Origin of the sequence: Roseobacter cerasinus (assembly GCF_009811755.1) — a bacterium.
Taxonomy (GTDB): Bacteria; Pseudomonadota; Alphaproteobacteria; order Rhodobacterales; family Rhodobacteraceae; genus Roseobacter; species Roseobacter cerasinus.
On the sequence record NZ_BLIV01000004.1, the window covers coordinates 223,432 to 338,774 of the forward strand.

101 protein-coding genes and 2 pseudogenes (2 of these 103 only partly in view) are annotated in these 115,343 nt (G+C 62.4%); 75 read left to right on the top strand and 28 right to left on the bottom strand.

Annotation, left to right across the window (positions count from 1 at the left end; translation table 11 throughout):
• Both So717_RS12100 and So717_RS12105 read right to left on the bottom strand, forming a co-directional pair.
• A protein-coding gene (locus So717_RS12100; RefSeq protein WP_159977594.1) for a hypothetical protein crosses the window boundary here: on the bottom strand, positions 1-330 show its 5' portion. The gene continues 144 nt to the left of window position 1, outside the view; only the first 330 of its 474 coding nucleotides appear in the window; its start codon is at positions 328-330; the stop codon falls past the left edge of the window.
• Between the two features lie 115 nt (positions 331-445).
• Positions 446-1,063: a TetR family transcriptional regulator C-terminal domain-containing protein gene (locus tag So717_RS12105; protein WP_238840876.1), complete on the bottom strand. Its 618-nt coding sequence runs from the start codon at positions 1,061-1,063 to the stop codon at positions 446-448.
• A 179-nt stretch (positions 1,064-1,242) separates the two neighbouring features.
• Between So717_RS12105 and So717_RS12110 the strand changes: the two genes are divergently transcribed.
• From So717_RS12110 to So717_RS12145, 8 genes are all read left to right on the top strand, one after another.
• Positions 1,243-2,493 (top strand): Zn-dependent hydrolase, encoded by a 1,251-nt coding sequence (locus So717_RS12110; protein WP_159977598.1) that lies wholly within the window; start codon positions 1,243-1,245, stop codon positions 2,491-2,493.
• Positions 2,490-2,813, top strand: a complete 324-nt coding sequence (locus tag So717_RS12115; RefSeq protein ID WP_159977600.1) for a hypothetical protein — start codon at positions 2,490-2,492, stop codon at positions 2,811-2,813. Before So717_RS12110 ends, So717_RS12115 begins: the two co-directional genes overlap by 4 nt.
• Positions 2,814-2,894: 81 nt before the next feature.
• Positions 2,895-4,355 (top strand): dihydropyrimidinase, encoded by a 1,461-nt coding sequence (gene hydA, locus So717_RS12120; protein ID WP_159977602.1) that lies wholly within the window; start codon positions 2,895-2,897, stop codon positions 4,353-4,355.
• 435 nt (positions 4,356-4,790) lie between these two features.
• Positions 4,791-5,609 carry an ABC transporter ATP-binding protein gene (locus So717_RS12125; protein WP_159977604.1) on the top strand — a complete coding sequence of 273 codons (819 nt, stop codon included), beginning with the start codon at positions 4,791-4,793 and terminating at the stop codon, positions 5,607-5,609.
• 240 nt (positions 5,610-5,849) lie between these two features.
• Positions 5,850-6,713 carry an ABC transporter permease gene (locus So717_RS12130; RefSeq protein ID WP_159977606.1) on the top strand — a complete coding sequence of 288 codons (864 nt, stop codon included), beginning with the start codon at positions 5,850-5,852 and terminating at the stop codon, positions 6,711-6,713.
• On the top strand, positions 6,710-7,552 hold the full coding sequence (locus So717_RS12135) for an ABC transporter permease (protein WP_159977608.1): 843 nt from the start codon (positions 6,710-6,712) through the stop codon (positions 7,550-7,552). Before So717_RS12130 ends, So717_RS12135 begins: the two co-directional genes overlap by 4 nt.
• Before the next feature lie 32 nt (positions 7,553-7,584).
• Positions 7,585-8,565, top strand: coding sequence for an ABC transporter substrate-binding protein (locus tag So717_RS12140; RefSeq protein WP_438810657.1), 981 nt, complete (start codon positions 7,585-7,587; stop codon positions 8,563-8,565).
• A 119-nt stretch (positions 8,566-8,684) separates the two neighbouring features.
• Complete coding sequence (locus tag So717_RS12145) at positions 8,685-8,948, top strand: hypothetical protein (RefSeq protein WP_159977610.1); 264 nt, start codon at positions 8,685-8,687, stop codon at positions 8,946-8,948.
• Positions 8,949-9,004: 56 nt separating this feature from the next.
• Here So717_RS12145 and So717_RS12150 read toward each other — a convergent pair whose 3' ends face one another.
• Positions 9,005-9,253 carry a hypothetical protein gene (locus So717_RS12150; protein WP_159977612.1) on the bottom strand — a complete coding sequence of 83 codons (249 nt, stop codon included), beginning with the start codon at positions 9,251-9,253 and terminating at the stop codon, positions 9,005-9,007.
• 718 nt (positions 9,254-9,971) lie between these two features.
• The gene (locus So717_RS12155) at positions 9,972-10,856 is read right to left on the bottom strand and encodes a LysR family transcriptional regulator (protein WP_159977614.1); all 885 of its coding nucleotides are present in this window, start codon (positions 10,854-10,856) and stop codon (positions 9,972-9,974) included.
• A gap of 87 nt (positions 10,857-10,943) precedes the next feature.
• Between So717_RS12155 and So717_RS12160 the strand changes: the two genes are divergently transcribed.
• From So717_RS12160 to So717_RS12170, 3 genes are all read left to right on the top strand, one after another.
• Positions 10,944-11,951 (top strand): TAXI family TRAP transporter solute-binding subunit, encoded by a 1,008-nt coding sequence (locus So717_RS12160; RefSeq protein ID WP_159977616.1) that lies wholly within the window; start codon positions 10,944-10,946, stop codon positions 11,949-11,951.
• A gap of 66 nt (positions 11,952-12,017) precedes the next feature.
• Positions 12,018-13,937: a TRAP transporter permease gene (locus So717_RS12165; protein WP_159977618.1), complete on the top strand. Its 1,920-nt coding sequence runs from the start codon at positions 12,018-12,020 to the stop codon at positions 13,935-13,937.
• Positions 13,934-15,505, top strand: a complete 1,572-nt coding sequence (locus tag So717_RS12170) for a sulfatase family protein (protein ID WP_159977620.1) — start codon at positions 13,934-13,936, stop codon at positions 15,503-15,505. Before So717_RS12165 ends, So717_RS12170 begins: the two co-directional genes overlap by 4 nt.
• A 9-nt stretch (positions 15,506-15,514) precedes the next feature.
• On the opposite strand, the gene So717_RS12175 is transcribed toward So717_RS12170, so the two are convergent.
• Both So717_RS12175 and So717_RS12180 read right to left on the bottom strand, forming a co-directional pair.
• On the bottom strand, positions 15,515-18,553 hold the full coding sequence (locus So717_RS12175) for an efflux RND transporter permease subunit (RefSeq protein ID WP_159977622.1): 3,039 nt from the start codon (positions 18,551-18,553) through the stop codon (positions 15,515-15,517).
• A 2-nt stretch (positions 18,554-18,555) separates the two neighbouring features.
• On the bottom strand, positions 18,556-19,806 hold the full coding sequence (locus So717_RS12180) for an efflux RND transporter periplasmic adaptor subunit (protein ID WP_159977624.1): 1,251 nt from the start codon (positions 19,804-19,806) through the stop codon (positions 18,556-18,558).
• A 509-nt stretch (positions 19,807-20,315) separates the two neighbouring features.
• Between So717_RS12180 and acs the strand changes: the two genes are divergently transcribed.
• The 7 genes from acs (at position 20,316) to So717_RS12215 (ending at position 28,915) form a co-directional block, all read left to right on the top strand.
• Positions 20,316-22,283, top strand: a complete 1,968-nt coding sequence (gene acs / locus So717_RS12185) for an acetate--CoA ligase (protein ID WP_159977626.1) — start codon at positions 20,316-20,318, stop codon at positions 22,281-22,283.
• Positions 22,283-22,969 (top strand): adenylate kinase, encoded by a 687-nt coding sequence (locus So717_RS12190; protein ID WP_159977628.1) that lies wholly within the window; start codon positions 22,283-22,285, stop codon positions 22,967-22,969. Before acs ends, So717_RS12190 begins: the two co-directional genes overlap by 1 nt.
• 58 nt (positions 22,970-23,027) lie before the next feature.
• Positions 23,028-23,288 (top strand): DUF4212 domain-containing protein, encoded by a 261-nt coding sequence (locus tag So717_RS12195; protein WP_159977630.1) that lies wholly within the window; start codon positions 23,028-23,030, stop codon positions 23,286-23,288.
• Between the two features lie 5 nt (positions 23,289-23,293).
• Positions 23,294-25,078 (top strand): sodium:solute symporter family protein, encoded by a 1,785-nt coding sequence (locus So717_RS12200; protein ID WP_159977632.1) that lies wholly within the window; start codon positions 23,294-23,296, stop codon positions 25,076-25,078.
• A gap of 103 nt (positions 25,079-25,181) precedes the next feature.
• The gene (locus So717_RS12205) at positions 25,182-27,002 is read left to right on the top strand and encodes a DUF294 nucleotidyltransferase-like domain-containing protein (protein WP_159977634.1); all 1,821 of its coding nucleotides are present in this window, start codon (positions 25,182-25,184) and stop codon (positions 27,000-27,002) included.
• A gap of 4 nt (positions 27,003-27,006) precedes the next feature.
• On the top strand, positions 27,007-27,525 hold the full coding sequence (locus So717_RS12210; protein ID WP_159977636.1) for a hypothetical protein: 519 nt from the start codon (positions 27,007-27,009) through the stop codon (positions 27,523-27,525).
• Between the two features lies 1 nt (position 27,526).
• Positions 27,527-28,915 carry a 3'-5' exonuclease gene (locus So717_RS12215; protein WP_159977638.1) on the top strand — a complete coding sequence of 463 codons (1,389 nt, stop codon included), beginning with the start codon at positions 27,527-27,529 and terminating at the stop codon, positions 28,913-28,915.
• Here So717_RS12215 and So717_RS12220 read toward each other — a convergent pair.
• The 7 genes from So717_RS12220 to urtA all read right to left on the bottom strand — a co-directional run bounded on the left by So717_RS12220 (position 28,912) and on the right by urtA (position 35,404).
• A complete protein-coding gene (locus So717_RS12220) occupies positions 28,912-29,241 on the bottom strand; it encodes an FmdB family zinc ribbon protein (RefSeq protein WP_159977640.1) in 330 nt (109 codons plus the stop codon). The two genes, So717_RS12215 and So717_RS12220, sit on opposite strands and share 4 nt — an antisense overlap.
• Positions 29,242-29,296: 55 nt before the next feature.
• Entirely contained in the window at positions 29,297-30,526 is a 1,230-nt protein-coding gene (gene fmdA, locus So717_RS12225) for a formamidase (RefSeq protein WP_159977642.1), read from the bottom strand.
• Between the two features lie 21 nt (positions 30,527-30,547).
• Positions 30,548-31,237, bottom strand: a complete 690-nt coding sequence (gene urtE, locus So717_RS12230; protein ID WP_159977644.1) for an urea ABC transporter ATP-binding subunit UrtE — start codon at positions 31,235-31,237, stop codon at positions 30,548-30,550.
• A gap of 13 nt (positions 31,238-31,250) precedes the next feature.
• Positions 31,251-31,991: an urea ABC transporter ATP-binding protein UrtD gene (urtD, locus tag So717_RS12235; RefSeq protein WP_159977646.1), complete on the bottom strand. Its 741-nt coding sequence runs from the start codon at positions 31,989-31,991 to the stop codon at positions 31,251-31,253.
• Between the two features lie 5 nt (positions 31,992-31,996).
• Complete coding sequence (gene urtC / locus So717_RS12240) at positions 31,997-33,121, bottom strand: urea ABC transporter permease subunit UrtC (protein ID WP_159977648.1); 1,125 nt, start codon at positions 33,119-33,121, stop codon at positions 31,997-31,999.
• A 12-nt stretch (positions 33,122-33,133) separates the two neighbouring features.
• Positions 33,134-34,060, bottom strand: a complete 927-nt coding sequence (urtB, locus tag So717_RS12245) for an urea ABC transporter permease subunit UrtB (RefSeq protein ID WP_159977650.1) — start codon at positions 34,058-34,060, stop codon at positions 33,134-33,136.
• Between the two features lie 72 nt (positions 34,061-34,132).
• The gene (gene urtA / locus So717_RS12250) at positions 34,133-35,404 is read right to left on the bottom strand and encodes an urea ABC transporter substrate-binding protein (RefSeq protein ID WP_159977652.1); all 1,272 of its coding nucleotides are present in this window, start codon (positions 35,402-35,404) and stop codon (positions 34,133-34,135) included.
• Positions 35,405-35,578: 174 nt separating this feature from the next.
• Between urtA and So717_RS12255 the strand changes: the two genes are divergently transcribed.
• The 31 genes from So717_RS12255 (at position 35,579) to So717_RS12405 (ending at position 74,053) form a co-directional block, all read left to right on the top strand.
• Positions 35,579-38,968 (top strand): hybrid sensor histidine kinase/response regulator, encoded by a 3,390-nt coding sequence (locus So717_RS12255; RefSeq protein WP_238840878.1) that lies wholly within the window; start codon positions 35,579-35,581, stop codon positions 38,966-38,968.
• On the top strand, positions 38,955-39,851 hold the full coding sequence (locus So717_RS12260) for a response regulator transcription factor (protein ID WP_159977654.1): 897 nt from the start codon (positions 38,955-38,957) through the stop codon (positions 39,849-39,851). Before So717_RS12255 ends, So717_RS12260 begins: the two co-directional genes overlap by 14 nt.
• A gap of 138 nt (positions 39,852-39,989) precedes the next feature.
• A complete protein-coding gene (locus So717_RS12265) occupies positions 39,990-40,544 on the top strand; it encodes an eCIS core domain-containing protein (protein WP_238840880.1) in 555 nt (184 codons plus the stop codon).
• 50 nt (positions 40,545-40,594) lie between these two features.
• Positions 40,595-41,827: a transporter substrate-binding domain-containing protein gene (locus tag So717_RS12270; protein ID WP_159977658.1), complete on the top strand. Its 1,233-nt coding sequence runs from the start codon at positions 40,595-40,597 to the stop codon at positions 41,825-41,827.
• The gene (locus tag So717_RS12275; RefSeq protein ID WP_159977660.1) at positions 41,827-42,615 is read left to right on the top strand and encodes a class I SAM-dependent methyltransferase; all 789 of its coding nucleotides are present in this window, start codon (positions 41,827-41,829) and stop codon (positions 42,613-42,615) included. Before So717_RS12270 ends, So717_RS12275 begins: the two co-directional genes overlap by 1 nt.
• Positions 42,612-44,216 carry a transporter substrate-binding domain-containing protein gene (locus tag So717_RS12280; RefSeq protein WP_159977662.1) on the top strand — a complete coding sequence of 535 codons (1,605 nt, stop codon included), beginning with the start codon at positions 42,612-42,614 and terminating at the stop codon, positions 44,214-44,216. The genes So717_RS12275 and So717_RS12280 overlap by 4 nt, the downstream gene beginning before the upstream one ends.
• Entirely contained in the window at positions 44,213-44,824 is a 612-nt protein-coding gene (locus So717_RS12285) for an ABC transporter permease family protein (RefSeq protein ID WP_159977664.1), read from the top strand. The genes So717_RS12280 and So717_RS12285 overlap by 4 nt, the downstream gene beginning before the upstream one ends.
• A gap of 113 nt (positions 44,825-44,937) precedes the next feature.
• Positions 44,938-45,510 carry a Pvc16 family protein gene (locus So717_RS12290; RefSeq protein WP_159977666.1) on the top strand — a complete coding sequence of 191 codons (573 nt, stop codon included), beginning with the start codon at positions 44,938-44,940 and terminating at the stop codon, positions 45,508-45,510.
• The gene (locus So717_RS12295) at positions 45,510-46,250 is read left to right on the top strand and encodes a hypothetical protein (protein WP_159977668.1); all 741 of its coding nucleotides are present in this window, start codon (positions 45,510-45,512) and stop codon (positions 46,248-46,250) included. Before So717_RS12290 ends, So717_RS12295 begins: the two co-directional genes overlap by 1 nt.
• 13 nt (positions 46,251-46,263) lie before the next feature.
• Complete coding sequence (locus So717_RS12300) at positions 46,264-48,438, top strand: cadherin-like domain-containing protein (RefSeq protein ID WP_159977670.1); 2,175 nt, start codon at positions 46,264-46,266, stop codon at positions 48,436-48,438.
• Positions 48,439-48,459: 21 nt separating this feature from the next.
• On the top strand, positions 48,460-48,918 hold the full coding sequence (locus tag So717_RS12305; RefSeq protein ID WP_159977672.1) for a phage tail protein: 459 nt from the start codon (positions 48,460-48,462) through the stop codon (positions 48,916-48,918).
• A gap of 4 nt (positions 48,919-48,922) precedes the next feature.
• Positions 48,923-49,378, top strand: coding sequence for a phage tail protein (locus So717_RS12310; protein ID WP_159977674.1), 456 nt, complete (start codon positions 48,923-48,925; stop codon positions 49,376-49,378).
• Positions 49,378-49,551 (top strand): hypothetical protein, encoded by a 174-nt coding sequence (locus tag So717_RS12315; protein ID WP_159977676.1) that lies wholly within the window; start codon positions 49,378-49,380, stop codon positions 49,549-49,551. The genes So717_RS12310 and So717_RS12315 overlap by 1 nt, the downstream gene beginning before the upstream one ends.
• 3 nt (positions 49,552-49,554) lie before the next feature.
• Positions 49,555-50,247, top strand: a complete 693-nt coding sequence (locus So717_RS12320) for a CIS tube protein (protein WP_159977678.1) — start codon at positions 49,555-49,557, stop codon at positions 50,245-50,247.
• Positions 50,248-50,256: 9 nt separating this feature from the next.
• Positions 50,257-52,020: a type VI secretion system tip protein VgrG gene (gene vgrG, locus So717_RS12325; RefSeq protein ID WP_159977680.1), complete on the top strand. Its 1,764-nt coding sequence runs from the start codon at positions 50,257-50,259 to the stop codon at positions 52,018-52,020.
• Between the two features lie 10 nt (positions 52,021-52,030).
• Positions 52,031-52,321 carry a PAAR domain-containing protein gene (locus tag So717_RS12330; protein ID WP_159977682.1) on the top strand — a complete coding sequence of 97 codons (291 nt, stop codon included), beginning with the start codon at positions 52,031-52,033 and terminating at the stop codon, positions 52,319-52,321.
• Between the two features lies 1 nt (position 52,322).
• Positions 52,323-52,760 (top strand): GPW/gp25 family protein, encoded by a 438-nt coding sequence (locus tag So717_RS12335; RefSeq protein WP_159977684.1) that lies wholly within the window; start codon positions 52,323-52,325, stop codon positions 52,758-52,760.
• Positions 52,757-53,662: a hypothetical protein gene (locus tag So717_RS12340; RefSeq protein WP_159977686.1), complete on the top strand. Its 906-nt coding sequence runs from the start codon at positions 52,757-52,759 to the stop codon at positions 53,660-53,662. Before So717_RS12335 ends, So717_RS12340 begins: the two co-directional genes overlap by 4 nt.
• Before the next feature lie 133 nt (positions 53,663-53,795).
• Positions 53,796-57,716, top strand: a complete 3,921-nt coding sequence (locus So717_RS12345) for a baseplate J/gp47 family protein (RefSeq protein ID WP_159977688.1) — start codon at positions 53,796-53,798, stop codon at positions 57,714-57,716.
• Entirely contained in the window at positions 57,713-58,540 is an 828-nt protein-coding gene (locus So717_RS12350; protein ID WP_159977690.1) for a hypothetical protein, read from the top strand. The genes So717_RS12345 and So717_RS12350 overlap by 4 nt, the downstream gene beginning before the upstream one ends.
• A complete protein-coding gene (locus tag So717_RS12355) occupies positions 58,537-60,720 on the top strand; it encodes a hypothetical protein (RefSeq protein ID WP_159977692.1) in 2,184 nt (727 codons plus the stop codon). Before So717_RS12350 ends, So717_RS12355 begins: the two co-directional genes overlap by 4 nt.
• Entirely contained in the window at positions 60,717-63,980 is a 3,264-nt protein-coding gene (locus So717_RS12360; protein ID WP_159977694.1) for a contractile injection system tape measure protein, read from the top strand. Before So717_RS12355 ends, So717_RS12360 begins: the two co-directional genes overlap by 4 nt.
• Entirely contained in the window at positions 63,973-65,334 is a 1,362-nt protein-coding gene (locus So717_RS12365; RefSeq protein ID WP_159977696.1) for an ATP-binding protein, read from the top strand. The genes So717_RS12360 and So717_RS12365 overlap by 8 nt, the downstream gene beginning before the upstream one ends.
• Positions 65,331-68,627 (top strand): hypothetical protein, encoded by a 3,297-nt coding sequence (locus So717_RS12370; RefSeq protein WP_159977698.1) that lies wholly within the window; start codon positions 65,331-65,333, stop codon positions 68,625-68,627. Before So717_RS12365 ends, So717_RS12370 begins: the two co-directional genes overlap by 4 nt.
• Before the next feature lie 134 nt (positions 68,628-68,761).
• Positions 68,762-69,967 carry a 3-oxoadipyl-CoA thiolase gene (pcaF, locus tag So717_RS12375; RefSeq protein WP_159977700.1) on the top strand — a complete coding sequence of 402 codons (1,206 nt, stop codon included), beginning with the start codon at positions 68,762-68,764 and terminating at the stop codon, positions 69,965-69,967.
• A gap of 4 nt (positions 69,968-69,971) precedes the next feature.
• Positions 69,972-70,949, top strand: coding sequence for a 1,2-phenylacetyl-CoA epoxidase subunit PaaA (paaA, locus tag So717_RS12380; protein ID WP_159977702.1), 978 nt, complete (start codon positions 69,972-69,974; stop codon positions 70,947-70,949).
• Positions 70,946-71,239, top strand: a complete 294-nt coding sequence (gene paaB / locus So717_RS12385; protein WP_159977704.1) for a 1,2-phenylacetyl-CoA epoxidase subunit PaaB — start codon at positions 70,946-70,948, stop codon at positions 71,237-71,239. The genes paaA and paaB overlap by 4 nt, the downstream gene beginning before the upstream one ends.
• On the top strand, positions 71,239-72,027 hold the full coding sequence (paaC, locus tag So717_RS12390) for a 1,2-phenylacetyl-CoA epoxidase subunit PaaC (RefSeq protein ID WP_159977706.1): 789 nt from the start codon (positions 71,239-71,241) through the stop codon (positions 72,025-72,027). The genes paaB and paaC overlap by 1 nt, the downstream gene beginning before the upstream one ends.
• 128 nt (positions 72,028-72,155) lie before the next feature.
• Positions 72,156-72,590 carry a 1,2-phenylacetyl-CoA epoxidase subunit PaaD gene (gene paaD, locus So717_RS12395; RefSeq protein ID WP_159977971.1) on the top strand — a complete coding sequence of 145 codons (435 nt, stop codon included), beginning with the start codon at positions 72,156-72,158 and terminating at the stop codon, positions 72,588-72,590.
• A 15-nt stretch (positions 72,591-72,605) separates the two neighbouring features.
• On the top strand, positions 72,606-72,962 hold the full coding sequence (locus So717_RS12400) for a nuclear transport factor 2 family protein (RefSeq protein ID WP_159977708.1): 357 nt from the start codon (positions 72,606-72,608) through the stop codon (positions 72,960-72,962).
• Between the two features lie 20 nt (positions 72,963-72,982).
• Positions 72,983-74,053, top strand: coding sequence for a 2Fe-2S iron-sulfur cluster-binding protein (locus So717_RS12405; RefSeq protein WP_159977710.1), 1,071 nt, complete (start codon positions 72,983-72,985; stop codon positions 74,051-74,053).
• Between the two features lie 276 nt (positions 74,054-74,329).
• Here So717_RS12405 and So717_RS12410 read toward each other — a convergent pair whose 3' ends face one another.
• From So717_RS12410 to paaI, 3 genes and pseudogenes are all read right to left on the bottom strand, one after another.
• The gene (locus So717_RS12410; RefSeq protein WP_159977712.1) at positions 74,330-74,932 is read right to left on the bottom strand and encodes a TetR/AcrR family transcriptional regulator; all 603 of its coding nucleotides are present in this window, start codon (positions 74,930-74,932) and stop codon (positions 74,330-74,332) included.
• 4 nt (positions 74,933-74,936) lie between these two features.
• A complete protein-coding gene (gene paaK, locus So717_RS12415) occupies positions 74,937-76,226 on the bottom strand; it encodes a phenylacetate--CoA ligase PaaK (protein ID WP_159977714.1) in 1,290 nt (429 codons plus the stop codon).
• Positions 76,223-76,671: pseudogene (paaI, locus tag So717_RS12420) on the bottom strand (hydroxyphenylacetyl-CoA thioesterase PaaI). Before paaI ends, paaK begins: the two are co-directional and overlap by 4 nt.
• Positions 76,672-76,827: 156 nt before the next feature.
• Here paaI and So717_RS12425 point away from each other — a divergent pair.
• Both So717_RS12425 and So717_RS22655 read left to right on the top strand, forming a co-directional pair.
• A pseudogene (locus So717_RS12425) lies at positions 76,828-78,275 on the top strand (aldehyde dehydrogenase family protein); the annotation flags it as partial.
• A 195-nt stretch (positions 78,276-78,470) separates the two neighbouring features.
• A complete protein-coding gene (locus So717_RS22655) occupies positions 78,471-78,605 on the top strand; it encodes a hypothetical protein (RefSeq protein ID WP_368854957.1) in 135 nt (44 codons plus the stop codon).
• Between the two features lie 20 nt (positions 78,606-78,625).
• On the opposite strand, the gene So717_RS12435 is transcribed toward So717_RS22655, so the two are convergent.
• On the bottom strand, positions 78,626-79,327 hold the full coding sequence (locus So717_RS12435) for an FkbM family methyltransferase (RefSeq protein WP_159977718.1): 702 nt from the start codon (positions 79,325-79,327) through the stop codon (positions 78,626-78,628).
• A 186-nt stretch (positions 79,328-79,513) separates the two neighbouring features.
• Here So717_RS12435 and So717_RS12440 point away from each other — a divergent pair, with 186 nt between their 5' ends.
• Together So717_RS12440 and So717_RS12445 are read left to right on the top strand one after the other, a co-directional pair.
• Positions 79,514-80,329, top strand: a complete 816-nt coding sequence (locus tag So717_RS12440; RefSeq protein ID WP_238840883.1) for a glycosyltransferase family 32 protein — start codon at positions 79,514-79,516, stop codon at positions 80,327-80,329.
• Positions 80,330-80,389: 60 nt separating this feature from the next.
• Positions 80,390-82,129, top strand: coding sequence for a glycosyltransferase family 2 protein (locus So717_RS12445; protein WP_159977720.1), 1,740 nt, complete (start codon positions 80,390-80,392; stop codon positions 82,127-82,129).
• Here the strand turns inward: So717_RS12445 and So717_RS12450 are convergent.
• Positions 82,126-84,159: a glycosyltransferase family 61 protein gene (locus So717_RS12450; RefSeq protein ID WP_159977722.1), complete on the bottom strand. Its 2,034-nt coding sequence runs from the start codon at positions 84,157-84,159 to the stop codon at positions 82,126-82,128. The genes So717_RS12445 and So717_RS12450 overlap by 4 nt on opposite strands.
• A 203-nt stretch (positions 84,160-84,362) precedes the next feature.
• Here So717_RS12450 and So717_RS12455 point away from each other — a divergent pair, with 203 nt between their 5' ends.
• From So717_RS12455 to So717_RS12475, 6 genes are all read left to right on the top strand, one after another.
• Positions 84,363-85,301: an ABC transporter ATP-binding protein gene (locus tag So717_RS12455; RefSeq protein WP_159977724.1), complete on the top strand. Its 939-nt coding sequence runs from the start codon at positions 84,363-84,365 to the stop codon at positions 85,299-85,301.
• Positions 85,298-86,059: an ABC transporter permease gene (locus tag So717_RS12460; protein WP_159977726.1), complete on the top strand. Its 762-nt coding sequence runs from the start codon at positions 85,298-85,300 to the stop codon at positions 86,057-86,059. The genes So717_RS12455 and So717_RS12460 overlap by 4 nt, the downstream gene beginning before the upstream one ends.
• A 68-nt stretch (positions 86,060-86,127) precedes the next feature.
• Complete coding sequence (locus So717_RS12465) at positions 86,128-86,925, top strand: S49 family peptidase (protein WP_159977728.1); 798 nt, start codon at positions 86,128-86,130, stop codon at positions 86,923-86,925.
• A 5-nt stretch (positions 86,926-86,930) separates the two neighbouring features.
• Positions 86,931-87,101 carry a hypothetical protein gene (locus tag So717_RS22065; protein ID WP_174239044.1) on the top strand — a complete coding sequence of 57 codons (171 nt, stop codon included), beginning with the start codon at positions 86,931-86,933 and terminating at the stop codon, positions 87,099-87,101.
• Positions 87,098-88,048 (top strand): calcium/sodium antiporter, encoded by a 951-nt coding sequence (locus tag So717_RS12470; protein ID WP_238840885.1) that lies wholly within the window; start codon positions 87,098-87,100, stop codon positions 88,046-88,048. Before So717_RS22065 ends, So717_RS12470 begins: the two co-directional genes overlap by 4 nt.
• A gap of 21 nt (positions 88,049-88,069) precedes the next feature.
• Positions 88,070-88,849, top strand: coding sequence for an SDR family oxidoreductase (locus So717_RS12475; protein WP_159977730.1), 780 nt, complete (start codon positions 88,070-88,072; stop codon positions 88,847-88,849).
• 39 nt (positions 88,850-88,888) lie between these two features.
• Here So717_RS12475 and So717_RS12480 read toward each other — a convergent pair whose 3' ends face one another.
• On the bottom strand, positions 88,889-89,134 hold the full coding sequence (locus tag So717_RS12480) for a hypothetical protein (RefSeq protein WP_159977732.1): 246 nt from the start codon (positions 89,132-89,134) through the stop codon (positions 88,889-88,891).
• Between the two features lie 4 nt (positions 89,135-89,138).
• Here So717_RS12480 and uvrC point away from each other — a divergent pair, with 4 nt between their 5' ends.
• The 5 genes from uvrC to So717_RS12505 all read left to right on the top strand — a co-directional run bounded on the left by uvrC (position 89,139) and on the right by So717_RS12505 (position 93,032).
• Positions 89,139-91,016, top strand: a complete 1,878-nt coding sequence (uvrC, locus tag So717_RS12485; RefSeq protein ID WP_159977977.1) for an excinuclease ABC subunit UvrC — start codon at positions 89,139-89,141, stop codon at positions 91,014-91,016.
• Between the two features lie 127 nt (positions 91,017-91,143).
• Complete coding sequence (gene pgsA / locus So717_RS12490) at positions 91,144-91,818, top strand: CDP-diacylglycerol--glycerol-3-phosphate 3-phosphatidyltransferase (RefSeq protein WP_159977734.1); 675 nt, start codon at positions 91,144-91,146, stop codon at positions 91,816-91,818.
• On the top strand, positions 91,815-92,060 hold the full coding sequence (gene moaD / locus So717_RS12495) for a molybdopterin converting factor subunit 1 (protein WP_159977736.1): 246 nt from the start codon (positions 91,815-91,817) through the stop codon (positions 92,058-92,060). Before pgsA ends, moaD begins: the two co-directional genes overlap by 4 nt.
• Positions 92,060-92,503: a molybdenum cofactor biosynthesis protein MoaE gene (locus tag So717_RS12500; RefSeq protein WP_159977738.1), complete on the top strand. Its 444-nt coding sequence runs from the start codon at positions 92,060-92,062 to the stop codon at positions 92,501-92,503. Before moaD ends, So717_RS12500 begins: the two co-directional genes overlap by 1 nt.
• Positions 92,504-92,585: 82 nt before the next feature.
• Positions 92,586-93,032 (top strand): universal stress protein, encoded by a 447-nt coding sequence (locus tag So717_RS12505; protein WP_159977740.1) that lies wholly within the window; start codon positions 92,586-92,588, stop codon positions 93,030-93,032.
• 92 nt (positions 93,033-93,124) lie between these two features.
• On the opposite strand, the gene So717_RS12510 is transcribed toward So717_RS12505, so the two are convergent.
• Genes So717_RS12510 through ubiA form a run of 3 tightly spaced genes read right to left on the bottom strand, consistent with a single transcriptional unit; the run spans position 93,125 to position 96,365 of the window.
• Complete coding sequence (locus So717_RS12510) at positions 93,125-93,451, bottom strand: hypothetical protein (RefSeq protein WP_159977742.1); 327 nt, start codon at positions 93,449-93,451, stop codon at positions 93,125-93,127.
• Positions 93,444-95,342 (bottom strand): OmpA family protein, encoded by a 1,899-nt coding sequence (locus So717_RS12515; protein ID WP_159977744.1) that lies wholly within the window; start codon positions 95,340-95,342, stop codon positions 93,444-93,446. Before So717_RS12515 ends, So717_RS12510 begins: the two co-directional genes overlap by 8 nt.
• 60 nt (positions 95,343-95,402) lie before the next feature.
• Positions 95,403-96,365, bottom strand: coding sequence for a 4-hydroxybenzoate octaprenyltransferase (gene ubiA / locus So717_RS12520; protein WP_159977746.1), 963 nt, complete (start codon positions 96,363-96,365; stop codon positions 95,403-95,405).
• A 24-nt stretch (positions 96,366-96,389) separates the two neighbouring features.
• Here ubiA and So717_RS12525 point away from each other — a divergent pair, with 24 nt between their 5' ends.
• The 5 genes from So717_RS12525 to So717_RS12545 all read left to right on the top strand — a co-directional run bounded on the left by So717_RS12525 (position 96,390) and on the right by So717_RS12545 (position 101,921).
• Positions 96,390-97,109, top strand: coding sequence for a 16S rRNA (uracil(1498)-N(3))-methyltransferase (locus So717_RS12525; protein ID WP_159977979.1), 720 nt, complete (start codon positions 96,390-96,392; stop codon positions 97,107-97,109).
• Entirely contained in the window at positions 97,106-97,963 is an 858-nt protein-coding gene (locus So717_RS12530) for a GNAT family N-acetyltransferase (RefSeq protein WP_159977748.1), read from the top strand. Before So717_RS12525 ends, So717_RS12530 begins: the two co-directional genes overlap by 4 nt.
• Positions 97,960-98,487, top strand: a complete 528-nt coding sequence (locus tag So717_RS12535) for a hypothetical protein (RefSeq protein ID WP_159977750.1) — start codon at positions 97,960-97,962, stop codon at positions 98,485-98,487. The genes So717_RS12530 and So717_RS12535 overlap by 4 nt, the downstream gene beginning before the upstream one ends.
• Before the next feature lie 67 nt (positions 98,488-98,554).
• The gene (locus So717_RS12540) at positions 98,555-99,925 is read left to right on the top strand and encodes a glutamate--cysteine ligase (RefSeq protein WP_159977752.1); all 1,371 of its coding nucleotides are present in this window, start codon (positions 98,555-98,557) and stop codon (positions 99,923-99,925) included.
• A gap of 139 nt (positions 99,926-100,064) precedes the next feature.
• Complete coding sequence (locus So717_RS12545; RefSeq protein ID WP_238840887.1) at positions 100,065-101,921, top strand: SLC13 family permease; 1,857 nt, start codon at positions 100,065-100,067, stop codon at positions 101,919-101,921.
• On the opposite strand, the gene So717_RS12550 is transcribed toward So717_RS12545, so the two are convergent.
• The gene (locus So717_RS12550) at positions 101,918-102,949 is read right to left on the bottom strand and encodes a LacI family DNA-binding transcriptional regulator (protein WP_159977756.1); all 1,032 of its coding nucleotides are present in this window, start codon (positions 102,947-102,949) and stop codon (positions 101,918-101,920) included. The genes So717_RS12545 and So717_RS12550 overlap by 4 nt on opposite strands.
• Before the next feature lie 109 nt (positions 102,950-103,058).
• On the opposite strand from So717_RS12550, the gene So717_RS12555 reads away from it, so the two are divergent.
• The 5 genes from So717_RS12555 to So717_RS12575 all read left to right on the top strand — a co-directional run bounded on the left by So717_RS12555 (position 103,059) and on the right by So717_RS12575 (position 109,043).
• Positions 103,059-104,588 carry a tripartite tricarboxylate transporter permease gene (locus tag So717_RS12555; protein ID WP_159977981.1) on the top strand — a complete coding sequence of 510 codons (1,530 nt, stop codon included), beginning with the start codon at positions 103,059-103,061 and terminating at the stop codon, positions 104,586-104,588.
• A complete protein-coding gene (locus So717_RS12560; protein ID WP_159977758.1) occupies positions 104,585-105,049 on the top strand; it encodes a tripartite tricarboxylate transporter TctB family protein in 465 nt (154 codons plus the stop codon). Before So717_RS12555 ends, So717_RS12560 begins: the two co-directional genes overlap by 4 nt.
• Positions 105,050-105,089: 40 nt before the next feature.
• Positions 105,090-106,058 carry a tripartite tricarboxylate transporter substrate binding protein gene (locus So717_RS12565; protein WP_159977760.1) on the top strand — a complete coding sequence of 323 codons (969 nt, stop codon included), beginning with the start codon at positions 105,090-105,092 and terminating at the stop codon, positions 106,056-106,058.
• Positions 106,059-106,152: 94 nt separating this feature from the next.
• A complete protein-coding gene (gene sauS / locus So717_RS12570) occupies positions 106,153-107,556 on the top strand; it encodes an acylating sulfoacetaldehyde dehydrogenase (protein WP_159977762.1) in 1,404 nt (467 codons plus the stop codon).
• Positions 107,553-109,043, top strand: coding sequence for an AMP-binding protein (locus So717_RS12575; RefSeq protein WP_159977764.1), 1,491 nt, complete (start codon positions 107,553-107,555; stop codon positions 109,041-109,043). The genes sauS and So717_RS12575 overlap by 4 nt, the downstream gene beginning before the upstream one ends.
• A 135-nt stretch (positions 109,044-109,178) precedes the next feature.
• Here the strand turns inward: So717_RS12575 and So717_RS12580 are convergent, their stop codons facing one another.
• Both So717_RS12580 and So717_RS12585 read right to left on the bottom strand, forming a co-directional pair.
• A complete protein-coding gene (locus tag So717_RS12580) occupies positions 109,179-111,341 on the bottom strand; it encodes a xanthine dehydrogenase family protein molybdopterin-binding subunit (RefSeq protein ID WP_159977766.1) in 2,163 nt (720 codons plus the stop codon).
• 3 nt (positions 111,342-111,344) lie between these two features.
• Positions 111,345-111,809 (bottom strand): (2Fe-2S)-binding protein, encoded by a 465-nt coding sequence (locus tag So717_RS12585; RefSeq protein WP_159977768.1) that lies wholly within the window; start codon positions 111,807-111,809, stop codon positions 111,345-111,347.
• 139 nt (positions 111,810-111,948) lie between these two features.
• On the opposite strand from So717_RS12585, the gene So717_RS12590 reads away from it, so the two are divergent.
• Complete coding sequence (locus So717_RS12590) at positions 111,949-112,575, top strand: TetR/AcrR family transcriptional regulator (protein WP_159977770.1); 627 nt, start codon at positions 111,949-111,951, stop codon at positions 112,573-112,575.
• A 144-nt stretch (positions 112,576-112,719) separates the two neighbouring features.
• Here So717_RS12590 and So717_RS12595 read toward each other — a convergent pair whose 3' ends face one another.
• The 3 genes in view from So717_RS12595 to So717_RS12605 are tightly spaced (at most 35 nt apart) and all read right to left on the bottom strand, a layout consistent with a single transcriptional unit that may run on beyond the window.
• Positions 112,720-113,718: an ABC transporter ATP-binding protein gene (locus tag So717_RS12595; RefSeq protein ID WP_159977772.1), complete on the bottom strand. Its 999-nt coding sequence runs from the start codon at positions 113,716-113,718 to the stop codon at positions 112,720-112,722.
• Entirely contained in the window at positions 113,715-114,710 is a 996-nt protein-coding gene (locus tag So717_RS12600; protein WP_159977983.1) for a Gfo/Idh/MocA family protein, read from the bottom strand. The genes So717_RS12595 and So717_RS12600 overlap by 4 nt, the downstream gene beginning before the upstream one ends.
• A 35-nt stretch (positions 114,711-114,745) precedes the next feature.
• Positions 114,746-115,343 carry the 3' portion of a carbohydrate ABC transporter permease gene (locus So717_RS12605; protein WP_159977774.1) on the bottom strand. 242 nt of this gene lie beyond the right edge of the window, so 598 of the gene's 840 nt are visible here — the last part of the coding sequence; its start codon lies off the right edge, out of view; its stop codon occupies positions 114,746-114,748.

Here is a 115,343-nt window from a genome sequence, read left to right on the forward strand (position 1 = left end):
CTTCGATTCGGCTCGAATCTTGGCCTGTTGATCCAGGAAGGCGTCAGGCACCTTGTTCTTCGTTTGGGCCTCCACCACCGATTTGGGCGACGCACCTACCGGTGGCATTGCAACGCGGCCACGCTCGAGCAGAGCCGCCAGATGCGTGCCGCCCGTGCCGGTTCTGTCTCGCGCGCCCTGACCGGAATGATCGGAAGACATATTGGCATTCTCGCCGGAGGTCTTCTTGGTTTCCGCGACGCGGCCCAGAAATGCTGCATTCTGGGCATCGTGTTGTGCTGGCGCCACCGGCTGTGGCGCATATGGGGCATTGAAAGAAATCGCACTCATGGCTTGCTCCAATTTCATTCGCAGTTCGAAGCCGCCACCCGCATCCATTAAAACAATATGAATACTAACTGTGTGTTAAAGCGTAGCCTTATTTTGCCGAAGGGTTAGCAAGCTCTTAAGGCGTCAGGAGCTTGGTAAACACTGTTTCGAGATAAGCTGCGGCACCGTCGTGGCTGCTGGGATCATCTCGCAACAGGACTTTCACCTGCGCATCGAAATCGGCGTAGTGCTGGGTTGTTGCCCAGATCGAGAAGATCAGATGCCGCGGATCGACATGGGCCAGATCGCCACGATCCATCCAAGTCTTTATCACGGAACATTTTTCATCAAAAAGCGGTTGCAGTCCGGAGATCAGATGCGGTGCCATGCGCGGCGCGCCTTGCAGGATTTCTCCGGCAAAAAGCCGGCTTTCGCGCGGCAGATCCCGGGCCATGTCAAGCTTGCGCTGCACATAGCCCAGAATTTCCTGCAACGGGTCCCCCTTGGGGTCAAGTGTTACCAGCGGGTCGAGCCAGGTCTCCATCAACTGGTTCAGGAGGGTCAGATGTATCTCTTCTTTGCCGTCGAAATAGTAAAGTATGTTCGGTTTGCTGAGGCCTGCTGCCTCGGCGATCTGGTCAAGGGTTGCGCCGCGATAGCCATGTTTTGAAAAGACATCGAGCGCGGCATCAAGAATGCGGCGGCGGTTGCGTTGCTGGATCCGGCTGGGTTTCTTCTCTACGCCATCAGGCAAAGGCTGTCTCCGCACAAGGGTGCTGCAAAATTCGGCGTTTCGGACAATGCCGCTCCACTCCCGCGCGAAACCCAGAAAAGGACCTCTTGACTTGGCATGGCCTAATCGCAATCGTGTCTTTACCAAATGGTAAAAATTGCCGTTGGTCAACACCAGCATGGCCAGGAAGGACCCCAGCGATGCCCGCGCCCGGACAGAACCTGAAGATCAACTCCGACCGGCTCTGGGACAGCCTGATGGAGATGGCCAAGATCGGCCCCGGCGTGGCGGGCGGCAACAACCGTCAGACGCTCACGGATGAGGACGCCGAAGGCCGCGCGCTGTTTCAGAGCTGGTGCGAGGCGGCGGGCTGCGAGATGGGGCTCGACCAGATGGGCAATATGTTTGCCCGGCGTGAGGGCACGGACCCCGAGGCGCTGCCCGTCTATGTGGGCAGCCATCTCGACACACAGCCCACGGGGGGCAAGTATGACGGGGTGCTGGGGGTGCTTGGCGGGCTGGAGATCCTGCGCACGCTGAATGATCTGAATGTGAAGACCAAGCACTCGATTGTGGTGACGAATTTCACCAATGAGGAGGGCACGCGTTATGCGCCGGCGATGCTGTCCTCAGGCGTGTTCGCGGGCATTCACACGCAGGAGTGGGCTTACGGGCGGGTGGACGCCGAGGGGAAGGCGTTCGGCGATGAGCTGCAGCGCATTGGCTGGCGCGGCGAAGAAGAGGTGGGCGCGCGCAAGATGCACGCCTTCTTTGAGCTGCACATCGAACAGGGGCCCATTCTGGAGGCCGAGGGCAAGGATATCGGTGTGGTCACCCATGGCCAGGGGCTGAGCTGGACGCAAGTGACCATCACCGGCAAGGACAGCCACACCGGCTCGACCCCGATGCCGATGCGCAAGAATGCGGGCCTCGGCATGGCGCGGGTGCTGGAGAAGGTCGATGAGATTGCCTGGAGCCACGCGCCCCATGCGGTGGGTGCTGCGGGGCATATCGACGTCTATCCGAACTCGCGGAACGTGATCCCGGGCAAGGTGGTGTTCACGGTCGATTTCCGCTCGCCCGATCTGTCGGTCATCGAGGATATGGAGGCGCGGCTTAGGACAGAGGGCCAGACCATCGCCGAGGAGATGGGGCTGGAGATGTCCTTTGAGAAGGTGGGCGGGTTCGACCCGGTGGCCTTTGACGAGGGCTGTGTGACGGCGGTGCGTGATGCGGCGGAGCGGCTGGGGTATTCTCATATGAACCTGATTTCCGGCGCCGGGCATGATGCTTGTTGGATCAATCGCGTCGCACCCACCGCGATGGTGATGTGTCCTTGCGTCGATGGGTTGAGCCACAATGAGGCGGAAGAGATTTCCAAGGAGTGGGCCATGGCGGGGGCCGATGTGCTGCTGCATGCGGTGGTCGAGACGGCGGAGATTGTCGGGTGATCAGGCTCGATCTGACCATAGCGGAGCGGGTTTCGGCGCTGGTCGAGGCGGAGCTGGCGCAGGCTCTGGCCGGGACGGATATGGGGCTGCGCAAGACGGCGGAGATGATGCGGGAGGTGCTCTGCCCGCCGCGCAAGACCCGGGTGAATTTCTCTGGCGGGATCACGCAGGACTGCTGGAGTGTGACGCGGGGTGATGGTGACTACCGGGTGGTTTACATGCCGCTTGCGGGGTATTTTTCGCTCTGTGTGGAGAGTGATTTTGGGCCTTTGGATATCGGGGTACATGGGCCTGCGCTGGGGTGTTTCGGCTCGGTCTGAGGAGGGCGCTGCCCTCGGCCTGCGGCCTCACCCGGGATATTTATGGCCAGAAGAAACGGGGCCTGAGATGGGAGAGATGAGATGAGCAAGGTGATCAAGGGCGGTCAGGTCTGCACGGCGGATCGGACGTGGGAAGCGGATGTGCTGATCGAGGGTGAGGTGATCAAACAGATCGGCGAGGATCTCGCGGGCGATGAGTATATTGATGCGGAGGGGGCTTATGTGATCCCGGGCGGGATTGATCCGCACACGCATCTGGAGATGCCATTTATGGGCACGACCGCCGCCGAGACCTTCGAGAGCGGCACCTGGGCGGCGGCGGTGGGCGGCACCACGATGGTGGTGGATTTCTGTCTGCCGGGCGAGGACGGCTCGATCAGGAATGCGATTGGGGAGTGGCATCGGAAGTCGGCGCCGCAGATCTGCTCGGATGTGGGCTATCACATGGCGATTACCGGCTGGAATGAGAGTGTCTTCAACGAGATGAAAGACGCCGTTGAGATGGGGGTGAACTCCTTCAAGCATTTCATGGCCTATAAGGGCGCGCTGATGGTGGAGGACGATGAGATGTTCGCCTCCTTCCAGCGCTGTGCGGAACTGGGCGCGCTGCCGATGGTACATGCGGAGAATGGCGATGTGGTCGCCTCTCTGCAGGAGAAATATTTCAACGAAGGCATTACCGGGCCGGAGGGGCATGCCTACTCGCGGCCGCCCGAGGTGGAGGGCGAGGCGGCGAACCGGGCGATCATGATTGCAGATGCGGCGAATGTGCCGCTCTATATTGTGCATGTGTCCTGCGAGCAGGCGCATGAGGCGATCCGGCGCGCGCGGCAGAAGGGCATGCGTGTCTATGGGGAGCCGCTGGTGCAGTTTCTGACGCTGGATGAATCTGAGTATTTCAATAGAGATTGGGACCACGCGGCGCGGCGGGTGATGTCGCCGCCGTTCAGATCGAAGGACCATCAGGACTCGCTTTGGGCCGGGCTGCAGGCGGGGTCGCTGCAGGTCGTCGCGACGGATCATGCGGCGTTCAACACGGAGCAGAAGCGGGCCGGGCGTGAGGATTTTCGGATCATTCCCAATGGCTCGAACGGGTTGGAAGAGCGGCTGGCCGTGCTCTGGACCGAAGGGGTGGAGACCGGGCGGCTGACGCCGAATGAGTTTGTGGCCTGCACCTCGACCAATGTGGCGAAAATCCTGAATATCTATCCGCGTAAGGGGGCGATTGTGGAAGGGGCGGATGCGGATATCGTGGTGTGGGATCCGAAGATCACCAAGACGATTTCGCCATCGAACCACCATTCGGTGCTGGATTACAACGTGTTTGAGGGCTTCGAGGTCAAAGCGCAGGCGCGCTATACGCTGAACCGCGGCGAGGTGATCTGGGCCTGGGGGCAGAACTCGCAACCGAACCCGGGGCGCGGGCGGTTCATCCCGCGGCCCGCCTTCCCGAGCGCGCACAAAGCGCTGAGCAAGTGGAAGGCGCTGACCGCGCCGAAGATGATCGAGCGCAATCCGATGAATATTCCGGCGGGGATTTGAGCTGTCGACCAAGCGCCCAAATAGTCAGATGAACCTCATTTTGTCCATGTTTGCCTGTTTCACGGCTGTTCTAGCTGGGGCTCTCGCCGTCTGCGTTGTGACAATGATTCTGGATTCGGGACCGTTGGCATTTCTTGAAGGGGTTGGAGTGTGGGTATTTGGGCAAATCGCAATCCTTCCACTCGCATTGATGTCGATGCCAGTTGGAGCCCTACTGCGAATGGTTCTCGGCTTGATATTCAGCAATCCCAGACTTGTTGCCTTGAATACTGGACTTCTAGTTGGTTCGATCGGGGCCGCGTTAGTTAGCGCTGGGACCAGTCAGAGCTCGCTACCTGACCATTTGATCTCCATCGCAATTGGAGGATGCGCTGGGCTTGTCGGAGGGTGGGTTTGGTGGCGCATCGAACGCCGTCATTTGGAGGCTTTTGCCCAATGATTGTTGAGCAGTTAAAGGATGCGACCGAGTTCCATCGGGTGGAACCTGTTATCTCCGCCAAAAACCTCGATCTGACCTTCCAGACGAACGACGGGCCGGTGCATGCGCTGAAAGATGTCTCCCTGCAGATCGGCAAGGGCGAGTTTGTCAGCTTCATCGGGCCCTCGGGCTGCGGCAAGACGACGTTTTTGCGCTGCATGGCGGATCTGGAGCATCCAACGAGCGGTGAGATCACCGTAAATGGGGTCAGCCCGGAGGAGGCGCGGAAAGCGCGCTCCTATGGCTATGTGTTTCAGGCCGCCGGGCTTTATCCCTGGCGCACGATTGGCGGGAACATCCGTTTGCCGCTGGAGATTATGGGGTATTCCAAACATGATCAGGCCGAACGGGTGGCCCGCGTGCTGGAGTTGGTGGAGCTTGCCGGTTTCGAGAAGAAATATCCCTGGCAGCTCTCGGGCGGCATGCAGCAGCGCGCATCGATTGCGCGGGCGCTGGCGTTTGACGCGGATATTCTGCTGATGGACGAGCCCTTTGGGGCGCTCGATGAGATTGTGCGGGATCACCTGAATGAGCAACTGCTGAGCCTTTGGGCGCGGACGGAGAAGACGATTGCCTTTGTGACGCACTCGATCCCGGAGGCGGTCTATCTCAGCACCAAGATTGTCGTGATGTCACCACGCCCGGGTCGGATTACGGATGTGATCGAAAGCCCTTTGCCGAAGGAGCGCCCCTTGGACATTCGCGACACGCCTGAGTTTCTGGAGGTGGCGCATCGTGTCCGGGAAGGCCTGCGCGCGGGGCATCTGGATGACTAGCTGGGGAAAAATGGCCCGGACGCGCCGACCGCAATCAGTCCGCCCGAGTCCATTCCGCTGTTTGTGTGGGGAAGCGGGGTCCCCTTTCATCGTTCACGGTCATCGGCATGCCTGCCTGTACCGTCCCGTCATCAGAGCGCATGATCCTTTCATTGTTCTTAAAATATGCACGATCCCGCGATCTGCATTTGCTTCGACGCTTGCATATTTGTGGAACAATGAAGCAGAGGCGTGTGCGTCATGAGGCAGAGTGTGCTGCCTGTTCTGACCGTTGTGGCCGGAATTTTTGTGATCTGGTATCTGGCCTCGATCTGGCTGAATGCGGCCTGGGCCTATGACAAGGCCACCCGGTCGGGCGAGGAGTTGGGGGTTGTGGCGCTGGTGGCGGATACCTGGAGCCAGGAGAAGCCGAAGCTTCCGGCGCCGCATCAGGTGGGCGTGGAGATCTGGGACACGACCATTGAGAAGAAGATCACCTCGAAGCGGTCGCTGATTTATCATTCGTGGATCACGCTGAGTGCGACGTTGTTGGGCTTTGCGCTTGGGACGGGGCTCGGGATCGCGCTGGCGGTGGGAATTGTCTACAACCGCACCATGGATATGTCGGTGATGCCGTGGGTCATTGCCAGCCAGACCATCCCGATCCTGGCGATTGCGCCGATGATCATTGTGGTGTTGAACGCGGTGGGCATCTCGGGGCTGCTGCCGAAGGCGATGATTTCGATGTATCTGTCGTTCTTCCCCGTTGTCGTGGGTATGGTGAAGGGGTTGCGCAGCCCGGATGCAATGCAGTTGGATCAGATGCGCACGTGGAATGCGTCGCCCTCCCAGACGTTCTGGCGGCTGCGCTTGCCCTCGTCGATGCCGTATCTTTTTACCTCGCTGAAGATCGGCATGGCGGCCTCGCTGGTGGGGGCGATTGTTGGTGAGCTGCCGACCGGTGCGGTGGCGGGCTTGGGCGCGCGGCTGCTGGCGGGGAGCTACTATGGGCAGACGATCCAGATCTGGTCGGCGCTGATCATGGCGGCGGCGCTGGCCGCGGCGCTGGTGGCGATCATCGGGCTTTTGCAACGGGTCACGCTCAGACGGATGGGCATGGCATGATCTGGCTTATCTTTGCATTTGGCGTCTGGGGATTGGGCTGGTGGGTGAACACCCGGCTGGCCGCTGCGCCGCGCACGCGCGTGACCGGGCTGGTGGTACCGCTGATTTTTGGGATCACGCTGATTGCGATCTGGGAGGGCGTGGTCCGGGGGCTGGAGATCAGCCCGGTGCTGCTGCCTGCGCCCTCGATGATTGCGGCGCGTTTCGTGGCGTCGACCGATATCCTCTGGGAGGATTTTGTGCAGACCGTAATCAAGGGCGCACTGAGCGGCTACGTGCTTGGCTGTGGGTCGGCGTTTCTGGTCGCCATCCTGGTGGACCGGTATGATTTCCTACGCCAGGGACTTCTGCCTGTCGGCAACTTTGTGGCTGCGCTGCCGGTGATTGGCATGGCACCTATCCTGGTCATGTGGTTCGGCTTTGACTGGCAGTCGAAGGCTGCGGTGGTCGTCGTGATGGTGTTCTTCCCGATGCTGGTGAACACGGTGCAGGGCCTTGCTGATAGCTCAGCCATGCAGCGCGACCTGATGCGCACCTATGCCGCGGGGTATTGGGCGACGCTGTTGAAGCTGCGGCTGCCTGCGGCCATGCCATTTATCTTCAACGGGCTGAAGATTGCCAGCACACTTGCGCTGATCGGCGCGATTGTGGCGGAATTTTTCGGCTCGCCCATCCGCGGGATGGGCTTTCGTATTTCCACCTCCGTAGGACAACTTGCGCTCGATCTGGTCTGGGCGGAAATTGTTGTCGCGGCGGTGGTGGGATCAGCGTTCTACGGGATCGTGGCGCTGGTCGAACGGGCGGTGACCTTCTGGCACCCGTCTCAACGACACTCATAAAAAGACCAAACAAGGAGAGTATGATGAAACTGATGACAAAATTGGCTGCGGGCGCAGCCTTAGGCGTCTGGAGCGTGGCGGCACAAGCTGCGGACGACGTGACGCTGCAACTGAAGTGGGTCACGCAGGCCCAGTTCGCGGGTTACTATGTTGCACTCGACAAGGGGTTCTACGAGGAGGAAGACCTCGACGTGACGATCAACCCCGGTGGGCCGGACATCGCGCCCACACAGGTGCTGGCCGGTGGCGGTGCGGATGTGACGGTCGAATGGATGCCAGCGGCACTGGCGGCTCGTGAAAAGGGCCTGAACATGGTCAATATCGCGCAGCCGTTCAAATCCTCGGGCATGATGCTGACCTGCCGCAAGGATGCTGGGGTGACCAGCACCGATGATTTTGCGGGCAAGACGCTTGGCGTGTGGTTCTTTGGCAATGAGTTTCCGTTCCTCAGTTGGATGAGCAAGCTCGACATTCCGACGGACGGGTCCGACAACGGTGTGACCGTGCTGAAACAGGGGTTCAACGTCGATCCGCTGTTGCAGGGGCAGGCGGCCTGTGTGTCGACCATGACCTACAATGAATATTGGCAGGTGATCGACGCGGGGCTCACGCCGGACGATCTGACCGTCTTCAAATATGAGGATCAGGGGGTCGCAACGCTGGAAGATGGGCTCTACGCGCTTGAGGAAAACCTTGAAGATCCTGCTTTCCAGGACAAGATGGTGCGTTTTGTTCGGGCGTCGATGAAGGGGTGGAAATACGCTGAGGAAAACCCGGATGAAGCGGCTGAGATCGTGCTCGACAACGACGCGAGCGGTGCGCAGACGGAAGAGCACCAGAAGCGCATGATGGGTGAGATTGCCAAGCTGACCGCGGGCAGCAACGGCGCGCTTGATCCGGCGGACTATGAGCGCACCGTGGCCTCGTTGCTCTCAGGCGGCTCCGACCCGGTGATCACCAAGGAACCGGAGGGCGCCTGGACGCATGACATTACCGATGCGGCGTTAAACTAAATTGTGACTAAGACGCGCTAAGGGCCGGTGGTTTCACCGGCCTTTTTTGCCTGCGGAAGGCTGGATTTTCCCACCTTTCGCTCCATCTAGACCGTCAAGCAAAGGGAGTGCCGGAACAGATGAGTAATATGGAAAACCTCGAGCATCACTTGACGGAGCAAGAGCGCCAGGCCCGCGTGAATATGCAGGCCTTGTCGTCGCTGGAGACTCGTGACCGCAAGCGTGAATCGCGTGGATATGCGGTCATGGCCGGGTTCTTAGGCTATGGCGAAAGCGCATTGGGCGATGGCACGTTTGGCAAAATCTCGCATGCCGCCAAGCTCTTTTGCATCGGATTTGCGTTTCTTGTGCCGAGCCTGCTGGTTTGGCACGTCCTGCTGTAGGCTGGTCCAGCCCCGAGCAGAGCATCATCCAGAGCATTGACGACAGCGACTTTTCCTCAGTCGCGTCGCCCCAATGGTGTGTGGCTTGCCCGATTGCTGTAGTCGTTGAGATCCCACTTGGACAGGACCCGACAATAGACCAATTGGTAGGTCAGGCACCCCACAATCAGCATGGCCGACACACCAAACCCGACCAGCAGGTAGGCCCCGACAGCGGGCACAAATCCGACATTGAAGATCGTCAAGGCGGCCAGGAACGCAGCAAAGCCGCTGACACCTCCGATCAGAGTGGAAATGATCGCCATTTCAAGTCCTCCAAGGAGAAGTTAACGGCACTTGTGTTTATTAATTGTTAACAGCTTGGCTGAACTGGGGCGCAGATCGGCTTTTTCCGGGAGTGTGCCTTTCAATTTCCTGCAAAATTGAACGGTTTTGAACAGATTCTCAGGCTGATATTGCAGTTTTCCGATGCGCACTGGGATTGCGGGACAGCTCATGCCATTCAGTAACCTGGCAGGGGGTGGCCCCGTATGGCTCGTTTTCGCGGCAGCCGACCCCTATCCTTGTCGGAGACGAGAGGGCCCTCATGACAACCTGTCGGGTGAGCGCTGGCCTGCCTCATCGGTCCTCGATGGCTAAAATCGGCTGATTTGAAAAAATCTGAGTGCAGTGTGAAGCCGATCACATACCTGGCGTTGAATCTGCCGCTAGATAAGGGTGTGAGCCGGGGTGATAAGACCTCCTCGGAAGTGGAGTAGTGATTGTGACCAGAGTACCAACTTTTCATGACGACCGCCGGGATATTTGCCCGGATGTCTCCCCGGCTCCGCGCACCTCTTCCTGGCGTGCAACGGAGCGCAGCCCAGTTGGCCGTCGTCCCGGCCCGAAGTGTCCACAGACGTGGCATTTCACAGACTGGGCTGCTCTCTGACTTCGGGGAGCGCAGTTTCTCCCCCTGCGTCTCCCTTTCTTCCCCTGGCGGGTCGGTGTTTCACCGGCCCGTTTTTTTATCATTGGCTCGGGCTATGCGAAGAGAGCGAGAAAGCGGCTCTCAACCGAGTTGGTGGGGGCGTCGGCCTTTCTGATGCAGCCCAGCGGGCGGTAGAACCTGGGGTGGTCGAAGCCCAGAAATTCGAGACGATCTTCCAGATAGGGCTCGGTCGTGGCGCGGGGCATGGTGCTGATCAGATCGGTCTGGGCCACGATCTCAAGGGCTGAACGAATCGAATCCGTTTCGCAGACGATATGCATGGACTTCACGCCTGAGGCGATCATGGCCGCTTCGGTCTGTTGACGCAGCAGGCTCCCGCGGGAATGGGCCAGCCACACCTGCGCTTCCAGATCCGAGGGCTGCACGGGTTTTTTCGCGGCCAGCGGATGGCCGACACGGCAGAGGATACCCACACGATCATCAATGAGCGGCAGAAAATCCAGCCGATCAGAGGAATCAGCCAGGCTTTCAGGGCCAAAAACGATTTCGACCTGGCCGCGTTCGAGCATGACGCGCAACTCGTGCACCAACCCGGTGCGCATCTCCACCACGCAGTTTGGGTTCTCGCAGATGAACCGTGACAGCGCCCCGCTGAGAAAGCGGCCTGCGACAATGGGGGGCGCGCCGATCCGCAGCTCCCCCACGGCGCCTTGCGCGGATTGATCCGCGAGAATGGCCGCCTGTTCCTCCGCCAACCGGATGGCCTGGCCATTGCGGGCCAGCCGCAGACCCAGCGCATTGGGCACGGACCGTCGCCCATCGCGATTGAAGAGGGTTGCCCCCAAACGCGTCTCCAGCGCCTTCATGTTGCGACTGAGCGCCGGTTGGGTCAGGCCCAGCCGATCTGCCGCTGTCTGGAAGGAGCCGGCTTCGGCGATGACCGAAAGCTGCGCGAGGTGTTTGGGATCAAGTTTCATAGCGTTTTGTTATGTAAGATGCCAAATGTTTAATTATATTAAATGTGAGAACCTTGCTAGGCTCTTCCAACATCAAGGGAGGATGCCGTGTTTAATTTCAGGACAGTCACGGGTGCGGCTGCGATTCTGGTGATCGCCGCTTTTGCGCCTGTTGCCGCCACCGCGCAGATATTCAAAGGCGAGACCGCCGGGGTTGGTGACCCGGTGCACACCATGTTCGTGACCTTTGCCAATCAGGCCGGTAAGGCCGGGGTCGAGATACAGGTGAACGCCGGTCAGACGCTGACCAAATCCATGCTCAAGGGCGGACGGCAGGAGATTGATTTCTTCTCGACTGTACCTTCGCTGGTCAATCTGATGAAAGGCCAGCAGCGCATGTATGAAAAGGTCGGCGATGCGCCTGCCGCAGCGGGTGAAATCCGCTCGATCCTGGGGTTTAAGGCGGGGGCGTACCACCCGGTCACGCTCGCAAGCTCGGGCATCGAAACCTGGCAGGATCTGAAAGGCAAGACCATCTTCACCGGCCCGCCTGCGGGGTCGGCGTCGGCCACATCCGAGGCACTGATCAAGATCATCACCGGCTATGAGGCGGGCACCGACTACAACGCCGTGCGTCTGAGTTGGGGTGAGGGTTACGCCGCGCTGGCGGATAAGAAGATCGACATGATGGTGCGCCCGGCAGAGGTTGGTTCGTCCAATATCGAGCAATTCGGCCTGTCAGGCGAATTTCGCATTCTGTCCATCCCCGAAGAGGCTGTTGGCGCCGAGGCCATGCAGGCGCTCTTCGGGCGTCCGGGCCGGGGTATGATCCAGTTCGACGGGGATGTCTACAAAGGCCAGTTGACCGATGGCGAGATCACGGCGCTGGGCTTCACCCAGTTCATCGGCACCCATAGCGGTATGTCAGATGATGTCGTCTATGAGGCGACCAAGGCCTTCTGGGAGAACCTCGACGAGGTGCATGCGACGGCCTTCTTCCTCAAGGACGTGACGCCGGAGAGCGCATTTACCTCGGTGAACGTGCCGCTGCATCCGGGGGCTGCACGGTACTATGACGAGGCGGGTGTGGCCATTCCGGACGCGCTGCGCCCCTGAACAGGCCGTACCCCGGGGGCCGTGGCGGCCCCCGCACTCCTCTGAATTCCGGTCAGGACACTTGTGATGACTGCAGATACGGCCCCGCGGGGCACCTTCGACAAACTTTATCTGGTGTTGTCGGCACTGGCATGCTTTTTGCTTGGCGCCATCGCGCTTTATAGCTCGGGCGTTGGGCTGGTGGAGCCGAAATTGCACCGCGCAGCCGGGTTTGCCTTGGCGCTCATTGTGGGCATCGCCGTGTCGCGCAACCGCCGGGTCGCCGCTGGGTCTGCGGGCGACGTCCGTCATCTGATTGTTGATGTTTTGCTGCTTGCAGCCGGGCTATGGTCGATCTGGTCGTTCTTCTTTGTCCAGACCCAGATGGAGGTTGCGCTCTATGACGTGACCGCCGCCGATGCGTGGCCCGCCTTGGCGGGGCTGGTTGTCTTTCTGGAGCTGTGCCGGAGGCTTTGGGGCTGGGGGCTTTTTGGCGTGGGGGCCTTTGGTGTGCTCTACCTGCTCTATGGGCAGGATCTGCCGGGGATCATGGCGCATACAGGGTTTTCTCTGAAAGAGGTGGCGGAGGCGCTGTGGTACAACACCAACAAGGGTGTGTTCGGCTCGATCACCAATATCGTGCTGTCGACGGTCTTCATCTTCATCGTTTTTGGTGTGCTTTTGGAGGGCACAGGCGCGGGTGATACGCTGTTGAAGTTCGCCTTTCTGGCCACCCGCCGCACCCGGGGCGGCCCGGCGCATGCGGCCATTCTGGCCTCCTCCATGTTCGGGACGATGTCCGGCTCGACCGTGGCGAACATCGTCGGAACGGGCACGTTCACCATTCCGATGATCAAGAAACGTGGGTTCTCGCCCACCTTCGCGGCGGGCATTGAGGCCACCGCGTCTTCGGGTGGGCAGATCATGCCGCCGATCATGGGCGCGGCGGCCCTCGTCATGGCGGACCTGACGGGTGTGGGGTATCTCAACATCATTGTGGCAGCCCTGATCCCGGCGCTGTTTTACTACTTCAGCCTGTTTTCTGCCGTAACGGTCGAGGCCCGGCGGCAGGGGATCACTGTGCAGCCCATGTCGGTCGAGGACCGGATCACGCGCTTGGATCTGATCAACTCCGTCCTGTTCCTCGGCCCCATCCTGACCATCGTTGGCTCGCTGCTCGCAGGCTTCTCCACCTCAGCGGCGGGGTTCTATGCGGTGATCATCCTGTTGGTGCTGTCGGTGATCAACCCGGAGGTGCGGGCTGACCCCCTGCGGATCTGGCGGTCGTTCCTCAAGGGGGCGGAATCCGGTGCCGTGCTGCTGATTGCCATCGCGGCGATTGGCATTCTGGTGGGTGCGCTCGACTCGACAGGCCTTGGGCTGAAGCTGGCCAATGTGATCGCCGCAGTGCGGGGCGAGAGCCTGTTTTCTGCCCTGCTGGTGGCCATGGTGGGCGCACTGATCCTAGGGATGGGGATGCCCACGCTGCCTGCCTATCTGATCATCATTCTGGTCATGGGGCCAGCGATCCAAGCGCTGGGTGTGTCGATGCTGACGGCGCATATGTTTGTCTTCTACTACGGGGTAGCCTCGTCGCTGACACCGCCGGTCGCTATCGCCGCTTATGCCGCCGCGCCCATTGCGGGTGCCAATCCGCTCAAGACGGCCTTCATGTCGTTCCGCCTTGGCATGGCCAAGTTCATCATTCCCTTTGTCTTTGCCTTCTACCCTACGGTGTTAATCATCGAAGAGTTCGCCCTGCTGCCCTTCCTGTGGATCGTCGCGCGCACGTGCTTTTGCATCTGGCTGTTTTCCTCGGCGCTCTCGGCCTATGACCGCCGCAAATTGCCAATACCCGAGGTTGTCGCACGGTTTGTCGTCGCTTTCACGATGCTGGCGCCCAGCCCCGTTCTGCACCTGCCTGCGATCCTGATCGGCGTTGGCCTGATCCTGTGGGACATCCGCGCGGCTCGCAGCGTCTCGGCAAACGCGGGGGCGCGGTTATGACACAGCGGCCCAATTTCCTGTTCATCATCACCGACCAGCACCGGGCGGATCATCTGGGCTGCGGCGGCAACCCGATTGTGCGGACGCCAAACATCGACGGGCTGGCTGCCAGGGGCACGATGTGGGACCGGTTTTATGTGGCCAATCCGATCTGCATGCCGAACCGCGCCTCGATCATGACCGGGCGCATGTGTTCGGCGCATGGCGCGCGGCACAATGGCATTCCGCTCTCCAGGGATCACACCACATTTGTGGAACTGCTGCGCGACGCGGGCTACAGCACCGGCCTGATCGGCAAGTCGCATCTGCAAAGCTTCACGGGGTTGCCCGCGACCAATCGCTTTGAACCAGCCGAGGGGCTGCACGCCCCAAGCCCGCATTTGCGGGATGCGATCAAGAACAACCGCCACACGGCGGAGTATGATCTGGAAGTAGCCCCCAAGTGGGACAAGCCCCTGGCGGAGCGTACGGGTGGCGACTTCTATGGCTTTGAACATGTGGAGGTGGCAGCGGATCACGGCGATCAGGCCTCCGGCGATTATCTGCTCTGGGCGCGACAGCAGCGGGCCGATTTCGACCAACTGGTGGGTCCGGACAATGCGCTGCCTGACAATCGGATCACGGCGCCACAGGCCTGGCGCACGGCAGTGCCGGAGGAGCTTTATTGCACCAGTTGGATTGCGGAGCGCAGCGCCGCGTGGCTGACGGAGCGGGCGGCGGATGACGCACCGTTCTTCCTGCAGATGTCCTTTCCTGATCCGCATCACCCATTTACGCCGCCGGGGCGGTATTGGGACATGTATGACCCCGCCGACATCGCGCTGCCGGACAGTTTCGGGCAGGGGGATCTGCCGCCGCTGCGCGCCATGCGGCAGGCGTTGGCTGCGGGCACTGACCCGCGCGATAACCAGAACCCCTTTGCCGTGACGGAAGACGAGGCGCGGGCCATCATTGCGCTGACCTACGGTATGATCACCATGATCGACGACGCCATTGGCCGGGTCCTGACGCGGCTGGAGGCGCTGGGGCTGGCCGAAAATACGGTCGTGATCTTCACCTCGGATCATGGCGACTACATGGGTGACCATGGGCTGATGCTGAAACTGCTCTTGCACTATCAGAGCATTATCCGGGTGCCGTTTATCTGGCATGATCCGGCGACCCCGGCTCAGGGCCGGATCGACCCCGGCTTGGCGTCGTCCATCGACATCGCGCCGACAATCCTCGCCCGCGCGGGCATTCAGCCCTACAATGGCATTCAGGGGCGTGATTTGTGGTCCGCCCCGCCGCCCGAGGCCGTGATCGTGGAAGAGGACAGCCAACGCGCCATGACCGGTTTTGACCGGCCCCAGCGGGTCCGCACCGTGGTGACCGACAGGCACCGGATGTCCCTGCGAGAAGGCGAAGACTGGCACGAGCTTTACGATCTGGCTGCTGACCCGGGGGAGATGCAGAACCTCTACGATGCCTCCGAAGGACAGCCCGCGCGGCAGGCCCTCACCGAGATTATGCTGCGTCGGATGATCGCGCTGCAGGATCGCTCGCCGCTGCCTGCCTATCGGGCCTGAGAGCCGGGTTCAGACCTCGTCGGCCGCAACGCGAAAGAAGATCGCGTAAAGCGCAGGCACCACGATCAACGTCAGCACGGTGGCAAAGCTCAGCCCGCAGATGATGACGACTGCCAGCGATTGAAAGAACGGATCCCAAAGCAGCGGCACCACGCCCAGAACGGTGGTCAGCACGCCAAGTGCCACGGGCCGCACCCGGCTCACGGCGCTGTCGACCACGGCCTGCATGCGTGCCTTGCCTGTGCCGATCTGGCTGTCGGTCTCATCGATCAGAACAATCGCGTTTTTGATCAGCATGCCTGTCAGCGAGAGCACCCCGAGGATCGCCATGAACTCCAGCGGTGTCTGAGTGCCTGCCAATCCGTAGATCACGCCGATCAAGGCCAGCGGGACGACCAGCCAGATGATGATCGTCTGCCGCCAGGCGCTGAAGAGGAAGAGCGTGACGAGGAACATCGCGCCGAAGCCCAACGGCATGGTTGCGGCGAGGCCCGCGTTGGCCTCCTGGCTGTTGCCGTATTCTCCTTTCCATTCGAGCGTATAGCCGGGGGGCAGGTCGATGGCCTCGATGGGCGCGCGCACCGCCTCGAAAAGATCGCCCGAGAGCATCCCTGCGGGGTTGTCCGACTGCGCGGTGATCGTCAGCTGCCGGTCGATCCGGCGCAGATTGCCGGCAGCGAATTCCAGATCGAAGCGGTCCACCACCTGGGCAATCGGGATATAGCCGCCCGCCACTTGGCTGAAGACCTGCACGTCGCGCAGGTTGCCCACATCGTTTCGGTCGATCTCGAAGGGGCGCATGATGATGTCGCGAAGCTCATCGCCTTCGCGGTAAAGACCCAGATTGGCGCCGCTCAGATGGGTGTAGAGCGCGTTTGAAATCTCGCCCTGCGTCAGGCCCAAGCGGCGCGCGTTCTCAGTGTCGATCACCGGGCGGATCACTTGTACCTGCTCGCGCCAGTCGTCCTTGACCGCGACCGCGCCTGCGTCGGCCATGATCGCCTTGGCCTCTTCGGCAAGCTGGCGTAGGACCACCTCATCCGGCCCGGCAAAGCGCGCCTCGATCTTGGGGCCCGACCCGGGTCCGAGTGCAAACTGCCAAACCTTGCCATTGGCCTCGGGGAACTCCGCATCCACCCAGGCCTGCAACTCTTCACGCAGCGGTGCGATCTGGTCGAAGTCTTCTACGTCCACGAGGATCTGGCCGTAGGCCGAGTTCTGGTTCTCGCTCTCATAGACCAGCATGAACCGCAGATGCCCGGCTCCGACCATCGTGTTGGTGCCTGTCACCCCCTCCTTGCCACGGACGTGTTCCGCGATGACGTACAGGTCAGCGGCGGTGCGGGTGATGTCGGTGCCTTGCGGCAGCGTGTAGTCGATGGCGAATTGCGCGCGGGTCGAGGATGGGAAGAACCCCGGCGGCACAAAGCTGAAAAGCGCAATGGACGACGCGAAGAGCCCTACCACCAGCGCAATGGTCAGGTAGCGGGCCCGGATCGCGCGTGCCAGAACATAGCGATACCAGCGCAATACTACGTTTTCCTTTTCCTCACTGGCCTGGCCGGGCTTCAACAGCAGAGTGCAATAGTAAGGTGTGAGCCAGATCGCTACGAGCCAGGAGAAGAGCAGGGCAATCGAGATCGTCCAGAACAGGCTGCCCGCATACTCGCCAGTGTTGTCTGGCGACAGCCCGATCGGCGAGAAGGCCAGCAGGCCTACGATGGTGCCGCCCAGCAGCGGCCATTTGGTCTGCTCCACAATGGCGCGCGAGGCCTCCGCCGCATCCTCGCCTCGCTGAACCCGCACCAGCGTGCCTTCGACCACCACAATGGCGTTGTCCACCAGCATTCCCAGCGCGATGATCAGCGCGCCCAGTGAGATCCGCTGCATATCAAGCCCGTAGAGATACATGCCCATCAAGGTGCCAGCCACGGTGACCAGCAGAATGCCGCCCATCAGAATGCCTGAGCGCAACCCCATGAAGATCAGCAGTGTGCCGACCACAATGGCCAGGGCCAGCGCCACGTTCATAACAAAGTCATTCACGGAGACCTTCACGCTCTCCGACTGATCGGAGATCGGTATAACGTCGATGCCGATGGGTTGTTGAGAAATCAACGCGTCCATCCGCGCCTTCACCGCTTCACCCATGTTCACCACATTGCCGCCGAGCGTGTTGGAGACACCGATGCCAATTGCCGGTTGCCCGTCGCGGAACAGCAACATGGTGGCCGGCTCCTTGAGCCCGCGGCTCACCGTGGCAATGTCGGACAGCCGGAAGGAACTGCCCGTTTGCGGGTTGGTGATGAGCAAATTGCCAATGGCCTCGGTTGAGGAAATGCCATTGCGCGGACGCACCTCCAGCCGCGTATCTCCCGCCAGAATGGAACCGCTCGGCGTCACCAGATTTTGCCCAGACAGGATATCGCTGATCTGCTGCGGCGCGAGACCCAGAGCAATCAGCCGGGCGGGCGAATATTCCACATAGATCACCTCCTCCTGCACGCCGTTCAGCACGACCTTTGACACCCCATCAACGGTGACCAACTCGCGCTGCAAATCCTTGGCGTATTCGTAAAGCTCGGTCAGGGAATACCCCTCGCCCACCACCGCGAAATAGAGCGCGTAGACATCGCCGAAGTCATCAAAGACCTGTGTGGGCAGCGCGTTGGGTGGCAGATTGGCCTGCGCGTCACTGATCTTGGCGCGCAGCTGCGTGAATTTCTGGTTCAGCTCCGGATGATCCGGGGTGGAGGCGATGGTGAATTCCACCGTGACCGTGCTCACCCCCGGAGAGGAGACGGAGCGGACCTCGTCGATGCCCGACAGCTGCTGCACCGCGTTTTCGATCACCTCGGTGACTTCCTCGGCCACCTCTTCGGCGCCCGCGCCGGGGTAGGGGGTGATCAACTGCGCTTGCCGGATCACGAACTCCGGGTCTTCGAACCGGGGCAGGTTCGTATAGGCAAAATACCCCGCCACAAGGATCAGAAAAGTCGAGACAGCCGAAATCAGCCGCTTCTCAATCGCGAACCGCGCCAGATCCATTCTCAGCCTCCGATCCGGGTGACCGGTCGGATTGTCATGCCATCGATGATGCGGCTGACGCCCGCAGACACAATTGTATCGCCCGGTGCCAGGCCCTCGGTCACGGCAACCATATCGCCCCGCATATCTCCCAGATCAACGAGGATTTGAGAGACCGTATTGTCAGCACCGACCTGCCAGACAAAGGGCGCCCCGGACGGGTCAGCCCCCACGGCGGTCATCGGGATCATCAGCGCCTGTTCCTCACCTGCCGCGGTGGACATCACGCGCCCGACCATGCCGGGCAGGATCAGCGCGTCCTCGGGCACGGTTACGGCAACACGGCCCCGGTAGGTCTGGGTGGCAGCATCCGCCTGAACTGAAAACTCGACGACCTCTCCCGGAAATGTCACGCCCGGCAGCGCATCGAAACTGACCTCGTTGTGGATGTTCTCCGTCCCGTTGGCCGACAGCGCCGTGACGTCCGGCCCCGGCACATCGAAGGCCAGATGCACAACCGACAGCGCCTGCAAAAGCGCAATGGTCTGCCCTGCCTGCACATTGGTGAAATTCTCGATATCGCGCCGGGCGATGATGCCGTTAAAAGGGGCTTCGAGCGTGCTGTCATCCAGATTGTCCCGCGCAACCTTCAACTGCGCTTGCAGTCCGCGAATGGCGGCTTCGGCGGCGGCAATATCCTCGGGCCGGCCACCCGCGCGGCCAATGCGCAGCTGTTCGGTTTGTGCGCGCAGGTTGGCCTCGGCCACGCGCAGATTGGCTTCGTCTTGCTCCAACTGGGCCGATGTGGCCACGCCCCGCTGCACCAGCTCGCGCGTGCGCGCCTCCTGATCCCGTGCCTGTTCGAGCTGTGCCTCTGCCGAGAAAACTGCCGCTTCCAGCGCGGCGATTTCCTCTTCCCGCGCGCCTGCGCGCAGAGCGGTGAGCTCGGCGCTGGCCTGATCGATCTGGCTTTCAAGCTGCACGATCTGCGTCTCGAAATCGCGCGGATCAAGCGCTGCAATCAGATCGCCCTCGGACACTTGCGCGGCAGCACGCACAGGCAGCTGGGTCACCCGCCCGCTGACGCGAAACGACAAATCCACCTCTGAGGAAGGCCGGACGATGGCCGGATAAGTGCGCCGCAGTGAGGAGGAGATGGGCTCGACCGTGAAAACCTTGGCGGGGCGGGGAGAGCTGTCCTGTGCCACTGCCGGGCCAAGAGACCAGGCTGACATCAGAACGGTCGCGACAATGGTGAGATGCGTGCGAACCATAATATGACCTTGGATATGTATTTGTGGTGAGCCTTGCAGGCTGCGGGCGCGTTGTAAACGGCCTCGTGTCAGATATGGCTTCGTTGTGGGGGCTGTGGATGGCCGCAGGAGCGCGTGGGTTTGGCGGGGAGAGGCCATCGGCCGGTGTCCGCCGTTTTGGATGATGCAGCCTTAGCGGGCGATTCGCTGTATGCGAGAAACCTGAGCCTGCGAGCGAGAGGCATGTTGCTATTCGTGCCGAGATCGGCCTGGGCTGTATGCAATTGCATACCGATCTTTCAGATACGCGACGTACACGAAAAAGTTACCAAGATGTAAACATTGATAAAATCGGCTAACCAAGAAAGTTCTTTACAGAAGGATAGCGCTATCGAAAAAACGTTTACAAAAAATACCAATTAAACCAGTAAGAAAGGGAAATCATTTACAGATTGATGTAGGGTCTTGAGGCGCGCTGGCCGTGTTCCCGCCTGTGGGGGCCGCTGTTGGCGCCACAGGAGGAGGACACCATGACAACAGAAGACCTGCTGGACCCCAAAGTCGTTTCTTCCGCCGCAGAGGGCCCTTTGGCGCCGCTTGTGTCGGTCGAGGATTACACACGTATGTATGAGGCGTCCGTCCAGGATCCGCACAGGTTCTGGGCGAAAGAAGGCAAGCGGATCGATTGGATCACGCCCTTCACCAAGGTCAAGAACACCTCATTCGAGCCGGGAAACATCGACATTCGCTGGTTCGAGGATGGCACGCTGAACGTCTCGGCCAACTGCATCGACCGGCATCTGGAGGCACGCGGCGACCAGACCGCGATCATCTGGGAACCCGACAGCCCGGAAGACCCGGCGCTGCACATCACCTACCGCAACCTGCACCGGTCTGTTTGCAGGATGGCCAATGTGCTCAAGGGGCTCGGCGTTGGCAAAGGCGACCGGGTGGTGATCTATCTGCCGATGATCCCCGAGGCGGCCTATGCGATGCTCGCCTGCGCGCGGATCGGGGCCATCCATTCCATTGTCTTTGCGGGGTTCTCGCCGGACGCGCTTGGCGCACGGATCAATGGCTGTGACGCGAAAGTTGTCATCACCGCGGATTACGCCCCCCGGGGCGGACGAAAGACACCGCTGAAGTCCAACACCGACACGGCCCTGCTGCATTGCAAGGACGACGTTCAGTGCCTGGTCGTGAAACGCACCGGTGGCCAGACCACCTGGACGGATCGCGATCACGACTACAACGCGCTGTCGGCAGACGCCTCCGTCGACTGCTCACCTGAAGAGATGAGCGCGGAAGATCCGCTTTTCATTCTCTATACCTCCGGCTCCACCGGTCAGCCCAAGGGTGTGGTGCATACGTCGGGTGGCTATCTGGTCTATGCGGCGATGACCCATGAGGTCACCTTTGACTATCGCGACGGAGACGTTTTCTGGTGCACGGCGGATGTGGGCTGGGTCACGGGCCACAGTTACATCGTCTACGGGCCGCTCGCCAATGGCGCGACCACAATCATGTTCGAAGGCGTGCCAACCTATCCCGATGCAGGCCGCTTCTGGCAGGTGTGCGCCAAGCACAAGGTCAACCAGTTCTATACGGCCCCCACTGCCATTCGCGCGCTGATGGGCGCGGGCAAGGAGTGGGTGGAAAAGCATGATCTGTCCGATCTGCGCCTGCTGGGGTCGGTGGGTGAGCCGATCAATCCCGAAGCCTGGAACTGGTACAATGAGGTTGTCGGCAAGGGCAAATGCCCCATCGTCGACACCTTCTGGCAGACCGAGACGGGCGGCCACATGCTGACCCCGCTGCCCAGCACCAAGCTCAAGCCCGGCGCCGCACAGCAGCCGTTCTTTGGGGTGCGGCCTGTCGTGCTGGAGCCAACCTCTGGCGAGGTGATTGAGGGCAATGGCGTCGAAGGCGTGCTCTGCATGGGCGACAGCTGGCCCGGGCAGATGCGCACCGTCTGGGGCGACCATGCGCGCTTTGAGAAGACCTATTTCTCTGATTACAAGGGCTATTACTTCTCGGGCGACGGCTGCCGCCGCGATGAAGATGGCGACTATTGGATCACTGGCCGCGTCGATGATGTGATCAACGTCTCGGGTCACCGCATGGGCACAGCCGAGGTCGAAAGCGCCCTCGTCGCCCACGCCAAGGTCGCGGAAAGCGCCGTGGTGGGCTACCCGCATGACGTCAAAGGGCAGGGCATCTACGCCTATGTCACCTTGATGAACGGCGAAGAGCCCTCCGACGCGCTGCGCAAGGAGCTGGAGACCTGGGTCCGCACCGAGATTGGCCCCATCGCCAAGCCGGACCTCATCCAATGGGCGCCGGGCCTGCCCAAGACGCGCTCCGGCAAGATCATGCGGCGCATCCTGCGCAAGATTGCCGAAGATGATTTTGGCAGCCTGGGCGACACCTCGACCCTCGCGGACCCCTCCGTGGTCGATGATCTCATCGAAAACCGGATGAACCGGGGGGATAAATGATGGACGGCTCGAAACCACCCGTTGCAGCACCGGTTCTGATCTTGCTTGGCCCTCCGGGCGCGGGCAAGGGCACGCAGGCGCGCAAGCTGGAAGAGAGCCGTGGCTTTGTGCAACTCTCCACCGGAGACCTTCTGCGCGCCGCCGTCGCGGCGGGCACGCCCGCCGGGCGGCGCGCCAAAGCGGTGATGGAAGCGGGCGATCTGGTCAGCGATGAGATCGTGATTGCGATCCTGCGCGACCGGCTCGGCGAAGCAGACTGCGCGAAGGGTGTCATCCTCGACGGCTTTCCACGCACCACTGTGCAGGCCGAAGCGCTGGACGACCTGCTGGACGGCACCGGCCAGCGGATCAATGCCGCGATCAGCCTTGAGGTTGATGATGATGCGATGGTGGTTCGCATCTCGGGCCGGTTCACCTGCGCCAACTGTGGCGAGGGCTATCACGACACTTTCAAGCCCACGATCAAACCGGGTGTCTGCGACATGTGCGGCGGCACCGAGATGAAGCGCCGCGCGGATGACAATGCCGAAACGGTGGCGCAGCGGCTCGCAGCCTATCACGCGCAGACCGCACCGCTCATCGACTATTACGCGGCCAAGGGCGCGCTGACACGCGTTCCGGCCATGGGGGCAATCGAGGAGATTGCCGCAAACCTGGAGGAGGTTGTCAGCCATGTCACCACATGACGTACCCGCAGACACCCGGGGCAAGGACCTGAGGGAGCCAAAAGGAGGAGGGAAGCCTATGTCTCAAACCAACGACAGCAACGCCTATTGGAGTGCCAATTTGCGTCTCATCAAAATCAGCCTCGTGATCTGGGCGCTGGTATCATTCGGGTTCGGGATCATCCTGCGCCCGCTTCTGGCTGGGATCACCATCGGTGGCACCGACCTGGGATTCTGGTTCGCGCAACAGGGGTCGATCATCGTCTTTTTGATCCTGATCTTCTTTTACGCCTGGCAGATGAACAAGCTCGACCGTGAACACGGCGTGGACGAGGAATAGGGACAATGGATCAGTTTACACTCAACCTGCTGTTTGTGGGCGCAAGCTTTGCGCTCTACATCGGCATCGCGATCTGGGCCCGCGCGGGCTCCACATCGGAATTCTATGCCGCCGGGCGCGGCGTGCACCCTGTCACCAATGGTATGGCCACCGCTGCGGACTGGATGTCTGCCGCCTCCTTCATTTCCATGGCGGGGCTCATCGCCTTTACGGGCTATGACAACTCGTCGTTCTTGATGGGCTGGACAGGTGGCTATGTGCTGCTCGCACTGCTGCTGGCGCCTTACCTGCGCAAGTTTGGCAAGTTTACCGTGTCGGAGTTCATTGGCGACCGGTTCTATTCCAGCACCGCGCGCATGGTCGCTGTGATCTGCCTGCTTGTGGCCTCCATCACCTATGTGATTGGCCAGATGCAGGGTGTGGGCATCGCCTTTGGCCGCTTCCTTGAGATCGACGCTTTCTGGGGGCTGCTCATCGGCGCCTGTGTGGTCTTCGCCTATGCGGTTTTCGGTGGCATGAAGGGTGTGACCTACACCCAGGTGGCGCAGTACTGCGTGCTGATCACCGCCTATACGATCCCGGCGGTCTTCATCTCGCTGCAGCTGACCGGCAACCCGATCCCGGCACTGGGCCTTTTCGGCAGCACCGAAAGCGGTGAGCCGCTGCTGGTCAAGCTGAACCAGATCGTCACCGACCTGGGCTTTGCCGAATATACGGCGGCGCATGGATCAACCATCAACATGGTGCTCTTCACTCTGTCGTTGATGATCGGCACCGCCGGGCTGCCCCACGTGATCATGCGCTTCTTCACGGTGCCGCGTGTGTCGGATGCGCGTTGGTCCGCGGGCTGGACGCTGGTCTTCATCGCGCTCCTCTACCTGACGGCGCCTGCTGTGGGGGCTATGGCACGGCTCAACATCTCCGAGCTGATGTGGCCCAATGGCACGAGCGGTGAAGCGGTCAGCGTCGAGCAGATCGAGACCGATCCGGACTACGCCTGGATGGCCACATGGCAGAAGACCGGCCTGTTGGGTTGGGAAGACAAGAACGGCGACGGCAAGATCCAGTACTACAATGATGCCAACGCCGATCTTCAGGCCAAGGCGGCGGAGAATGGCTGGGAAGGCAATGAGCTGACCAACTTCAACCGTGACATTCTGGTGCTTGCCAATCCCGAGATCGCAAGTCTGCCGGGCTGGGTGATCGGCCTCGTGGCAGCGGGCGGCCTTGCGGCGGCGCTGTCGACGGCTGCGGGTCTCTTGTTGGCTATCTCGTCTGCGGTGTCGCATGACCTGCTGAAAGGGCAACTCACGCCGAATATGTCGGAGAAATCCGAACTGATGGCGGCGCGGCTCTCGATGGCGGCGGCAATCGTGGTGGCGGTGCTTCTGGGGCTCAATCCACCGGGCTTTGCGGCGCAAACCGTGGCCCTGGCCTTTGGTCTGGCAGCAGCTTCGATCTTCCCGGCGCTGATGATGGGGATCTTCTCGACCCGCATCAACAACTCCGGTGCCGTGGCGGGCATGCTCGCAGGCCTTGCGGTCACGCTGCTCTACATCTTCCTGCACAAAGGCTGGTTCTTCATCCCGGACACCAACACGTTCACGGATGCTGACCCACTCTTGGGCCCGATCAAGTCGACCTCCTTCGGTGCCATCGGTGCTGCGGTCAACTTCGCGGTGGCCTACTTTGTCTCCGGCATGACCAAGGAGACCCCGCAGGAAATCAAGGACCTCGTCGAAAGCGTGCGCATCCCTCGTGGGGCGGGCGTAGCTGTCGAAGGTCACTAGGACTGCCTGACATCGCCACGCGTGCGTGGCGGTGCCTCCCAAATCAGGCCCGTCCTGCCCGAACCTCCCTCGGGCAGGACATCCCGCTTAAAGAGGCTGACACATGCCCCTTACCGCTGAGCTCAGACAATTCCTCGCTTCCGTGCACCCTTATGACAGCCTGTCGGACGCGGATCTCGACACGCTGGCGCAGCTTTGCGAGGCGCAAACCTTTGCGCCCGGAGAGACGGTGTTTGCGGTCGGAGATACTGCGACACGCCTCTACATCATCGCCGCTGGTGAGGTCGATGTGACCGACGAGGCGGATGTTCAGATTTCCATCCTCGGGCCGCGCAACTCCTTTGGCGAGCGGGCCTTGCTGCGCGGTGAAGATGCCAGCCGAACAGCGACAACGACCCAGGAAACGACACTGATCGTGATGTCGTCGGAGACGTTCTTTGCGCTGATCGACGCTCACGCAACTGTTGCAAAATTCTTCGACCGTCGCCGCCCGCCGCGCTCGGATCAAAAAGACCTCACCATCCTGCCGGTGGGGCAGCTTATGACGCGCGACCCCATGACCTGCCCGCCTGAGACGTCGATCCGCACGGCCGCAGGTCAGATGCATGCCAGACATATCTCGTCGATCTGTGTCAGTGGCGCAGGTGGCTTTGAAGGCATTGTGACCCTGCGCGATATCAATGGCCGCGTGGTGGCGGAGGGGGGCGACTCAGCGGCCCCGATCTCTACCATCATGACGGAAGCCCCCCTCACGCTGGCACCAACCGCCTTGGTCACCGACGTGCTGCACCTAGTGGTCGAACGCGGCATCGGTCATGTGCCCATTGTCGACGGCGCGGAGCTTGTGGGGATTGTGACCCAGACGGATCTCACCCGCGCGCAGGCGATGTCCTCCGCCGATCTGGTGGGCCGCGTGGCCAAGGCCGCAGACGCGGGTGAGATGGCCCGCGTCACGGCCCAGATCCCAGATCTACTGGTGCAGCTGGTCGAAGCGGGTAACCGGCACGAGGTCGTTACGCGCCTCATCACCGACATCGCCGATACCGCGACCCGGCGCTTACTCGCGCTCGCCGAAGCGGAACTTGGCCCGCCGCCTGTCCCCTACCTCTGGCTCGCCTGCGGATCACAAGGGCGGCAGGAGCAGACGGGCGTGTCGGATCAGGACAACTGCCTGATCCTCTCGGACGATGTGACCGAAGCGCAGATGCCCTATTTCACAGACCTCGCCAAATACGTGAGCAACGGACTCGACACCTGCGGCTACTTCTACTGCCCCGGCGACATGATGGCGACCAACCCGCGCTGGTGCCAGCCGCTGCGGGTCTGGCGCGACTATTTCCACGGCTGGATCGCGACGCCGAACCCCGAAGCGCAGATGCTCGCCTCGGTCATGTTCGACCTACGGCCCATCGGCGGCGACCAGAACCTCTTCAGCGACCTGCAAGAGACCACTCTGGCCGAAGCCTCCAAGAACTCCATCTTCACCGCGCATATGATCGCCAATTCGCTCAAGCACCAGCCGCCACTGGGCCTCCTGCGCGGGCTTGCCACGATCCGCTCGGGCGAGTACCGCAACCAGCTGGATCTCAAGCACAATGGCGTCGTACCTGTGGTCGATCTGGGCCGGGTCTACACTTTGCAAGGCCAGCTCAAGTCGGTGAGCACCCGCGCCCGACTGGAGGCGGCGCAGAAGGCGGGCGTGCTCTCGGCGTCCGGCGGGGCCGATCTGCTGCACGCCTATGATCTGATCGCGACCATGCGGCTGGAGCATCAGGTGACCCAGATCAAGGCAGGCCAGAAACCCAACAACTATCTTGATCCCGCAACGCTCTCGGATTTCGCCCGCAGCCACCTGCGCGACGCCTTCGTGGTTGTGAAGACCATGCAATCCGCTGTGGGATCGGGCAAAGGCGCGCTAGGATAGGCTTATGTTTGTCGAACTCATCGCCACCATCTTCGCCGGGATCGCCTGTGCTGGCCTCGCCATGTTGCTCAACATCATGACGGGACGGCGACTGCCGAAATGGGTGATGCCGGTGGCGGCGGGCGCTGGCATGATCGGTATGACCATCTCGAACGAATACACCTGGTTTGGCCACACGGCAGAGCGCCTGCCCAAGGGCGTCGAGATCGCAATGACAGTGGATGAGCAAGGCTGGCTGCGCCCCTGGACACAGGTCTGGCCCTATACCAAGCGCTTTGTCGCTGTCGACACGGGCACCGCGCGCAAACATCCCGATTTGCCCGAGCAGCGGCTTGCCGATATCTATTTCTTTGGCCGCTGGTCACCGGTGAATCAGGCGCCGATGCTCTTTGACTGTGGTCAGGCGCGCTCGGCCCTTCTGATCGACGGCGCCGAATTTGCCGCCGATGGCACCGTCAGCAATGCGGAGTGGGAGGGCGTGCCCGAAGGCGACCCGATCCTGCAGATGGTGTGCGAGACCTGAGATGTTCACCACCCTCTCCCTGCGCCTGCGCGTCTTTCTCTTCTTCTGCCTCGTGGCCGCTGCAAGTGCTGCGCTGGCGGCGGGGGCGCTGAGCTTTGGCTGGTCGCGGGGCGAGCCGGGGCTGCCTGCTGGGCCTTTCGTCACTGCCTTTGTGATGTTTGCCTTTCTGAATACCGGCTTTGCGCTCGGCATCTGGGTGCTCTTTGATGAGAACATGGCCAAGCCGATCACACGGCTGTCCGCAGATCTGCGGCTGCGCGCCCATGCGGGCGTCGCGGGCGAGGTCGACACGGATGCGGCGCGCTATCTCGGCGATTTGGCCCCGGCGGCCAGCGCCCTGTCCGAGAGCATGAGCAGCGCGGCAACAGGCACCGCCGCCGAGATTGCGCGCGAGACGGAGCGTCTGACGGCGGACCGGGACCTGCTGACCGCCCTGCTCACCGAGATTCCGGTGGCCACGATCCTGCTGAACCCCGCGCGCGAGATCGTGCTCTACGACGGGCAGGCGGCTGAAGTGCTGTCACAGGTCGCGCCGCCGCGTCTGAAAGCGCCGCTGGGTGACTATCTTGAGATCAGCGGCGAGGGCCCTGCGGCGGATGGTGCCGTTGACCTGCGCGCGGTGTCGGGCAAGGCCCGGTTTACAGGGCGCCTGCGGGCTCTGGGCGATGACGGTCACGTGCTGCTGATAGATGTGGAGGAGGCCCCGGGGCGTCCTATCGACCCTCGCCCGCTGGTCTTTGATTTCGATTTGATGACGGCCTCCGAGACAGCCGATATCAAGGACACGCCCCTGCAAGACCTCTGCTATGTGCCCTTTGACACAGAGACCACCGGCCTCAGCGTTGAGACGGATCACATCGTGCAGATTGGTGCGGTGCGGGTGTTGAACGGTCGGGTGATCGAAGGCGAGAGCATGGATCTCTACGTCAACCCGGGCTGCCCGATCCCGCCGGCCGCGACGCGCATTCACAGCGTTACCGATGCTGATGTGGCCGGTGCGCCGGACATCAGCGAGGCGGGGCAACGCCTGCACCATTTCGCGCGTGATGCTGTGCTGGTGGCGCATAACGCGCCGTTTGACATTGGTCTTCTGCGGCGGTGCGCGCCGCAGATGGGGGTGACGTGGGAGCATCCGGTGCTAGATACGGTGCTGCTCTCCGCCGTGGCGTTTGGCATCACGGAAGATCACTCGCTTGATGCGCTCTGCGATCGGTTGGAGGTGGCACTGCCCGATGTGGTGCGCCACACGGCTTACGGCGATGCGCTGGCCACGGGGCAGGCGCTGGTCAAGCTGTTGCCGCTGTTGCAGGCGCGGGGCTTGCGCACCTTTGGCGACGTGATGGCGGAGACGCGGCAGCAGAGCCGTCTATTGCAGGACCTCAATCCCTAGTGCGAGATCATCCACGGCCGTTTGGTTGGGAAGCTCTTGGAGCCGTCGGGGCGGTACAGCGTCTTGTTCGACACTTTCTTGCCACCACCGCAGCATCCGCAACCCGGCCCATGCGCGCTGCGCTTGGGGCTGTCGGCAGAGCGTTCGTTGGTTTCATGCGCGCGTCGGGTTGCCGAGGCCATGCCCGAGATATGCGGTACGGAGAACATGACGCGCGGTGCGGTTTGGCCGCAGGCGGGGCAGTCGCAGGGGTCGGCGAAGGCCGACATGGGCGCGGTTTCTTCAAAGACGCCGCAGTCGGTGCATTGGTATTCGTAGATGGGCATAAGGGGGTCTTCCAATAGAGGATGTCGGCGCCGATGTGGCGCCGACCAAAAGGTGTTAGAGATCGGGCGCCAGGGGCACATCGATGCTGCCGTCGAGGTACTTCGTCGGCCCCTCGGCATTGGGCATCATGTCCCATTCGAAGATATCATTGGGCAGCCAGAGCGTGGCACAGGCGTTTGGAATGTCCACGACACCAGAGATATGCCCCTGCACCGGCGCGGTGCCGAGGATCGCATAGGCCTGCGCGCCGGAGTAGCCGAATTTCTTCAGGTACTCGATGGCGTTGAGGCACGCCTGCCGATAGGCGATATGCACATCGAGGTAGTGCTGTTCGCCCTGCTCGTCGACCGAGATGCCTTCGAAGATCAGATAATCGTTGTAGGCGGGCGTGATCGGCGAGGGTTTGAAGATCGGGTTCTTGATCCCGTATTTCGCCATGCCGTCCTTGATCAGCGAGACCTTCAGGTGCAGCCAGCCGGCCATTTCGATAGCCCCGCAGAAGGTGATCTCGCCATCACCCTGGCTGAAGTGCAGATCCCCCATCGAAAGCCCGGCGCCGTCCACATAGACCGGGAAATAGATCTTGGAGCCGCGGGAGAGATCCTTGATGTCGCAGTTCCCGCCGTGCTCGCGCGGCGGCACGGTGCGCGCGGCCTCAGCGGCGGCGGCGTCGCGCGCCTCCCCTTTCATGGCCCCCATATGCGCGCTTTGCGTGTTGGGCAGGGCGGCCAGCGGCGGTGTGCGGTCGGGGTCGGTGTTGAAAAGCGCGGTTTCGCGGCTGTTCCACATATCCAGCATCTTGCGATCCGGCAGACAGCCGATCAGCCCGGGGTGGATCAGCCCTGCGTATTTCACGCCGGGCACGTGGCGCGATTTGGTGAACATCCCGTCAATGTCCCAGATCGACTTCTGCGCCTCGGGGAAATGTTCGGTCAGAAAACCGCCGCCATTCTGTTTGGAGAAGAACCCGTTGAAGCCCCAGAGCATCTCCTCTTTGGCGCCGATGTCGAGAATATCAACAACCAGCAAATCGCCCGGCTCCGCGCCCTTCACGCCGATGGGGCCGGAGAGGTAATGCACCTGCTCCAGCTCCACGTCCCGCACATCCGACGCATCGTCGTCGTTCTTGATCTGCCCGCCGGTCCAATCATAGGTCTCGATCTTGAAATCATCGCCCGGCTCGACCCAGACGTTGATCGGTATGTCCGGGTGCCAGCGATTGTGCACATTCTCATTGGTGTGTGGGCTTTCGCTGAGCTCTACGGAAATCAATGTGTCAGCCATGTCTACCTCCTGTTTTGGTCTTCATACGGATAGGAATTTCGAGACCTTGGCCTCGTCGAGCCCCGCGCGCGGGCTGTCGTGCACGAAGGTGCCGTTTTCGATGACCATCACGCGGTCAGCGACATCGAGCGCGAAGCTCAGCACTTGTTCGGAAACGACGATGCTCAGCCCCTTTTCATCGCGGATGCGGCGCAGAGTGCGCGCCATCTCGCGGATGATCGACGGCTGAATGCCTTCGGTCGGCTCATCCAGCAGCAGCACCTTGGGGTTCGAGGCCAGCGCGCGGGCAATGGCCAGCTGCTGTTGCTGGCCACCGGATAGGTTGCCACCCCGGCGGTTCTTCATCTCCAGCAGCACCGGGAACAGCTCGTAGATGTCCTCGGGCACGTTCGACTGGCCGGTCACAGTCAGCCCGGTTTCCACGTTTTCCTGCACGGTCATGGCGGAAAAGATCATCCGCCCCTGCGGCACATAGGCGATGCCGCGCGCCACGCGCTGGTGCGATTTCAGCCCGGTGATCGCCTGATCTCCCACCGAGACATCGCCGCCCCGTTCAGGCACGATGCCCATCAGCGTCTTCATCAGCGTGGTCTTGCCCATGCCGTTGCGGCCCATGATCGCCACGATCTCGCCGGGGGCCACATCAAGGTTCAGACCGTGCAGGATTTCGCTTTCGCCGTAAGCCGCGCGGAGGGATTTCACATTCAGCATCTTGGTCTCTCCTTCAGTGGCCCAAGTAAACTTCGACAACCTTGGGATCGTTCTGCACCCGCTCCATCGAGCCTTCGGAGAGCGTTTTGCCCTGGTGCAGCACGGTCACGCGGGTCGCGATGTCAGCGACAAAGCCCATGTCATGCTCGATCACGATGACGGAGCGGTCCTGGATGATGCGGTTGAGCAGCTCGGCGGTTTTCTTGCGCTCGGCCACCGACATACCGGCGACCGGCTCATCGAGCATCAAAAGCTCCGGGTCCTGGATCAGCAGCATTCCGATCTCCAGCCATTGCTTTTGCCCGTGGCTGAGAAAGGCGGCCTTTTCGTCCAGCTGATCGGCGAGGAAGATGGTTTCGGCGATCTCCTTGATCCGCGCCCGCACATCCGTATCGCGTTTGAAGACCAGCGCGCCAAAGACGCTGTGGCCCTTGGGATAGCTGAGCTCCAGGTTTTCAAAAACGGTCAGGTCTTCGTAAACCGAAGGTGTCTGGAATTTGCGGCCCACACCGGCATTCACGATCTGGTCTTCGCGCATGGTCAGAAGCTCTTGGTCGTGGAATTTGACCGACCCTGCGGTGGCCTTGGTGCGGCCGCAGATCAGATCCAGCACCGTGGTCTTGCCGGCCCCATTCGGCCCGATGATCACGCGGCATTCGTTCGGCTCCACGTAAAAGCTCAGCGCGTCGACCGCCTTGAACCCGTCGAAGGAGACGGTGAGGTCTTCGACTTTCAGGATGAAACGCTCTTGCATGTCGCTTACTCCGCCGGGGCGCCGTCGGGCGCAGATTTGTCAGCGGGCGCCTTGCCCAGCAGGGCGAGCAGCCGCGGTTCGATCTTCTCAGACCAGACCCCTGCGAGGCCGTTGGGGAAGAGCATCACCACCGCGATGAACAAGCCGCCCAGGCCAAAGAGCCACAGCTCGGGGAAGCTTTCGGAGAAGGTGGTTTTGGCCCAGTTGACCAGCAGCGCGCCATAGACAGCGCCGAGGATCGACAGCCGCCCGCCCACGGCGCAGAAGATCACCATTTCAATCGAGGGCACGATGCCCACGAGCGTTGGCGACATGAAGCCCACCTGCAGCGTGAACATGGCCCCGCCGATGCCCGCGAAGGCGGCGCCCAAGCAGAAGATGAAAATCTTGAAGTTTGCCACGTTGTAGCCCGAGAAGCGCACCCGGTCCTCCTGATCGCGCATTGCGATCAGGAGCCGCCCAAGCTTGGATTTGCGCACATATTGCGCCGCGAACAGCACCGCAAAGAGCAACACACCGTTCACGAAGTAAAGCGTGGTCTTGGCCTCGTCGGTGCGAATATCCCAGCCCAGCAGCGTGCGCAGATCGGTGATGCCGTTCACGCCGCCGGTATAGCCTTGCTGGCCGATGATCAGGATTGTCAGGATGGCGGCAAATGCCTGGGTGATGATGGCAAAATAGACCCCGCCGACGCGCCGGGTGAACATGGCCACCCCGATGATGAAGGCGAAGACCACAGGCACCGCCACCACCGCAAACAGGGCCAGCGGCAGCGAGTAGAAGGGCTGCCACCACACCGGCAGTTCGGTCAGCTGGTTCCAATCCATGAAGTCCGGGATGCCGGGGGTGGATTGGATCGACGTGTTCTCGGGCGTGGAGGCTTCGAGCTTGAGGAACATCGCCATGCAGTAGCCGCCCAGGCCAAAGAACACGCCCTGCCCAAGGCTCAGGATGCCGCCCGCGCCCCAGCAGAGCGCGAGGCCCACGGCGACAAACGCGTAAGTGAGGTATTTGCCAAAGAGGTTGAGGCGGAAGCTGTCCAGCATCATCGGAAAGACGATGAAGATAAGCGCGGCAAGCAAGGCAAAGCCGATCATCTCTTTGCGGCTGAGGAAGGCGGAGGATTGCATCTGGCTGGGTCCTTACTTGCGCAGCTTGAGAGAGAAGAGGCCCTGCGGGCGGATCATCAGGATGCCCACGACCACCAGCAGGGTCAGCACCTTGGCCATTGAGCCGGAGAGGAAGAACTCCATGATCGACTGCGCCTGGCTGATCGAGAAGGCGGAGGCGATGGTGCCGAGGAGCGAGCCTGCGCCGCCGAAGACCACCACGAGGAAGGTGTCGACGATATAGAGCTGCCCGGCGGTCGGTCCGGTCGAGCCGATCATCGTAAACGCCGAGCCCGCGACACCTGCCACACCACAGCCGATGCCAAAGGTCAGCCGGTCGGTCCATTCGGTGTTGATGCCGACAGCGCCTGCCATCACGCGGTTCTGATTGATCGCGCGCACCTGTTTGCCCCAGCGGGAGCGGAACATCATGATGTAGACGGCCAGTGAAATGCCCACGGCGAGCACCATCACAAAAATGCCGTTGATCGGTACTTCAATTAGGTCGGTCAGGGGTAGGGACCCCATCATCCAATCGGGGATCGACACACCAACCTCCCGCGCACCAAAGACGCTGCGATATGTCTGCTGCAGAATGAGGCTCAACCCCCAGGTGGCCAGCAGCGTATCGAGGGGCCGTTTATAGAGGTGTCTAATCATCGCCCATTCGACGAAGAGGCCAAGCAGCCCGGAGGCGATGAACGCGAGGATCATCGCCACGAAGAAATAGATACTGAACAGTGCAGGCATGTAGTCCGCAAAGAGGTTCGACATCAGATAGGTGACGTAAGCGCCGAGGATCATGAACTCCCCATGCGCCATGTTGATCACGCCCATCTGGCCGAAGATGATCGCCAGACCCAGAGCCATGAGCACAAAAACAGAAAACAGGATCAGCCCTGCAAAGCCCTGCATGGCGAAAATAGCGCCAAGCTCGGCCATTGAATAATCGGCAAACATCTCATGCCTCCGGGTGTCTTTTGGGAAAGTAGGGGCGGCCCGGGTCTGGCACCCCGGACCGCGAAACCGGCCTTATTGGTAGCCTTCGGGGAAGGGATCAGGCTCCACCAGGTCGGCGGTCTCGAACACAACCTCGTACTGACCATCCGCCTGCGCACGACCCACACGCGTCTTGGACCAGAGGTGATGGTTCTCATGCACTTTCACGTAGCCTTCGGGCGCGCTTGTCAGCTCGATGCCTGGGCTGGCCTCGCGCACCTTGTCGACGTCGAAGCTGCCTGCTTTTTCGACAGCGGCTTTCCAGAGCCAAGGGCCGAGATAGGCGGCTTGGGTCACGTCGCCGATCACCATGTCGTCGCCCCACATCTCCTTGAAGGCACTGACGAAAGCGAGGTTGTTTTCGTTTTCCAAGGACTGGAAATACTTCATGCAGGCATAGGCGCCGTCGATGTTCTCGCCGCCGATGCCGCGGATCTCGTCCTCGGTCACCGAGATGGTCAGCAGGATCGGCTTTTCCTTGGTCATATCGATGCCAGCCGCCTTGAGTTGCTTGTAGAAGGCAACGTTCGAGCCGCCCACAACGATGGCGTAGATCACATCGGGCTTGCGCAGACGGATCTTGTTGATGACCGAGTTGAACTGCGTATGGCCGAGCGGATAGTATTCTTCGCCCACGACCTTGCAACCGTCCATGAAGTTCTCGATGTGCTTACGTGCGATCTTGTTCGACGTGCGCGGCCAGATGTAGTCAGAGCCGAGCAGATAGAATGTCTTGGCGCCCTTCGTCTGGTTCACCCAGTCGAGACCCGCGATGATCTGCTGCGTGGCCTCCTGCCCGGTGTAGATCACGTTCGGGCTCTCTTCGAGACCTTCATAGAAGGTTGGGTAGTAGAGGAATCCATTGTGCTGCTCAAAGACCGGCAGCACCGCCTTGCGCGAGGCCGATGTCCAGCAGCCCATGACGCTCGCGACCTTGTCGTTGACCAGCAGCTTGCGCGCTTTCTCCGCAAAGGTCGGCCAGTCGGAGGCACCATCCTCCTGGATATATTCGATTTTGCGGCCCAAGATGCCGCCCTGTGCGTTGATCTGTTCAATCGCAAGCTTCTCGGCCTGCACCGAGCCGGTCTCGGAGATCGCCATAGTGCCAGTGATCGAGTGCAGAATGCCGATGGTGACCGTATCATCGGTGACCGCGAGACCGGTTGTGTTCACCTCTGCCGTCGGAAAGTCCGCCGCGCGCAGGCCCTTTGGCATGAACAGCGAGGCTGTCAGCGCCGTGCCCCCGGCAAGCACCGCCCTGCGGCTTACCCCGTTGGTTTTATTGTCAGAAATATCGTCAGACATGTTGCCCCCTTGTCAGATGCTCAAGAAATGGGCGATTCCAGATCACCCGCTGTTGGAATGATCGCGGGCAATGCTGCGGCGCAGTATACGTCAAATGACGTATAGGGATGCGCGTTTTGTGCACGTACTGTCATGCCAATGATAAGGGCTGGGGGAGCCTGACCACTTTTTGCGATGGCTGACGTGGGGCAGAGCATCTCCTTTCTGCATGGGAGCGGTATGGTCGCACGTCTCAAAGCCACGCGTGAAAAGCGCACCTACAATCGTTGGGTCGCCAACGAGACGATGGAGGATTTTGCGCTGCGCTATACTGCGCGGCGCGCGCGGCGTTGGAGCTATGGCCGGGTGGCAAACACCGCCATCGGGTCGATCTCCTTCCTCGCGCTGGAGGCCATTGGTGCCACCATCACGCTGACCTACGGGTTCGACACGGCGATCACTGCGATCATGCTCGTGGGTGCGATCCTGTTTCTGACCGGATTCCCGATTTCCTACTATGCTGCCAAATACGGGCTAGATATCGACCTGATGACGCGCGGGGCGGGCTTTGGCTATCTCGGCTCGACGATCACCTCGCTGATCTACGCGTCTTTCACCTTCATCTTCTTTGCGCTGGAGGCCGCTATCCTGGCGCTTGCGCTGAAATTCACACTCGGAGTGCCTCTGTTCCTGGGCTATGTGGCCAGCTCACTGGTGGTCATCCCGTTGGTCGTGCATGGGTTTTCCAAGATCTCCACCTTTCAGGCCTGGACCCAGCCGCTTTGGGTGCTGCTACATGCGCTGCCCTTCGTGTTGCTGGCCTTTTCGGGATATGATCTGGAGATGTGGACGGGGTTTGAGGGTAACCCCGCCGTGCCCGACACCTCGCGTCTGCTGATGCTGGGTGCGGCCTCGGGGGTGGTGTTTTCGCTGGTGGCGCAGATCGGCGAGCAGGTGGATTTCCTGCGCTTTTTACCGGAACCGAAAACCCGAAGCGACAAGCGGAAATGGTGGCTGGCCCTCATCTGTGCCGGCCCCGGCTGGTCGGTGCTGGGGATGCTCAAGATGCTGGCCGGGTCCTATCTCGTCACCCTCGCCATCCGCGAAAGCGTGCCACCACAGGAGGCGACGGACCCCACGCGCATGTATCACACCGCCTTTGAACAGGTGTTGAGCTCACCCGCCCTGGTCTTAGGGTTGACGGCGATTTTTGTGATTTTGTCACAGCTGAAGATCAACGTCACCAACGCCTATGCGGGCTCCATTGCCTGGTCCAACTTCTTCTCTCGCCTGACCAAGAGCCACCCGGGCCGCGTGGTCTGGCTGGTCTTTAACGTGGCCATTGCGCTGATGCTGATGGAGCTTGGGGTCTTCACCGGGCTGGAACACGTGCTCAGCCTCTATTCTCATGTGGCTGTGGCCTGGATCGGGGCACTGGTGGCGGATCTGGTGGTGAACAAGCCGCTGGGCCTCAGCCCCAAGGGCATCGAATTCCGGCGCTCACATCTCTATGACGTGAACCCGGTGGGTATCGGCGCGATGGTCGTGTCCTGTGTGGTCTCGCTGCTGGCCTACGCCGGGCTGTTTGGCCCTCTGGCGCAGGCGTTCTCATCCTTCGTGGCGCTGCTGACGGCCTTCACGCTGGCGCCGATCCTCGCCTGGGCGACGGGTGGGCGCTACTATCTGGCGCGGGACGACACCGAGACGTCGGAAGAGCCTGGGCTGCAGACCTGCACGGTCTGCGAATACCGGTTCGATGCCGAGGATACGAGCCACTGCCCTTTCCATTTCGGGCGCATATGCTCGCTGTGTTGCAGCCTCGATGCAGCATGCCAGGACCATTGCAAACCGCATGGGCGGCTAGACAAGACCGTCAGCGAAGCGCTGCACGCCGCCCTGCCGGAGCCCGTGGCCAAGGCGTTGCAGTCGCGGCTCTCGCGGTTTCTGGTCACGACCAGTGCCATTTCACTGAGTTTCGGCGTCTTGCTGCTCTTTATCCGGGGGTTTGCAGGGGCCGATACCCAAGATGCGGTCCTGACCATCATCTTCTGCATGATCCTGATTGTGATCGGCATTTCTGTCTGGATGTTCATTCTGGTGGGCGAGAGCCGCCGCAACGCCATGGCGGAGGCGGAGCGGCAGACCGAACTGTTGCTCAAGGAAATTCGCGCCCATGACCGTACTGAACAGGCGCTGCAACAGGCCAAGGAAAAAGCCGAGGCCGCCAATCTCGCCAAGACCCGCTATATGTCGGGCCTCAGCCATGAGCTACGCACGCCGCTGAACGCGATCTACGGCTTTGCGCAGCTCCTTGAAAAGGACCCGGGCCTGACGGATTGGCGCGGGTCTATCACCAGCATCCGCCGGTCATCAGAACATCTCGCCGGGCTGATCGATGGCCTGCTGGACATCGCCCGGATCGAAGCGGGGCGGTTGGAGATCATGCGCGACCGCGTCAACCTGCGCGTTCTGCTACATCAGATTGCTGCGATTTTCGAAGCGGAGGCCGCCGCAAAGGGTATCGCCTTTGACTGGACGATCCGGGGACGGTTGCCGACGCTGGTGGGCACCGACGAAAAGCGTCTGCGCCAGATCATCATCAACCTGCTGTCCAACGCGATCCGCTACACCGATACCGGGCGTGTTGCGCTGGATTTGGCCTACCGCAACGAGGTTGCTCTGATCACGGTCACCGACACCGGCATTGGCATTGAACCGCAGAACATCCCGCGCATCTGGCGGCCCTTTGAACGTGCAGGCCAGTCGGGGCAGCAAGGCTCAGGGCTCGGGCTGACGATCACCAAACTGCTGGTTGAAATCCTCGGCGGCGAGATCGATGTGGAAAGCAGCCCGGGGGAGGGCAGCATTTTTTCCGTCAAGCTCATGCTGCCATCGATCACGCCCGGTGTATTTGATCTGGAAGACCGGCGCGATGATGCCGCTTTGCCCGCATTTGTCGGCTACACCGGCCCGCGTCAGACAGTGCTGGTTGTGGATGACGACACCAACCATTTGTCTCTGGTCGAACAATTTCTCAGCCATCTCGGGTTTGTTGTGCTGATCGCCCCATCCACGGATATGGCGGAGCAGATGCTGAGCGAAGCGCGGCCTGATATCATGCTGCTGGACATCGATATGCCTGACCAGGACGGATGGTCCTTTGCGCAGGAACTGCGTTTTGGCGACTGGCCGCATCTGCCGATTATTGTGATTTCAGGGCATGCGGATGAAGAGAGCGTCAGCCGACCGAAGATCGCGCTGCATGATGCGTTTATGGCGAAGCCGTTCAATCTTGACGAGCTCCTGATGCAGATCGCCGAGCTTTTGAAGCTCAAGCTGGTCCCGAAGGAGGATCAGGATACACGTGAGATCGACGCGGTCCGGCTGGGCGCCGAGGATCGGATGCGGCTGATCGAAAGTGCGTCTCTGGGCCACATCGCAGGGGTCCGCCAACAGCTGCACCGGCTGCGGGCTAAGGGGCTGTGTGATGCGGGCACGCTGCGCAAACTGGACAAGCATATGGAGCATTTCGACCTCGGAGGGATCGTGAACCTGCTGGAGGATGTCGAAGATGCGGCCCAGTGACATGAGCCAAAACTGCATCGCGCTGGTGGTGGACGACAATCCGGAGGCCTTGGGCATGGTCTCAACGGCCTTGGAGCGGAATGGCATTACCGTTCTTGTGGCCACGGACGGGCAATCCGCGATAGACCTGACGCATCGCGTGCGGCCGGATGTCATTCTGATGGATGCGGTCATGCCCGGGCTCAGCGGGTTCGAGACTTGCCGCACCCTCAAATCGGGGCCTGATGCGGTGATGGCGCCGATCATTTTCATGACCGGGTTGTCCGATCAGGAGCACATCCTCGAAGGGTTGAGTTCCGGTGGGGTCGACTACATCACCAAACCGGTGATCGTTGAGGAGCTGATCGCCCGTCTCAGCACTCACATCGCAAATTCGCGCCTGTTGCAGAGCGCGCGTGCGGCACTGGACAGCTCTGGCCGTTCGGTGCTGGCCTTTGATCTGGACGGCACGCTGCTCTGGGGGTCATCGCAGGCGAAGGAGACGTTTCGCAGCTTTGACCTCTCCCACCACGCCCCGGCCTGGAGGGCCTGGATTGCCTCTTGTGGGCGTCAGCCGGTGTCAGCCGTGCTGCCCTATGAGGTCGGGCCGCTGACATTTCAGTTCATGGGTGTGACGCCTGTGCCGGAGGTTCTGGTCAAACTCATCCTGCGATCGTCGGATCGCAAGGAGGACGTGCTGGCGCGGCAGTTTGATCTGACACCGCGCGAGGCCGAGGTTCTGTTCTGGCTGACGCTTGGGAAGACCAACCGCGACATCAGTTCGATTCTCGGCTTGAGCGCGCGGACGGTGAACAAGCATCTGGAGCAGGTCTTTCAAAAGATGGGGATCGACAATCGCACCTCGGCTGCGGTGATGGCGGATCGGGTGCTGAACGCGCAGTAGGCGGCATCATGAGAGGCTCCATCAAACGGTGCTGTGACCGTTGCGCCGCAGGGCGCCGGTGATGCAGCCGCGTTAACCAAAGATCAAATGACGGCGCGGGACTCTGGTGCTAGGCTTGCCACCATAAGGAGAATCCCCTTGAGCCATATTTTTTCTGCCAGATCAGATGGCCCGCATTTTTCCCGCAAGCGGCAGAGCAGCGCCCCCTCCGCCACCGTGGCCTCCATTGCCTCGAAAAGCCATGCGTTGCAGGCCCGCGCGGATCAGAGTGCCGCAGTACGGCAGTTGGCGCGCTGGACGGGAAAACCGGTGCTGCAGCGTGAGGGGATGCCAGAGGAGCAAGCCTCGGGCGGTCTGCCCGCAGATCTGCGCAGCGGGGTGGAATCTCTATCCGGTATGGATATGAGCGACGTGCGGGTGCACTACAACTCAAGCGCGCCGGCACAGTTTCAGGCGCATGCCTACGCGCAGGGCAGTGATATTCATCTTGCTCCGGGGCAGGAGAAACATCTGCCGCATGAGGCCTGGCATACCGTGCAGCAGAAACAGGGCCGCGTGCAGCCGACCCGCCAGTTGGCCGGTAGCGGTGCTGCGATCAATGACAATGTGGCGCTGGAACGGGAAGCCGATGTGATGGGCGCGCGCGCGGCCTCCGCCCCGGCGCAAAGGGTTGCCGAGCAACGGGACGACTGATGCGCCGATCTCAATGCCACGTCCTCCTTTGGGGTCTCTGCCTTCTTAGCTTGTTCGCGGTCTCTGCCGTGCAGGCCTGTGACGCGCCCGAGGGCCAGCACGATCTGGTGGTGGCGATCCGGTCTGCGGAACCCTTTACGTTCACCGGGCCGGACGGGTTGCCGCGGGGTTTTGCGGTGGATCTGTGGCACTCCATCTCGACGGATATCGACAAGACGACGGCTTTTGTGAATTGCGACAGCATTGACGCGCAGGAGGCCGCTCTGCGGCGCGGCAGCGTCGATGTGGTCATCTCGCCGCTGACAATCACGGCCGAACGGATGCTGACCTATGACTTCAGCCAGCAGTATCTGTCGTCGGGGCTGACGCTAGCCGTGGCGCAATCGGGGGCCATCGATTTTGAGGTGGCCATCAACACCATAAGCGAAACCGTGTTTCAGCCGACGGTGGCGCGGGCGATCATTCTCTTCCTGCTGCTTAATCTGGTCACGGCGTTTCTGCTGCGGGCGCTGATGCGCAGCCTACCGGATGGGTTGGACGACCATGGCGAGGTTGGCCGGTTTCGCGCCTCGACGGCCTATATGCTGGAAGCTGTCGCGCGCACCTCTGGTCTCAAAGGGGTTGGCGATGGGTTCCGCACATTGCTGGGCAAGGTGTTCGAGATGGTGATGGCCGTGGTCGGCACCGCGCTGTCGGCGATGATACTGGGCGTGATCACATCGGCCTTTGTCGGCGCGATTGGAGAGAACCCGCCCGTCTCCGCGCAGGCGCTGCCGGGGATGAGCATCGCCGTTTTGCGCTGCTCTACTGCGCAGGAGTTTCTGCGGCAGGAGGTGACCGAAGCGGCCTTTCGCGCCGATGAGGACAGCGCGGAGCAGGAGGGGTTGATGGCGCGGGCGGCCTGGCTTGACTGTGCGGCGCATCAGGCGGACAACATGCGCAAGGTAGATGCAATGCCACAGGATGGGCTGCCGGGTGGCTTCATACTGACACCGACGTGGAAAGAGGCGGTGGAGCAGCTCTATCAGGGTAAGGTGGAGGCGGTGCTGGGGGATTGGGTCGCGTTGTCTTACCTGTCGCGCCGTGCGCCTTACGACGGGCAGGTCAGTGTACAGAACAGCGTCTACCGCAACGAGCCCTATGGCTGGGCGATCACGCGGGCGGGTGGCAATGAGGAGCTGCGCCGCGCCATTGACAGCGCGCTGATTGTGCGGATGCGCGACACCGATTGGCGCAAGCGCATCGAAAACACCTTGGGCTCGGGGGCGATTGCGCCGAACTGATGGGACATCACCAGGATATCCGCCCGGTTCAACGGGACAACCCGACCGAAGGGTCCTACAGGCTCTACTTCCGGTCGGGCCATTACGACAAACGCTATCCGGGGCCGAATGTGACGACGTGGGATAAGGTACTCGATCTGCTGCCGCAGGGCGGGCATGTGATCGACTATGGCTGTGGCAACGGGCGGTATCTGTTGCGACTGCAGGAACGCGCCGGTCGGGCTGCGGGCTATGACATCAACCCGGCAGCGCTGGAAATTCTGGCGCAGCGCGCGGTCGAGATGGGCTGGAAAGATCTCAAGGTACTCGGGCCGAACCCGGAGGCGTTGACCGCGCATGTGCGTGCGTGCGGACAGGCTGATTTGATCCTCTGTCTTTTTGGCGTGCTGGCTCACATCGAAGCGCGCGAAGAGCGTCTGACTGTGCTGCGCCAAATGCGCCGCATGCTCCGCCGGGGCACCGGGCATCTGCTGATCTCGGTGCCAAACCGGCGGCGGCGGTTCTGGCACGAACAGCGAAAGGCCGGCCCAAAGGCCAAAGGGCTGATCCGCTATACCCGCGTCATTGATGGCACCGAGGTGGGCCTGCCTTACCAGCTTTATGACCCTGCCACCTTGCAGGCCGAGCTGGCAGAGGCGGGCTTCTGGATCAAGAGCATCGAGGCCGAGAGCGTGCTGCCAGAGAGCTGGCTGACCAGCCATAACGCGCTGCGCCGGATTGACACGGTTCTGACCCGCATCTGCCCGGCGGCCCTGGGTTATGGGCTGATCGCTGTCGCCACCCCATGATCCGCGTGCTGGCGCTTGTGTTGGGCCTGCTGGGGCAGGGTGCCTTGGCGGATGCGCAGGTGCCCGCAGCAGCTGATGGGCGGCTTGCGCATATCCTGCAGCGCGGTAGCCTGATTGTCGGGGTCAAGACGGACTATCCGCCCTGGGGCATGCTAGATGCCGAGGGGACGATCATCGGGCTGGAGCCGGACCTCGCCCAGCTGCTGGCGGAGCGTCTGGGCGTGGGGTTGGAGTTGGTGCCCGTGACCGCCTCCAACCGGCTGGCCCGACTTGAGCAAGGGGTGGTGGATGTGGTGATCGCCACCATGGGCGACACCGCAACACGGCGCGCGCAATCGGGTCTGCTGCAGCCGAGCTACTATTCCAGCGGCGTGGTGGCCTATGTCCCTGCTGACAGCCCTTACCAGTCCTGGGCGGATCTGCGTGGCCAACCGGTCTGCATGACGCAAGGCGCCTACTACAATCGGACGCTGGAAGAGACCTATGGTGTCGCAGGGCAATATTTTCCGGCCAATCGCGAAGCCAAGATGGCGCTGTCGTTCGGGCGCTGCGTGGCCTGGGCCTTTGACGACACCGCCCTTGTGCAGCGGGTGCTGGCGAATCCGGAGGACGGCTACACAGTTATGCAGGATCGTATCCTGGTGACCCCCTGGGCCGTGGCTGTGGCCCGCAGTGATCGCGAGGCCAGCCTTGGTCGGTTCGTTTCTGCCATGATTGGGGAGTGGCACAGCGCCGGCACGCTTCTGGCGCTGGAGCGCAAATGGCAAATCGGAGAAAGTGCCTATCTGCAGGGGTTGAACAAGGTCTGGTCAACTCCGGGCGCCTGTTTGCGGGGTGCGGATGGCTTGCCGCCCGCCTGCCAGGGGGCACCGCCCTTTGCGGCGCATGAGGATCCCAGGGCGCCGCCCGACTGGATGACCCGCCTGCGTGATCACACCGGCATCGATGTTCTCGTGCTGCATGAGGCTTACACGAGAGGGAGGCTGGCGCAGGGGTTGGGGATGACGCTTGCGCTGTCGGCGACGGCGATCCTGGGTGCGCTGACGGTTGGATTGTTGCTGGGGATGATGGATGCTGCGCTGCAAAGACGCGGCGTCTGGGGGCAGGTGCTGCTCTTGCCGCAAAAACTGCTTGTGACCTTGGCGCGGATGACGCCACCGATCCTGCAGATGTATATTGTCTTCTTCGGCCTGGGCGGGGTGCTTGCGCAATCCGCGATCATCACGCCCGGGGCCTTTGCCACAGCGGCGCTGATCCTGTCGCTTTATGCAGGATCGACCAACGCCGTGCTGATCTCGCATGCGCTTGCGCAGGAGCGTGCTGTGTATCCCGACGCCGGGGTTTGGTCGCTGCTGCCGCACGCGTTCCAGCGGGCCTATGACGGGCTGGTTGCCACCTGCGTGAACATCGTCAAGGCCGCCGGGATGGCGAGCGCCATCGCTCTGGCCGAACTGGTCTCGACCGTGAACCTGATTGTCTCCGAAGGCGGTGATGTGGCCACCTTCATGAACGGGTTGCTGGTGTTTTATTTCCTGCTGATGCTGGGCGTGCTGTGGCTCTTCCGGCTTTTGCGGCGCTGGATCGTCGGGTCCGAAGCATGATCGAACTTTTGCTGAGCCATACGGACTACCTGATACGCGGGTTCGCCATCAACCTGTTGATCTCGGTGTTGTCCATGGGGCTCGGCACCGTGCTTGGGGGCGCGCTGGGGTGGTTGCGCGCGCAGCGCGTCACTGCCCTCGGGTCCGTGGCGCATATGGGCACCAACGTCTGCCGCAACGTGCCCAGCTTTGTGTTGCTCTTCTACATGGCCTCGATGATCCCCAGCGAGGTCACGATCAGCGGCACCATCATGGCCGTTCCGCTCTGGATCAAGGCGACGCTGGCGCTGACCTTTCCTGTTGTCGGCTTCACCTCCGATCAGTCGCGCGGCTATTTTGCGCAGCGCATGGCCGGGCTGACCGGCGCGAGGGAGACCTTTGTGGTCGCCTGGGTGCAATACTTCCTGATTATCCTCATGGCCTCGGCCACCGCCTCTGTCATCGGCGCGGATGAGATCGTGGGTCGGGCCAATATTGTCATTTCGCAGAATGAAAGCCCGCAGTTCCTGCTGCTCACCTATCTCTACGTCTCGTTCTGGTTTCTCGCGGCGGGGCTGGCGCTGACCAGCGCAGCGCGGCTCCTCACCGGGCGGCGTGGGGTGACCTAGGGGAAAGGATGCTTGCTTTTTGGCGACTCATCGGTACGGTTAATTCAAATTAAAGTTGAAATTCCCGGAAGGGCACACGCAGCAGTGCCCGTTCGGACCTTGGATTACCGCCGATGATCGACCAGGCATTACAACTCGTCCGTGATCGGCTGAACGATCACCTGCGCATACGCTTTGCCGTGTCCGAAGACCTTGTCAGCCTGTCACCCCTGACCGATGTGGAAGGCAAACCCGCAAAGGAAGCGCGCAATCGGCTGGTGCTCTTCATGGTCAACATCGCGCGCGACACAGTGCCGCGCCAGCGCACCGCGCGGGGTGCCGCGCCCACGCTGCAGGCGCAGCCTTTGCACATGGATGTCTATTTCATGGTCGCTTCGGGCCATGACGTCGATCTCTACCCCGAAGGGCTGAAGCTGGTGTCTGCGGCGCTGATGTTCTTTCAGTCCCAGCCTGTCTTCACCCCGCAAAGCACGCCGGACATGCCACAGGGGCTGTCGCAGCTGACGGTGGAGGTCAGCAACATGGGGCTGGAGGAGGTTGGCCAGATCTGGTCGAACCTCGGCAGCCGTTACGTGCCCTCGGTGATGTTCAAGATGCGCTCGGTCATGATCGACGCGAGCATGACGACGGGCATTGCACCGACCATCACAGCGCCCTCGCAGCGGGCCGAGGCGGAAACCGTCTGATGGGGTATTCGGAACGCCTGCGTCTGGAGGTGCAGCACGCCTTCTTTGACGAGGCGGTGCCGCCATTGGAGATGCGCCCGAGCGATCCGCGTGGCTTTGACGCGGCGCGGCTGCTGCTGCGCCAACGGGGTCGGTTTGTGCATGTGCTGCAGGACGATGCGGTCGAGGATCAGCCCTCGGAGATCGCGCTGACACTGCTGGCCACCGCGCATGATCTCTTTGCTGTGACCAAGGGCGCCGTCTGGGGCGCTGTGGTGCATCTGACCGCCGGGCTGGACCAAGAGGCGCTGGCCTTTGATGAGGCTGGCCCTGCGCAGCCCACGGATACGGCGGGCCGGTTCCTGCCCGTTCTGGCGACCCTCGACATAGCACTTCCGTCCGAGGGCCGGCGCGATCTGCTGCTGCGCTGCGACGCCGTGGCCGCGCATTGGGCCTATCATCTGATTGGTGCGGGGCAAATCGACGCCTTGGAGGTGGTTGACAGCGCAGGCGCTGTCGCCTTCGAAGATCTGGGCGAGCAGGACCTGCCCAACGGCCAGGCCGCGCGGGTGATCCGCTCTATCCAGGCGTTGGCCGCCCGGGCCCGCCCGCCGGAGCGGTTTGCGCTGCAAAAGGCCGGACCATTCGGCCCGGAAACGCTTGTGCCTGTGCTGCCCGCTGCCGCCATCGATTTCAAACCCATCCCCGACACGGGCGCCCCGCCGCGTCTGCAATCCGACATCTTCGTCACGCTTTGGTAAAGGAGAGCCCAGAATGGCTATGAAGACCCCCGGTGTTTACATCGTTGAGAAGAACGCGTTTCCCAACTCGGTGGTGCAGGTGGCCACGGCTGTCCCGGCCTTCATCGGGTACACCGAAACGGCGATGAACGGGAATGTCTCGCTGGCGGGCACACCCTGGCGGATCACCTCGATGTCGGAGTTCCACAGCTACTTCGGCGGCGCGCCGGAGCCGATGTTCGAGGTCAAACCCTTTGAGGCGTTCACCGGGGTCTCGCCCCTGTCGGCCGATGGCGCGGACAAGAAGCCCACGATGCCGCGGGCGGTCTTCACCACACAAGGCCCGCGCGGGGCGGAAGAGTTCGAGCTGGTGCAGACCAACCCGGCCTATGCGCTTTACGGCGCGATGCGGCTCTTCTTCCAGAACGGCGGCGGCGCCTGTTATGTGACCTCGATCGGCTCTTACAGTGACGACATCGACGCGGATGCGATGATGGCAGCAATCGACCGGCTGAAGAAGGAGCCGGAGCCGACGATGGTGGTGATCCCGGAAACCACGCGGCTGGTGCGGCAGAACGCGGTCAAGGTGCAGCAGGCGATGCTGAAGCACTGTGGCAACGACATGAAGAACCGCTTTGCGATCCTCGACATCTCGGGCGGCTACCTGTCGCAGTCCGATCCTTTGGGCAACCCGGTGGCGACCTTCCGCAATGATGTTGGCACGAACAATCTGGACTTCGGCGCGGCCTATTACCCGTGGCTTGACAGCTCGATCTATCAGTCGCGTGATTTCACCTTCGAGAATATCGACCCCGGCAGCCGCAAGACGCTGATTGGCCTCATGCGCCGCTCGGTCGGCAAATCGGACGAGCTGCGGCAGGAGATCGAGCGGATCTCGGCGCCCTCGATCATGGGGGATTTCACCCTGTCCGTGCCGAAGGGCGGTACCATTGCAGTGACGACCACAGACATCACGGCGACCGATGATGAGAGTAGCGCTGAGGGCCTGACCTACACCGTCGAGGGCAGTGAGGACGCGATGGCGGGCAAGCTGGTCAAGACCGGCTCGACCGATGCGATCACCAGCTTCACCCAAGCACAGTTGGAAGCCGGTGAGGTCAGCTTTATCCACGACCCGGAGAAAGGCAGCACGGGTCAGTTCGACCTGGTGGTGAGTGACGAGAACGACATCGCCACCGATGCCCGCACCATCGCGGTGGATGTGGTCGGCGGTTTGCTTGATGCGCCTTCGGTGGCGGCGGGCAAATCGGTTGTGGTAGACGTGCCCGCCGATCACCCCGACGGCGACAAGGCCAGCGTGAAGCTGATCGACGCGGACACCGACGCAGGCAAGGCCAAGACCGAAGAAGGCGTGGGCACATGGAAAGTGGGCAGCGGCGGCAAGGTCACCTTTGCACCCGACCCCGCGTTCATCGGGCCTGAAGCCTCGGTCAGCTACACCATCGAAGTAAATGGCGCAGTGCAAGGCCCACAGCAGATCCGCATTCTGATGAATGACAGCGACGCGGGCGTGGAAGAGGGCAGCCCCTCAGCCGCGACCATCGACAAGACGCTGCGCGCTGTTGTGCCGCTCTACACGGAAGTGATGAACGAGATCACTGGCTATATGAACTCCATGCCGCCGTCCTCGGCGATGGCCGGGCTTTACACCATGGTCGACAGCAGCCGGGGCGTCTGGAAGGCGCCCGCGAATGTTTCGGTCAACTCGGTCGTGGCGCCGATGGTCAACATCAGCCACGAGGAGCAGGAAAACCTCAACGTCTCGACCACCGGTAAATCGATCAACGCGATCCGGCCCTTTGTGGGCGAGGGCACGCTCGTCTGGGGCGCGCGCACGCTGGACGGCAACTCGCTTGACTGGCGCTACATCAACGTGCGCCGGACTATGATCATGATTGAGGAGTCGATCCGGCTCGCCTCGAAGGCCTATGTGTTCGAGCCGAACACGGCGCAGACCTGGGTCACCATGCGCTCGATGATCGAGAACTTCCTGACCTCGATCTGGAAGCAGGGGGGCCTTGCGGGCGCGGTGCCGACGGATGCGTTCAGCGTTCATGTGGGCCTCGGCGAGACCATGACGCCGGTGGATATTCTGGAAGGTATCTTGCGCATCACCGTTCTGGTGGCGGTCACGCGGCCTGCGGAATTCATCGAGATCACCTTCCAGCAGCAAATGCAGAAATCGTAAGTTTAGAGAGGATATTCAGATATGGCAGACGACGGTTCCGCCCAAACGCAGGCCATCTGGCCGCTTCCCAAGTTCCACTTCCAGGTCAAGTGGGATGACACGGAACTCGCGTTCCAGGAGGTCTCGGGCCTCGACATTGAAAGCGAGCCGATCGAGTACCGCGCGGGCAACAACCCGGTGTTCTCGACGATCAAAATGCCGGGGATGATCAAGACCTCGAACATCACCATGAAGAAAGGTGTGTTCGTGAAGGACAACGCCATCTGGGATTGGTTCTCCGAGATCAAGATGAACACGATCACGCGCAAGGCGCTGACGATTTCGCTGCTCGATGAGGCCCAGAACCCGACCATGGTCTGGAAGGTGCAGAACGCGTTTCCGATCAAGGTGACAGGCACGGATCTCAAGGCCGATGGCAATGAGGTGGCGGTGGAGAGCATCGAGATCGCACACGAAGGCTTTGTAATCGAGAACGCCTAAGCGCATGGCCCTGTTTGACCCTCCTGTCGCGTTTCATTTTTCGGTGATGTTCATGGGGCTCTTTCCGCCCGTGCCGGACATGGCGTTTCAGGAGGTCTCGGGACTGGAAAGCAGTATCGAGCTGGAGCCGTTGGTGGAAGGGGGCGAGAACCGCTTTGTCCACCAACTGCCGAAACCGGCAAAGCGGCCCAACCTGCAGCTCAAACGCGGCATGACCACGGCGGCCAGCGGGTTGGTGCAATGGTGCAAGAGCACGCTGGAGGGTGATTTCGCCAAGGCGATCACGCCCAAGGACATCAACGTCTCGCTGCTCAACGCCAGCCGCATGCCGGTGGCCTCCTGGTCCATCGGCAATGCCTTTCCGGTGAAATGGTCGGTGGGCAATTTCGACGCGATGAAAAACGAGTTGGCCATCGAGACTATCGAGCTGGCCTATACGACGCTGAAAAGGAATATGTGATGGCGATTGAGATCGGATCGCTGGTGGTCAAGGGCCGCTTTGGCCCGCCGGGGCGCAGCGAGCGCGAAACGCAGCGCGAGCTGGCGCAGCAGATGGCCGAGATGCGGCGCGATCTGCTTGATGAGATGCGCGAGATCATGGCGGAGGCGGCCCAGCGGCCGGTCGACCGCTAAGCCATGGCCAAACTGAAGATCATCCGCTGCAAGATCCAAAACGGGCAGATCAAAGAGCAGAAGGGCACGGCCAACACCTTCGAGGCGACCATCAACCCTCAGGACTACTCGCATACCTTCGGGCTGAAGTACTCCGGCACCGGCGAGGGCAGCAGCACGGCGGGCGCCTTGGGGAAATCGGCCCCGGTGGCGAAATTTGCCAGCTCTGAGGCGGAGAAGCTGAACTTCAGCATTGTGCTTGATGGCACCGGCGTAGTGCCCGACGCCGCAGGCGTGACCGTGGCCGAGCAGGTCGATAAGCTGCGCAGCATCGCCTATGACTACGATGGAGATGAGCATGAGCCCACCCCGGTCAAGGTGGTCTGGGGCAAGGGACTCAAGGCGTTTTTCGGACGACTGACGTCACTCAGCGTGGACTACAACCTCTTTCACCCCGATGGCTCAGCGTTGCGGGCCAAGCTCAAGCTGGATTTTGTCGAGGCCAAGACCGACGCCGAAGAGGCGCGCGAGGCCAAGCGCAAATCCCCCGATATGACCCATATGATCCGTGTGCAGGAGGGGGACACGCTGCCGCTGCTGTGCCAGCGCGTCTACAAGGACGTGACCAAATATCTTGAGATCGCGCGGATCAACGAGCTGGACACATTTCGCGACCTGGAGCCCAACACGCTGTTGCGCTTCCCGCCGATGCGATGAGGGTTGGTGATGGCGGATAGCCCTCTGAAAGACGCTGACGGGACGTTATCGGTCACGATCAAGACCAATGACAAGGCCATCAGCGATGAGTTGCAGATTGCGCGCGTGCAGGTAGATGCCGGGGTTGGGCGCATCCCCGAGGCGCAGGTGGTCCTGATGGCGGGCTCGATTGCCGAGAATGAGTTTCCCGAAGCGGATGGGTCTGACTTCAAGATCGGGTCAGAGATTTCCATTGCCGCCGCTTATGGTAGCGGGTCGGATCAGACGCTGTTCAAAGGGGTGATCCTATCAAAACGGCTCCGCGTGATCCGGGGCGCCCCACGGCTTGAGCTGGGCTGCATCGACAAGGCGGCCAAGCTGACCTACACGCGAAAATCAGCCCTTTATGAGAAGAAAAAAGACAGCGACGTCATGGGCCAGATCATCAAGGATGCGGGTCTGACCGCGGATGTGGCCAAGACAAAGGATACCGCGCGCGACATCCTGCGCCACGCCTGCACCGATTGGGGATATCTGCGCAGTGTGGCTGACCGCTCCGGTCATGTGATCACCGTCAGCGATGGAAAGGTGACCTCGAAAGCGCCCGATGTGAGCGCACAGCCGGTGCTCACGGTGACGCTGGGTATGGACCTGATCAGCTTTGATGCACGGGTCGATGCGCAAGGCACATTGGACGGCGCGCGGGCCACATCCTGGGACGCGGCAACGCAAAAACCGGTCGAAGGGAAAGGGGCCGCTGCAAAAGCGCCGGACTGGGGCAACTACACGCCCGCCAATCTGGCCAAGGTTCTGGGCCAACGTGAACACCTCGTCGGAACGGCGTGCGAGATCCCCACAGCTGATCTCAAGACCGGCGCGGATGCGCGCGGGTTGCGCAGCGCCCTGGCGACGATCCAGGGGCAATGCACCTTTCAGGGGGCCGGCGTGGCTGTGCCTGGCGCCATGATCGAGCTTGAGGGTCTTGGCGACCGTTTCAGCGGAAAGGCGTTTGTCAGCGGCGTGCGGCAGCTGATCGACGCAGGCGCCTGGACCACAGAGGCCCAGCTTGGGCTGCCGGACAGCTGGAACGTGGATGCCACAGGGTTTGAGGGGGAAAGTGCGGCAGGTCTGGCCCCTCCGATCCACGGGTTGCAAGTCGGCAAGGTGGTGCAGATTGACAAGGACCCGGCAAAAAAGCTGCGCTTCAAAATCAGCCTGCCGATGATCGCCGACCCCGCGCCGCAGGTCTGGGCGCGCTATGCGCAGCCCTATGCCTCCAACAAGGCGGGGATCGAATTCTACCCCGAAAAGGACGATGAGGTGCTGGTTGGCTTTCTGAGCGCCGACCCCAATGCGCCCGTCATCCTCGCCTCTTTGCACAACGCCAAACAACCGCGCCCGGATGATCCGGAGGCCAAGAACTTCATCAAGCAGATTGTCACCGCGTCCGAGCTCAAGCTGGTCTTTGATGATGATAAGAAGATCATCACAATCTCAACGCCCGGCGGGCATTCCGTGACGATGGATGACGACGCCAAGAACGTGAAGATCAAGGATTCCACTGGCAATGAAATCGAGATGGCCAGTGGTGGGATCACTATGAAAAGCCCCAAAGATATCACCCTGTCCGCCACGGGCGCGGTGAATATTTCTGCAAACACAGACGTAAGCATAAGCGGGATGAACGTGACGGCCGAGGCGGATGTAGGCTTTACCGCTAAGGGCAACGCCTCTGCCGAGGTCAGCGCCAGTGGGACGACCACGATCAAAGGCGCCATGGTCATGATCAACTAGGGAGCAAGACATGCCACCAGCCGCCAGAGTGACAGACATGCAGACCTGCCCGATGGTGACGGGGATCGTGCCGCATGTGGGCGGGCCCATCATCGGACCCGGCATTGCGACGGTGCTGATCACCAGCATGCCCGCCGCCGTGCTGGGGGACAATTGCACCTGCGTCGGCCCGCCCGCCACCATCATCAAAGGGTCGGCCACGGTGATGATCGGCGGCAAACCGGCGGCGCGCATGGGCGACAGCACCTCGCATGGGGGCAGCATCGTTTTGGGCGCGCCCACAGTGATGATCGGAGGATAGAGTGGCAGAGCACGACCCCTCCTTTCTTGGACGCGGCTGGGCCTTTCCGCCCGATTTCGACAATGGCACCGGGCAGGCACAGCTTGTGCAGGCCGAGGAGGACATTGCCGAAAGCCTGCGTATCCTGATGGAGACGCGCCCCGGCGAGCGGGTGATGCACCCGAACTATGGCTGCCGCCTGCATGATCTGGTGTTTGAACCCATGGATGGCGAGACCGAAGCCGAGATTGAGACAGCCATTCGCCGGGCGATCCTGTTCTTTGAGCCGCGCATCAAGATCACCTCCATCCTTGTGGATGTGCGCAACGCGCTGGACGGGCATCTCGCGATCACCCTGACCTATACGGTGATCGAGACCAACGAACGGCACAACATGGTCTTCCCCTTCTACATCACCGAAGGCACCCTGATCTCTGACAAGCCGGTGCCTGCCGCATGAGATATCTGGGTGCATGTCTGGCGTCGGCCCTGCTGTCTGGTTGTGGCGTCGTGGAGGCGGTGCAGACCAGCAAGGCGTTTGAGCTGGTGGGTCTTGCGCCAGATGAGCCCTGCGTTGTCACGGCGCGTGAAGGCAGGCGGCTTGCAGGTGCGTACCTCCGCCAGCCTGTCGCGTCTGGGGGGGGCGATGTGTTTTTCGTGACGGGCAAGCCTTCGAAGGCTGGTGTGCCGAAAAACCTCAAGTTCAACGATCTCACTGTGCGGAGGGTGCGCCCGACGGAGGATGGTCAGCTGGAAGGCTGGCGCAGCTCGGAGGCTGTGCCGATCCCGGGGCTTGGCTCGGATGGCAATCTGCCTGCCGCCTACACGCTGAGCTATGAGGCGGATGGGATCAGTTTTGCCGGCCCGGCTGTGATTGGTCCCAGCCCGGCGGGGTTTGAGATCCCCACGACGGGTCGGGTGATCTATGAAGGGACTGCGCAGCTGACACTGACAGCCTCTGCCGAGGCCGAAAAGACCGTGGCGCAAGCCAAGTTTATCATGGACATCGGATATGGATCGCAGCAGGCGCAGCTCTCCATTGATGCCAGCGGTGCGGGCCTGCCCTTTGACGGGGTGACGTGGTCGCGGCTGGGGATCTGCGGCACGCGGATCGTAAGCTCGGGCCAGGGTCAGGTGTTTTTTGTGCAGCCAGACGGCGCCCGAGAAGCGCCATTTCAGAACGGGCGAGAGACGACACCGATTCGCGCAGTGCTAGAATCGTCGCAGTTCGCGCGGGCGGAGCGGCCGGGCACGCCGGACAGTTTCGGTGGCACATTCATCATCGCGGGCGATACCGGCACGCTGACCGGCGTCTTCCTTGCAACACAAGCAAAAACTGAGGTGAATACGGACCCCTTATAGGGGTGTGATGGCCAGTTTTCCTTGCGTCCGCAAGGGCTGGGCATAGAGTTGTGACAGGTGGGGTTTTCGCAACTGTTTATGATTGTTCAGGTTTTGGCGACCCGGCCGGGTTGCTGAGAGCGCATTTATAGAGGTGTCGATAGCCGTCGTGCATCGAAGGTGGGAAGATATTATCGTAACGCCGGGCTCGCTGTGCAGCGACCGCCTGCCGCCTGCCTTGACGGCAGAGCGCAGGGACGTGCGGCCTGACGGGCTCGCACAGGCCTTCTGTGCGGCAGGCCACCGGTTGCACGCGATGGATGTACCGCAGCATCTGTCCGACAAGCGCTCAGGCCCGTGGATGCGGCTGTTCCGGTCGGAACCGGCCTTCACCTATGCGGAGCTTATCGCTTTCGATGTCCGGCAGGCGGCCTTTGCGTTTGATCGCGTGATGGACAGCGATGCGGAGGCCGCCGGGCGGCTGATTTCAGAGCTTGCCCACCAGCTGAAGTCGTGGATTGCGCGCTTGCCGACCGAGCGGCCATCGCTCTTTTCGAAACAGATCCAGCAACTCAACACCGAAGCAGAGCTGGAGTTGCGTTTGACTGCGCTGACCGCTGTCCGGCCCTCCGGCATCCTGCGCGCGATCCGTAGCACCATGTCCGCAACGCAGGCCCGCAAGCGCGATGCGCTCTCTCAGGCGCGCGCTGTTGTGACGGCCTACCGGTCCACCCACGCACTGCTGCGCAACGCGGTCGAGACGCTGCGCCCGCATGCGCTGTCCGCCTTTGAAGCGAGGATCACTTCGGGCGATATGGATCCTGCGCTGGGCTTGCTGATCGCCGAATTGCGTGTCGCGCTTGAGGTAGATGGCGCGATCAACGGGGTCATCGACCGCATGATCCACTATTATTATCAGGATATCATCGGGCAGTCTCCGTCAGTCGCCTCTCCGGAGAAAGTGCTGCTGCATCTCAACTCGGGCCTGCAGTCGCTGGTTGTCCCGGAGGGCGCGCGGCTGATCGCCCGTAAGGCCGATGACACGGTGCAGAGCTTTGCGACCGACGCCTCCGTGCCGGTGAGCGCGTCGCAGCTGGCGTCGGTGGCCACGCTGACCTATGAGACCGACCCGCAGATCTCGTTCAACGCAGAATTGGGCGGCATCACCGCTGTGCGTATGACCCGCTGGACCCCGGACCAGGGACTGCCACCCGACAGCGCGGGTGTCTTTGGGGCCGGGCAGCCGGATATGTTACGCATGGGCCTCGATATCAGCACGCCGATGCTGGCCCTTGCGCAAGGCCATCGGCGCATCAGCATGTCACTGAAGCTGCAGCGGGCTTCGGGTTTGCCCGCACTGCCGGATCAGATCGACGAAGACAGGCACCCGACCGAAGACCCGGCGGGAGCCGAGACGCTGGTCGCCCTGCAATCTGATCCGGCTCTTGTTCAGGCTTTCCACCCCAAGGCGCCGCAACGCGGGTTGCAGCTGATGGCCAAGGAAGCTGAGATACTGGCCGCGCGGAACGGCCAGACCATCTGCATGATGGGCCTGTATCACTACCTCGCCACGCAGATCGAGACCGCAGATCAGCTGCGCCTGCTGTTGGGCCGTATCGTGACGCTCTGTCTCATCGAACGGGTGCCGTTCCCGGATGGCCAGTTTCGCACACTTCTGAATGACAAGATCGCCGAACATCACAAGGCGCTCTCCGAAGGGGTGCGCCGCGTCGCGCGAGAGGCTGATGCGCCGGGGTCGATGATCCTTGATCTGTTCGTGAGTGAGGGGGACACCCTGACGCCGGAGGATCTGTTTCAGAAGCTGCTGGGCGACGCATTCGAAGCCACCTTGAGCACTGCGGACGGCCCCATTCACGCGGCGGTGGCGCAGGTTCTGCCCGCCCCGCAGGCCGGTGTTGCGGGCATCACGCTGGCGCTGGAGCTTTCCGCCGGCATGCCGGAGATCGCGGCTGGCGAGGGCATGCCCGCGCCGACATTGTTCCTGCGCAATGCCGATACCCCGCGGATCTGCCCGATCTCCTTTTTCGAAAGCTATGCGCTGGAGGCCATCAATATCGAGGTGACGGTGTCGGGCATGCGGCAGCTGCGGGCCTGGTCAGACGACGGGCCCTTGTCGGTCGACCAGTCTTTTGTGCCGTTTGGGGCTCGCCCCCAGGAGGGCGCGAGTTTCATCGTGGCCAGCCCGGAGATGGCGCAGAAACCGGTGAAGGAGGTTGGTGTCGAACTCACCTGGGCTGATCGCCCCGATCCTCTGGGGGGGTTCGAGGCGCACTACCGCGACTATGCGGGCAGGCCTGCGGCGCCTGATCCGGTTTTGACCGTCAGCTACCTCAGCGGGGACGGCTGGAAACCCGTGGCTGATCCCGATTTACCTCTGTTCGAGATGCACCCCGTCACCGGTGAGTTGCTGGCTGAGCGTCGCCTTGCGGGGCGCGTCAAAGGACATTCGGTGCGGGCCGAAGGCCGGGTGCGCCCGGATATGTTTGCTTCGCGTCAAACTGTCCCGGCAGGCGCGCTGCGCCTGACGCTCTCCGGCACGGCGGGCGGGTTTCATGCGGATCAATATCCGCTTGCTCTGGTCGAAGCCATGCGCCCCCGGCTCATTCCCTTTGGCGACCGCAAGATCCCGCCGCCGCCCTTTGTGCCGAAGATCGACGCGTTTTCGCTGTCATATACCGCCCGCGCGACGATGGAGGTGAACGCCCCGGATGCGGCAAACCCGGGCGAGCGTATTGTGCAGATCAATCCCTTTGGCCGGGTCGAAGTGTTTCCCAAACGCATGCTGCGCGAGATCGGTATCTTTCCACCGCGTCTGGGCTATGGGCACCTCTTTCTGCATCTGACAGGGGATCAGGCCACCGGGCCTGTGCCGCTGCTGTTCGATATGGCCGAAAGCGGGCATCTGCGTCTCGTGCCGCGACCCAACCCGGTCAAATGGTACTATCTGGCTGCCCATGGGTGGGCGGAACTGCCCGATACAGCGATTTTCTCCGATACGACCGGGGGGCTGATGCGCTCCGGTCTGGTGATGGTGGACTTGCCAGAGGATGCCACGACCCATTCGCCTGAGATGCCGGAGGGCGGCGTCTGGATTGCCGCCGTGGCCACCGAGCCGGATCTCGGCGGTTTTCCAAAGCTGGCGGATCTGAAGATCAACGGCGTCTGGGCGACCTGCACGGATGGCAGCTACCACGCGCGGGATCCAGACCGGGTCTGGGTGTTCGAGCCCGCGCAGCCGGGCATTTCGGCCATCACGGAAGTGCCCACACCCGCCGAAGTGCGCCCGCCCGAGCAGCGGGACGCCTTTCTGGCGCGCGTGGCAGAGCGGCTGCATCACCGCAAGCGCGCGGTCACCCCCTGGGATGTGGAGCGGCTGGTGCTGGACGCCTTTCCTGAGGTCTGGATGGCCAAGTGCCTGCCGGGGTTGCAGCGTGACGATCCAGCGCCGGCACCCGGGCGGGCCATGCTTGTGGTGGTGCGCCATCCGCCCAACACCCCGTCGGCACAGATGTTTGATGTGGGTACCTTGCAGCGGATCAGTGATTTTGTGGCCAAGCACGCCTCGGGCTTTGCGCAGATCGAGGTCGCCAACCCGGCCTATGACAGGCTTTATGTGCGGGCCAAGCTGGCCTTTGATCCTTACCGGGATGATGGTGCCATGGCGCAACGCCTGCAACGGGATCTGCGGCACTATCTGTCGGTCTGGACCGCGCCGCCGCCGCTGCGCCGGTTTGGCTGGTCGGTCAATCTCAAGATGCTGACGGCCTATGTGAATGATCTCGACTATGTGCGCGGGGTCACCGATTTTTCGCTTTTGCATCTGGCCGCTGATGACGCGGGCGCGCATGCGTTGCTCGACTCCGCGCAAGCAGATTGGCGCGGCCCGATTGGCCCTGTCCTGTGCGGCTCGCGCCCATGGAGCCTGCCGCTCTCGGCAGAGGAACACGCGTTGACCATCGTGCAGGCCACGCCGACCGAAACACCTGTGCAAAGCGGCATCGGGCGCCTGTCGGTGGGCGGTAATCTCATCGTCGGACAAGGGGGTCCCTCGTGACGAAACAGGATCGCACCACTCTGAAATCCTTTTTCCGCGATGGGGCCCTGCCCACAGCGCGCGAATATCGCGACCTGATCGACAGCAGCGTCAACCAGGTGGAAGACGGGTTTGCCAAGACGCCGGGTGAGGGGTTGCAACTGAATTCCGTGGGCACATCGCTGCGGATCATGAGCCTTTACAAGGGTCTCGGCGCGCCGCGCCCCTCCTGGGTGATGGAGCATGGCAAGACAGAAGGGGCGTTGCATCTGCGGCCAGAACCTTCAGCTTTGGACCAGTCGGATGCGCCGCCACCGCAGGGCCTGTGCCTCACCGCAGACGGGCGTATGGGCATGAACACCGGCGCCCCCGCCTGGCGGCTGGATGTGGACGGTGTGGCCCGCATGGGGGGGCGCATCGGCGTGCAATCCGTCGATATCCCGCATGTGCCCGCTGATGGGAAGTGGCATGATATCACGCCTGATATCACCGGTTGCCAGGCCTTCGAGGTCATGGCGGGTGTGGGAGGCACGCCGCGCATGGGGCGCTATTCGATGCTGCATGCGATTGCCATGAACGCCTTTCATCCGCGCAATCCGATCCTGAACTGGCTGTTCCGGCGGCGCAGCATCCGGGCGCAGACGGCTGTCTACGGCAGCTATGCGGATCGGCTCAAGCTGCGCTGGGTCGCGGGTGAGGGGCGGCATTTCTTCAAGTTGCAGATCCGGTCGAATGCGCGGTTCGGCAAGGGCATGGTGATCCGCTACGGGCTGACGCGGCTTTGGTTTGACACCACCATGGGCGGCTCACGCGGAGAAGGTGACCGCGATGAGGGGCTTTTGTGAGCGGCGCCGCGTCATCGGATTTTGACAGCCTGCGTCTGCGGGCCATTGCCTTCGCGCAGGCCGCCTCGGGCAACATCTGGACCGATTACAACCTGCATGATCCCGGTGTCACGCTGCTGGAGCAGACCTGCTTTGCGCTCAGCGAGATCGGCTATCAGGCAGCTCACCCGATCCGCGACTTGCTGACCGATGAGGCGGGCGCGCTGCGTTACGCCGATCTGGCGCTATTCGAGCCCGCGAAGGTTCTGCCGGGACAGCCGGTTACCGAGACGGATCTGGCGGCCTATCTCTCCGACCATCCGGGCGTTGCGCGGGTGAACGTCTTGCCCGTCGGTTCGCCGGGGCTCTATTCCCTGGTGATCATTCCTGACGAGCGAGACGCAGCTGATGATGCGGACCTGGTGCAAGGCGTCCGCGCGCGGTTTGCCTGCATGCGCCCGCTCGCCACGGATCTGGCTGAGGTCATCGTCGCCCGCAAGCGCCAGATGATCCTGAGCTGCGAGGTCGAGATCAGCCCAACCGCAGACCCTGAGCGTGTGGCGGCCTGGCTCTACTTCAAAGTGTCCCAGATCCTGCGCAGCCAGCCGTTGGGGGATCGCTCGGGAGGCGGTGCAACCCGCAAGGCGGTCTATGACGCGCCCGAGCTGTTCTTCCGAACGCAGGCGAGCGCGGACGTTGGCGCGCCGGATGTCGAGGCGCATCTGGCGCAGCTGCGCCAGATCCCGGGCATCAGAGACCTTGGCGCGCCGGTTCTGCGCGACGATCCGGAAAGTGCGCTCCACGACCCTGACGCACCGGTCTATCGCGCGTTGATGCTGCCGGAGGCTCCAGAAGAAATCGAGCTTGAGCTGCGGGTTGGCACCACGGTTCTGACGCTCGATCACAACCGCATTCAGGAGGAATACATCCGCGTCGCGGCTGAGAACATCGCGCGCGCGCGTCACCATTTGGATGACGCAGACTGGTCAGTGCTGAAAGACGGACGCTGCCGCCGGTTCGCGCGCAGCCACGTCGATGACATGCTGCCAGCGATCTATCGCATCTATGGGGGCGCTCCGAAGGCAGCCCGCGCGGTGCAAAGCGACCAGACCACGCCTCCGCCGCGCGACGCGCTGTTTGTCCAGTACCGGGGCGCGATCAATGCGCAGCTTGATGAGATGTCCGCGACTTTGGCGCAACTGCCGGTTCTGTTCACCGCCGAGACCGGATGCGGCACCGATGATCCGGCCTTGCACGCGCGCCGGATCAAACTGCTGGATCTGATGCTGGCGTTGCAGGGTGAGGTTCTGCCCTCCACCCGCCATTCAGGGCTGCACGCCTATCGGTCCGCTGCCGCGCGGCAGGATTTTGAGCTGCACTGGCGTCTGGCCTATCTGCGCGCGCTCCCGGCCTTGAACTACGCGCGTGGTACCGGGCCAGATGGTGCGGCACCCGGCGGGTTCATGGCGCGTTTTGGCCTGCTGGCAGATCTGACGGTTCAGACCTTTGGCGACGTGATCCGGTCACTGGCCGATCAGGGCTGGCAGCTCGATGCGGGCGCAACACCGCCCGCCCCCGGCTTTGCACGTCGCGATCTGCTGTTGCCGCTGAACCCCTTCGACATGATTGTGCCGCTGGATGACCGAGCGCCCCCACTCGACCTGCAGGCGCTGCGCGAGAGTGCGCCGTGGATCGAGGATGGCAAGCTGCAGAGCGATCTCTTCCTGCGCGCCGCTGATCCCGATGCCTTTGCCGTCACGCCCGTGGGTGGGGGGCAATATGCGATTGTATTTGATGGTGGTGATGCCGATGCGCTCTACCACATCGGGACCACGGACAACAAAGCGACCGCGATGGCGCGGGTGAACTGCCTGCGCGCCGGGTGGCGGGCGATGCACAAGCAGGTGGAAGTGGCCTATCTGGTTGAGGACATCCTGCTGCGTGAGCGGGGCGGTGATTTTGTGCCGAACCACTGCACCTTGGTTCTGACGGGCTGGACCGCGCGCACGCGTCTGGACAGCTACCGCAGCTATGTGGCTGATCTGGTTCAGGCGCTGGCCCCTGCGCATATCGTGGTGTCCCTGCTGTGGCTGGAGCAGCCCGACATGGATAAGTTTCTGACATTGCAGGAGAATGTTGCAAGCCTTGAGGGTCGGGCGGCGCTGCAGCGGTTCCTTGACCGCAGGCAGGTTGGGTCATGAGCCAACCGCTTGCACGGGCGCCGGAGGGGGCGGATCACCGTATCGGCACGGTACTGGCTGAGTTTGAAGTCACGTCTCAGGGCAGTCCGCTCGCGGCACCAGAAACGTTGGCCCAGAAGGTCCGGCTGGAGCTGTTGCCCGCTCTCGAAGATGTCTTTGCGCATCCGCAGACCACTGGCCATGATGCGGTCATTGAGGCTTTGGAGATTGACTTGGGGGACTGGCCGGACAATCCGGACTGGTCTGCCGTGCGCCTGTGTCTTCGCGAACGGATGCTGTCTGCTCTGGCGCCTTACCTGCGTCGCGCGTCAGTGTCGCCGCAGGATTTCGGCGGCGCTACCGTGCCGGAGAGTTCGGACAGAGTTGGACAGGCCGCGCAGGTCCTCGCACCGCTGCAGATCAGTACCGCTGACCAGTCAGATCCGTCGCAGAAAGATGGGGGTCGCGCGCGACCGTCAATGCCATCGGCAGCCGAGCGGATTGTTCAAGCGATTTGGGTGTCTCGGGGGCAGATACCGGCGACCGTGTCGGGCGAGGCCCGCAAGCAGGCTTCTTCTGCTTCTGACGATCTGTGTGGCCCGACCAATGATCAGGGGCCGGTCGACTCAGTGTCGGCACCTGCGGCTGAGCGAGGTTTCGATGTGTCTGGGGTGCCTGCGGGGCAGACGTCTGCCTCCGTGCCGCAGGCGGGGCACAGGCAAGGGCCGTCCGCTTCGGATGATCTGCCCGGCTCGGCCAATGATCAGGGGCCCGTCGACCCATTGTCGGCACCTACGGCTGCGCGAGGTTCCGATGCGTCTGGGGTGCCTGCGGGGCAGACATCTGCCTCCGTGCCGAAGGGGGCGCACAGACAAGGGCCGCCCGCTTCTGACGATCTGTCTGGCTCGGCCAATGATCAGGGGCATGGCGAGCCATGGTTGATACATGCGGCTGAGCGAGCCTTCGAGGTGCCTGAGATGTCCGGAGGGCAGACATCCGCCACCCTGCTGCAAGCCGCCCACAAGCAGGAGCCTTCCGCGTTTGAGGATCTGCTTCGGGATCTGCCCGACGCTGCGCATCGTGCGCTGTTGGCTGCAGTGAGTACTGGCGATGTGGCAGGTGCGATACCCGGTATCCAGGCCATGGAACGTGCGATGCAGGCCGTCTTTGCTGCGGCAGGCCATTCTGCCCAAGCCGCGGAAGGTTTGGCGGCTCAGATGGTGGCTCAACTGTTGGTCCGTCCCGTCGGAGCTGCTCTTGCCACGCCCACGTCCGGGGAGCCGCTGGACGATACCGTGTCGGCCCGGAAGGACGGAAAAGCGCCCATCGCCCCGCGCCAGTCGATAGGTCGTGCGCCGAGAGAACAGATGGCGGTACCCACCGAGCCTCCGTCGGGTCAGCGGCCTGAGGAGGGCGCCGCGCCCTCCGAGGATATGGCAAAAGTGGCTGGCGGTCAGCGGGATCTCCGCGACCTCAAAGCGGATTGGTCACGCGACCCTGAACGCAGCTTGCAGACCTTCGCGGCTCTTGATGTCCCAGGGCTTTTGGCGCTCATCCAATCCCTTCTTCCGTCTCAGCATGATGGCTTTGACGCAGCGCTGCAGAGACTGGTTCAACGCTCCACGAGACCGCAAGGCGCTTTGATACGCGTGCTGCGCGCTGTTCTTGACGGGCGTCCGATTGACTTTGAAAAGATCGAGCATGCGGCTTCCGCAACTGCGCCCGAGCCGCGGGCGGCGTCCTCTCAGACCGAGGTAGACACCTCGGATCACAGAGGCATGTCGTCTCTGTGGCGCGATGTGATTGCGCGGCTTACAGGTGACAGCCTGCCTCCGAACGCGTCTGCACTCCGCGACAATAGGGCTGCGACCTCTGCTGTCCGCGGCACAGCGCATACCTCTACGTCGGAAGGCAGGTCCACTGCTGGTGCGCCAACCGGAAAGACCGGGGAGACGGGGGGAGGAACAGAGGACGCAAATCAAGCGGCTTCGGAACCCGCCCGCCCATCTGAGAACAATGAGAAAAAGGGTGCGGCGATCTCAGAGCCGTCCTCTGGCGAGGCGGCGCAGGCGCCTGATGATTTGACTGCCAGCGGTGCCTCGGTACCCGCGCATCCAGATGAACTGGGCAGTCAAGAGACCGAAGCGGCAAAAGGCTCCCGGTTGTTCTTTGACACATCTGAGCACCCGGCAAAGCGTGCCGCGTCTGCATTGCGACCCCAGCCAGACCACCCTCAGCCAGAGACTGAAGCCGCGCTGTACGCATCTGATGTAGGTGTATCTATACGTCAGCGTATTGATATCTCAACCGCAGTGGAGGCTCTCTCCGAGGCTGCCTTCGGCCCTGCGGCCAAAGATCTGGGCCAGATGCTCGACCTGATCTGGCGCACCCTCGATGCCGACATGCGCGCGGCAATACTGCGTCGGCTCCCACCGCTGGATGCTGTTGCCGATCCGGTTGCGCAAGCTTTGAACAGCGCCCAATTGCCGCTTTTGTTGCCGCTCGATTTGATTGCCCAAGCCGGGCCGGGACCCATGCGGTTTGATGAAATTCTGACCCACTTACTCAATAGTCTTGAACCTCAGGCGGACCGTCAGACGGCCCTTTTGCGGCAGATAATCGCGCGCCTCGGCTTTGCGGGTGCGGGCATGGGCGCGTCACAAGTCCGGGACCGGTTGCGTGCCGGTCTCGAAGATGTTCTTCGCGCCAGGTCACCTGCTCTTGTGTCAAACGAAGCGATGGGTCTGGCAGCGGCGGAAGAGGCGGAGCAGCGCTTGTTGACGCAACAGGCCGGGCTTGTGTTGCTTCATCCCTTTCTCAAACTGCTGTTTTCGAGGCTCGATGTGCTGAGTGCGGGCGGTCGGATCATCTCCGATCACTTGCCGAAGGGCCGTGCCGCTCTGGAGGCGCTTTGTGGTGCCGCCCCGTCAGAGCGCAGTTTTGATCCGCTGGCCCGTCTGCTCTTGGGCATGACAGATGACCTACCCCCCCCGGGGCTGGTGGAGCTCGACGACGAGGACGCGGCGCTGATCGAGGGCCTGCTGCGCTCGGTGATTGCGCAGTGGTCAAAGCTTGGCCAGACCTCGCCTAGGGGGCTGCAGGAGGCTTTCCTTTGCCGGTCCGGCCAGATCCGCTTTGACAGTGCAGGCGCGCATCTGCGGGTCGATTCCGGCCCGTTTGATATGCTGTTGGACGGGCTACCCTGGACTGTGGATACAACGATTGCCTTGCCATGGATGGCCTTGCCCTGCCACGTGAACTGGAGATCGCAGGATGGGTGATGCGCGCCGACGTGTGGCAGAGGCGGAGCCGGTGCAGATCCATGCTGCCGCAGTTGCGGCCGAATTGAGCTGGCTGGGCCAGGTCATCGAGATGCGGCTGACCCATTTTTTCGACACACCCGACGCGGCCTTTGGTCTGCCGCCCGCCCCAGCCCCGATGATCGGAACGGCACTGGGGGATCTGGTGGTGGCCAATGATCTGGATGCACAGACGCGGCTTATCCTGGCGCTGGCCGTGGCGCCGCATGTGAACTCCGCCATTCTCGATCCGTTCTTTGTCAAGAACAGCGCCATTGACCGGGCCTTCTCGCAGTTTGGCGGGGGGGGCACAAACGCCAGCGCCTTTCAACCCACCGCCGAGACCGCGCTGTTCCTGCTTGCCGGGACCGATACGCGCGCACGAATTGCCGCGATGGCGCTTTTTGAGGCGGATCACCCCTTGCGCCGCAAGGCGGGGGTCATCCTCAGCGCGCCGACGCCAGATGCCCCGACCTTCAGCCATGTCCTGACCATTCCGGTGCATCGGCTGGTGGCGCTGTGTGACGGCGCCTCACCCAAGCCGGATTATGCACCGGGTTTCCCGGCTCAGCGGTTGCAGACCGCGCTGGACTGGCCTGATCTTGTTTTGCCGAACGATCTGCACCATGCGCTCGACCACATGCTCGCGTGGTTGGAGAACCGCGATCAGATCCTGCTGGACTGGGGCCTTGGTCGCCACTTTGGCCGTGGGTTCAAGGCTTTGTTCTACGGGCCGCCCGGCACCGGCAAGACCCTCACGGCCTCTCTGCTGGGCAAGCGGACGGGTATGGATGTGTACCGGGTGGATCTGTCCATGGTCGTGTCGAAATACATCGGCGAGACGGAAAAGAACCTCGGGCTGCTGTTTGACCTCGCTGCCGAACGGGAGTGGATCTTGTTCTTTGACGAGGCCGATGCGCTTTTCGGAGCGCGTACGGCGACGACCTCCTCACATGATCGGTACGCCAATCAGGAGGTATCGTACCTGCTGCAGCGGATCGAGGATTGCCAGAGCCTTGTCATTCTGGCCACCAACCTGCGCAGCAATCTGGATGATGCATTTTTCCGGCGCTTTCAGATGTCGGTCGGGTTCGTGAAGCCGGATGCGGGCCAGCGGCAGAAGATCTGGGCCAATGTGCTGGCGCAGGTGCCGCTGGCCGAGGATGTGGATCTGCCCCAACTGGCGCAAGATCATCCGCTGGTCGGTGGCGCGATCTCGAACGTCGCGCGCGGCGCTGCGATCACCGCGCTGCGTCGCGGTCAGACCCGCGTGACGGCTGAGGATTTGAAACACGCCATCGCAACCGAGATGCGCAAGGAGGGACGCACCACATGAGCGTTTTGATCCGGAACTGTCTTGTTTTTCTCTGCTGCCTGATCTGGCCTGCGGCAGCGCTGGCCAATTGTGCGGACTTCCGGACCATCGAGCGTGACGCGCTGCAGGGCTATGACATCGCCACTGTGCAGACCGGGCTGCGCGCCGCGCTGGAGAACGACAACGTGAACCTCAAAGACGGGCTGCTTGGCAGTGTGACGCGCAATGCGTTGGCGCAGCTCTGCCAGCGCATCCCGCGGGCCGGGTCAGGTGCGGATGTCGCCGAGACGCTGGATCTGGCGACAGACTACGGTGATCTGTCCAAGGCGCTGCCGGAGTGGCGTAGTCTGGTGCTGGATCAGCCGCTTGTATCGCGGCTTGCGACCTCAAATAGCCAGACCGGTCTGGCTCTGCATTTGGCGGCAGGCCCTGCTGTTGCGGCAGCTACACTGACAGATGCGCGCCAGCCACAGACCTGCGATGCCTTGGGCAGTTTGGGGTCCGTGCCGGAGGCCGCTCAGACCGCACTTGACCTGCTGGCAGGGCCGGAACGGGGGTATGCGATTGCAGATATCTGCCGGACGTTTCCTGACACTGGCACGTCGGAGAATTTCCTGAACGCGATGACGCGGCTTGGCGAGATGGACCTGCAGCTGCCTGAAGCGATTGACGATCTGGCGTCGGATCAGTTCGGCGCATGGTTGTCACTGGCGCCCGGTGACCGGCTGCCCCGGTTGTTGGGATCGCCCCCTGCGGTGCTGGCCTTGCTGCAGGAGTATCAGGTCACAAAGAACACCCCGTCGCCGATTGAAGACACGCCATCAGCACCCCCGCGCCCCGCCTCCTGCGAGGTGTCTCCGGCGGACAGTTCCACGCGGTTCTTTGCTTTTTCGCAAAGTAATCTTGATGCTTTGACGGAGCCGGTGGATCTGCAAGCCGCCTTTGCTGCGGTTGAGGATCTGCGCTTTGCGAGTGCGGCACAGCTCTGGGCCGCATTGGAGGCGCAGCTTGCGCCGATCCTCGATCAATGCAGTCTCGACCAGATCGAAGCTCTTGTTCTGGAACCGGAGACGCTTGGCCTTGCTTTCCTGATCGATGAGGAGGGGACAAAATCCCTGAGCTTTCAGGACGCTTTGCAGGATGTCATGCCGGTGGTCGAGCCGTTCATCGGGCGGATTGCGCCGGACGAAGAGCGGCTGATCTCGGGCCTGACCGCAGCGGTCAGCGAGGCGGTCACCACATCCGTGCAGGCGGAGGTCGAGTTGGCTGCAACCACGCTGGCAGCCGCGGCAGAACCGGTACAGCCGCTGTTCGATACATTGCCTGAAGGTGTGCCCGAGTTTGAACGGCCGCCGCTGCCCGAGACGATTGGCGTAACCGATGCCACCGATCTCGCCCTGGCCAATACCATTGTGAACGAGGCGTTCCGTGACGCGCTTGAACGCAGCAATTATTTGCCCGCGACGCAGCCGGAAATCCTGAAAGGAGACGTGCGGCGGATCTTGCGACCGGTGGCTCAGGCGCAGATTGATACCGCTGTTGCCGCGAAGATGGCGCAGATCGAGCCTGTGATCCAATCGACCTGGATGCTGACGCCGTGGTTGCGGGCGCGTATTCTGGCGGTGCCGGATATCGGGGTGACGCTCAGCGATCCGTCCGGGGTGGATCTGGCCACCCGCATGCGCTCGCTTGTCGGGTTAGAGTACCCGAATGCAGGGCTGTTTCGGGCGGCCCTGGACACAGTGCCACCTGCACCCGGCACGAAGCCGGGTGACCCTGCGCTGTCACCGCAGCTGATCGAGGCGGCCAAGACGCTGGCCCAACGAGAAGTGGCTGATGTGTTTCGTGACCGTAGCTATGGCCCGCTTGCGGCACCCGATTGCGGCTGCGTTCCGGTGCGCCCGCCAACGGCTGAGGTCTATGGGTTCTACCCCTTCTGGTTTGCGCCGCTTGCGGACCCGCCCGCACCGGCTGAGGGCGCAGAGGCGCCAGCGCAGACCCTGGAGCTGGTGGATTTCAGCCTGATCAGCCGCATCGCCTTCTACGGTATGGAGATGGCCTTCGCCAACCCGGAGGGCGACGAGGACACCCGCAACCTCCGCCTTTTGCACGAGGATCGCTGGATTGAGGCGCGGCGCGATTTTGTAAATTCGGCACACCGGCATCGGGCGCGGGTGGATGTGGCCATCGATCTGCGTGGCTGGTCGGATTGGACCGCGCAGGAGATCGACACAGCCACAACCGAGATGGCCCGCCAGCTGCGGGCGTTTGAGCGGGTCCCGACGCGCAGCTTTGCCGACATCCGCGCGGCCTTGCCGACCTTTTTTGACCCCACATCGCCCGACGGGATCACGCTGATCTTCGAGAGCTACCCGGGCAAGACCCTGAGCCAGTTGAATGTGCAGAACGTGGTCGACATCGTGAAGGGCGTGCATGCGAAGCTGCCCCAGCCCGAACGGCAGCTGATCAACGTTGCTGTTGATTTCGACATGGTGGATGAGCCGGGCGCGCAACCGGTGTTGAGCGATCTGAGTGATCTTTTGCTGACCGGGCGCACTCTGGATCAACGGCGCGCAGAGGGCATCGAAGAGGGCCAGCTTTCCCTGCGTGAACAGCGTGAGACAGAGATCGTGCACAAGATCCTGATCTTCCTCGAACGCCCGACCACCGAGACCAAGAAAAGCCTGCGCGCGCGGATGGATCGCAGCACCTTCCGGGGCAAGGAACGCTCCGAGATCCTGCGCAGCATCATCCCTGTGCTGCCCCCGGGCGGGCATGAGTTCGAGTTCCAGCGCCAGCAGGCCAATGAGACACGGGATGAGGAAACGCTGCGGTTCTCGCAGTTCATTGATGATGTCATCTATTTTGAGGACAACTTTTCAGGCATAGGGTTCTGGCCGCTGCCAAGACTGGGCGGGTCCGAATTCTCAGCCATCCGCGAGGCCATCGCGCTGGACTGGAACCAGCCTCGGCTGCCCGCGCATCTGGGTGGGCTGGAGGCCTCCATTGGCGATGTCTGCACCTGGGCTTGCCCGAACCGGGCGTATGTCACATTCGCCGCAGCGGCGCTCTTTGCGCTGGTGCTGCTGTTGACGGCCCGGTCGTTTTACAGCGGGGCCATCCATCAGCTGGCCTTCCGCTTTGGCGCGGTCTGGATTGGTATGGGCGCGGTTATCGTCATGCTCTTTGTGCTGAACGTATGCGATCACGAGGCAATTTGGCCTGGCATTCTGATGCTGTGGCTGGTGGCCATTCTTGCGCTGATCATCGGCTACAACTTCGTGCAGCGCATCAAGAATGGGCCCAAACCTTAGGGGTGCTACCAGGGGCTTGACATCAAAAATGTTACTGAAATTTATAATTTTGACATTTGCGTAACTTACTTGTTGAGTGGCGCGGCGTTTTGCGATAGAACCAACCGCATGGTTGATGAAAAACTGGTGGCACCGTGAATGATGCCCTGATCTGTGACGGGGTACGAACCCCGATTGGGCGCTATGGCGGAGCCTTGTCTGGGGTTCGGGCCGATGACCTTGCAGCACTCCCGATTGAAGCCTTGATGGCCCGCAACCCTGACGTCGATTGGGAACAAGTCGACGAGGTGATTTTTGGCGACGCCAATCAGGCGGGGGAAGACAATCGCAACGTGGCGCGCATGGCGGCTTTGCTGGCAGGCTTGCCGGAAAGCGTGCCAGGCACCACAGTCAACCGGCTCTGCGCCTCGGGCATGGATGCGGTTGGATTTGCCGCGCGCGGGATCAAGGCGGGGGACTATGACCTGACGATTGCCGGTGGCGTCGAAAGCATGAGCCGCGCGCCCTTTGTGATGCCGAAGGCGGAGGCGGCCTTTGCCCGCGCCAACGCGGTCTATGACACCACCATCGGCTGGCGGTTCGTGAACCCGAAGATGAAGGCGACATACGGCGTCGACTCGATGCCCGAGACGGCCGACAATGTCGCAAAAGACTATCAGATTTCCCGCGCTGACCAGGATGCCTTTGCGGTCCGGTCTCAGCGCCGTTGGGCGGCGGCGCAAAGTGCCGATCTTTTTGCCGACGAAATTGTCCCCGTCCATGTTCCGCAGCGCAAAGGCGATCCGATTGTCGTGACCACCGACGAGCACCCCCGCCCCGGTACGGATGTCGAGAAGCTTGGCAAGCTGAGGGGCGTGAACGGGCCCGACCTGACGGTTACGGCAGGCAATGCGAGCGGTGTGAATGATGGCGCGGCGGCCTTGCTGATTGCGAGCGAAGACGCGGCCAGCACCAATGGTCTGACACCAATTGCGCGTGTTGTCGCCATGGCCTCAGCCGGCGTCGCACCCCGTGTGATGGGCATTGGCCCGGCACCCGCATCCAAAAAGGTTCTGGCGCACACCGGTCTTAGCATCGATCAGATGGACATTATCGAGTTGAACGAGGCCTTCGCGAGCCAGGGCCTGGCTACGTTGCGCCAGCTTGGCGTTGCGGATGATGACCCGCGCGTGAACCCGCAAGGCGGCGCCATTGCCATGGGTCATCCACTTGGCATGACCGGCGCGCGGCTCGTGATGACCGCCGCACATCAACTGAAACGCGGCCAAGGCCGCTATGCGCTCTGCACCATGTGCGTGGGTGTTGGTCAGGGCACTGCACTGATTTTGGAAAGGGTCTGAAGATATGTACGCACAGATGGTCAAATCCGAAGCGACCCAGGACGACCCAGAAAAGCTCGCCGCCTTTCAGGCGCGCATCGACGCGGGGGAGAAGATCGAGCCGAAGGACTGGATGCCCGAGGGTTACCGCAAGACGCTCATTCGTCAGATCGGCCAGCACGCGCATTCCGAGATCGTGGGTCAACTGCCCGAGGGCAACTGGATCACCCGCGCGCCAACCTTGGAACGCAAAGCGATCCTGCTCGCCAAGGTCCAGGATGAGGCGGGGCACGGGCTCTACCTCTATTGCGCGGCTGAGACGCTGGGCGTCAGCCGCGATGAGCTGACCGAGATGCTGCTCGACGGTCGCATGAAATACAGCTCGATCTTCAATTACCCGACGCTCACCTGGGCCGACATGGGTGCCGTTGGCTGGCTGGTCGATGGGGCGGCGATCATGAACCAGGTGCCGCTGCAGCGCACATCTTATGGTCCCTATTCCCGCGCGATGGTCCGCATCTGCAAGGAAGAGTCGTTCCACCAGCGGCAGGGCTTCGATATCATGATGAAGATGGCGGGCGGCACCGAGGCGCAGCGCCGCATGGCGCAGGATGCGCTCAACCGCTTCTGGTACCCCTCGCTGATGATGTTCGGGCCGTCCGATAAGGACTCGGTGCATTCCTCGCAGTCGATGAAATGGCGCATCAAGATGAACACCAATGACGAACTGCGCCAGAAGTTCGTCGACCAGACCGTGCCGCAGGCCGAATACCTTGGGTTGACCGTGCCGGATGAAACGCTTGCATGGAACGACGAGAAGGGCGGTTACGACTTCGCCGAACCCGACTGGTCTGAGTTCCACGGCGTGCTCAAAGGCAACGGCCCCTGCAACGCCGAGCGGATGCGCGCGCGCAATGCCGCCTGGGACGACAACGCCTGGGTGCGCGAGGGGCTAATGGCCCATGCCGCGAAGAAGAAAGCTGCAAAGGTGGCTGCGGAATGAGTGATGCAAAGACAGAATGGCCCCTCTGGGAGGTCTTCATTCGCGGCCAGCACGGGCTCAGCCACCGGCATGTGGGCTCGCTACACGCCCCCGATGCGGAAATGGCGATCAAGAACGCGCGCGACGTCTACACCCGCCGCAACGAGGGCGTGAGCATCTGGGTGGTTGAAGCCACGCAGATCACAGCCTCGTCGCCGTCCGACAAAGGCCCCCTCTACGAGCCGTCCGAGAGCAAGGTCTACCGCCACCCGACCTTCTTTGACATTCCCAAGGACGTGGGGGCGATGTGATGGCGACGCCCGCATCTTCAACCGCTGCGCAGCTTGACGAGGCCCTCTTCACCTTCCTTCTACGGATGGGAGACAACACCCTGGTGCTTGGCCACCGGGTCAGTGAGTGGTGTGGCCACGCGCCCGTGCTGGAGGAGGACATTGCGCTGGCCAACACTGCCTTGGACCTGATTGGTCAGACCCAGATGTGGCTGGGCCTCGCGGCTGATGTCGAAGGGCAGGGGCGTAGTGCCGATGACCTCGCGATGCTGCGCGACGTTTGGGACTTCCGCAACCTGCTGCTGGTGGAGCAGCCGAATGGCGATTTCGGCCAGACCATCATGCGGCAGTATCTCTTTGACCAGTTCCACCTGCTGCTTCTGCGGGCGCTGCAAGACAGCGCCGACGACCGGATTGCAGGGATTGCCGCGAAGGCTGTGAAAGAGGTCGGCTACCACGTGGAGCGCTCTGCCGAGACGGTGATCGGCCTCGGAGACGGGACCGAGGAGAGCCACGGGCGGATGCAAGCCGCGCTCGACTGGCTCTCTCCCTACGTGGGCGAGATGTTCGTCTCTGACGAGATCGACGCCGAGATGGCCACGCGGGGCATTGTGCCGGACCCGGCCAGCCTGCGCGCACCTTACGACGCGGCCCTCGCGGAGGTGCTGGCCAAGGCGACGCTCTCCCGGCACGAGGGCGATTTTGCGCATCAAGGCGGTAAGACGGGCTTTCGCCATTCCGAGCACCTGGGCCATATGCTGACACAGATGCAATGGCTCCAGCGCGCCTATCCGGGGGCCGCGTGGTAAGGCCCGGCGGAGGGGTGGGGGAGGTCCCGGGTCAAGTCCGGGACGCCGCGGTGCCCGACGACACCCCTCGCACCGCATCCCGGCCCCCGCGCCGGGATCTCCCGGTTCGGCCCTCACCCGATCAGATCATGGCGTGGCTCGATGCCGTCCCGGACCCTGAGATTCCGGTGATCTCGGTGGTTGATCTCGGCATCGTGCGCGGCATCCGCTGGCAGGGCGACACGCTGGAGGTCTCTGTCACGCCCACCTATTCCGGCTGCCCGGCCACCCGTGTGATCTCGATGGACATCGAGACGGCGCTGCGCGATCGCGGCCTCCAGGACGTGCGCATCACAACCCAGATCGCCCCGCCCTGGACCACCGACTGGCTGAGCGAGAAGGGCCGCGCGCGGCTGCAAGACTACGGCATCGCGCCCCCATCGCCCGCCGGCGGGCCGGACCGCTGCCCGCATTGCAGCTCAGACAACGTCACCCGGATCAGCCAATACGGCTCCACCCCCTGCAAGGCGCAGTGGCGCTGCGCCGACTGCCTTGAGCCCTTCGACTATTTCAAATGCATTTGAGCAAGGACCCCGCCCATGAGTGATGCAACCGCCAGCCCCGAGGCCGTGGTCGAGGCCTATGCGACCGGCACTGCGACCCGCGATATCGCCCTTCTGAAGTCCATCTTCCACGAGGACGCGGTGATGACCGGCTATCTTGGCGAGGACTTCCTGAACGGCAGCCCGGAGCCGTTTTTTCAGGCGCTTGAAGCCAGTGAGGTCGCCGCGGACTACAGCTCGCACACAACCGACCTCTCCGCGACCGGGAAGATCGCGCGCGCGACGACGACCGAGCAGAACCTCCTGGGCCTCGATTTCACCAACCACTTCCACCTGGCGCAGCTCAGTGATGGCACCTGGCGCATCACGTCCAAGCTCTTCCGCCACGCCTGACCCCGGACCGGAGATCGCCCATGGCCCGTTTTCACGAACTCACCGTCACCGAGGTGCGCAAGACCATTCGCGATGCAGTCGTGGTCACGCTGGCGCCGCGCAACGGGGGCAATTTCGACTTCGTGCAAGGGCAATACCTGACCTTCCGGCGTGACTTCGACGGCACCGAGGTGCGGCGCTCCTACTCGATCTGCTCGGGCCGCAATGACGGCGTGCTGCAGGTCGGCATCAAGAAGGTCGAGGGCGGCGCCTTCTCGAACTGGGCCAATGACGCGCTGCAACCGGGCATGGTGGTCGAGGCGATGGAGCCCATGGGCAAATTCCACGCTGCGCTTGAGCCAGATGAGGCGAAAACGTACCTTGGCTTTGCTGGCGGCTCAGGCATCACGCCGGTGCTCTCGATCCTGAAAACCGTGCTCGCCGAGGAGCCCAAGTCGCGCTTCACACTGGTCTATGCCAACCGCGGGGTCAGCACGATCATGTTCCGCGAGGAGCTTGAGGATCTGAAGAACCGCTATATGGGGCGACTGAGCGTGATCCATGTGCTGGAATCGGATGCGCAGGAGATCGAGCTGTTCCGCGGCCGCATCGACGCAGAGAAATGCGCAGCCCTCTTTGAGCACTGGATTGATATCGCCTCGGTCGATACCGCCTTCATCTGCGGGCCGGAGCCTATGATGCTCGGCATTTCGGCAGCGCTGAAGGAGCATGGGCTGACAAAGGATCAGATCAAGTTTGAGCTCTTCAAGAGCGCCCAGCCTGGGCGGCTGACCCGCAAGGCCGGGGCGGTGGAGTCCGAGGCGCAGCAGAAGCCCACGCGCGCGCAGGTCACGCTCGACGGGGCGACGCTGACGTTCGACATGGACCGCGAGACGACGGTGCTGGAAGCCGCACTTGCCAATGCGCTCGACGCGCCGCACGCCTGCAAGGCCGGGGTCTGCTCGACCTGCAAGTGCAAGGTGATCGAAGGCGAGGTGGAGATGGTCGCGAACCACGCGCTGGAGGACTATGAGGTCGAGCGCGGGTTTATCCTCTCGTGCCAGTCGTTTCCTGTCAGTGACAGGTTGGTGGTGGATTACGACCAGCACTAATTATCTGCTCTAGCGTAGGTGTAGTGCGTTGAGGGCATCGCCCGACCTGGAGGGCGTTTGCACCAGTCAGGCGGCCTCCGACATCACAAAGAGAATTGACTTCGTGCTTATGCCAAAGGTCTAAATCGCCTTCCGGGGGGAGGTGTCGCCATTGTTGCTCGGACCAATGGCACGACAATGACGACCGATGCCCGGCTTCGCAGCCGGGCGGTGGATCTCAGTCGCGTGCACCTAAAATGACAAGTGAGCTAAAGCGACGTCGTGCCCCAGACCATTCTAAGACGACAGCCCCTGCACCCCGCTGACCGACATCGTGGCCACAAGTCGTGCGTAGTCCTCCCGCGCCTCTGTGTCGGCGCCCGGGTTCCACATGTAAAACCAGTTGATCATCCCGAATACCGACATGGTGGCGCTCCGCAGCCGCCGCGCGTCGCCGTCAAAGGCGTCCGGGGCGATCTCGTGCAATGTCTCCGACAAATGCCGCACCATCTCGCGCTGATAGGTCTTCAGCACCTCCTGCTGCTCCGCCGACAGCAAGGGCAGCCCCTCCGACTGTATCTTGTGCTCCGCGTCCATCCCCTCGTAGGCCAGCAACGCCTCCCGAACGAAGTGCTCCAAACGGCCCTCGGGCGCCGCATCCGAAATCTCAAGACCGCAGAGCCGGTCACGCAACTCGGACAAATAAGTGTCGAGAATGTCGAAGAGCAGCGCGTCCTTACTGCCATAGTAATGATAGATATTCGCCTTCGAGATCCCGCAGGCCGCAGCGATCTGCGACATGGACGCGCGCGCAAATCCGGCATCCGCAAAGACACGCGCCGCGGTCTTCAGAATATGTGTGCGCTTCTGGTCGTGATCCTTTGCGATGGTGCGGGCCACGCGCTCAGCCTCCGCGCTTATCGATCACGCGGACGGCCTTGCCCTGCGACCGCGCGACCGAGCCCGGCGCGCCCACAACCACATCCGTCGAAACACCAACCACATCCTTGATGCGTTTGCGCAGGGCGGGCCCGACGTCAGCGCCGCCTTGATCCGCCTCAACCAGCACCCGCATCGCATCCATCGGCCCGTCCTTGACCAACTCGATCTGAAAATGCGGCGCGAGGCCCTCGGTGGCCAGAACCTGCTCCTCGATCTGCGTCGGAAAGACATTGACGCCGCGCAGGATGATCATGTCGTCCGAGCGCCCGGTGATCTTGTCCATCCGCCGCATGGAGCGCGCGGACCCGGCATGCAGCCGCGTGAGGTCCCGCGTGCGGTAGCGGATCATCGGCATGCCCTCCTTGGTGAGCGTGGTGAAGACGAGCTCGCCCTCCTGACCGTCGTCCAGCACCTCGCCAGTCTCCTGGTCGATTACCTCGGGGTAGAAATGATCCTCCCAGATGTGCAGCCCGTCTTTGGTCTCGACGCATTCATTGGCCACACCTGGCCCGATGATCTCGGAAAGCCCGTAGATATCGACCGCGTGCATGTCGAAAGCCTCTTCCACCTCGCGGCGCAGCGCGTTGGTCCAGGGCTCGGCGCCGAAGACGCCCACCTGCAGGGACGTCTCGCGCGGGTCCCGCCCTGCGGCGCGGTAGGCCTCAAGGATGTTCAGCATGTAGGAGGGCGTGACGAGGATGCCCTTGGGCGCGAAATCGGTGATCAGGCTGATCTGTTTCTCAGTCTGCCCGCCGCTCATGGGCACCACCATCGCGCCCAGCTTCTCGATCCCGTAGTGCGCGCCAAGCCCGCCGGTGAAGAGCCCGTATCCGTAAGCGTTGTGCACGATGTCACCTGCGCGCAGGCCGGACGCACGCAGCGACCGCGCCATGACCGTAGCCCAGGTGTCGATGTCCTTGGCCGTATAGCCCACCACCGTCGGCTTGCCCGTAGTGCCCGAAGAGGCATGCACACGTACGATCTGCTCACGCGGCACAGCAAACATCCCAAACGGGTAATTCGCCCGCAGATCGTCCTTCTGGGTGAATGGAAAGCGCGCGAGGTCGGCGAGGTCCTTGAGGTCATCGGGATGTACCCCTGTTGCCTCAAAGCGCGCGCGATACATCGGAACATTTTCATAGGCGTGGCGCAGCGACCATTTCATCCGGTCGAGCTGCAAGGCGCGGATCTCATCGACCGAGGCGGTCTCGATCGGGTCGAGCTCGCCGGGCCGGGGGCTGAGGTCTTTCACGATGTCTCCTCCACGGGGTCTTCGAAGAGCTGGCCCTTGACCTGCCGCGACAAGCCGCGAAACTCGGCGATCACGGCACCGGTCTGGTTGGGACCTGCACGTCATAGGCGCCGCTGCGCCCATTGAGCGCGCGTTCCTGCGCGCGGGCGGTCAGAGTGTCGCCTTCGCGCGCCGGAGCCACATAGGTGATGTTGTTCTGCTGCGCGACCGTGGCCGCATTCCGGCTGTTGCAGGCGAAGGCAAAGGCGCTGTCGGCCAGTGCAAAGGTGATCCCGCCGTGACACATCCCGTGCCCGTTGCAGTGATGCGGCTCTACGGTCAGCCGCAGAGTTGCAGCGCCTTCATCGACCTCGGCCAGCTCCATCCCCAGCCACTGCGAGGCGCGATCCGGTGACCACATCGCCTGCGCCGCCCGCGCGGCGCGCTCTTTCGGAGTGAGTGTCATCTGTCCTGTCCCAGTCCCTTGCCGAAGCATCTTGTATAAACCGATCGGTTGGTCAATAAATGTTCCAATCACCCCCAGCCGGAGGCCGCGATGACCCTGATCGACGTAAAGAGCTTTGCCGCAGGGCAATAGATCGCCCCGGATGACAGCGCGCGCATGATCGAGAATGCGGTCACCGGCGCGGCGATGGCGCGGGTGGGGAACGAGGCGCTCGACGTGCAGGCGATGCTCGCTCACGCGCGGAACGTGGGTGGGGCGAACCTGCGCAAGAGCGCCTTCCTCGGCCAGCACATCTGCACGCCGCTGCGCGGGGTCGCGGTGCATATCAACGCCTTCAACTTCCCGGTCTGAAGCATGTTGGAAAAGCTCGCGCCGACGCTGCTGGCCGGTGTGCCCACCATCGTGAAACCGGCCACCGCCACCTGCTATGTGACCGAACGCGCGGTGCAGATCCTGCTGGCGAGCGGCCTTCTGCCCGAAGGTGCGCTGCAGCTGGTCGCGGGAGGCTTGGGCGACATGCTCGACCACCTGACCGATCAGGATGTGGTCAGTTTCACCGACTCTGCCGACACGGCGCCGAAACTGCGCTCCGCCCCGCATCAGATGCGAAACGCGATCGGCTTCATTGCCGAGCAGGACAGTCTGAGCGCCTCGATCCTCGGCCCGGATGCCGTTCCTGGCATGCCTGAGTTTGAGCTTTTCATCAAAAAAGTGCGGCGCGAAATGACTGCAAAAGCCGGGCAGAAATGCACCGCCATCCGCCGCATCCTGATCCCAGAGGCGCAGGTTGAGGCGGTGACGGACACGTTCTCGCGCAGCCTCGCCAAGACGGTGATTGGCGACCTGCGATCCGAGGGAACGCGCATGGGGTCTCTGGTCTCCAATGCCCAGAAGCGGGATGTGCTCGAAAAAGCGCAGGTTATTGCGACCGAAGCAGAACGCGTCTTTGGCAATCCGGACGATTTTGACGTCGTTGGGGTCAGCGCAGATCAGGGCGCCTTCCTGCCGCCGATGCTCTCTTACTGCGCGGCCCCCGATAGCGCCACCCGTGTGCGCGACACCGAAGCCTTTGGTCCGGTCTCAACTCTCATGGGCTACCGCGACCTCGACCATGCGATCGCGCTGGTGAACCGCGGGCAAGGCTCGCCAGTGGCCTCCGTCTTGACCCATGATCCGGAGGTGGCGCTCGACGCAGGTGCCTTTCACGGGTGGCTCTATTTCAACAACCGCGATTCCATGGGTGAAAGCACCGGGCAGGGGTCGCCCTTGCCGCATATGGTGCGTGGTGGGCCGGGCCACGCGGGCGGCGGCGAAGAGATGGGCGGTGTACGCGGCGTGATGCACTCCATGCAGCGCACCGCGGTGCAGGGCAGCCCGGACATTCTCACAGGTGTGACCGGCCGACGGGTGCCGGGTGCAGCTTAGATCAAACAGGACCCGCATCCTTTCACCCGCAGCTTTGACACGCTGGCCATCGGCGAGACTCTGCGCAGCCCGTCCCGCGAGGTCACACTCGAAGATATCGAAATCTTTGCGCGGTTCACGGCTATCTGTTGATCAGCTTTGCCGTCGGCCTCTTTGTTGAACCCTCCGAAGGGCCGGTTGGAGCCCGACAGCCCATTGCCTGACTGGATGGCGGACAAGGTTTGCCTGCCGGACATGCTGCGCCATGCGGCGATTTTCGCAGATCTCCTGGATGCCTGTAGCGAGGTTCTGTCGGCGCGCGCGGCGGTATCGCCACTGGAGTCGCGGTCCTGCGCATTCTGGTTGTTCATGGCTGGCGCCGGATTGTGCTGAAGGTGCGCGCGCTGCCTGCGCATGTGTTCCCGCAGGACTGGGCGGGCGAGCGGTGCTGTGCGCGGGTGCGACAACTGCTGCACGACCACCCCAGAATTGACCTGTCCGGCCTTGAGGCGCCGAGCGCGGCTGCGTGACGTCTCTGCAGTGTCCTGGCCTAGTTCCCGGATCGGCGTTGATAGACCCGCACACCGGGTTGGGAGCTTTCCCGGTCAAGGCCAAACCCCTTGTCGGTCAGCCCTGCGTTGATCTCCTGAAGCCCATCCCGACCATAGACCTGGCGATGCACCTCGAAAATCAGCGTGTTTATGCCGCCAAGGTCGGCATGGCGCAGGAATTCCAACTCGGCCCCTTCGATGTCCATCACGATCACATCATGTGGGAAACCCGCTTTGAGCGCTCCGTAGGGCAGAACAGGGACCTGAACACGCCGGGCCTTCTCGGGCTTTTTCAGGACAGTCAGGGCCGAGCCAAGGAAGTTCCCGCGCAGGAAGAAGTCTACCTCCTTCGGCGCATTCGGCTGCGACAGCACCACCGCGTGGCGCACCGCGATGATGTCGGAGAGATCATTGTGGGTGTAAAGGCTCCGGATATGTGGGATCAACTCCGGGTTGGCCTCGATGGCGAGCACCCGCTCAGGCGCACAGTTCCGTGCGATCACGGCACCCACGATGCCGGAGCCTGCGCCCATCTCAAAGATGCGCGCGCCGGGTGTGATGGCCGCAAAGCTGGCCTTGACCTCCTTGCCCTCATAGCGCCCATCCTGCATCGCGCGGATCATCTTGGGCCCGAAATGCGGCGCTGCGGGCACCTCGATGCCATGATAATCTGCAATGATCTCCGGGGGCTGGTCTGTCATCGTCGGGGTCCGATCTGGGCGGGCGCGCTGCCCCTTCATGTTTCAGAAATCCGAACGGCGCGCAAACCTGGCCATCTGAGCGGCCAGTCGAGATCACAGCCGTTGATCAACGAGAACTTTGTTGTTGCGCGCGAGTGTAGTATCGCTCACCGAAGCGCAACAAGATCAGAGTGAACAGGCCCGCCCATGCCCGAATTGAACCGCAGACCGGTGGCGTCACTCTGGATCGGCACGCGGCTGCACTACCTCAACCAGCTCTGCCTGAAGTCGCATGTGGCGGAAGGGCATCCAACCACGCTCTACTGCACCGACGTGGTAGAGAATGTGCCTGAAGGGGTCGCGTGCCGCCCCGCCTCGGAGATCTATGACATTGACATGGGACTTGTGAGCAAGACCAGCGCGTCGTTCCTGTCGAATGTGTTCCGCTACAAGATGATTGAGAAGACAGGGGCGATCTGGATCGACTGCGACGCCTTCTGCCACAAACCCTTTCCTGAGGAGGAGGGGTACATCTTTGGCGAGCACAGCTATCGCGGGGCGCTGAATTGCGGGGTCGTCGGTCTGCCACAGGGCAGTGAGGTGCTGGGGATGCTGCTCGATTATTACGACGATCTGCCGGACTATCCGGCGTGGTGGGGCCGACGCCAGCGCAAGAAGATGGACGCGCAGGATCCGGGGTTGTCGCACGCGGCACGCATCTACGCGACGGAGCGCACGGCCTTCGGGCCGCAGGCGTTCACGCATTTTGCCAAGGTGTCGGGGATCTTTGCGCAGGCGCGGTCGCGCGATGTGCTCTACCCCGTGCCGTTCCAGCTGAATGACGTGTTCTACGACCCGCACGGGCGGGTGGAGGGGCATTTCACGGATGCGACGCTGTCGGTGCATCTTTACACCAACGGCACGCGGCGCTGGTGGCGCAAACATGTGCCGGAGCCAGGCTCTTATGCGGAGCGCATGTGCGCCCAGGTGGGTATCGATCCAAGCCTTGCGCTCGAACAGTGAGCCACCGCAATCGCGCTTGAAAAACACATAAGTCCGCATGGCACGACGCTGGCTGTGTCGATGATGAAGGACGAGGCGCCCTATCTCATTGAATGGGTTGCCCATCATCTCGCGGTCGGCTTCACGGATATTCTCGTCTACACCAACGATTGCACGGATGGCACGGATGACATGCTGATCCGGCTGGAGGAGCTGGGGCTGGCGCATCACCGGCGGAATGTGATCCCCGAGGGGCGCAAGCCGCAGCCCTCTGCCATCAAGCACGCGCAGGACGAGCCGATTGTGCAGCAGGCGGATTGGGTGCTGCTCTTTGATGCGGATGAGTTCTTGTGCATCAATTATGGGGATGGCCGACTCGACAGTCTGCTGGACGCGGCGGGTGGGGCCAATGGCATTGTAATCACCTGGCGGGTGTTCGGCTCGGGCGGGGTGCAGGACTGGAGCCGCGCGCCTGTGACCGAGCAATACCAGCACGCGGCCCCGCCCTTCTGGAACAAGGGCTGGGGGGTGAAGACGCTCTTCCGGCATGATCCGGAAAGTTGGCGTCTGGGCATCCACCGCCCCAAGATCAAGGCCAAGCAGCTCAAGACCGATTTCCCCGACCGCGTGCGCTGGCTGAACGGGTCGGGCCTGCCGATGGAGGATTACTTCAAGTTCCGCGGCTGGCGCTCGATCCGGCGGACGGTGGGCTATGACTGGGTGCAGATGAACCACTATGCGGTGAAATCCGTCGACGCCTATGCGGTGCGCAAGTTTCGCGGCAACGTGAATTTCAAGAAGGACAAGTACAACGCAGACTACTGGGCGCTGCAGGACCGCAACGAGGTGCATGACACCAGCATCCTGCGCTACCGGGAGGCGCGTGCACGGATCGCGGCGGAACTGCTCAAGGACCCCGTGCTCAACCGGTTGCATCACGACGCGCTTGCGCAGGTCGAGGCGCGTCTGGCTGCCTTCAAGCAGACCGAGGACTATACCACGCTGAAGGCCGGGTTGCAGGCGGCCTCGCAAGTGCCGCTGGCGCAGGTCAATGCAAGCCCGCCCAAAGCGCGCGATCCTGCGAAGATAGCCGCCAAGATGAGCGAGGTGGAGCAGCGCGCGGCGGCCCGCCCGAAGTCAGAGCGCCGCAATGCGCCTGCGGTCGAGGTCGCAGATCCCTACAGCGCGGGCGCGTTCTACGTCTCGCGTGAGATTGAGGTGGATGACACGTGGTCGGGCGAGGTGGTGCCAAACCATGGTGTGGAACTGCCTCTTGATGCGCGCATATTCACGCCTCATGCGCTCGACGATATCCAGGCTGGCAAGTTCGATCGGCGCCATGCACGGCACCTGCCGGGGTTTTTGGAGGGACACACACGGGTCATGGTGGTTGGATCCGGGGTTTGCTTTCTGCCGATACTGGCCTGCTTCGCACGGCCCGATGTGGTGGTGCTGGCGCATGAGGCGCGTGCGGATCTTGCCGCTGTCGGGCGTGGTTTGGCGCGGGCACATGGGCTGGCCAGTGACCGGCTCAAGATCGTGGACGGCCCTTTGTTTTTTGCGGGCGACGATCCCTCGAAAGACGCGCGCGGTCTGGCGGCCATGGTGGCGGATTTTGCCCCAACTGCGCTGCTGCTCGACATGCCCGGGATCACTCCGCAGGCTGTGGCCTCTTCGCTGGTCCTGCCGTTGCGGCGCATCCTGTTGACCACGCGGATGGCTGTGGCCGGTTGGCCTGATGCGCTTGCCGATCTGGGGTTTGCAGCGCCAGTTGAGCCACATAGATCCGGCATGTCCGTCTTTGATCGCAGTCGCCCCTAGCCGTGTGGCGCGGGTAGGGCGACAGCCCGGCTGCCCCGTGCCGCGAGATCTTCTTCCAGCGCCTCGATCTCACGCGCGTCCGGCAGGTCTGGCGCAAAGTTGCGGTCCACGTAGTGCAAAGCCTTTAGCTGGTCGAACAGCGCGCCAAAGTCGAGCTGACCTACGGAGCGGAAATCCACCCGTTTGGACCCGGCCACCAGCCAATCCTTGCTGATCACATCAATCACATCTGGCGTCGTATCGCAGAAGGCCTCGTACTGACGAATATAATCGGCCGCATTGGCGCGGGAACGGCGCAGGATCAAGCAGACACGTGGCGCGGGCGGCAGGAAAAAGGCTGCCAGATGCAAGGCTGATCCATCTAGAGCCACGACCTGCCGCGCGGCCTTGTAGCGTGCGATCTGTACCTCCAGCGGATGCAGCTCCGGATGGAAAATCTCATAGCCCTGCCGCGCGAGGTTGGCTTCGATGACATGCTCGCCCAGAACGCCGCCACGGTGCGGCGGCAGCCGGGCGCGGCTGATGTAAAGCCGCTCGGCCCCTTCGGCCTTCACCCGGCGCCCTAAGCGGTTTCGCATCAGGTGGCGGTAGTCCGGCGTGCCCGCATATCTTTCGCCCCAGCCAAATCCCAGTTCAGGGATGTGCAATGTCTCCACCTGCGTGGGCCGCTCGATAATCTTGACGGGCACGCTCAGCTCAAGCTGGTCGAAAAACGGCGACAGCGCCTTAAGCGCGCGCCGTGCCTTTCTGACCTTCCCGCGATAGGGCAGGTAGAGGACGCTGTCGATCTCGCCCTCAACGGCCGCCAGCGCCCAGAGGCGGGCTGTGGATTCCACAAGAAAATGTCCGAAATGCCCCCGGAGGTGCCCGGCAAACAGGTGGTTACCGGCGAGCGTGTCGATGAGTTCCTCATTGGACAGTGTGGGCGGCGGGGTGAATTTCGTCGCCCTGATCCACGTGCGGGATTGCGCGCAATAGCGGCCACCCGCCAAAAGCACGCCAGAGGCGAGCGCTGTATCGTGTGGCCGTTCAGGGACAACAATGGCCCGGCTTTCGGTCGTGATACGACCATTGAGGCGTGCCTTTTGGTGCTGCTCGGCGCGCGGGTTGTCCAGCTTTTCCAGCCTTGTTCGGGCCTTTTCCAGATAGACCGCGTCAGGGTCCAGCGCTTGCAACCTCTCCAGCGCGACCTTCGCCAGTTGCGGATGGCGGGCAGCAGTGACATTGCTGAGCAGCGCCTTGCGCCATGGGCGCAAGTTGCGCCGATGGCTCAGGCTGCGCACAAAGGCGGTGGCCTCGAATGTCCCAGCGCCGATGGCGCCAAACAGATCTTCGAGCACCCCGCAGGCCTTCACTTGCCGCAAGGCGCGATGCCCGAAATGGCGGCACTTCACATGGGTGACGTTGGGGTGCAGCAAACGCTGGGCGTGCGCGCGATCTTCGGGAACAAAAGGATCGTAAAAGAGCAGAACCCGCGCGGCCTTGGGCACAGCCTCGGTGGCGTCAAGGAAGGCGGGGCTGTCCCAGTCCCATTTGCGAAGCGCATATTTGAACCGTGCCTCAAAGGGCGTAATCTGCTGATTGAGCGTCGTCTGCGGGCTGAAAATCGCCACCTCCGCGCCGGGGACCAAGCGGGAATAGGTCAGCGCTGCATAGCCTCCCATGGAGGTGCCGGTAAAGATAACCCGCTCGAATTGCTCAAAAAAACCGGCCTCCTGTAGGCAGGTCAGCAACATTGGCGTATCGGCGTTGCGGTACCAGTCTTTGCGGCGCGCGATGAGGCCCAAGATCGAAAATCCAAGCTTTTGCACCCGCATATGCAGCCAGGGTTGCGGCGGGTCGTATTCACCCACCGAGCCAAGGTTGTCGAATGTGACGAAGAGTACCGGCGCGCGCCGCACGAATTGCGCCTCCACCAGCTGGGATTTGAGAACAAACTGATCGCGTTGGGCCGCCTCCGACGCGGAGCGGACCTCTGGCGGAGGCGGGCTGCCCGGCCTCGGGGTCTTCTCTGCTCGCTTTGCTGCCATGCATGGTCCCAATGCCTGCTGCCCCTGCGGACAGCTGTCAGCGGCACCTTAGGCGCGCTCGTCGGCCTGTGCCACGGTCTTTTCCCGCCGGGTTCTTTTGCCGACAGGCGCACAGAGCTTATCGTTGTATGTGCGCTGGCGCGCTGTTAACTTCATGGATCGCCGCCTAGGGTGCGCGTGAGCAGGCAGAGGACGTCGATCAGATGACACCAATTCTTGATGTCAGGCAGTTGCGTAAGTCTTACGCAGACGGGTTCGAGGCCCTCAAAGGTGTCGATCTGCAGATCGAGCAGGGCGAGATCCTGGCGCTTCTCGGGCCCAATGGCGCAGGCAAGACAACCTTGATTTCAACTGTCTGCGGGATCACGCGGGCCACCTCCGGTCAGGTCATCGTGGGTGGCCACGACATACTCACAGAGTTTCGCGCGGCGCGGACGATGATCGGGCTGGTGCCGCAAGAGATCAACCTGGAGCCGTTCGAGAAGGTCATCAACACCGTGCAGTTCTCGCGCGGGCTGTTTGGCAAGCCGCGCGATGATGCGACCATCGAGCGGATTTTGCGGCAGCTCTCGCTTTGGGACAAGAAAGACAACCAGATCCGTGCGCTTTCAGGCGGTATGAAACGCCGGGTCCTGATCGCCAAGGCGCTCAGCCATGAGCCGCGGCTGCTGTTCCTTGATGAGCCCACCGCCGGTGTCGATGTGGAGCTGCGCAAGGACATGTGGGAGATTGTCGAAGGTCTGAAAGCCGACGGCGTGACCATCGTGTTGACGACCCACTACATCGAAGAGGCCGAGGCGATTGCAGATCGGGTTGGCGTGATTGCCAAGGGTGAGCTGCTGCTGATCGAGGAGAAAGCCAGCCTGATGGCGCGCATGGGCCAGAAGCAGCTCGATGTGCAGTTGTCAGAGCCGCTGGAGGCCGTGCCCGATGCGCTGGCGCGGTACAATCTGACGCTTTGCGACAACGGGTGCACACTGACCTATGCATACGACACCCGGGCGGAGCGCACGGGCATCACCAAGCTGTTGCGCGATGTCTCGGAGACGGGGCTGGTTCTGCGCGATGTGGTCACGCGGCAAAGCAGTCTGGAAGACATCTTTGTGGGCCTCGTGCAGGACGAAACGGGAGATGCGGCATGAACTGGTCTGCGATCCGGGCAATCTATGTCTTCGAAATGGCGCGGTTCTTCCGCACGCTGGCGCAGAGCTTTCTTTCGCCAGTGCTGTCCACCTCTCTTTATTTCGTCGTCTTTGGCGCGGCCATTGGCAGCCGCATCCAGGAGATTGAGGGCGTGAGCTATGGCGCCTTCATCGTGCCGGGGCTGATCATGCTGTCGGTGATCACGCAGGCGATATCCAATGCGTCTTTCGGCATCTATTTTCCGAAGTTCATCGGCACAATCTATGAGCTGCTCTCTGCGCCGGTGAGTTTTCTGGAAATCGTCGCGGGCTATGTAGGGGCCGCAGCCACCAAGGCGCTGTTCATTGGCGTGATCATTCTGATCACCGCGTTTTTCTTTGTCGATGTGACGATCCAGCACCCGCTGGCGATGGTGGCGTTCCTGCTGCTCACCTGTCTCAGCTTCGCACTATTGGGATTCATCATCGGCATTTGGGCGGGCAGTTTCGAGCAGTTGCAACTGGTGCCGCTGCTGGTGGTCACGCCGCTGGTGTTTCTGGGTGGGTCGTTCTACTCAATCTCGATGCTGCCGCCGGTGTGGCAGACGATCTCCTATTTCAATCCTGTGGTGTATCTGATCTCGGGCTTTCGATGGGCGTTCTTTGGCAGTGCCGACGTGCCGATTGCCGTCTCTTTGTTTGCCATCGCCGGTTTCACCGCCGCCTGCCTGCTTGTGATCGGCTGGATCTTCAAAACCGGCTGGCGCATTCGGCAATAAAGCCGCAGCGAAAAAGCTTATCACCTGCCATCTTGTTTGCGGGGGGGTGCCATTCTACATGGGGTCACATGAAACGCTGGATCCCCTTCTTGAAATCAGAGCCGACGGTCGCCGTGATCCGCCTGTCGGGGATGATTGCCGCCTCCGGGCGGGCCACGCTGAATGACGCGAACCTCGCCCCCGTCATCGAAAAGGCCTTTGCCCGCGGCAAGCCCGAAGCGGTGGCGCTCGAGGTGAACTCGCCCGGCGGCAGCCCGGTGCAGTCTTCGCTCATTGGCGCGCGCATCCGGCGGCTGGCGGAGGAGAAAGAGATCCCCGTCATAGCCTTTGTCGAGGATGTGGCGGCCTCGGGTGGCTATTGGCTCGCCGCCGCGGCGGATGAGATCTATGCCGATGAGAGCTCGGTCGTGGGCTCCATCGGGGTGATCTCGGCCTCCTTTGGCGCGCATGAATTTCTGGTGAAGAACGGGATCGAGCGGCGCGTCTATACCGCGGGCGAGTCGAAATCCATGCTCGATCCGTTCCGGCCCGAGAAGCCCGAGGATGTGGAGCGGCTGAAAGAGCTGCTGGAGGATATCCACAGCAACTTCAAGGATCATGTCAGCGCGCGGCGCGGGGGCAAGCTGCCCGAGGATCGTGATCTTTTCACCGGGGAGGTCTGGCTGGCGCGCAAAGCGACGGAGCTGGGGCTGATCGACGGGATCGGGCACCTGGGGCCGATGATGAAGGAGCGCTTTGGCGAGAAGGTGAAGTTCCGCCGCTATGGCGTGCGCAAGCCCTTCCTGGCGCGGTTCGGAGGGCAGCTGGTGAGCGACGCCCTGCACGGACTGGAAGAGCGCGCCGCCTACGCGCAGTTCGGACTGTAGACTTCATGATCTTCAAGATTGTCACCCTGTTCCTTGTCGTCATGGGCGTGCTCGCCATGTTCGGCAAGATGCACTGGCTGGGGGGCAAGCGGCTGTCGAACGTCAAATGCCGCGCCTGCGGGCGCTACCGCATCGGCAAGGGCCCGTGCCCCTGTGGTAAGGATCGCCGCGCATGATCATGCCGTGGATCTTCTGCGGTTTTGGTCTGGTGCTTTTGCTTCTTGCGGGGGATGCGCTGGTCAAGGGCGCGGTGAACATGTCGCTGCGCCTCGGGGTCCCCGCGCTGATCGTGAGCCTGACGATTGTGGCTTTTGGCACCTCGGCGCCGGAGTTGCTGATCTCGGTACAGGCGATCCTGGAGGCGTCGCCGGGGCTGGCGCTGGGCAATGTGGTGGGCTCGAACACGGCGAACATCCTGCTGGTGCTGGGGGTGCCTGCGCTGCTCGCCACGATGCACACGTCGGAGTGCAACACGCGCAAGACCTACAATCAGATGCTCTTCGCCAGCGTCCTGTTCATCGGGTTGGCGTTTCGCGGTGTTTTTGACTGGATCGCGGGGGGGGTGCTTCTGACCGGGCTTGCGCTGATGCTGGGGGTCGCCTTTCGCGATGCCCACCAGCACCGGCAGGCCTGCAAGGGGGAGCCCGAGGAAGAGCCGGAGGGGGCCGACCCCGACCTGCCGTGGTGGCGGATTGTCATGTTCCTGCTGCTGGGGCTTGCCGGGCTGCCGCTGGGCGCGGATCTGCTGGTCGACAATGCGACGATCATCGCCAAGACCTATGGGGTGTCGGATACGGTGATCGGGCTGACGCTGGTGGCCATCGGCACTTCGCTGCCGGAGCTGGCCACGACGGTGATGGCGGCACTCCGGCGGCAGGCGGATGTGGCCTTGGGCAATGTGATCGGCTCGAACATGTTCAACCTGCTGGCGATCATCGGCATTGCCAGTTTCGTAGGGCCGATCCCGGTGGACCGGGAGTTTCTGACCTTCGATCTCTGGGTCATGCTCGGCGCCTCTGTTCTTTTGCTGCCCTTCGTCTATCTGTCTTGGAACATCACGCGGGTCTGGGGCGTGATCCTGAGCGGGCTCTATGTGGCCTACCTGGTGATCGTGCTGGCTTGACGGGCAGGTCAGGGAGATTTTATGCCGACAGCTTTGGTGACGGGCGCGAGCCACCGGATTGGCCGCGCCATGGCGCTCTATCTCGCGGGGCGCGGGTATGATGTGGCGGTGCACTATGCGTCTTCGGCGGCTGGGGCCGGGGAGACGGTGGCAGGTGTTGAGGCGGCGGGGACGCGGGGCGTGGCGCTGCAGGCGGACCTGTTGGACGATGCGGCGAGTGAGGCGCTCTTCGATCAGGCAGCGGGGGCCTTTGGCGGGCCGGTGACCTGTCTGGTGAACAATGCCTCGATCTTCGAGTATGACACGGTCGCCTCGGCCACGCGGGAGAGCTGGGACCGGCATATGCAGAGCAACCTGCGCGCGCCCTTCCTGCTGACCCAGAAGATGGCGGCACAGGGGCTGGCCCCACTCGCGGATGCCGCGGGCGAGCCGCAGGCCGCCGGGCTGATCGTGAATATGATCGACCAGCGGGTGCGCAAGCTCACGCCGGAATTCATGACCTATACGCTGGCCAAGATGGGCCTCTGGGCGCTGACGCAGACCTCTGCCCAGGCGCTGGCGCCCGCGATCCGGGTCAATGCCATCGGGCCCGGCCCGACGCTACAGGGCGGGCGGCAATCGGCGGAGCATTTCGCCAGGCAACGCGCCGCGACGGTGCTGGAGCGGGGCTCCAACCCTGCGGATATGACGGCGGCGCTGGGCTATTTCCTGGATGCGCCGGGGGTCACGGGGCAGCTGCTCTGCGTCGATGGCGGGCAGCACCTTGCCTGGCAGACGCCGGACGTCCTGGGCGTGGAATAGGGGCTGCGGCGCCGGAGTTTTGCACGGGCTTAATCTGTGTTACAAATCCGTTACTAAAATGTCTTTGTTTTCAAAACCTTGTGCTGCGCAGAAGAAAATATCACGTAAAAACAGATGCTTGGTTTGTTGCCTATTTTTTGTGCAAAGCGCTGAAATCCCCTCACAGAAAGGAAAATTTCCGGATGGCTGGAAGTTATCGGCAGAGTTATCCACATGATTGGTGGAAAGGTTCTGCCTTGCAGTTGCTTTCACTCCGGTGCAGCGGCAGCTAAGAATCACACTCATGGATATGTCGCACTCAGAAGAGACCCATCCCAAAGATGTGGCGATCGGCCCTGAGGTCATTCAGGGCTATCTCAAGACGCTGGACACATCGCCGGGCGTCTACCGGATGCTCGACGCTGAGAGCCGGGTTCTTTATGTGGGCAAGGCGCGCAACTTGCGTGCGCGAGTGAGCAATTACAGCCGTCCCACGGGGCATTCCCCGCGCATTGCGCGGATGATCTCGATGACCGCGTCGATGATGTTCCTGACAACGCGGACCGAGACCGAGGCGCTGCTGCTGGAGCAGAACCTGATCAAGCAGCTGAAGCCCAAGTTCAACGTGCTGCTGCGTGACGACAAGAGCTTTCCGAATATTCTAGTGACGGCGGAGCATGACTTTCCGCAGATCAAGAAGCATCGCGGGGCGAAGAAGGAGAAGGGGGCGTATTACGGGCCCTTTGCGAGTGCGGGGGCGGTGAACCGGACGCTAAACCAGTTGCAACGCGTCTTCCTGCTGCGGGATTGTTCGAACGCGATGTTCGACAGCCGTACGCGGCCCTGTCTGCAGTATCAGATCAAGCGGTGCAGCGCGCCTTGCGTGGGCAAGATCAGCCCGGAGGAGTATCGCCGCTCGGTCAAGGATGCGGAGACGTTTCTGACCGGCAAGACCACGGATATTCAGGCGCGGCTGGCGGCGGAGATGGGCGCGGCCTCGGAGGCGATGGAGTTTGAGCGGGCCGCCGCCTTGCGCGACCGGATCAAGGCGCTGACCCAGGTTCAGACGGCGCAGGGCATCAACCCCAAGGGGGTGACCGAGGCGGATATCATCGCCCTGCACATGGAGAGCGGGCAAGCCTGTGTGCAGGTGTTTTTCATTCGTGCCAATCAGAACTGGGGCAACAAGGACTACTATCCGCGCGTCGGCCCGGATGTGGATGCCGCAGAGGTGCTGGAGGCCTTTGTCGGTCAGTTCTATGACACGCGGGAGCCGCCGCGGCAGCTGATCCTCAGCAATGAGATCGAGAACCCGGACCTGATGGCCGAGGCGCTGACCGGCAAGCTGGGCCGCAAGGTGGAGCTGCTGGTGCCGAAGCGGGGCGAGAAAGCGGAGCTGATCGATTCGGCGCTGCGCAATGCGCGCGAGAGCCTGGCGCGGAAGATGGCCGAGACGGCGACGCAGGCAAAGCTCATGCGCGGGGTGGCAGAGGCCTTTGATCTCAAGGCCCCGCCTGAGCGCATCGAGGTCTATGACAACTCCCACATTCAGGGCGCCTTTGCCGTGGGCGCGATGATCGTTGCGGGGCCCGAGGGGTTTCTGAAGAACCAGTATCGCAAGTTCAATATCCGGGGCGACGCGCTGACGCCCGGGGATGATTTCGGGATGATGAAAGAGGTGCTGACCCGGCGCTTCAAGCGGCTGATCAAGGAGGACCCGGAGCGCAGCGAGGGGCACTGGCCGGATCTGTTGCTGATCGACGGGGGCGCGGGGCAGGTGAGTGCGGTGCGCGAGATCATGGAGGCGCATGGGGTGGGTGACATCCCCATGGTGGGTGTGGCCAAGGGCATCGACCGGGATGCGGGCAAGGAAGAGTTTTACCGCACCGGCAAGCGTCCCTTCGCGCTACGCCACAATGATCCGGTCTTGTATTTCATTCAGCGGATGCGGGATGAGGCGCATCGCTTTGCCATTGGGACGCATCGGGCCAAGCGGGCGAAATCGGTGGGGGCCACGCCGCTCGACGACGTGCCCGGTGTGGGGGCGGCCCGCAAGCGGGCGCTGCTGGCGCATTTCGGGTCGGCCAAGGCGGTGGCGCGGGCGAACCTGAGTGACCTTAGAGCTGTGGAGGGGGTGTCGGGCGCCCTGGCTGAGAAGATCTATGACTTCTTTCATGAGCGCGGATGACTCCTTTGTGGGCTTTTCTGCGAAAAGCCGTGCCTCCGGCGGGGATATTTATGGCCAGAAGAAACCCGGGGGCTGGTGCTGTCGGTTGCCGCTTTCGCCCCGTCAGAGCGCGGTGTAGGGTTCGGACATGACGCTGACTTTGCCGAATATGCTGACCATTGTCAGGTTGGTGGCCGCGCCCATGGTGGCGGTGATGTTTCTTTATTTCACGCGGCCTTATGCGGATTGGTTTGCGCTGGTGCTCTTTGTGCTGGCGGCGGTGACCGATTGGTTTGACGGCTATCTGGCGCGCGCCTGGAAGCAGGAGACGAAGTTGGGCGCGATGCTCGATCCGATTGCTGACAAGGCGATGGTGGTGATTGCGTTGATGGTGATCGTGGGCTTCTCGGATGTTTACTGGACGCCCTGGCTGGTGCTGCCGGCCACCGTGATCCTGTTTCGGGAGGTCTTTGTCTCGGGGTTGCGCGAGTTTCTGGGCGATACGGCGGGCACGCTGAAGGTCACCAAGCTTGCCAAATGGAAGACCACCGCGCAAATGGTGGCGATTGCGGTGCTGTTCTCGCGCGGGATTTTCGAACATCATCTGGTGATGAACAGTTTTGGGATGGATCAAGCCTTGGTCAGCCAGGTGCTGCAGGGTGAAGTTGAAGATGTGAGCGGCCTGCGCTTTTACTATCATGCGATGGTGTGGTCGGGGCGCGTGGGGCTATGGATGTTGTGGATTGCGGCGGCGATGACCCTGATGTCGGGGTACGACTATTTCCGCAAGGCCACACCTTACCTGAGGGATGAAAGCGCATGAATGTGTTGTATTTTGCCTGGGTGCGCGAGCGGATCGGATTGCCGCGCGAGGAGGTTCAGAGCGAGGCCGCAACCGTGTCGGAGCTGGTGGATGAGTTGGTGGCGCGGGAGGAGCGCTATGCGGCGGCCTTTGCCGACCGCTCGGCGCTGCGGGTGGCGATTGATCAGGAGTTGAGCGATTTCGATGCGCCCTTGGCGGGTGCGCGCGAGGTGGCCTTTTTCCCGCCAATGACGGGGGGCTGATGCGCGTATCGGTGCAGGAGGCGCCCTTTGATCTGGGCGCAGAGACCGCGGGGTTTGCGGCGGGGCATCAGAATATGGGCGCTGTGGTGACCTTCACGGGGGTGGTGCGCGATAGCGATGCAGGCGGGCTGAAGGTCATGGAGATCGAGCATTATCCCGGCATGACCGAGCGCGCCTTGACCGACATCGCCCAGGAGGCGCAGCGGCGCTGGTCGCTTGGCGATGTGATGGTCATTCACCGTCACGGCAGCCTTGCGCCCGGCGAGATGATCATGATGGTGGCGACGGCGGCGCGGCACCGCAAGGATGCCTTTGAGGCCGCCGAGTTCCTAATGGACTACCTGAAATCCCGCGCGCCCTTCTGGAAGCGAGAAGTCACCGACCGGGGCGCTGGCTGGGTGGCCGCCAAGGCCGAGGACGAGGATGCGCTGACCCGCTGGTGAGCGGTTTGACGTGCATCAAGGCGGGGTGTGATCACACGCCCTAGTCTTCTTTCGAACTGGAACACGAGAGGAGACATCTGCAATGTTTGAGAAAATCACTGTTGGGTTTGATGGATCGGAGGCCTCGGAGAAGGCTTTGCGCACAGCCTGCAATCTGGCCACGACCTATGGATCTGAGCTGCATATCTCCCATACGCCAAAGCCCGAAACGGTGGCCTTCGCCATGGGGGCTGTTGCGGGATACCATGTTGCCACAACCATGCCCTCTGCCGAAGAGGTCGCGGAGGCGGCGCAGAAGGTCCTGATGCAGGCGCGGACGGTCGCGGCCGAGGCCGGTGTTGCACAGCCCATTTCGCACGTTGGCGATGGGGAGCCGGGGCGGGCGCTGGTCGGACATGCAGATGAGGTGGGATCTGACCTCATTGTTACCGGGCGCCGGGGTCTGGGCAATCTGACGGCTATGGTCTTGGGCAGCACATCCCAGAGTGTCGGGCATCTGGCCAAATGCGCGCATCTGACCGTGGCTTGAGCCTGTGAGATCCTGATGCGCTGATATCTCGTGAAGTCAGGGACCTTAACGCATCGGGTAAAGCGTGGCGTTTCAGGTTGTCGTGAGATGCTTTAGCTGATCGCTTCCCGGCTGACCTGCGCGCGCAGCTCTTCGGCCTCGTGCCGGGCGTCGCGCAGGCCGTCCATGGCCGCGCGCAGCTCTGCCTCGGTCTGGGCGAGCTGGTTGGTCAGCTCTGCCTCGCGCTGCTGCAGGTAGGTGATCGCCTGATCGCGGGTCTCTTCGGCCTCGTGCAACTCCTGACTCATTCGGTCAAGTTGGGCCACATCGTCGGCAGCGACGCGGCTGAACCGGTGGATCAGCCAATTCGCGAACCAGCCCAGGCAGAAGGCCACAAACAAGATCGCAGCTGTTGCGATAACAAACTCAGTCCTACTCATCCCGGGACCCTTCCACACCATCACTGCTCTCTGTATCGCCGGATTCTGCAGCGCTTTCCAGTGCTGTTTCGCCTTCAGGTTGAGGTGACGGAGGGGGGATCAGGCGAAATTCGATGCGCCGGTTGGCTTCGCGGCCTGCCTCGCTGCCGTTATCGGCGATGGGGGCGGCCTCGCCGTAGCCTTTGGCGACAAATGTGCCGGTGAGCACACGCCGGGCGCGTAACTCGTTCAGCACTGATTCTGCCCGGGCCTGGCTGAGGGCGAGGTTCATTTCTTCCCGGCCCTGGCTGTCGGTGTGCCCTTGCACCTCAAGCCGCAGGTCGCCGCAGTCGCGCAAGACCTCGGCAATCATATCCATTGTGTTAAGCGCGCCTTCGTCGATGGTGGCGCTGCCGGGCTCGAACACGATTTTGGACGCCGACACGATCTGACTGATATCCGCCTCGCATTCCTGCGGGGTTGGAAGGGCAGCAATCGGGTCCAGCGCTTTCACATAGGCCACGTCGATGTCGAAAGTGCCGTCCTGGCCGAGTTTCCCGGCCATGAACTGTGCGACAGCGGCGCGGGCATTCTGGTCGCCAGACTTGCCGGTCAGCGCGATCTTGTCGGGAGTGACTGTGACGGCGCCGTTGTTGAGATATCCCAGCGCCTGAATGCCGGTGAGCACGCGGGCTGACCAGTCTTGCGGCAGGTTATCCACCACACGCGCGGCGGTGTAGACATTGGCTGAGCCGAATTTGGCGCGGGCAAAGCTGTCGGCCACTTCGCGCATTTTCTCATCCGACAGCCGCCCGCGCAGTTGAACCTGCCCTTCGGGGCTGAGTGTGGCGATGAATTCGGCAGGCCCTTCGGATGGCTCAAGCGTCTCGGGCAGCACCGCAGCGAGCGCGAAGACCTCGGGCAGGCCGGTCTCCAGCTCTCCGGTGATACGATCAAAGAGGCGCGGGTCGGTGCCTTCTGCGGCCACCAGTGTCACATCCGCGTCAGAGAAGGTGACGCTGCCGCCGCCAAGCTCTGCCAGAGCGGTGATGCCGGTTTCGACGGCCTGCGTCCATGTGGGAGAGGGCACGCCCATGCCGACGGTGCAGCGTCCTGTCCCGTCCAGCCCGGCGGTATGTGCTGCGGCCAGGATTTTGTCGCGGTTCTCTTCGGTGTCGGCGGAGCAGGCGTCAAAGCGCGCGCCGCCCTGATCGATCACGAAGCGCAGGGTGAAGGGGGTGATCACCGGGCGCGGGGCGCTGATGTTGAGCGTGAGGCGCAGGGCAGGTGGTGCAGCGCGCGTCAGCTCTTTTTCCAGCGCTGTTTTTGCGGCGACACTGTCGGTGATCGCGGTGACCTCGACGCGGCCTGCGGTGACCGACACCTTGGCCCGGGGCAGGTCGCGGGTGGCATTGATGGCGAAGGCCAGCGCGTCGTCCCAGCCGGTGGGGGCGGGGTAGTCCGCCGTTTCCAAAAGATCGGTAACCGGCAGATCGGACATCGCGGCAAAACCGTCGACAATTGCATCGCGGTCGGTGCTCTCGGGAATGAGCCCGATGATGGACACGCCCGAGGTGTTGCGCAGGACTTCGGCGGAAAAGCGCGGCGCGGCGATGGCTTTGGCTGCAACGACATCCATGTCGTCGATGATCCGCGCGGCATCCACCACGGAGCCCGCCACGCTAAGCGCCTGGAACCGCAGCGCCTCGGTGGGTGCTGTCCCGGACAGCATCACGCGCAGACCGTCCGCCTCGACCTCCGCCCAGGTCAGCGCGTTGGTATCGAGCGCGTCCCGCACGCCGATCTCGGACGAATCCTCGACCAGTTGCACCGACGCATTTGCCGCCAGAAAGGCGGCAGCGGCAGCAGCGGCGAAAACGCAAAGCGAAAGGGTTTTGGTGGCGCGCGGCATGGGGCCTGCTGATCTGTTACGGTTCCTCTTTGTGATACCTGCCTGCGGGCGGGGGTTCAATCATACCAGCAGCGCTGCGCCAAAAAAGAGCAGCGGGATCGCGCCGGTATCGCGGTTGGCGCGAAAGAGGTGCAGCAGCTTCGCGTTATCGTGGATGTCGAGGCTGCGCAGTTGCCAGATCATATGCCAGCCCATGGCCAACGGACCTGCCAGCGCCAGCAGCAGTGCGAGTGGTGAGGCTTGTGGCAGCGCTGCGACAATCACGGCAATGCCGACGAGAGTGACGGTTATGATCAGAAACCGGCGCAGCCAGGTGCCGGTTTGATCACCAAAGAGCCGCGCGGTGGATTTGATGCCAATGAGCGCGTCATCTTCGGTGTCCTGATGCGCGTAGATCGTGTCATAGAAGAGCGTCCAGGCGATGCCTGCGAGATAGAGCAGAAGGGCGGGCGCGTGCAGCGTGCCGCTATGGGCTGCCCAGGCCAGCAACGCGCCCCAGTTGAAGGCGAGGCCAAGAAAGACCTGCGGCCACCAGGTGAACCTCTTTGCAAAGGGATAGATGGCGACGGGCAGCAGGGCGAGCACGCCAAGCGCAATGGCTGCCACATCGAAGGTGAGCAGGATGCAGAAGGCCAGCAGCGATTGCGCACACATCCAAATGATGGCTCCGCGCACGGTCACCTGACCTGCCGGGATGGGGCGGGAGCGTGTGCGCTCCACCGCGCCGTCGAAGTCACGGTCGGTGATGTCGTTCCAGGTGCAGCCTGCGCCGCGCATCAGCCACGCGCCCGCCGCGCAGCCGAGGGCGATCCAGAGGTCATGCCAGGAGGCGTGCTGGTCATGCAGCATCGCCAGCGCCAGCCCCCACCAGCAGGGCAACAGTAAAAGCCAGGTGCCGATGGGCCGGTCGGCCCGGCTGAGCCGCAGGTAGGGGCGCGACCATGCGGGGGCCAGCCTGTCGACCCAATTGTCTTTGACGGCGTCTGCGACAGCGCCATCTGGTACAGGCTGCGGCTTTTGCATATGTCTCTCCTCATGGATCAGACCGTGACGGCCAAAGTCAGACTTTATGTAGAGCATGCCTTGGGCGCGGGGCAATCGGTTCCGGTGTCGCGGGAGCAGGCGCATTACCTTTTTGGCGTGATGCGGCTTGGGGTCGGTGCGCAGATTCTGGTCTTTGATGGCCAGAGCGGCGAGTGGCTGGCCGAAGTGGCGGAGGCAGGCAAGCGCGGCGGTGTGCTTGCTGTGCTGAGCCAGACGCGCCCGATGCAGATGCCGCCCGATCTGTGGTTGATGTTTGCGCCGATCAAGAAGGCGCGCACCGATTTCATTGTCGAGAAAGCGGTGGAAATGGGCGCGGCTCGGATCGTGCCGGTGCAGACGCAGTTCACCAATTCGGGGCGCATTCAGCGTGCGCGGTTGCAGGCGCATGCGGTCGAGGCCGCCGAGCAATGTGGCGCGACCTTCGTGCCGGAGGTGGTGGAGATGCAGCGGCTGGACCGGGTGCTGGGCGCCTGGGAGAACACCCGGCAGATCATGTTTTGCGACGAGGGGCAGGTGGCCTCAAAGCCCACCTTACCTGCCGTTTGCGGGCCTTGGGCGATTCTGATCGGGCCGGAGGGCGGCTTTGCTGATGGCGAGCGCGACAGGGTGCAACGTATGGGACAGGCCCACGCGGTGTCTCTTGGGCCGCGCATCTTGCGGGCGGATACGGCGGCGGTTGCGGCTTTGACGCTCTGGCAGAGCGCATTGGGAGATTGGGTGTGATCCGGATCGCAACGCCAGAGGATGCGGCCCGGCTGGAGGCGTTCCTGCAGCCCTATGCGGTGACCTCGATGTTCCTGCGCGGAAATCTGGCCGCGCATGGGATCGGCGCATCTGATCATGCCAATGCGACCACCTATTATCTGTGCGAGGCGGCGGGGCAGATCACTGCTGTGGCGGGCTGCACCAACGGTGGCTTCCTGATGTGCCAGGCGCCGGGTGCCAACGCTGACTTTTGGGAAGATTGTGCACGGGCCCTGCAAGGTCGGACGCTGGTGGGCATGACAGGCGTGCCCGAGCAGGTGGAGGCCTTTGCCGCAGCACTTGGATTTGAGGATTCGGCGTTCCGGTTGAAGGATGTTCAGCCGCTTTATGCGCTGTCGCTATCCGATCTGCCGGACCTACAGGCGGCGGATGTGTCGCTGCGTCGCCCAAGACCGGACGAGACGCGTTGGCTCGCGTCATGGTTCGACGCCTATCATCACGAGACCGGCATGGGCACGTTGGGCGGGACCGACGGGCAGCTTGCGGCACGGCAATTCGTCGAAAGGGCAGACGCCCGGGTCATGGAGATTGGCGGTGTGGTCTGTGCGATGTCGGCGCTGAACGCGCGCACGTCTGACATGGTGCAGGTGGGCGGCGTCTACGTGCCGCCCGAGCATCGCGGGTGTGGCCATGGCGGGCGCATCGTGGCATTGCATCTGGCTGAGGTGCGGGGGCAGGGCATTCGTGCGGCGATCCTCTTTGCTGCGACATCTTTTGCGGCCCGGGCCTATGAGGCCATCGGGTTTCGGAGGATCGGCAGCTACCAGATTTCCTTGCTTGATACACCTCGGATTGTGGGGCGCGCGGCATGACCTTCCTGCGGCCAGAGGCGAAGGCGCAGCTTGTCCGCTGGCGCGAGGTGCTGGCGGGCGGTGCGATGGTGGTGCTGGGGCTGTGGTGGCTGCTGGGTCCGGGGCGGTTGCTGGTGCTTCCGGCGCTTGCGCTGCTTGCCGGCGGGGCGGCGCTGGTCTGGGTCGGCGTGCAGCGCGCACGGTTTCGCTCTGCGGGGCAGGGGCCGGGGGCGGTGCGTGTGGATGAAGGCCAGATCACCTATTTCGGGCCGCTGACGGGTGGGTCTGTGGCGCTGCGAGAGATGACCGAGCTGGTGCTGGACAAGACGTTTTACCCTGCGCATTGGCGACTAACGCAGCCCGGCCAGCCCGATCTGTTGATTCCTGTGAACGCAGAAGGTGCCGAAGCGTTGTTTGACGCTTTTGCGACACTGTCCGGCCTGCGGACGGAGCGAATGCTTAACGCGCTGCAGGGTGCTGACGCGCACGCCATCGTGATCTGGCAGCGCGCAGGTGAGGCCGCCGCCCCCCTTCGTCTGCATTGACACCTTCGTCGTTTCGGCTCATCCCTGACCTTCCTAGATCACGCCACGACTGAACGGAGCCTCCCCCATGTCCATCCCTCAATCCGGCGGCGGACCGATCACGTCGCATGATCAACTGGCGCAGTACCTGGCCGACGGCTGCAAGCCGAAAGACCAATGGCGGATCGGGACGGAGCACGAGAAATTCGGCTATTGCAAGGACACGTTGAAGCCGCTGCCTTATGAGGGGGACCGCTCGATCCGGGTGATGCTGGAGGGGCTGCGCGACGCTCATGGCTGGGCACCCGTGGAAGAGGGCGGCAAGCTCATCGGGCTGGAAAAGGACGGGGCGAATATCTCGCTGGAACCCGGCGGGCAGCTGGAGCTGTCGGGCGCGCCGCTGGAGACGATCCACGAGACCTGTGACGAGGTGAACACCCACCTGCGCGAAGTGCAGGATGTGGCGGACCGGATTGGCGCGGGCTTCATCGGGCTGGGTGCGGCGCCGGTCTGGAGCCATGACGACATGGATCTGATGCCCAAGGGCCGCTACAAGCTGATGAACGATTACATGGGCCGCGTGGGCACCATGGGCCGCGTGATGATGCGGCGCACCTGCACGGTGCAGGTGAACCTCGATTTCAGCTCTGAAGCCGACATGGTGCAGAAGATGCGCGTTGCGCTGGCGCTGCAGCCTGTGGCGACGGCGCTGTTCGCCAATTCGCCCTTCTTCGAGGGGCGGCCCAACGGGCACAAGTCCTGGCGCAGCGTGGCCTGGCGCAATCTGGATGCGGCGCGGACAGGCATGCTGCCCTTTGTCTTTGAGGAGGGGTTCGGGTTCGAGCGTTGGGTGGACTATGCGCTCGATGTGCCGATGTATTTTGTCTATCGCGACGGGCGGTATGTGGATGCGCTGGGGATGTCGTTCCGCGACTTTCTGGACGGCAAGCTACCTACGCTGCCCGGTGAAATCCCGACGCTCAGCGACTGGGCAGATCATCTGACTACCATTTTCCCCGAAGCGCGGGTAAAGCGGTTCATCGAGATGCGTGGAGCGGATGGCGGCCCGTGGCGGCGGCTCTGTGCGCTGCCGGCGTTCTGGGTCGGGCTGATGTATGACCAGACCGCCTTGGATGCGGCCTGGGATCTGGTGAAAGACTGGGACATGGGGACGCGGGACCTGATGCGCGTTGCGGCCTCCATCGACGGGCTGCAGGCCGAGGTGCACGGCATCAAGCTGCACGATATCGCGCGCGAGGCGGTTCGGATCAGCGAAGCGGGCCTGAAGGCGCGCGCCCGCGCGGGCGCGGGCGGCATGGTCCCGGATGAGAACCACTTCCTCAACGCGTTGATGGAGAGTGTGGAAAGCGGCAAGGTCCCCGCTGACGAGCTGCTGGAGCACTACCACGGCGACTGGGATGGAGACCTCAGCCGCATCTATGCGGACTACTCCTACTGACGCACACGCCGGGCATGCGGGGGGCCATACGCAGGCGAATGCAATCCTTTCAGACGTTTTGTTGCGCGAAGCCCGGTGCTGGTGGTAACAATTTGAAAAAAGGGGTGCGGGTTTGGAGCAAATCACCTTAACTTTGGAAATGTCAGTGGTGCTCGGCCTGCTGGCATTCACGGTTTTTCTGTTCGTTTCCGAGGTTGTCCGAATAGATCTGGCGGCCATCATGGTTATGGTGCTGCTGGGGTTGCTCAGCCAGGTGCCGGGGCTTGGTTCTCTGGCGGATGTGAGCCGCCTGTTCGACGGGTTGGCTTCGAATGCTGTGGTCTCGATCATCGCCGTGATGATCATCGGCGCAGGGTTGGACAAGACCGGGCTGATGAGCAAGGTCGCCTCGGTGATCCTCAAACACGGCGGCAAGACCGAAGGCCGGATCATCCCGATTGTGTCGGGCACTGTCGGCGTCATCTCGTCTTTCATGCAGAATGTGGGCGCCGCAGCGCTCTTCCTGCCGGTGGTCAGCCGGATTTCGGTGCGCACCGAACTGCCGCTCAGCCGCCTGCTGATGCCCATGGGCTTTTGCGCCATTCTGGGTGGGACCATGACGATGGTGGGGTCGTCGCCGCTTATCCTGCTCAATGATCTGCTGCTCAGTGCCAATCAGGCGCTGCCTGCGGATCAGCAGATGGCGACGTTTGGCCTGTTCTCTGTCACCCCGGTGGGTGTGTGCCTTGTCGCCACCGGCATTCTCTATTTCACGCTGCTGGGGCGGTGGGTTCTGCCCAAGGGCTCCAAATCCGGCGACGGCACAAGCGGGCAGTCGCTGAAAGAGTACCTCAAGAACATCTATGGGCTGAAAACCGACATCTTTGAAATATCCGTGCCGCACGGGCACCCCTGTGTGGGCGAAACCTTCGATGATGTGATGCAGCGCTATCACGTTTACATCATCGGCAGCGCGTTTCAGGGCAAACGCTGGTTTGCGCCGGTCATCCAGACCCAGATCACCGCGCCCTGCCGCTTGGCGGTGCTGGGACGGCGCAAGGTGATTGAGCAGATGGTCGAGGAGGGCGGTTACATCCTGCACCCCAATCTGGAAGTCTTTGCCGAGGATTATGCCGCCACGAAATCTGGCGTGGCGGAGATGGTGATCCCGCCCGGATCGTCTGTCATTGGCAAATGCGCGCATGATCTGGTGTTTCGTAAGACCTACGGCGCCAGCCTGCTGGCCATCCACCGCGACGAAGACACCATGAGCTATGTGGAAACGGACGAGCATGCGCCTACACCCGTGGGTGAGATCCCGTTTCATGCGGGGGATACGCTGGTCATTCACAGCACCTGGGAGGCGCTGACCCGGCTGACACGTGACCGCGACTTTGTGGTGGTGACCACCAACTTCCCGCAGGAAGAGCTGCGGCCCAAGAAAGTTGGCTGGGCGCTGGTGTTCTTCCTCATTTCGATCTCGCTGATCCTCTTCACGGATCTGCGGCTGTCGCTGTGTCTGTTGACCGGGGCAGTTGGTATGATTCTGACCGGTGTGCTGGACATCGACGACGCCTATGAGGCAGTGAGCTGGAGCACGGTGTTCCTGCTTGCCAGTCTCATTCCGCTGGGGCAGGCGGTGCAGACCACGGGCACGGCAGCCTGGATCGCGCAACAGATTCTCTCGCTGCTGGACGGCTGGCCGCTCTGGTCTTTGCAGGCGGGTGTTGCCGTTCTGGCGACGGTCTTCACGCTGATCATGTCGAATGTGGGGGCCACGGTGCTGTTGGTCCCCCTGGCCATTTCCATTGCCATTGCGGCGGGGGGCGACCCTGCGATTTTTGCCCTCACGGTGGCGATTTCCACCTCCAATTCCTTCCTGATCCCGACCCATCAGGTCAACGCGCTGATCATGGGCCCCGCAGGCTACAAGGTGGTCGATTTCATCAAGAGCGGGGGGATCATGACGCTCCTGTTCCTGGTGGTGTCGCTCTTTGTGATGAATGTCGTGTTTTAAAGGCAGGCGCTGTTGTTGGAGCGCCCGCAGGTGCTGCGCACAAGCAATTCGGGCACGATCAGTTCGCCGTCTCCGGGTGTCTCTGGCGTGACAATATTGCCTGCAATGAGTGCGGCTGCCTTGGCCCCGATTTGCCGCGCGGGGATGCGCACGGTTGTCAGCGCAGGCTCGAATTCCCGCGAGCCTTTGAAGTCGCCAATCCCGGTGACGGTGATGTCATGCGGCACGCGCAATCCAAGTTTCGAGATGGCGTGCAACGCACCCCAAGCCAGCACGTCGTTGCCGCAGAGGATGGCCGTTGGCCTCTGAGGCAAGCCGAGTATGTCGGTGACCGCCGCTTTGGCAGAGGCAACGCTGTAGGGTGTTTCAAGCCGCAAATGGTCAGGGATGGTCACGCCATGTTCATCCAAGGCCTTTTCTACTCCCAGATGACGCTGGGCGGCTCTGTCATTCCCAGCCAGAGGCGGGAAAAGCGTGGCGATCTGGCGATGCCCCAGCCCCGCGACATGAGATCCAACAAGCCGCCCCGCGCCATCATTGTCCGACCCGACGCAGGGAAAAAGGGTGTCCGGCGTGTAGTTCCACAGCAGGACCGTCGGCGTGTTTTGGTTTTGCAGCAACGACAGCGTCTCCTCTTCATGGTCGATCCCGACCAGCGCCACGCCGTCCACTCTATGCTCCAGCATTTTTCGGGTCAGCGCATATTCCCGCTGCAGATCATAGCCGTGCGAGGCAAGCAGGATAGTAAAGCCCAGCTCTTCTATGGCGCCGGCGAAGCTCTGGATCAGCTCCGCAAAGATCGCGTGATCGACCGTGGGCACAATCAGCCCCACTGTTCCGCTGCGGATTCCATGGATCGTTTGCGCGGCCCGGTTGCGGATGTAGCCGAGGCGGCGGACGGCGGCATCTATCCGTTTGCGAGTCGTGGCTTTGACCAGATCGGGGTGGTTGAAGCTGCGCGACACTGTCGAGGGTGATACGCGCGCGGCCTTGGCGACTGCGATGATATCGGCTTTTTTCTGATCCAAAACAGTTTGTTGCCTGTAGTTTGTGTGAGAAAAATGAAAACATTTGCAAAACTATTTTCATCACATACGGTTGTTGGTCAACATCTTGTCTTTTGGGAGGAACGACGAGTTGGAGTTTCTGGCCTATTTCGGCGATGTCTTTGTGCCGGTCAATTTTGGCCTGCTGTTGCTGGGCACCATCGGCGGGCTGATCCTGGGCGCGACGCCCGGCCTGTCACCGACAATGGCGGTGGCGCTGCTGATCCCCTTCACCTTTCGGCTGGAGCCTGCACAGGGGCTGATTTTGCTGGGCGCGGCCTATACGTCGACCGTCGCGGGCGGTGCGGTCAGTGCCATTCTGCTCAAGATCCCCGGCGCGCCCGCCAACATCGCCACAACGCTCGACGGGCATACGATGGCGCGGAAGGGGCAGGGCGCGCGGGCGCTGCATCTGTCGTTTCTGTCGTCGGCGGTGGGCGGTGTGTTTGGCGTGCTGCTGCTGATTTTCCTGACGCCGGTGCTGGCGCAATGGGCGCTGGCCTTTGGTCCGTCGCACCTTTTCTGGCTTGCGATCCTCGGTGTGACGGTGATTGGATCACTCGATTCCAGCTCAGTCGTCAAAGGGCTGCTGTCGGGCTGCATTGGTCTGTGGCTGGCCACGATTGGCTTTGACGATATCATGGGCGCACAGCGGTTCATCTTTCATCCCAGCGTGTCAGGTGGGATCAACGTGATCCCCGCGCTGATTGGTCTGTTTGCCATTCCGCAGGTGATCACGATGTTCGCAAAAGGACGCCAGCGGCTGGATGCGGAGGTGCTGAGCGTAGAGCGGCATCCGGTGGGGCAGGCCGTGCGTGAGATGGGGCGCCGCACGCGCGCGCTATCAATTGGCACACTCACCGGGTCGGTCATTGGTTTGATCCCCGGGGTCGGGGGGCAGATTGCAGGATTGGTGGCCTATGATCAATCCAAGAAGCTCAGCCCCGAGCGTGAGAAATTTGGCACGGGTCATAGCGAAGGCATCATCGCCGCCGAAAGTGCCAACAACGCCATGGTGGGGCCGTCTCTGGTGCCGCTGCTGACGCTGTCGATCCCTGGCTCACCCACAGCGGCGGTGCTGCTGGGTGGCTTGTTGATCCATGGGATTTTCCCGGGCAGTGACCTTTTCGACAACCATCCGCAGGTGGCCTGGACCTTCATCAACTCGATGCTTATCGGCCAGATCTTGATGTGCCTCTTTGGGCTCTATGTGGCGGGGCTGGCCGCCCGCGTGGCCCAGGTGCCCAATGCGGTGATGGCTGCCGTGGTGCTGGGGCTGGCAGTCTTTGGTAGCTATTCGGTGCAGAATTCCATGGGCGATGTCTATGTGATGATGACGCTTGGCACGGGCATGTACTTTCTCGAACGGTTCGGATTTTCGGCGGCACCGCTGGTGCTGGGCCTGATCCTGGGTCCCATTGCCGAGGCGAATTTCATCCAAGGTAGCATGATTGCCACCGCGACCTCCAGCGTCGGGCTGTATTTCTTTACCGGCGCGCTGAACCTTTTGTTGATCGGATTGGTCCTGGTGTCGGTCGGCTATTCGGCGTGGATGGAGATCATGAGCCGCCGCTACACCACCAAGGATGACGCCATCGAGAAAGAGGAGGCGTTGTCATGACCGACCTGCCGCGCAGCCAGCATATCGTCGCCAGTGGCCTTGTCGCCGCCGTGGGCCTTGCTGTGGTCACTATTAGCTATACTCAGGAGCCGACGGCGGCCTTTCTGTTCCCACGGATTATCTCGACCGTATTTGTGGTCTTGGCGCTCTGGACCTTTGGCAAGGCGGCCCTGGGGCGGACCAAGGTGGGCAATGGGTTGGACCGTCGCGCGATGATCAGCATCCTACCGGGGCTGGCTGTGGCGCTGATTTACGTGTTCTGGGCGGCCAAGGCCCTGGGGTTCTACACGGCCTCGACGCTGGCGTTCTTTGTGCTCTTGTCTCTCTACGATCCTGCGCCGCATGGCGTGGGCAAGACCTGGGTCAGGCGCATCGTGATCACCGCAGGGTTTCTGGCGGTGATGTATGGTCTCTTTGCGATGTTGCTCAAGGTGTTCACACCGCGAGAGATATTTTTCTGAACCGCAACAACGGCAGATCAACCTTTGGGAGGAGAATGAGATGAAAAGACTGATAGCAGCCGCCGCACTGGCGCTGATGGGGTTGCCCGGCATGGCTGTAGCCGATGGGCATGCATCCTTTCCGGATCGTCCGATCATGATGATGGTCAGCTATGGCGCCGGTGGGGCCACGGATTTCCAAGCGCGGATTGTGACGATGACTGCGGGAAACGAGGATGCCTTGGGTATGCCCATTGCCATCATCAACAAGCCCGGTGCCGGTGGCCGGGTGGGCTGGAACTGGTTTGCCACTCAGGCGGAGGCGGATGGATATACGCTTGGCGCCTATAACATCCCGCATTTCATTGCGCAGTCGATTGAGGGCGGGGTTCAGTATTCTGCTGAGAGTTTCGAGCCGATTGCCAATTGGGGGGCGGACCCTGCGGTGTTTGTGGTGGGTGCGGACAGCCCCTTCAATTCCATGGCTGATGTGGTGGGCTATGCCACCGAGAACCCCGGCAAGCTGACGTTTTCGGGTGCTGGGTTGTTTGTGGGTCATCACATTGCAGCCCTGCAGTTGGAGAAAGCAGCGGGTGTGAAGCTGGCCTATATTCCTAACAACAAGGGCGGCGCAGGTGCCATGAAAGCGGTGATCGCGGGGGACGTGCTGGGCGGGGTCAATAACCTCTCCGATGCGTTCCGGGCGCAGGAGGCGGGTAATGTGAAGATCCTCGGTGTCTTTGATCTGGAGCGCAATGCGTTCCTGCCGGATGTTCCGACAATGGCGGAGCAGGGCTTTGACATCGACAATGCGAGCGTGAATTTCCGCGGCGTAATGGTGCCCAAGGGCACGCCGCAGCCGATCATCGACAAGCTGGCGGCCACGGTGCCGGATATGTTCGCAAACAGCCGGGTGGCGGGAAAGATGAAAGCGGGTGGCTCGCCCATGCATATCATGACCCGGGACGAGGTGCTTGACATGTGGGCGGCGCGGGAAGAGACGCTGCGAGAGCTTCTTGCGGGGTTGTAAAGTCTTTGGTTTCGCCGCCCTGGCGGCGACCGGGCGGGAGGGGCTCTGCCCCTCCCGCACCCTCCCCGGAGTATTTTTGGAAGGATGAAGGCAGATGACCACTCTTGCCCCTATCGTGGAGTTGGACGCGATTGTGGCCCGCGCGCGTGCGGCGCAGGTGCGATACGAGAGAGACGGCAGTCAGGCGCGATATGATCGGGCCGCCCAGGCCGTGGGCTGGGCGATCATGCAGCCGGAGCGCAATCGCGAATTGGCCGAGCTTGCGGTGCGGACCACAGGGTTGGGCAATGTGGCGGACAAGGTCATCAAGAACCACCGCAAGACGCTTGGTCTTTTGCGCGACATGCAAGATGTGGCGACATTCGGTGTGGTCGATGATGATGCAGAGACAGGGATTACCAAGATTGCTCGGCCCATGGGCGTGATTGGCGCGATTGTGCCCTCGACCAACCCGGCGGCCACGCCAGCCAACAACGTCATCAACGCGCTGAAATGTGGCAACGCGATTGTGGTGGCGCCTTCGCCCAAAGGTGTGGCGGCCTGTGCGCGGCTGTTGGAGTTTGTCCATGCGCAGTTTGCCAAGATTGGGGAGGACCCGGATCTGGTGCAGATGATCCCCGCACCTGGATCAAAGGAAAAGACCCAGCGGTTGATGGAGACCTGCGACAAGGTCATCGCGACGGGCAGTCAGAACAATGTGCACCGCGCCCAGACCTGCGGGACACCGGCTGTGGCCGTGGGGGCAGGCAATGTCACGGTGATTGTCGATGAGACGGCAGATCTGGCAGCGGCGGCGGAGAAGATTCGCGCGTCGAAGACGTTTGACAATGCCACTTCCTGTTCATCGGAAAATGCGGTGGTGGTGGTCGAGGAGGTCTATGACGCCTTTGTCGCGGCGATGGCCCGTGCCGGTGGTGCGGTGGTTGAAGATGAGGCGGAGATCGTGGCGCGGCTTTGGCCCGGGGGCAAGCTGAACCCTGCGGTGATCGCGCAGGACGCGCGCGCAATGATCGTGGCGCTTGGTCTGGAGGGCAAGGTGCCCGAAGGGACCGAATACATCGCCGTGCCGACCTCGGGTGTTGGTTCGGCCCATCCGCTCAGCGGGGAGAAGCTGAGCCGGGTGCTGGCGCTTTACCGTGTGCCGGATTTTGAGGTGGCGGTTGCGCAGACGCGCGCCATTCAGCTGCATCAGGGGGCCGGGCATTCGGTGGGGCTGCATTCCAACGACGAGGCGCGTGCCTTGCAACTGGCTCTTGCTGTTCCCACGGCGCGTGTGATCGTCAATCAGGCGCATACGTTTGCGACGGGGGGGGCGTTTACCAACGGGATGCCGTTTTCACTCAGCATGGGGTGTGGAGCCTGGGGCGGCAACGCCACGGATGAAAACCTGCACTGGCGGCATTTCCTGCAGTACACGCGCATCGTGCGCGAGATCCCCGCGCGGGAGCCGTCGCTCGACGAGATCTTTGGTAAGTATTGGGACGACGCCGGACGATGAGGCTGGAGCGCCACCGGCCGCCAGCGGGCACTGTGCGTGACTGGCTCGATGCGCGGGCTGAGCAGGGTGGGGAGGCTGTGGTCTTCCCCGAAACGGGGGCTGTGCTGACCTGGCCAGATCTGCGGGCGCGTGCGCGGGCCTTTGCGGCGGGATTGACCTTTCAAGGCGTGCAGAAGGGCGAGAGCGTCGCGGTTCTGGCGCCAAATGGGGCTGAGAGCGTCACCGCATTTTATGGCACGCTTTATGGCGGATACCGGGCAACGATGATCAACCTGGCGGCGGGTCGGGATGCGATGTCTTATGCGTTGATCCATTCCGAGGCGCGCTTTGCCTTTGTTCATGAGAGCTGTTGCGCGCTTTTCGATCAGGCGAATGAGGCCGGGATCAAGCTGGTGTCATTGATGCGCGAGGTGGAGGCACCGCTTCATGATGTGAGCCCGGAGGATGATGCGCTGCTGATGTATACTTCCGGCACCACGGGCCGGCCCAAGGGGGTTGTGCATTCCCATGCGAGCCTCTTGGCCGGCGGCTGGACGACGGCCATCGCGCATGAGTTGAGCAGCACAGATCGCGGGTTCTGCGTTTTGCCGATCTATCACATCAACGGGCTTTGCGTCACGGTGCTGGGCAGCCTGGTGTCGGGCGGATCGCTCGCCATGGTCCCGCGGTTTTCGGCCTCGCGGTTTTGGGACCAGGTGGATCAGGGTGCGGCAACGTGGTTTTCGGTTGTGCCCACCATCATCTCGCATCTGCTGCATGGGGCGGCGGAGCCGTCTGTGGCCTGCAAATCCCGGATGCGCTTTGGACGCTCGGCGTCATCGGCGCTGGCGGTTGAGACGCAAGCGGCTTTTGAGCGTCGGTTCTGCGTGCCGATTGTCGAGACCATGGGCTTGACCGAGACGGCGGCGCAGATCCTGTCGAACCCGCTGCCACCGGGGGTGCGCAAGGTTGGCTCGCCGGGTGTTGCCTATGGCTGTGTGGTGGAAATCCAGGATGAGGCTGGCGTGCGGTCTGCGCCCGGCATCGAGGGAGAGATTGTCGTGAAAGGCCCGAATGTGTTGCGCGGATATCTGAAGAATGCTGCCGCGACCCAGGCGACCTTCCGGGACGGCTGGCTGCGGACGGGTGATCTCGCGCGGATGGATGAGGATGGGTATGTCTTTGTCACGGGGCGGTTGAAGGAGCTGATCATCAAGGGCGGGGAGAATATTGCCCCGCGCGAGGTGGACGAGGCGCTTTATGCGCATCCGGACGTGGTGGAGGCGGCAGCATTCGCGCGGCCCTGCAAAAGCTATGGCGAAACCATTGAGGCAGCTGTGCGGCTGCGTGAGGGGGCGAACTTGCAGACAGCGGAGTTGATCCAGCTTTGTGTGGAGAGGCTTGGCAGGTTCAAGGCACCTGACGTGGTGCATGTGCTGGAGGAGCTGCCGAAAGGGCCGTCGGGCAAGATCCAGCGACTGCGCTTGGCGGAGCTCATTTCCGTTTGAGCTTGCCCGGGGGGGAGCGCCCGTGCCCCCCATTGAGGGGGACGCGGGCGCTGTTCGGCAGGTCTGCCGAACGGTCCCAGCGGATGGGGTCAGGTCTGCTGTGCCCCTGCCCTCCGGGGAGGGCAGGGTGCTGGGTCAGGCGAAGGAGACGCCGTCGTTGACCATCGGGAGCAGGGCGACGCGCGGACCCGTGCTTGCGATGGCATTGGCCAGGGCAGGTGCTGAGGGGGGTGTGCCGGGTTCGCCAATGCCGGTGGGCGGTTCGGCGGAGGGCACGATATGGGTCTCGATGGCGCCGATATCGCCGATGCGCAGCGGCTCGTAGTCGGGGAAGTTGGACTGATCCACGACCCCGCCCGTGAGCGTGATCTCGTCGCGCATCGCGTGGCCGAGGCCATAGCCCACGCCGCCTTCGATCTGGGCCTTGATCACATCCGGGTTCACCGCGATGCCGCAATCGACGGCACAGGTGATCTTTTCGATCTGCACGCCGTCCTCCGCACTGCCTGAGATTTCCACCACCTCGGCCACATAGCTGCCGAAGGATTTGTGCACGGCGATCCCTTGCCTGCGCCCTGCCGGGGCGGCGCCCCAGCTCGCTTTTTCTGCGGCGAGTTTCAGCACGGCGGCCTTGCGTTTGGCATCGGTGCTATCGCCCAGATAGGCGAGACGGAATTCGACCGGGTCGCGCCCGGCGGCGCGAGCGGCCATGTCCATCATCACCTCCATGGCATAGGCGGTGTGCGTATGTCCGACCGAGCGCCACCAGAGCGTGCTGGTCGCCTTCTTGGTGTCGGTGAGACCGACGTGCATGCCCGGAATGTTGTAGGGCGTGTCGGCAACCCCTTCGACAGAGGCATGGTCGACGCCGTCATGTACGATCATCGCCTCGAAGGCGGTGCCTTTGAAGATCGACTGACCGGCGATGCGGTGATCCCAGGCGACGATCTCACCCTCCTCCGACAGGCCCACCTTGACCTTGTGGCCAAAGGCGGGGCGATAGTAGCCACCGCGCACGTCATCCTCGCGGCTCCAGACCAGTTTCACGGGCCGCGTGCGGTCGGTGATCATGAAGGCCAGCGCCGCCTCCACCTGATAGTCCGCCGTGGGGGTGGCCCGCCGCCCGAAGGAGCCGCCTGCCAGCATCGTGTTGATGCGGATCTTCTCCATTGGCAGCTCGAAGATCTGCGCCAGCGCCATATGCGGACCGGTGGGCATCTGCGCGCCGTCATGCAGGGTGATACCACCGTCGTCATTTGCCTCGATGGTGCAGTTCAGCGGCTCCATCGGAGCATGCGCGAGCAGCGGGAAGTAGAAAGTCTGCTCCACGGTCGTCGCGGCTGCGTCCATAGGGGCTGGGTCGTTTTTCAGCACGTTGTATTCGGCGTCGCCCTCAAGCGCTGCCAGGATCTCCGCCTTGATCTGGCTGCTGTCGCGAGTCTCGGCATTGGACAAATCCCACTCGACGCTGAGCGCATCGCGGGCCTGTATCGCGGCCCATGTGTCTTCGGCATAGACCGCGACGGCGGCGTTGTTGGGCAGGGTCGCGGCGCGGATGAAGCCTTTGATGTGATGCGCATCGCTGTCGTCAAAGCCCGCGACCAAGCCACCGGTTTGCGGTGGGCGGGCCAGCATCACGACCATCTGGTTGGGCAGATGCACGTCCATGGCGAACATCGCGCGCCCGTCGCCCTTGATCGCGCTGTCGAGGCGGCGCACGTCCGCGTTGCCGATCAGGCGCCACTGATCGGGCGCTTTCAGCACCGGCTCGGATGGGGCCTCCAACGCCGTGGCGGCTTCGACGAAGTCACCCAACGGGGCCGATTGTCCGCCTCCGGTGACCATGCCGTCCGCGATATCGAGGGTTGCGGCGTCGACACCCCAGGCGTTTGCAGCCGCCTCGATCAGCACCGCGCGGGCGGCCGCGCCCGCGGTGCGGTATTGTTGGAAGGAATTGGCCATGGCGGTGGAGCCACCTGTGCCCTGGAACGGTCCGAAGGCGAGGTTGGCGTAGAGCTCGGGGTTCGAGGGCGCAAACTCATAGTCGATCTGGTCCATTCGCAGGCCGATCTCTTCGGCGATCAGGGTCGAGAGGCCGGTTGTCGGGCCTTGCCCTTTTTCGAAGTGCTTGACGATGGCGATGACGCGGCCATCGGCGCCGATTTTCACAAAGGGGTTGATCTGCGCCTGCGTGTTGCCTGCGGCCAACGCGCCATCAGGCCGAAGGCCGACGACCAGAACGGCGCCAGCCGCAGTCGCGCCTTTGAGAAAGCCCCGACGGGATGTGTTCACTGTCATGGCTCAGCCCTCCATGATTTCGGAGGCGCGCTGAATGCCCGCGCGGATCCGTTGATAGGTGGCGCAGCGGCAGGCGTTGCCGTGCATGTAGTCGTGGATCTCCTCGACCGAGGGTTTCGGGTTCTCTGTCAGAAGTCCGACCGCCGACATGATCTGCCCGGACTGGCAGTAGCCGCATTGCACCACGTCCAGCTCTTGCCAGGCCTGCTGCACCGCAGCTCCCGCAGCCGTGTTGCCGATGGCTTCGATGGTTGTGATCTCTGCGCCGTCCACATCTTCGATGTAGGTCTGGCAAGAGCGCATCGGCTCACCATCCACATGCACCGTGCAGGCCCCACAGGAGGCCACGCCGCAGCCGAACTTGGTGCCGGTCAGCTTCAACTCATCCCGGATGACCCACAACAGCGGGGTGCCGGGCTCGGCATCGACCTCATGTTCGACGCCGTTCAACTTCAGTCTCTGGCTCATTCAGACCTCCTGTGGGGGTTGTGCTGGAAACGAATTTTGCTGAGCAGTTGTAAACTCATCAGTTTACACTACCGCTATCTTTGACATTTGTAAACTGGTGCGTTTACCCTCTGGGCCAAGAGTTATGGGTGGATCAGGTATGGACGCGCCGGCCAAGACACCAGACACGAAGCGAGAGCAGATTTTTCAGGCTGCGGTGGCCGAATTTCACGAGAACGGGTTCAGCGCGGCGAGCATGGATCGGATCTCTGCTCGCGCGGGGGCATCCAAGCGCACGGTCTACAAACACTTTGAGAGCAAGGAGAAGCTCTTTCAGGAGTTGATCCGCCGTCATTGGGCCAAGTTTGCGAAGGGCCTTGCGGTGACCTATGCGCCGGGGCGGAGCATTCGCGACCAACTGGCTGATCTTGGCCACGCGGAAGGGCGTCTTCTCACCTCACCGGAGGTGATGGCGACCACGCGTATGGTGATGAGCGAGATGCTGCAGCGGCCAGAGTTGGTGGAAGAGAACGAAGAGAAGACCGACTTCAAGGAGCCGGTTGTGACCCTGCTGACCCGCGCGGCGGAGGATGGGCAGCTGCAGCTGGACGATCCGCGCGACGTGGCGGAGGAGTTTATCGCCCTGCTCAAGGGCAAGGCGTTCTGGCCTGTGGTTTTCCTGGGCGCGCCAGTGGTGTCCGTCGATGAGATGGCGAAGATCGTCGACAACAGCGTCGATATGATCATGAGCAGGTACGGCGCCGAAGGCGTCCGGCCACTGGCCTGAAACACCTTGCTTCGCTCAACACACCCGCGCAACAGGCACTGTTGCGCTGCGCCGTTCCGCCCCCACGGGGCGGCGCGTATGCGCCACCCCTCGGAACGGCGCTTCTGCTTGTCTGTTGGGTGTTTCAGGCTTGTGACTGGCTGCTTAGCGCAGGCGTTGCCCCTGTAGGTCAAAGCGGAAGGCGGCGTGATCGTCGAAATCCAGCGCGATGGTGGCGCCGACCTCCGTGGAGTCCTGCCCAAAAAGGCGCACGGTGATCGCCTCATTCGCCTCCGTGCGCACCAGCAGGTTGGTATCGCCGCCAAGCCGCTCCACATGGGTGACTGTCCCGGTCAACCGCCCCTCTGGGGTGAGGCGCAGATGTTCGGGCCGAATACCCAGCGTGCCGCCATCGGCGACGGGCAGGGGGCCGTGTGCGAGAAAATTCATCGCAGGCGCCCCGAGGAACCCCGCCACAAAGCGGTTCGCGGGATTGTTGTAGAGCTCCATGGGGGAGCCGACCTGCTCCACCCGGCCATCACGCAGCACCACAATCTTGTCGGCCAGTGTCATGGCTTCTGTCTGGTCGTGGGTCACGTAAATCATCGAGGCGCTGAGTTTGCGGTGCAGCGCTGCGATCTCGATACGGGTGTTCATGCGCAGCGCGGCGTCGAGGTTCGACAAAGGTTCGTCGAAGAGAAACAGTTTCGGCTGCCGCACAATGGCGCGCCCGATGGCGACCCGCTGTCGCTGTCCACCCGAGAGGTCGGAGGGGTGGCGGTCGGCATAGGAGGCCAGATCCAGCATCTGTACGGCGGCGTCGACGCGTTCTTTGATCACCGATTTGGGCTGTTTCTCCTGCTTCAACCCAAGCCCCATGTTGTCACGCACCGTCAGATGCGGATAGAGCGCGTAGGATTGGAAGACCATCGCAATGCCGCGTTTGGCGGGCGGTGTGCTGTTCACAATCTCACCGCCGATCTCGACCGTGCCGCTGGTGGCGTCCTCAAGCCCAGCGATGACCCGCAAGAGGGTGGATTTCCCGCAACCCGAAGGGCCGACAAAGACGACGAATTCGCCCTCTTCGACGGTCAGGCTCACATCGCTCAGCACCTCGACCTTGCCAAAGGACTTGTGGATGTTGCTCAGGGTCAGCGCGGTCATGTGCGGTCTCCAAGCTCGAAGGGGCGGCCCGTGCGGATGCTCTCATCCGCCGCCAGGCATATTCGCAGGGATTGCACGGCGTCGGTCATATGGCGGGTCAGATCCAGGTCTTCATCGATGGCCCGCAGCATATAGGCCTGCTCCGCGTCGCAGAGCGCCTGGTGCCCGGGCTCCTCCGGCATTTCGATCACCGTGTCGCCGTCGGGGCGGTGTACGAGGATGGCGCCGACCTTGGTGTGCCCATCCACATCGTCGGAGGCGCCCTTGTTGCCATCGCTGATGGAGACGGCGCCCTGCGGTGAGACCACGTCTTTCACGAAAAACGCTGTCTCTGACATCATCGGCCCCCAGCCCGCCTCGTACCAGCCGACGGAGCCATCTTCGAACCAGACCTGCAGATGCCCATAGTTGTACATCTCCGGCGCAATCTCGTCCGAGAGCCGCAGCCCCATGCCGCTAACACGGACTGGTGCCGCATCGGTGATCTGGCACATGACGTCGACATAATGCACGCCACAATCGACAATCGGGCTGGTGGTTTGCATCAGCGCCTTGTGCGTCTCCCAGGTGGGGCCGTCCGACTGCTGGTTGAGGTTCATGCGGAAGGCATATGGGCCGCCAAGCCCGCGCGCCTCGGCGATCAGGCGCTGCCAACTGGGGTGGTGCCGCAGGATGTAACCGACGACCAGCTTGCGCCCAAGGCGCTGCGCGGTGTCCACTACGCGTTCGGCATCTGCGACATTCGTGGCCAGCGGCTTTTCGACAAAGACGTCCGCGCCGGCTTCCATCGCGGCAATGGCATAGTCGGCGTGGCTGTCGGAATAGGTGGCGATGCAGACGAGATCCGGTTTGAAGGCCAACCCGTCTTCGAACCGCTCCAGCCGGGGATAGCCCTGCAAAGCCTCGGGCAGCGCCACTTCGGAGCGGTTCACAAGGCCGATGATCTGCGTATCGCTGCGCGCATGATAGGCCAGCGCGTGGCTGCGCCCCATGTTGCCCAATCCGGCGATCAGAACGGTTTTTTCACTCACTTCACGGCTCCTGACGTAAGGCCCCGGATCAGCTGGCGCGAGAAGATCACGTAGAGCACCATGACCGGCAGGATCGCCAGCGAGAGCGCCGAGAGCACCGCGTTCCAGTCGGTCACGAACTGTCCGATGAAGACCTGGCTGCCAAGCGTCAGGGTTTTGACCTCTTCGGCGGGGGCGAGGATCAGCGGAAACCACAAATCGTTCCAGATCGGGATCATGTTAAAGACAGCCACGGTCGCCATCGCCGGGCGGACCAGTGGCAGCACCAAGCGGAAGAAGATGCGGTATTCGGACAGCCCATCGATGCGGCCCGCGTCTTTCAGATCGTCGCTGACCTGCCGCATGAACTCCGACATGATGAAGACCGCCAGCGGCAGGCCTTGCGCGGTATAGACGAGGATCAGCGCCCAGAGCGTGTTCACCAGCCCCGTCTGCACCATCATCTCCAGGATGGCCACGGTGCCGATGCGGATCGGGATCATGATGCCGAGCGCGAGATACAGCCCCATCAGCGTATTGCCCCGGAACCGATATTCCGCCAGCGCAAAGGCAGCCATCGCGCCAAAAAGCAGGATGAAGAACAGCGACCCCACG

Coding starts and splice junctions, on each gene's coding strand:
- So717_RS12110 (WP_159977598.1), top strand. CDS start 1,243: ATGCCCGCGCCCGGACAGAACCTGAAGATCAACTCCGACCGGCTCTGG.
- hydA (WP_159977602.1), top strand. CDS start 2,895: ATGAGCAAGGTGATCAAGGGCGGTCAGGTCTGCACGGCGGATCGGACG.
- So717_RS12125 (WP_159977604.1), top strand. CDS start 4,791: ATGATTGTTGAGCAGTTAAAGGATGCGACCGAGTTCCATCGGGTGGAA.
- So717_RS12130 (WP_159977606.1), top strand. CDS start 5,850: ATGAGGCAGAGTGTGCTGCCTGTTCTGACCGTTGTGGCCGGAATTTTT.
- So717_RS12135 (WP_159977608.1), top strand. CDS start 6,710: ATGATCTGGCTTATCTTTGCATTTGGCGTCTGGGGATTGGGCTGGTGG.
- So717_RS12140 (WP_438810657.1), top strand. CDS start 7,585: ATGACAAAATTGGCTGCGGGCGCAGCCTTAGGCGTCTGGAGCGTGGCG.
- So717_RS12145 (WP_159977610.1), top strand. CDS start 8,685: ATGAGTAATATGGAAAACCTCGAGCATCACTTGACGGAGCAAGAGCGC.
- So717_RS12150 (WP_159977612.1), bottom strand. CDS start 9,253: ATGGCGATCATTTCCACTCTGATCGGAGGTGTCAGCGGCTTTGCTGCG.
- So717_RS12155 (WP_159977614.1), bottom strand. CDS start 10,856: ATGAAACTTGATCCCAAACACCTCGCGCAGCTTTCGGTCATCGCCGAA.
- So717_RS12165 (WP_159977618.1), top strand. CDS start 12,018: ATGACTGCAGATACGGCCCCGCGGGGCACCTTCGACAAACTTTATCTG.
- So717_RS12170 (WP_159977620.1), top strand. CDS start 13,934: ATGACACAGCGGCCCAATTTCCTGTTCATCATCACCGACCAGCACCGG.
- So717_RS12175 (WP_159977622.1), bottom strand. CDS start 18,553: ATGGATCTGGCGCGGTTCGCGATTGAGAAGCGGCTGATTTCGGCTGTC.
- So717_RS12180 (WP_159977624.1), bottom strand. CDS start 19,806: ATGGTTCGCACGCATCTCACCATTGTCGCGACCGTTCTGATGTCAGCC.
- acs (WP_159977626.1), top strand. CDS start 20,316: ATGACAACAGAAGACCTGCTGGACCCCAAAGTCGTTTCTTCCGCCGCA.
- So717_RS12190 (WP_159977628.1), top strand. CDS start 22,283: ATGGACGGCTCGAAACCACCCGTTGCAGCACCGGTTCTGATCTTGCTT.
- So717_RS12195 (WP_159977630.1), top strand. CDS start 23,028: ATGTCTCAAACCAACGACAGCAACGCCTATTGGAGTGCCAATTTGCGT.
- So717_RS12200 (WP_159977632.1), top strand. CDS start 23,294: ATGGATCAGTTTACACTCAACCTGCTGTTTGTGGGCGCAAGCTTTGCG.
- So717_RS12205 (WP_159977634.1), top strand. CDS start 25,182: ATGCCCCTTACCGCTGAGCTCAGACAATTCCTCGCTTCCGTGCACCCT.
- So717_RS12210 (WP_159977636.1), top strand. CDS start 27,007: ATGTTTGTCGAACTCATCGCCACCATCTTCGCCGGGATCGCCTGTGCT.
- So717_RS12215 (WP_159977638.1), top strand. CDS start 27,527: ATGTTCACCACCCTCTCCCTGCGCCTGCGCGTCTTTCTCTTCTTCTGC.
- So717_RS12220 (WP_159977640.1), bottom strand. CDS start 29,241: ATGCCCATCTACGAATACCAATGCACCGACTGCGGCGTCTTTGAAGAA.
- fmdA (WP_159977642.1), bottom strand. CDS start 30,526: ATGGCTGACACATTGATTTCCGTAGAGCTCAGCGAAAGCCCACACACC.
- urtE (WP_159977644.1), bottom strand. CDS start 31,237: ATGCTGAATGTGAAATCCCTCCGCGCGGCTTACGGCGAAAGCGAAATC.
- urtD (WP_159977646.1), bottom strand. CDS start 31,991: ATGCAAGAGCGTTTCATCCTGAAAGTCGAAGACCTCACCGTCTCCTTC.
- urtC (WP_159977648.1), bottom strand. CDS start 33,121: ATGCAATCCTCCGCCTTCCTCAGCCGCAAAGAGATGATCGGCTTTGCC.
- urtB (WP_159977650.1), bottom strand. CDS start 34,060: ATGTTTGCCGATTATTCAATGGCCGAGCTTGGCGCTATTTTCGCCATG.
- urtA (WP_159977652.1), bottom strand. CDS start 35,404: ATGTCTGACGATATTTCTGACAATAAAACCAACGGGGTAAGCCGCAGG.
- So717_RS12255 (WP_238840878.1), top strand. CDS start 35,579: ATGGCTGACGTGGGGCAGAGCATCTCCTTTCTGCATGGGAGCGGTATG.
- So717_RS12260 (WP_159977654.1), top strand. CDS start 38,955: ATGCGGCCCAGTGACATGAGCCAAAACTGCATCGCGCTGGTGGTGGAC.
- So717_RS12275 (WP_159977660.1), top strand. CDS start 41,827: ATGGGACATCACCAGGATATCCGCCCGGTTCAACGGGACAACCCGACC.
- So717_RS12280 (WP_159977662.1), top strand. CDS start 42,612: ATGATCCGCGTGCTGGCGCTTGTGTTGGGCCTGCTGGGGCAGGGTGCC.
- So717_RS12285 (WP_159977664.1), top strand. CDS start 44,213: ATGATCGAACTTTTGCTGAGCCATACGGACTACCTGATACGCGGGTTC.
- So717_RS12290 (WP_159977666.1), top strand. CDS start 44,938: ATGATCGACCAGGCATTACAACTCGTCCGTGATCGGCTGAACGATCAC.
- So717_RS12295 (WP_159977668.1), top strand. CDS start 45,510: ATGGGGTATTCGGAACGCCTGCGTCTGGAGGTGCAGCACGCCTTCTTT.
- So717_RS12300 (WP_159977670.1), top strand. CDS start 46,264: ATGGCTATGAAGACCCCCGGTGTTTACATCGTTGAGAAGAACGCGTTT.
- So717_RS12305 (WP_159977672.1), top strand. CDS start 48,460: ATGGCAGACGACGGTTCCGCCCAAACGCAGGCCATCTGGCCGCTTCCC.
- So717_RS12310 (WP_159977674.1), top strand. CDS start 48,923: ATGGCCCTGTTTGACCCTCCTGTCGCGTTTCATTTTTCGGTGATGTTC.
- So717_RS12315 (WP_159977676.1), top strand. CDS start 49,378: ATGGCGATTGAGATCGGATCGCTGGTGGTCAAGGGCCGCTTTGGCCCG.
- So717_RS12320 (WP_159977678.1), top strand. CDS start 49,555: ATGGCCAAACTGAAGATCATCCGCTGCAAGATCCAAAACGGGCAGATC.
- vgrG (WP_159977680.1), top strand. CDS start 50,257: ATGGCGGATAGCCCTCTGAAAGACGCTGACGGGACGTTATCGGTCACG.
- So717_RS12330 (WP_159977682.1), top strand. CDS start 52,031: ATGCCACCAGCCGCCAGAGTGACAGACATGCAGACCTGCCCGATGGTG.
- So717_RS12340 (WP_159977686.1), top strand. CDS start 52,757: ATGAGATATCTGGGTGCATGTCTGGCGTCGGCCCTGCTGTCTGGTTGT.
- So717_RS12360 (WP_159977694.1), top strand. CDS start 60,717: ATGAGCCAACCGCTTGCACGGGCGCCGGAGGGGGCGGATCACCGTATC.
- So717_RS12365 (WP_159977696.1), top strand. CDS start 63,973: ATGGGTGATGCGCGCCGACGTGTGGCAGAGGCGGAGCCGGTGCAGATC.
- So717_RS12370 (WP_159977698.1), top strand. CDS start 65,331: ATGAGCGTTTTGATCCGGAACTGTCTTGTTTTTCTCTGCTGCCTGATC.
- paaA (WP_159977702.1), top strand. CDS start 69,972: ATGTACGCACAGATGGTCAAATCCGAAGCGACCCAGGACGACCCAGAA.
- paaB (WP_159977704.1), top strand. CDS start 70,946: ATGAGTGATGCAAAGACAGAATGGCCCCTCTGGGAGGTCTTCATTCGC.
- paaC (WP_159977706.1), top strand. CDS start 71,239: ATGGCGACGCCCGCATCTTCAACCGCTGCGCAGCTTGACGAGGCCCTC.
- paaD (WP_159977971.1), top strand. CDS start 72,156: ATGGCGTGGCTCGATGCCGTCCCGGACCCTGAGATTCCGGTGATCTCG.
- So717_RS12400 (WP_159977708.1), top strand. CDS start 72,606: ATGAGTGATGCAACCGCCAGCCCCGAGGCCGTGGTCGAGGCCTATGCG.
- So717_RS12405 (WP_159977710.1), top strand. CDS start 72,983: ATGGCCCGTTTTCACGAACTCACCGTCACCGAGGTGCGCAAGACCATT.
- So717_RS12435 (WP_159977718.1), bottom strand. CDS start 79,327: ATGACAGACCAGCCCCCGGAGATCATTGCAGATTATCATGGCATCGAG.
- So717_RS12440 (WP_238840883.1), top strand. CDS start 79,514: ATGCCCGAATTGAACCGCAGACCGGTGGCGTCACTCTGGATCGGCACG.
- So717_RS12445 (WP_159977720.1), top strand. CDS start 80,390: ATGATGAAGGACGAGGCGCCCTATCTCATTGAATGGGTTGCCCATCAT.
- So717_RS12450 (WP_159977722.1), bottom strand. CDS start 84,159: ATGGCAGCAAAGCGAGCAGAGAAGACCCCGAGGCCGGGCAGCCCGCCT.
- So717_RS12455 (WP_159977724.1), top strand. CDS start 84,363: ATGACACCAATTCTTGATGTCAGGCAGTTGCGTAAGTCTTACGCAGAC.
- So717_RS12460 (WP_159977726.1), top strand. CDS start 85,298: ATGAACTGGTCTGCGATCCGGGCAATCTATGTCTTCGAAATGGCGCGG.
- So717_RS12465 (WP_159977728.1), top strand. CDS start 86,128: ATGAAACGCTGGATCCCCTTCTTGAAATCAGAGCCGACGGTCGCCGTG.
- So717_RS22065 (WP_174239044.1), top strand. CDS start 86,931: ATGATCTTCAAGATTGTCACCCTGTTCCTTGTCGTCATGGGCGTGCTC.
- So717_RS12470 (WP_238840885.1), top strand. CDS start 87,098: ATGATCATGCCGTGGATCTTCTGCGGTTTTGGTCTGGTGCTTTTGCTT.
- So717_RS12475 (WP_159977730.1), top strand. CDS start 88,070: ATGCCGACAGCTTTGGTGACGGGCGCGAGCCACCGGATTGGCCGCGCC.
- So717_RS12480 (WP_159977732.1), bottom strand. CDS start 89,134: ATGAGTGTGATTCTTAGCTGCCGCTGCACCGGAGTGAAAGCAACTGCA.
- uvrC (WP_159977977.1), top strand. CDS start 89,139: ATGTCGCACTCAGAAGAGACCCATCCCAAAGATGTGGCGATCGGCCCT.
- pgsA (WP_159977734.1), top strand. CDS start 91,144: ATGACGCTGACTTTGCCGAATATGCTGACCATTGTCAGGTTGGTGGCC.
- moaD (WP_159977736.1), top strand. CDS start 91,815: ATGAATGTGTTGTATTTTGCCTGGGTGCGCGAGCGGATCGGATTGCCG.
- So717_RS12500 (WP_159977738.1), top strand. CDS start 92,060: ATGCGCGTATCGGTGCAGGAGGCGCCCTTTGATCTGGGCGCAGAGACC.
- So717_RS12505 (WP_159977740.1), top strand. CDS start 92,586: ATGTTTGAGAAAATCACTGTTGGGTTTGATGGATCGGAGGCCTCGGAG.
- So717_RS12510 (WP_159977742.1), bottom strand. CDS start 93,451: ATGAGTAGGACTGAGTTTGTTATCGCAACAGCTGCGATCTTGTTTGTG.
- So717_RS12515 (WP_159977744.1), bottom strand. CDS start 95,342: ATGCCGCGCGCCACCAAAACCCTTTCGCTTTGCGTTTTCGCCGCTGCT.
- ubiA (WP_159977746.1), bottom strand. CDS start 96,365: ATGCAAAAGCCGCAGCCTGTACCAGATGGCGCTGTCGCAGACGCCGTC.
- So717_RS12535 (WP_159977750.1), top strand. CDS start 97,960: ATGACCTTCCTGCGGCCAGAGGCGAAGGCGCAGCTTGTCCGCTGGCGC.
- So717_RS12540 (WP_159977752.1), top strand. CDS start 98,555: ATGTCCATCCCTCAATCCGGCGGCGGACCGATCACGTCGCATGATCAA.
- So717_RS12545 (WP_238840887.1), top strand. CDS start 100,065: ATGTCAGTGGTGCTCGGCCTGCTGGCATTCACGGTTTTTCTGTTCGTT.
- So717_RS12560 (WP_159977758.1), top strand. CDS start 104,585: ATGACCGACCTGCCGCGCAGCCAGCATATCGTCGCCAGTGGCCTTGTC.
- So717_RS12565 (WP_159977760.1), top strand. CDS start 105,090: ATGAAAAGACTGATAGCAGCCGCCGCACTGGCGCTGATGGGGTTGCCC.
- sauS (WP_159977762.1), top strand. CDS start 106,153: ATGACCACTCTTGCCCCTATCGTGGAGTTGGACGCGATTGTGGCCCGC.
- So717_RS12575 (WP_159977764.1), top strand. CDS start 107,553: ATGAGGCTGGAGCGCCACCGGCCGCCAGCGGGCACTGTGCGTGACTGG.
- So717_RS12580 (WP_159977766.1), bottom strand. CDS start 111,341: ATGACAGTGAACACATCCCGTCGGGGCTTTCTCAAAGGCGCGACTGCG.
- So717_RS12585 (WP_159977768.1), bottom strand. CDS start 111,809: ATGAGCCAGAGACTGAAGTTGAACGGCGTCGAACATGAGGTCGATGCC.
- So717_RS12590 (WP_159977770.1), top strand. CDS start 111,949: ATGGACGCGCCGGCCAAGACACCAGACACGAAGCGAGAGCAGATTTTT.
- So717_RS12595 (WP_159977772.1), bottom strand. CDS start 113,718: ATGACCGCGCTGACCCTGAGCAACATCCACAAGTCCTTTGGCAAGGTC.
- So717_RS12600 (WP_159977983.1), bottom strand. CDS start 114,710: ATGGGGCGCAGCCACGCGCTGGCCTATCATGCGCGCAGCGATACGCAG.